This window comes from Flavobacterium orientale (assembly GCF_014638005.1).
GTDB lineage: Bacteria > Bacteroidota > Bacteroidia > Flavobacteriales > Flavobacteriaceae > Flavobacterium > Flavobacterium orientale.
Genome location: NZ_BMFG01000007.1, coordinates 57,672 through 173,014, shown reverse-complemented (window position 1 = coordinate 173,014; position 115,343 = coordinate 57,672). Strand labels below are relative to the sequence as shown.

At 34.8% G+C, this 115,343-nt stretch carries 109 protein-coding genes, 1 tRNA gene and 1 riboswitch (2 of these 111 cut by a window edge); of the genes, 63 read left to right on the top strand and 47 right to left on the bottom strand.

The window, feature by feature from the left end; all coding sequences use genetic code 11:
- The 15 genes from IEV15_RS10530 to IEV15_RS10460 all read left to right on the top strand — a co-directional run.
- Positions 1–1,091 carry the 3' portion of a flippase gene (locus IEV15_RS10530; RefSeq protein WP_188362481.1) on the top strand. It extends 214 nt beyond the left edge of the window, so the window shows 1,091 of its 1,305 coding nt (coding positions 215–1,305); the start codon falls outside the window, past its left edge; its stop codon occupies positions 1,089–1,091.
- On the top strand, positions 1,091–2,284 hold the full coding sequence (locus tag IEV15_RS10525; protein WP_188362480.1) for an outer membrane protein assembly factor BamB family protein: 1,194 nt from the start codon (positions 1,091–1,093) through the stop codon (positions 2,282–2,284). The genes IEV15_RS10530 and IEV15_RS10525 overlap by 1 nt, the downstream gene beginning before the upstream one ends.
- Positions 2,281–3,438, top strand: coding sequence for a polysaccharide pyruvyl transferase family protein (locus IEV15_RS10520; RefSeq protein ID WP_188362479.1), 1,158 nt, complete (start codon positions 2,281–2,283; stop codon positions 3,436–3,438). The genes IEV15_RS10525 and IEV15_RS10520 overlap by 4 nt, the downstream gene beginning before the upstream one ends.
- 3 nt (positions 3,439–3,441) lie before the next feature.
- Positions 3,442–4,593: a glycosyltransferase family 4 protein gene (locus IEV15_RS10515; RefSeq protein ID WP_188362478.1), complete on the top strand. Its 1,152-nt coding sequence runs from the start codon at positions 3,442–3,444 to the stop codon at positions 4,591–4,593.
- The gene (locus IEV15_RS10510; protein WP_188362477.1) at positions 4,590–5,669 is read left to right on the top strand and encodes a glycosyltransferase family 4 protein; all 1,080 of its coding nucleotides are present in this window, start codon (positions 4,590–4,592) and stop codon (positions 5,667–5,669) included. The genes IEV15_RS10515 and IEV15_RS10510 overlap by 4 nt, the downstream gene beginning before the upstream one ends.
- Before the next feature lie 3 nt (positions 5,670–5,672).
- Positions 5,673–7,115 carry an MBOAT family O-acyltransferase gene (locus IEV15_RS10505; RefSeq protein ID WP_188362476.1) on the top strand — a complete coding sequence of 481 codons (1,443 nt, stop codon included), beginning with the start codon at positions 5,673–5,675 and terminating at the stop codon, positions 7,113–7,115.
- A 1-nt stretch (position 7,116) separates the two neighbouring features.
- Positions 7,117–8,022, top strand: coding sequence for a hypothetical protein (locus IEV15_RS10500; RefSeq protein WP_188362475.1), 906 nt, complete (start codon positions 7,117–7,119; stop codon positions 8,020–8,022).
- Positions 8,009–9,124, top strand: a complete 1,116-nt coding sequence (locus tag IEV15_RS10495; protein ID WP_188362474.1) for a glycosyltransferase — start codon at positions 8,009–8,011, stop codon at positions 9,122–9,124. Before IEV15_RS10500 ends, IEV15_RS10495 begins: the two co-directional genes overlap by 14 nt.
- Entirely contained in the window at positions 9,121–10,062 is a 942-nt protein-coding gene (locus tag IEV15_RS10490) for a GNAT family N-acetyltransferase (protein ID WP_188362473.1), read from the top strand. The genes IEV15_RS10495 and IEV15_RS10490 overlap by 4 nt, the downstream gene beginning before the upstream one ends.
- A 215-nt stretch (positions 10,063–10,277) precedes the next feature.
- Positions 10,278–11,216 (top strand): hypothetical protein, encoded by a 939-nt coding sequence (locus IEV15_RS10485; protein WP_229734139.1) that lies wholly within the window; start codon positions 10,278–10,280, stop codon positions 11,214–11,216.
- Positions 11,213–12,166, top strand: a complete 954-nt coding sequence (locus IEV15_RS10480; protein ID WP_188362472.1) for a polysaccharide deacetylase family protein — start codon at positions 11,213–11,215, stop codon at positions 12,164–12,166. The genes IEV15_RS10485 and IEV15_RS10480 overlap by 4 nt, the downstream gene beginning before the upstream one ends.
- Before the next feature lie 8 nt (positions 12,167–12,174).
- A complete protein-coding gene (locus IEV15_RS10475; protein ID WP_188362471.1) occupies positions 12,175–13,308 on the top strand; it encodes a hypothetical protein in 1,134 nt (377 codons plus the stop codon).
- Positions 13,295–14,452, top strand: coding sequence for a glycosyltransferase family 4 protein (locus IEV15_RS10470; protein ID WP_188362470.1), 1,158 nt, complete (start codon positions 13,295–13,297; stop codon positions 14,450–14,452). The genes IEV15_RS10475 and IEV15_RS10470 overlap by 14 nt, the downstream gene beginning before the upstream one ends.
- 57 nt (positions 14,453–14,509) lie before the next feature.
- The gene (locus tag IEV15_RS10465; protein ID WP_188362469.1) at positions 14,510–15,157 is read left to right on the top strand and encodes an acetyltransferase; all 648 of its coding nucleotides are present in this window, start codon (positions 14,510–14,512) and stop codon (positions 15,155–15,157) included.
- A gap of 110 nt (positions 15,158–15,267) precedes the next feature.
- Positions 15,268–15,873, top strand: coding sequence for a sugar transferase (locus tag IEV15_RS10460; protein WP_188362468.1), 606 nt, complete (start codon positions 15,268–15,270; stop codon positions 15,871–15,873).
- Between the two features lie 751 nt (positions 15,874–16,624).
- Here IEV15_RS10460 and IEV15_RS10455 read toward each other — a convergent pair.
- Positions 16,625–17,380, bottom strand: a complete 756-nt coding sequence (locus IEV15_RS10455) for a hypothetical protein (protein ID WP_188362467.1) — start codon at positions 17,378–17,380, stop codon at positions 16,625–16,627.
- Positions 17,381–18,371: 991 nt separating this feature from the next.
- Between IEV15_RS10455 and IEV15_RS10450 the strand changes: the two genes are divergently transcribed.
- The 4 genes from IEV15_RS10450 (at position 18,372) to IEV15_RS10435 (ending at position 24,709) form a co-directional block, all read left to right on the top strand.
- Positions 18,372–19,514, top strand: a complete 1,143-nt coding sequence (locus IEV15_RS10450; protein WP_188362466.1) for a DegT/DnrJ/EryC1/StrS family aminotransferase — start codon at positions 18,372–18,374, stop codon at positions 19,512–19,514.
- Positions 19,515–19,548: 34 nt separating this feature from the next.
- Positions 19,549–21,516 (top strand): polysaccharide biosynthesis protein, encoded by a 1,968-nt coding sequence (locus tag IEV15_RS10445; protein WP_308418846.1) that lies wholly within the window; start codon positions 19,549–19,551, stop codon positions 21,514–21,516.
- Between the two features lie 61 nt (positions 21,517–21,577).
- Positions 21,578–22,348 carry a polysaccharide biosynthesis/export family protein gene (locus IEV15_RS10440; RefSeq protein WP_188362465.1) on the top strand — a complete coding sequence of 257 codons (771 nt, stop codon included), beginning with the start codon at positions 21,578–21,580 and terminating at the stop codon, positions 22,346–22,348.
- 3 nt (positions 22,349–22,351) lie between these two features.
- Positions 22,352–24,709, top strand: coding sequence for a GumC family protein (locus IEV15_RS10435; RefSeq protein WP_188362464.1), 2,358 nt, complete (start codon positions 22,352–22,354; stop codon positions 24,707–24,709).
- Here the strand turns inward: IEV15_RS10435 and IEV15_RS10430 are convergent.
- Complete coding sequence (locus IEV15_RS10430; protein ID WP_188362463.1) at positions 24,699–25,445, bottom strand: tyrosine-protein phosphatase; 747 nt, start codon at positions 25,443–25,445, stop codon at positions 24,699–24,701. The two genes, IEV15_RS10435 and IEV15_RS10430, sit on opposite strands and share 11 nt — an antisense overlap.
- A gap of 196 nt (positions 25,446–25,641) precedes the next feature.
- Positions 25,642–27,231, bottom strand: coding sequence for a peptide chain release factor 3 (locus IEV15_RS10425; RefSeq protein WP_188362462.1), 1,590 nt, complete (start codon positions 27,229–27,231; stop codon positions 25,642–25,644).
- A gap of 399 nt (positions 27,232–27,630) precedes the next feature.
- On the opposite strand from IEV15_RS10425, the gene IEV15_RS10420 reads away from it, so the two are divergent.
- The 5 genes from IEV15_RS10420 to IEV15_RS10400 all read left to right on the top strand — a co-directional run bounded on the left by IEV15_RS10420 (position 27,631) and on the right by IEV15_RS10400 (position 35,610).
- Positions 27,631–29,604 carry a peptidylprolyl isomerase gene (locus tag IEV15_RS10420; RefSeq protein WP_188362461.1) on the top strand — a complete coding sequence of 658 codons (1,974 nt, stop codon included), beginning with the start codon at positions 27,631–27,633 and terminating at the stop codon, positions 29,602–29,604.
- Positions 29,605–30,465, top strand: a complete 861-nt coding sequence (locus IEV15_RS10415; protein WP_188362460.1) for a hypothetical protein — start codon at positions 29,605–29,607, stop codon at positions 30,463–30,465. It begins immediately after the preceding gene.
- On the top strand, positions 30,443–31,861 hold the full coding sequence (locus IEV15_RS10410) for a peptidylprolyl isomerase (RefSeq protein ID WP_229734138.1): 1,419 nt from the start codon (positions 30,443–30,445) through the stop codon (positions 31,859–31,861). Before IEV15_RS10415 ends, IEV15_RS10410 begins: the two co-directional genes overlap by 23 nt.
- Positions 31,862–31,896: 35 nt before the next feature.
- Complete coding sequence (locus IEV15_RS10405; protein WP_188362458.1) at positions 31,897–32,850, top strand: AAA family ATPase; 954 nt, start codon at positions 31,897–31,899, stop codon at positions 32,848–32,850.
- A gap of 492 nt (positions 32,851–33,342) precedes the next feature.
- On the top strand, positions 33,343–35,610 hold the full coding sequence (locus IEV15_RS10400; RefSeq protein ID WP_188362457.1) for an aconitate hydratase: 2,268 nt from the start codon (positions 33,343–33,345) through the stop codon (positions 35,608–35,610).
- 307 nt (positions 35,611–35,917) lie between these two features.
- Here IEV15_RS10400 and IEV15_RS10395 read toward each other — a convergent pair whose 3' ends face one another.
- The 5 genes from IEV15_RS10395 to IEV15_RS10380 form a co-directional block, all read right to left on the bottom strand.
- Positions 35,918–36,295, bottom strand: a complete 378-nt coding sequence (locus tag IEV15_RS10395; RefSeq protein ID WP_188362456.1) for a hypothetical protein — start codon at positions 36,293–36,295, stop codon at positions 35,918–35,920.
- A gap of 25 nt (positions 36,296–36,320) precedes the next feature.
- Positions 36,321–36,932, bottom strand: coding sequence for a hypothetical protein (locus tag IEV15_RS10390; RefSeq protein ID WP_188362455.1), 612 nt, complete (start codon positions 36,930–36,932; stop codon positions 36,321–36,323).
- Positions 36,933–37,131: 199 nt separating this feature from the next.
- The gene (locus tag IEV15_RS10385; RefSeq protein ID WP_188362454.1) at positions 37,132–38,583 is read right to left on the bottom strand and encodes a glyceraldehyde-3-phosphate dehydrogenase; all 1,452 of its coding nucleotides are present in this window, start codon (positions 38,581–38,583) and stop codon (positions 37,132–37,134) included.
- A 20-nt stretch (positions 38,584–38,603) separates the two neighbouring features.
- The gene (locus IEV15_RS14620) at positions 38,604–38,741 is read right to left on the bottom strand and encodes a hypothetical protein (RefSeq protein ID WP_229734137.1); all 138 of its coding nucleotides are present in this window, start codon (positions 38,739–38,741) and stop codon (positions 38,604–38,606) included.
- A gap of 704 nt (positions 38,742–39,445) precedes the next feature.
- Positions 39,446–40,837 (bottom strand): S1C family serine protease, encoded by a 1,392-nt coding sequence (locus IEV15_RS10380; protein WP_188362453.1) that lies wholly within the window; start codon positions 40,835–40,837, stop codon positions 39,446–39,448.
- A gap of 133 nt (positions 40,838–40,970) precedes the next feature.
- Here IEV15_RS10380 and dapF point away from each other — a divergent pair, with 133 nt between their 5' ends.
- From dapF to IEV15_RS10355, 5 genes are all read left to right on the top strand, one after another.
- On the top strand, positions 40,971–41,759 hold the full coding sequence (dapF, locus tag IEV15_RS10375; protein ID WP_188362452.1) for a diaminopimelate epimerase: 789 nt from the start codon (positions 40,971–40,973) through the stop codon (positions 41,757–41,759).
- Positions 41,760–41,763: 4 nt separating this feature from the next.
- Positions 41,764–42,288, top strand: a complete 525-nt coding sequence (locus IEV15_RS10370) for a GNAT family N-acetyltransferase (protein WP_188362451.1) — start codon at positions 41,764–41,766, stop codon at positions 42,286–42,288.
- A gap of 10 nt (positions 42,289–42,298) precedes the next feature.
- Positions 42,299–43,339 carry an endolytic transglycosylase MltG gene (gene mltG, locus IEV15_RS10365; protein WP_188362450.1) on the top strand — a complete coding sequence of 347 codons (1,041 nt, stop codon included), beginning with the start codon at positions 42,299–42,301 and terminating at the stop codon, positions 43,337–43,339.
- Entirely contained in the window at positions 43,340–44,254 is a 915-nt protein-coding gene (locus tag IEV15_RS10360; RefSeq protein ID WP_188362449.1) for a DUF2279 domain-containing protein, read from the top strand.
- 97 nt (positions 44,255–44,351) lie between these two features.
- A complete protein-coding gene (locus IEV15_RS10355; RefSeq protein ID WP_188362448.1) occupies positions 44,352–44,999 on the top strand; it encodes a peptidoglycan-binding protein LysM in 648 nt (215 codons plus the stop codon).
- Between the two features lie 239 nt (positions 45,000–45,238).
- Here IEV15_RS10355 and IEV15_RS10350 read toward each other — a convergent pair whose 3' ends face one another.
- The 3 genes from IEV15_RS10350 to dnaA are packed head-to-tail and all read right to left on the bottom strand — an operon-like array spanning position 45,239 to position 47,913.
- The gene (locus IEV15_RS10350; protein WP_188362447.1) at positions 45,239–45,961 is read right to left on the bottom strand and encodes an SAM-dependent methyltransferase; all 723 of its coding nucleotides are present in this window, start codon (positions 45,959–45,961) and stop codon (positions 45,239–45,241) included.
- A complete protein-coding gene (locus IEV15_RS10345; RefSeq protein WP_188362446.1) occupies positions 45,958–46,431 on the bottom strand; it encodes a low molecular weight protein-tyrosine-phosphatase in 474 nt (157 codons plus the stop codon). The genes IEV15_RS10350 and IEV15_RS10345 overlap by 4 nt, the downstream gene beginning before the upstream one ends.
- Before the next feature lie 54 nt (positions 46,432–46,485).
- A complete protein-coding gene (gene dnaA, locus IEV15_RS10340; RefSeq protein ID WP_188362445.1) occupies positions 46,486–47,913 on the bottom strand; it encodes a chromosomal replication initiator protein DnaA in 1,428 nt (475 codons plus the stop codon).
- A 197-nt stretch (positions 47,914–48,110) separates the two neighbouring features.
- Between dnaA and IEV15_RS10335 the strand changes: the two genes are divergently transcribed.
- Positions 48,111–48,530 carry an acyl-CoA thioesterase gene (locus IEV15_RS10335; protein WP_188362444.1) on the top strand — a complete coding sequence of 140 codons (420 nt, stop codon included), beginning with the start codon at positions 48,111–48,113 and terminating at the stop codon, positions 48,528–48,530.
- A gap of 37 nt (positions 48,531–48,567) precedes the next feature.
- Here IEV15_RS10335 and IEV15_RS10330 read toward each other — a convergent pair whose 3' ends face one another.
- From IEV15_RS10330 to ribD, 4 genes are read right to left on the bottom strand one after another with little or no spacing between them, the layout of a single operon-like run.
- On the bottom strand, positions 48,568–49,188 hold the full coding sequence (locus IEV15_RS10330) for a YigZ family protein (RefSeq protein WP_188362443.1): 621 nt from the start codon (positions 49,186–49,188) through the stop codon (positions 48,568–48,570).
- Positions 49,189–49,190: 2 nt separating this feature from the next.
- Positions 49,191–50,051 carry an EamA family transporter gene (locus tag IEV15_RS10325; RefSeq protein WP_188362442.1) on the bottom strand — a complete coding sequence of 287 codons (861 nt, stop codon included), beginning with the start codon at positions 50,049–50,051 and terminating at the stop codon, positions 49,191–49,193.
- 6 nt (positions 50,052–50,057) lie between these two features.
- Positions 50,058–50,657: an HAD family hydrolase gene (locus IEV15_RS10320; RefSeq protein WP_188362441.1), complete on the bottom strand. Its 600-nt coding sequence runs from the start codon at positions 50,655–50,657 to the stop codon at positions 50,058–50,060.
- Positions 50,650–51,696 carry a bifunctional diaminohydroxyphosphoribosylaminopyrimidine deaminase/5-amino-6-(5-phosphoribosylamino)uracil reductase RibD gene (ribD, locus tag IEV15_RS10315; RefSeq protein WP_188362440.1) on the bottom strand — a complete coding sequence of 349 codons (1,047 nt, stop codon included), beginning with the start codon at positions 51,694–51,696 and terminating at the stop codon, positions 50,650–50,652. The genes IEV15_RS10320 and ribD overlap by 8 nt, the downstream gene beginning before the upstream one ends.
- Positions 51,697–51,775: 79 nt before the next feature.
- Between ribD and IEV15_RS10310 the strand changes: the two genes are divergently transcribed.
- A complete protein-coding gene (locus tag IEV15_RS10310; protein ID WP_188362439.1) occupies positions 51,776–52,255 on the top strand; it encodes a GNAT family N-acetyltransferase in 480 nt (159 codons plus the stop codon).
- A gap of 16 nt (positions 52,256–52,271) precedes the next feature.
- Positions 52,272–53,120: a peptide chain release factor N(5)-glutamine methyltransferase gene (gene prmC, locus IEV15_RS10305; protein ID WP_188362438.1), complete on the top strand. Its 849-nt coding sequence runs from the start codon at positions 52,272–52,274 to the stop codon at positions 53,118–53,120.
- Here the strand turns inward: prmC and IEV15_RS10300 are convergent, their stop codons facing one another.
- Positions 53,121–54,374, bottom strand: coding sequence for an ABC transporter permease (locus IEV15_RS10300; RefSeq protein WP_188362437.1), 1,254 nt, complete (start codon positions 54,372–54,374; stop codon positions 53,121–53,123). It lies immediately after the preceding gene.
- A gap of 159 nt (positions 54,375–54,533) precedes the next feature.
- On the opposite strand from IEV15_RS10300, the gene hisS reads away from it, so the two are divergent.
- Positions 54,534–55,895, top strand: a complete 1,362-nt coding sequence (hisS, locus tag IEV15_RS10295) for a histidine--tRNA ligase (protein ID WP_188362436.1) — start codon at positions 54,534–54,536, stop codon at positions 55,893–55,895.
- Between the two features lie 429 nt (positions 55,896–56,324).
- Here hisS and IEV15_RS10290 read toward each other — a convergent pair whose 3' ends face one another.
- The 3 genes from IEV15_RS10290 to IEV15_RS10280 form a co-directional block, all read right to left on the bottom strand.
- Positions 56,325–56,585, bottom strand: a complete 261-nt coding sequence (locus IEV15_RS10290) for a GIY-YIG nuclease family protein (RefSeq protein WP_188362435.1) — start codon at positions 56,583–56,585, stop codon at positions 56,325–56,327.
- 113 nt (positions 56,586–56,698) lie between these two features.
- Positions 56,699–56,959: a GIY-YIG nuclease family protein gene (locus IEV15_RS10285; RefSeq protein WP_188362434.1), complete on the bottom strand. Its 261-nt coding sequence runs from the start codon at positions 56,957–56,959 to the stop codon at positions 56,699–56,701.
- Positions 56,960–56,991: 32 nt separating this feature from the next.
- Positions 56,992–57,065, bottom strand: a tRNA-Met gene (locus IEV15_RS10280).
- Positions 57,066–57,304: 239 nt separating this feature from the next.
- Between IEV15_RS10280 and IEV15_RS10275 the strand changes: the two genes are divergently transcribed.
- Together IEV15_RS10275 and IEV15_RS10270 are read left to right on the top strand one after the other, a co-directional pair.
- Positions 57,305–57,697 (top strand): START-like domain-containing protein, encoded by a 393-nt coding sequence (locus IEV15_RS10275; protein ID WP_188362433.1) that lies wholly within the window; start codon positions 57,305–57,307, stop codon positions 57,695–57,697.
- A 12-nt stretch (positions 57,698–57,709) separates the two neighbouring features.
- Positions 57,710–58,582, top strand: coding sequence for an aminotransferase class IV (locus tag IEV15_RS10270; protein WP_308418845.1), 873 nt, complete (start codon positions 57,710–57,712; stop codon positions 58,580–58,582).
- Here IEV15_RS10270 and IEV15_RS10265 read toward each other — a convergent pair.
- From IEV15_RS10265 to IEV15_RS10245, 5 genes are all read right to left on the bottom strand, one after another.
- Positions 58,575–59,135 carry a YqgE/AlgH family protein gene (locus IEV15_RS10265; protein WP_188362432.1) on the bottom strand — a complete coding sequence of 187 codons (561 nt, stop codon included), beginning with the start codon at positions 59,133–59,135 and terminating at the stop codon, positions 58,575–58,577. The two genes, IEV15_RS10270 and IEV15_RS10265, sit on opposite strands and share 8 nt — an antisense overlap.
- Before the next feature lie 109 nt (positions 59,136–59,244).
- The gene (locus IEV15_RS10260; protein WP_188362431.1) at positions 59,245–59,517 is read right to left on the bottom strand and encodes an HU family DNA-binding protein; all 273 of its coding nucleotides are present in this window, start codon (positions 59,515–59,517) and stop codon (positions 59,245–59,247) included.
- A 179-nt stretch (positions 59,518–59,696) separates the two neighbouring features.
- A complete protein-coding gene (gene fmt, locus IEV15_RS10255) occupies positions 59,697–60,644 on the bottom strand; it encodes a methionyl-tRNA formyltransferase (protein WP_188362430.1) in 948 nt (315 codons plus the stop codon).
- 2 nt (positions 60,645–60,646) lie between these two features.
- Positions 60,647–62,536, bottom strand: a complete 1,890-nt coding sequence (locus IEV15_RS10250; RefSeq protein WP_188362429.1) for a RecQ family ATP-dependent DNA helicase — start codon at positions 62,534–62,536, stop codon at positions 60,647–60,649.
- A 1-nt stretch (position 62,537) separates the two neighbouring features.
- Positions 62,538–63,080: an AAA family ATPase gene (locus tag IEV15_RS10245; RefSeq protein WP_188362490.1), complete on the bottom strand. Its 543-nt coding sequence runs from the start codon at positions 63,078–63,080 to the stop codon at positions 62,538–62,540.
- 261 nt (positions 63,081–63,341) lie between these two features.
- Here IEV15_RS10245 and IEV15_RS10240 point away from each other — a divergent pair, with 261 nt between their 5' ends.
- From IEV15_RS10240 to murA, 3 genes are read left to right on the top strand one after another with little or no spacing between them, the layout of a single operon-like run.
- A complete protein-coding gene (locus IEV15_RS10240) occupies positions 63,342–63,626 on the top strand; it encodes a DUF493 family protein (protein WP_188362428.1) in 285 nt (94 codons plus the stop codon).
- 10 nt (positions 63,627–63,636) lie between these two features.
- On the top strand, positions 63,637–64,368 hold the full coding sequence (locus IEV15_RS10235) for a DUF4290 domain-containing protein (RefSeq protein WP_188362427.1): 732 nt from the start codon (positions 63,637–63,639) through the stop codon (positions 64,366–64,368).
- A 15-nt stretch (positions 64,369–64,383) separates the two neighbouring features.
- Positions 64,384–65,694 (top strand): UDP-N-acetylglucosamine 1-carboxyvinyltransferase, encoded by a 1,311-nt coding sequence (gene murA, locus IEV15_RS10230; RefSeq protein WP_188362426.1) that lies wholly within the window; start codon positions 64,384–64,386, stop codon positions 65,692–65,694.
- Between the two features lie 109 nt (positions 65,695–65,803).
- Here murA and IEV15_RS10225 read toward each other — a convergent pair whose 3' ends face one another.
- Together IEV15_RS10225 and aroQ are read right to left on the bottom strand one after the other, a co-directional pair.
- The gene (locus tag IEV15_RS10225) at positions 65,804–68,314 is read right to left on the bottom strand and encodes a DUF5686 and carboxypeptidase regulatory-like domain-containing protein (protein ID WP_188362425.1); all 2,511 of its coding nucleotides are present in this window, start codon (positions 68,312–68,314) and stop codon (positions 65,804–65,806) included.
- Positions 68,315–68,329: 15 nt separating this feature from the next.
- Positions 68,330–68,743, bottom strand: a complete 414-nt coding sequence (aroQ, locus tag IEV15_RS10220) for a type II 3-dehydroquinate dehydratase (RefSeq protein ID WP_188362424.1) — start codon at positions 68,741–68,743, stop codon at positions 68,330–68,332.
- Positions 68,744–68,863: 120 nt separating this feature from the next.
- On the opposite strand from aroQ, the gene IEV15_RS10215 reads away from it, so the two are divergent.
- Both IEV15_RS10215 and IEV15_RS10210 read left to right on the top strand, forming a co-directional pair.
- Positions 68,864–70,498: a M14 family metallopeptidase gene (locus IEV15_RS10215; protein ID WP_188362423.1), complete on the top strand. Its 1,635-nt coding sequence runs from the start codon at positions 68,864–68,866 to the stop codon at positions 70,496–70,498.
- An 11-nt stretch (positions 70,499–70,509) separates the two neighbouring features.
- Positions 70,510–72,267, top strand: coding sequence for a M14 family metallopeptidase (locus IEV15_RS10210; RefSeq protein ID WP_188362422.1), 1,758 nt, complete (start codon positions 70,510–70,512; stop codon positions 72,265–72,267).
- A gap of 56 nt (positions 72,268–72,323) precedes the next feature.
- Here IEV15_RS10210 and IEV15_RS10205 read toward each other — a convergent pair whose 3' ends face one another.
- Entirely contained in the window at positions 72,324–72,866 is a 543-nt protein-coding gene (locus tag IEV15_RS10205; RefSeq protein WP_188362421.1) for a porin family protein, read from the bottom strand.
- 180 nt (positions 72,867–73,046) lie between these two features.
- Between IEV15_RS10205 and IEV15_RS10200 the strand changes: the two genes are divergently transcribed.
- The 5 genes from IEV15_RS10200 (at position 73,047) to xerD (ending at position 76,624) form a co-directional block, all read left to right on the top strand.
- On the top strand, positions 73,047–73,577 hold the full coding sequence (locus IEV15_RS10200) for a porin family protein (protein WP_188362420.1): 531 nt from the start codon (positions 73,047–73,049) through the stop codon (positions 73,575–73,577).
- Positions 73,578–73,664: 87 nt separating this feature from the next.
- Complete coding sequence (locus IEV15_RS10195; protein WP_188362419.1) at positions 73,665–74,198, top strand: porin family protein; 534 nt, start codon at positions 73,665–73,667, stop codon at positions 74,196–74,198.
- A 158-nt stretch (positions 74,199–74,356) separates the two neighbouring features.
- Positions 74,357–75,013, top strand: coding sequence for a porin family protein (locus IEV15_RS10190; RefSeq protein WP_188362418.1), 657 nt, complete (start codon positions 74,357–74,359; stop codon positions 75,011–75,013).
- 18 nt (positions 75,014–75,031) lie between these two features.
- Entirely contained in the window at positions 75,032–75,649 is a 618-nt protein-coding gene (locus IEV15_RS10185) for a porin family protein (RefSeq protein ID WP_188362417.1), read from the top strand.
- Positions 75,650–75,727: 78 nt separating this feature from the next.
- Entirely contained in the window at positions 75,728–76,624 is an 897-nt protein-coding gene (gene xerD, locus IEV15_RS10180; RefSeq protein WP_188362416.1) for a site-specific tyrosine recombinase XerD, read from the top strand.
- A 141-nt stretch (positions 76,625–76,765) separates the two neighbouring features.
- Here xerD and rny read toward each other — a convergent pair whose 3' ends face one another.
- From rny to IEV15_RS10165, 3 genes are all read right to left on the bottom strand, one after another.
- Positions 76,766–78,328 (bottom strand): ribonuclease Y, encoded by a 1,563-nt coding sequence (gene rny / locus IEV15_RS10175; protein WP_188362415.1) that lies wholly within the window; start codon positions 78,326–78,328, stop codon positions 76,766–76,768.
- 220 nt (positions 78,329–78,548) lie between these two features.
- Complete coding sequence (locus IEV15_RS10170; protein WP_188362414.1) at positions 78,549–78,836, bottom strand: cell division protein ZapA; 288 nt, start codon at positions 78,834–78,836, stop codon at positions 78,549–78,551.
- A 5-nt stretch (positions 78,837–78,841) separates the two neighbouring features.
- Complete coding sequence (locus IEV15_RS10165) at positions 78,842–79,132, bottom strand: coiled-coil domain-containing protein (protein ID WP_188362413.1); 291 nt, start codon at positions 79,130–79,132, stop codon at positions 78,842–78,844.
- A 181-nt stretch (positions 79,133–79,313) separates the two neighbouring features.
- On the opposite strand from IEV15_RS10165, the gene IEV15_RS10160 reads away from it, so the two are divergent.
- The 3 genes from IEV15_RS10160 to IEV15_RS10150 are packed head-to-tail and all read left to right on the top strand — an operon-like array spanning position 79,314 to position 84,256.
- Entirely contained in the window at positions 79,314–81,011 is a 1,698-nt protein-coding gene (locus tag IEV15_RS10160; protein ID WP_188362412.1) for a M23 family metallopeptidase, read from the top strand.
- 9 nt (positions 81,012–81,020) lie between these two features.
- The gene (locus tag IEV15_RS10155; protein WP_188362411.1) at positions 81,021–83,486 is read left to right on the top strand and encodes a TonB-dependent receptor; all 2,466 of its coding nucleotides are present in this window, start codon (positions 81,021–81,023) and stop codon (positions 83,484–83,486) included.
- Positions 83,487–83,530: 44 nt separating this feature from the next.
- Positions 83,531–84,256, top strand: a complete 726-nt coding sequence (locus tag IEV15_RS10150; RefSeq protein ID WP_188362410.1) for a hypothetical protein — start codon at positions 83,531–83,533, stop codon at positions 84,254–84,256.
- On the opposite strand, the gene IEV15_RS10145 is transcribed toward IEV15_RS10150, so the two are convergent.
- The 7 genes from IEV15_RS10145 to IEV15_RS10115 all read right to left on the bottom strand — a co-directional run bounded on the left by IEV15_RS10145 (position 84,253) and on the right by IEV15_RS10115 (position 90,845).
- Entirely contained in the window at positions 84,253–84,954 is a 702-nt protein-coding gene (locus IEV15_RS10145; RefSeq protein ID WP_188362409.1) for a DUF2971 domain-containing protein, read from the bottom strand. The genes IEV15_RS10150 and IEV15_RS10145 overlap by 4 nt on opposite strands.
- Before the next feature lie 25 nt (positions 84,955–84,979).
- A complete protein-coding gene (locus IEV15_RS10140; RefSeq protein ID WP_188362408.1) occupies positions 84,980–85,171 on the bottom strand; it encodes a hypothetical protein in 192 nt (63 codons plus the stop codon).
- A 65-nt stretch (positions 85,172–85,236) separates the two neighbouring features.
- The gene (locus IEV15_RS10135; RefSeq protein WP_188362407.1) at positions 85,237–87,063 is read right to left on the bottom strand and encodes an ABC transporter ATP-binding protein; all 1,827 of its coding nucleotides are present in this window, start codon (positions 87,061–87,063) and stop codon (positions 85,237–85,239) included.
- A complete protein-coding gene (locus IEV15_RS10130) occupies positions 87,064–88,791 on the bottom strand; it encodes a phospho-sugar mutase (RefSeq protein ID WP_188362406.1) in 1,728 nt (575 codons plus the stop codon). It lies immediately after the preceding gene.
- A gap of 4 nt (positions 88,792–88,795) precedes the next feature.
- Complete coding sequence (locus IEV15_RS10125; RefSeq protein ID WP_188362405.1) at positions 88,796–89,284, bottom strand: ORF6N domain-containing protein; 489 nt, start codon at positions 89,282–89,284, stop codon at positions 88,796–88,798.
- 40 nt (positions 89,285–89,324) lie between these two features.
- Entirely contained in the window at positions 89,325–90,284 is a 960-nt protein-coding gene (locus IEV15_RS10120) for a glycosyltransferase family 2 protein (RefSeq protein ID WP_188362404.1), read from the bottom strand.
- A 48-nt stretch (positions 90,285–90,332) separates the two neighbouring features.
- Complete coding sequence (locus IEV15_RS10115) at positions 90,333–90,845, bottom strand: DUF4199 domain-containing protein (RefSeq protein ID WP_188362403.1); 513 nt, start codon at positions 90,843–90,845, stop codon at positions 90,333–90,335.
- Between the two features lie 234 nt (positions 90,846–91,079).
- Between IEV15_RS10115 and IEV15_RS10110 the strand changes: the two genes are divergently transcribed.
- The gene (locus IEV15_RS10110; RefSeq protein ID WP_188362402.1) at positions 91,080–91,331 is read left to right on the top strand and encodes a type B 50S ribosomal protein L31; all 252 of its coding nucleotides are present in this window, start codon (positions 91,080–91,082) and stop codon (positions 91,329–91,331) included.
- A 67-nt stretch (positions 91,332–91,398) separates the two neighbouring features.
- Here IEV15_RS10110 and IEV15_RS10105 read toward each other — a convergent pair whose 3' ends face one another.
- The 4 genes from IEV15_RS10105 to IEV15_RS10090 are packed head-to-tail and all read right to left on the bottom strand — an operon-like array spanning position 91,399 to position 93,414.
- The gene (locus IEV15_RS10105) at positions 91,399–91,935 is read right to left on the bottom strand and encodes a GFO_1091 family lipoprotein (protein ID WP_188362401.1); all 537 of its coding nucleotides are present in this window, start codon (positions 91,933–91,935) and stop codon (positions 91,399–91,401) included.
- A gap of 3 nt (positions 91,936–91,938) precedes the next feature.
- Positions 91,939–92,472 carry a GFO_1090 family protein gene (locus IEV15_RS10100; protein WP_188362400.1) on the bottom strand — a complete coding sequence of 178 codons (534 nt, stop codon included), beginning with the start codon at positions 92,470–92,472 and terminating at the stop codon, positions 91,939–91,941.
- A gap of 5 nt (positions 92,473–92,477) precedes the next feature.
- Positions 92,478–92,918, bottom strand: coding sequence for a PG0215 family putative anti-sigma factor (locus tag IEV15_RS10095; protein WP_188362399.1), 441 nt, complete (start codon positions 92,916–92,918; stop codon positions 92,478–92,480).
- Positions 92,899–93,414, bottom strand: a complete 516-nt coding sequence (locus tag IEV15_RS10090) for a GFO_1088 family ECF-type sigma factor (RefSeq protein WP_188362398.1) — start codon at positions 93,412–93,414, stop codon at positions 92,899–92,901. Before IEV15_RS10090 ends, IEV15_RS10095 begins: the two co-directional genes overlap by 20 nt.
- 108 nt (positions 93,415–93,522) lie before the next feature.
- Here IEV15_RS10090 and IEV15_RS10085 point away from each other — a divergent pair, with 108 nt between their 5' ends.
- Positions 93,523–94,974, top strand: coding sequence for a GFO_1087 family putative carboxy terminal peptidase (locus IEV15_RS10085; RefSeq protein ID WP_188362397.1), 1,452 nt, complete (start codon positions 93,523–93,525; stop codon positions 94,972–94,974).
- 39 nt (positions 94,975–95,013) lie between these two features.
- Here the strand turns inward: IEV15_RS10085 and IEV15_RS10080 are convergent, their stop codons facing one another.
- A complete protein-coding gene (locus IEV15_RS10080) occupies positions 95,014–96,948 on the bottom strand; it encodes a TonB-dependent receptor plug domain-containing protein (RefSeq protein WP_188362396.1) in 1,935 nt (644 codons plus the stop codon).
- A 77-nt stretch (positions 96,949–97,025) separates the two neighbouring features.
- A riboswitch (cobalamin riboswitch) is annotated at positions 97,026–97,276 on the bottom strand.
- Positions 97,277–97,558: 282 nt separating this feature from the next.
- Between IEV15_RS10080 and IEV15_RS10075 the strand changes: the two genes are divergently transcribed.
- The 4 genes from IEV15_RS10075 (at position 97,559) to IEV15_RS10060 (ending at position 100,901) form a co-directional block, all read left to right on the top strand.
- Positions 97,559–98,689, top strand: coding sequence for an ABC transporter substrate-binding protein (locus IEV15_RS10075; RefSeq protein ID WP_188362395.1), 1,131 nt, complete (start codon positions 97,559–97,561; stop codon positions 98,687–98,689).
- A gap of 64 nt (positions 98,690–98,753) precedes the next feature.
- Positions 98,754–99,767 carry an iron chelate uptake ABC transporter family permease subunit gene (locus tag IEV15_RS10070; protein ID WP_188362394.1) on the top strand — a complete coding sequence of 338 codons (1,014 nt, stop codon included), beginning with the start codon at positions 98,754–98,756 and terminating at the stop codon, positions 99,765–99,767.
- Between the two features lie 47 nt (positions 99,768–99,814).
- Positions 99,815–100,585, top strand: a complete 771-nt coding sequence (locus IEV15_RS10065; RefSeq protein ID WP_188362393.1) for an ABC transporter ATP-binding protein — start codon at positions 99,815–99,817, stop codon at positions 100,583–100,585.
- An 82-nt stretch (positions 100,586–100,667) separates the two neighbouring features.
- Positions 100,668–100,901 carry a hypothetical protein gene (locus tag IEV15_RS10060; protein ID WP_188362392.1) on the top strand — a complete coding sequence of 78 codons (234 nt, stop codon included), beginning with the start codon at positions 100,668–100,670 and terminating at the stop codon, positions 100,899–100,901.
- 1 nt (position 100,902) lies between these two features.
- Here IEV15_RS10060 and IEV15_RS10055 read toward each other — a convergent pair whose 3' ends face one another.
- Positions 100,903–102,510: a class I SAM-dependent methyltransferase gene (locus IEV15_RS10055; protein ID WP_188362391.1), complete on the bottom strand. Its 1,608-nt coding sequence runs from the start codon at positions 102,508–102,510 to the stop codon at positions 100,903–100,905.
- A gap of 110 nt (positions 102,511–102,620) precedes the next feature.
- Between IEV15_RS10055 and IEV15_RS10050 the strand changes: the two genes are divergently transcribed.
- The 5 genes from IEV15_RS10050 (at position 102,621) to IEV15_RS10030 (ending at position 109,092) form a co-directional block, all read left to right on the top strand.
- Complete coding sequence (locus IEV15_RS10050) at positions 102,621–104,006, top strand: DNA recombination protein RmuC (RefSeq protein ID WP_188362390.1); 1,386 nt, start codon at positions 102,621–102,623, stop codon at positions 104,004–104,006.
- Between the two features lie 103 nt (positions 104,007–104,109).
- A complete protein-coding gene (locus tag IEV15_RS10045; protein WP_188362389.1) occupies positions 104,110–105,201 on the top strand; it encodes a hypothetical protein in 1,092 nt (363 codons plus the stop codon).
- A gap of 10 nt (positions 105,202–105,211) precedes the next feature.
- Positions 105,212–107,245 carry an FG-GAP-like repeat-containing protein gene (locus IEV15_RS10040; RefSeq protein ID WP_188362388.1) on the top strand — a complete coding sequence of 678 codons (2,034 nt, stop codon included), beginning with the start codon at positions 105,212–105,214 and terminating at the stop codon, positions 107,243–107,245.
- Between the two features lie 80 nt (positions 107,246–107,325).
- The gene (locus tag IEV15_RS10035; RefSeq protein WP_188362387.1) at positions 107,326–108,501 is read left to right on the top strand and encodes a GlmU family protein; all 1,176 of its coding nucleotides are present in this window, start codon (positions 107,326–107,328) and stop codon (positions 108,499–108,501) included.
- A 72-nt stretch (positions 108,502–108,573) separates the two neighbouring features.
- A complete protein-coding gene (locus IEV15_RS10030) occupies positions 108,574–109,092 on the top strand; it encodes a hypothetical protein (RefSeq protein ID WP_188362386.1) in 519 nt (172 codons plus the stop codon).
- A gap of 53 nt (positions 109,093–109,145) precedes the next feature.
- Here IEV15_RS10030 and IEV15_RS10025 read toward each other — a convergent pair whose 3' ends face one another.
- Both IEV15_RS10025 and IEV15_RS10020 read right to left on the bottom strand, forming a co-directional pair.
- Positions 109,146–109,448 (bottom strand): hypothetical protein, encoded by a 303-nt coding sequence (locus IEV15_RS10025; protein ID WP_188362385.1) that lies wholly within the window; start codon positions 109,446–109,448, stop codon positions 109,146–109,148.
- Positions 109,449–109,535: 87 nt separating this feature from the next.
- Positions 109,536–111,140, bottom strand: a complete 1,605-nt coding sequence (locus IEV15_RS10020; RefSeq protein WP_188362384.1) for an ABC transporter substrate-binding protein — start codon at positions 111,138–111,140, stop codon at positions 109,536–109,538.
- A gap of 91 nt (positions 111,141–111,231) precedes the next feature.
- On the opposite strand from IEV15_RS10020, the gene mtaB reads away from it, so the two are divergent.
- Entirely contained in the window at positions 111,232–112,569 is a 1,338-nt protein-coding gene (gene mtaB / locus IEV15_RS10015) for a tRNA (N(6)-L-threonylcarbamoyladenosine(37)-C(2))-methylthiotransferase MtaB (RefSeq protein WP_188362383.1), read from the top strand.
- A 10-nt stretch (positions 112,570–112,579) separates the two neighbouring features.
- Here mtaB and IEV15_RS10010 read toward each other — a convergent pair whose 3' ends face one another.
- Together IEV15_RS10010 and IEV15_RS10005 are read right to left on the bottom strand one after the other, a co-directional pair.
- Positions 112,580–113,206, bottom strand: a complete 627-nt coding sequence (locus IEV15_RS10010) for a class I SAM-dependent methyltransferase (protein WP_188362382.1) — start codon at positions 113,204–113,206, stop codon at positions 112,580–112,582.
- A 2-nt stretch (positions 113,207–113,208) separates the two neighbouring features.
- Positions 113,209–113,490: a GNAT family N-acetyltransferase gene (locus IEV15_RS10005; RefSeq protein ID WP_188362381.1), complete on the bottom strand. Its 282-nt coding sequence runs from the start codon at positions 113,488–113,490 to the stop codon at positions 113,209–113,211.
- Positions 113,491–113,666: 176 nt separating this feature from the next.
- Here IEV15_RS10005 and IEV15_RS10000 point away from each other — a divergent pair, with 176 nt between their 5' ends.
- The 3 genes in view from IEV15_RS10000 to IEV15_RS09990 are tightly spaced (at most 47 nt apart) and all read left to right on the top strand, a layout consistent with a single transcriptional unit that may run on beyond the window.
- Positions 113,667–114,326, top strand: a complete 660-nt coding sequence (locus IEV15_RS10000; protein WP_188362380.1) for an alpha/beta fold hydrolase — start codon at positions 113,667–113,669, stop codon at positions 114,324–114,326.
- Between the two features lie 47 nt (positions 114,327–114,373).
- Positions 114,374–115,261 (top strand): lytic transglycosylase domain-containing protein, encoded by an 888-nt coding sequence (locus tag IEV15_RS09995; RefSeq protein WP_188362379.1) that lies wholly within the window; start codon positions 114,374–114,376, stop codon positions 115,259–115,261.
- 10 nt (positions 115,262–115,271) lie between these two features.
- On the top strand, positions 115,272–115,343 hold the 5' portion of the coding sequence (locus IEV15_RS09990) for a sulfite exporter TauE/SafE family protein (protein WP_308418844.1). The gene runs 303 nt beyond the window's last position; the window shows 72 of its 375 coding nt (coding positions 1–72); it begins with the start codon at positions 115,272–115,274; its stop codon lies off the right edge, out of view.

The following is a 115,343-nucleotide window of genomic DNA, read 5'->3' as shown; positions in this document are numbered from 1 at the left end:
ATAGTTTAGATCGAATTAAGCAAGCAGTAACCCAAATATGGCTGTTGACATCGCTAGTCAGTATGCTTATTTGTGTTTTGTTATTCCTTTTTTTATCAAAAAATGTACCTGATTTTTCCCTTATTTTGGTTTCGGTTCTCAGCATTCCTTTTAGTTTGCACAATACCTATTGTTCCGGTATATTTTTAGGTAAAAATGAAATTAAAGAATTTAATAAAATAAATTGGATTCCAAATTTTGTTACTTTTTTAGCAACCATTTCATTAATTTATTTCTTTGATCTTGAGGTCATGGGAGCCATGTTGGCTTATTTGTTCGGTCATTTGGCTATTTTTATCGCTCTTGCTATTCGAAAAGATAATTTAATGCCTAAAACCTTTCAAATAGAAAAAGAGGTTATTTCTAAAATGTTGTCGTTGGGTTTAATTTATGCTTTTGCTCTTTTAATTGTGAATCTTAACTATAAGATTGATGTGGTTTTGTTGGAAAATTTAAGCACTCCCTATGAATTAGGTATTTATGCAAAAGGTTCCAGCATCGTGCAATATTTATGGCAAATTCCGATGTTATTCAGTAGTTTAGTTTTTGCTCGAAGTGCTATTTCCAAGGACGGATTAGCCTTTTCAAAAAAGGTAGCTCAACTGTTGCGTTTATCTATTTTGTTAGTAGGTTTTGTGGCTGTTATTTTAATGCTGTTATCCAAACAAGTTATATTATTACTTTTTGGAGAAGCTTTTTTACCCAGTGTGATTGTGATGCAAATTTTATTACCCGGCGTTGTGCTTTTAACCGTTTTTAAAGTAATGAACATGGACTTAGCCGGAAAAGGAAAACCCTATATTGCCATGAAATCAATGGCAGTTCCTTTGGTAATAAATGTTCTTTGTAATTTATATTTCATTCCTTTGTATGGTTCAAAAGGGGCAGCCATTTCGTCTTTAATCAGTTATTCGTCTGCTGCATTTTTCTTTTTATACTTTTATAGCAAAGAAACAAAAATACCAATCAGCGAAATACTGGGCTACAAAAAAAGTGACTTTGAACCCATTATGGAGGTAGTTACTAAAATTAATAAAAAAATCAAACGGTAATGTTTTTATTTGATAGGGAAAGAACGGGAAGAATACCCAACTCACACACTTTTGAGCAATTACCGCAAGAGGAGTGGAGGATACATTTTAAACAAGATCCGGTGCGTTGTGCCGAATCTACTCCGGTTTTTGACCAACACGGTAATTTATATTTTGGTTCGCACAATGGGTCTATTTATGCTCTTTCTCCGGAAGGAAAAATTTTGTGGCAATTTGTAACCGAAACAAAAGTCTATTCCAGTCCGATGTTAATCGATGATAAATTATACATCGGTTGCAACATGTCGACTTTGCTCTGTTTGAATTTACAAGGCGAATTAGTGTGGCAATATGACGGTTATAAAGCCTATGCCAGCCAATCTAAACTCAAGCGGTTACAACTAAACGCTTATACTTATTTGAACTATGACTATGAATTTAAAAAATTCATGAAAATAAATACCTGGACTTCACCAAATTTAGTTAACAACCAGTATGTTGCCTTTGTTTTTTACGGCATTGGTTTAGTTCTTTTAGACAAAGACACAGGAAATGTGCAGTGGAAAAAAGACTTAGGCAGTCCGTCGTTTCATTTAGCCGGTGTTGCTGTTACAAATGTTAACGGAAAAGATTTTATTGCCGTTTGCGGACAAAACAGTGGTTTGTTTTGGTTTGATGCAGACGGAAACCTGCAATGGAAAACAAAAGCATTTGGCAGAAGTAACGCTTGGGCCAATCCGTCAATTGATGCAGCAGAAAATTGTATTTATCATTCCGAAAGTTATTTCAATAAAAAATCAATTTTATATAAAACAGATTTCAATGGAAAAACAATTTGGAAAAAGGAATTTCAGTTTGGTTGCAGAGCAACAGTTGGAATAAGTAATTCCGATTTTATTGTGTTTTTGGGCTTAAACGGAACCGTTTATTTTTTAAGTAAAAAAGATGGTAGTCAACTTGCATCCAGAGAAATTGCTTCAAAAGACAGAGGGTTATGGACTTCGCCTTCCATCATGGCCAATCATTCGGTGTTGATAAATACCAAAAAAACGGTTAAAAAAGGATCGCTAATTTGTTTGTCGCCACAAGCAGAAATCAATTGGGAAATTAATTATGCTAAAGCTTTATCGGTGCCAACTATTGATGAGCAAGGCAATTTGTATACCGCCACTTGGGCAGGAGACTTTTATAAATTTAAAAATGTAAATTCATGAAAATTGGAATATTAACGTATCATCACGTGATTAATGATGGGGCAGTGTTGCAAACTTTGGGGCATGTGAAGACTTTGAAAGAAATGTATCCTACTGCAACTATTGAAGTGATTGATTACAGACATAAAACAATTGAAAAAATAGAAAAAAGAGAAGCTTTTAAAAGTTTAATAAAATTAAAAAAAGGAGCATTTTCTAAAATTAAAAAATACTACAGTTTTAAAAAATTTGTGAATGAACTTTTGCCATTAACAGAAGAAAAATTAATTTCTGATGATGTTGAAGAAGCTGTAAAGTTTATCAATAGACAAAATTATGATTATGTAATTGTTGGAAGTGATGAGGTTTGGAAATTATTAGATAGAAAATATGCCAGACAATTTCCAAATATCTATTGGTTACCAGAAGGTATTAAAGCCAAAAGAATAGCTTCGGCTGCATCTGCAAATGGTTCAAATCCAAAATTGCTACAAAACAGCGAAATTAAAAATCAAGCAAAAAATATCGTCAATAATTTTCATGCAATAGCAGTTAGAGATCAGTACACTTTGAATTTAATTAAGAGTTTAGAAGTCGATGCACCACTTTATCAAGTTCCAGACCCAACTTTTGGTGTAGATTGGCATGCTAGTGGAGTGAAAGAAAAGTTAGAAAAAGTTGGGGTTGATTTTACTAGAAAAAGATTTGCATTAAATTTGAGCTCCAACAATTCCGAGTTTGCAAAAGCTTCCGAACAAATTTATCATTATGCAAAACAAAATAATATTCAATTGGTAGGAATTGGACAATATAATAAATTTTGTGAAATGAACTTTTCGGATGTTTTAAATTCATTAGAATGGGCAACATGCTATCAGTATTTTGATTTTTGTGTAACCGACCGTTTCCATTCAACTATTTTTAGTATTAAAAATAAGGTTCCTTTTTTAGTAATTGAATCAGAAAAAAAATATCCAACCGAACATAGAGGAAAAATTGTTGATTTATTATCAAAGATAAATAAGTTGCAGTATCATCAATTTTACAATGACTCTATTGATTTTAAGTTGCTAATTACAGATTTGATTGAATCACATAAAATTGATGATTTTGATTCTATCATTTTAGATTTAAAAAATCAATTCAGAACATATTTATTAAATGTCATAAAATAGTAATTGAAAAAAATCCTTTACATCTTAGATACGTTTGAAACCGGTGGAGCAGAAAAAAGCCTACTTGATATTGCCATTCAAAACAAAGCAGTTGAAACTGTTTTTGTAACTTTATACAAGGGCAATCAATTGGCAGAAGCGGCCCAGCAGGCAGGTATTAAAGTTATTTCGCTTAACCGTCCTGAAAAATATGCTTTCGGCAAAATCGCGCAACTTCTCAAACCAATTATTCAAGAGGAAAAACCCGATTTAATTCATGCTACATTGTTTCGTGCAGACATTGTTTCCCGGAAAGTAAAACGTTATTTCAAAATACCTTTAGTTTCCAGTTTGGTAAACAACTCGTATATCGAAGAACGCTATCAGCAATTATCGTTGCTTGGAAAGCTTAAACTGAATTGTATTCAGCGTTATGATGCCTTGACAGCTAAAAAAGTAGATCATTTTATTTCAAATTCTCAAACCATCAAGCAATCGAATGCAAAAGCATTAAGTTTACCTTTGGAAAAGATAAAAGTTATTTTTAGAGGTCGTGATTTGTCAAAATTTCTATCCTTGTCTCAAGAACAATTGTCTACAACCAAAAAAGAGTTAAATATCATAGAAAATCAAGTTACGCTATTAAATGTGAGCCGACTTTTAGAAAGAAAAGGACAACTTGATTTGTTGCAAGCGATGAAAAGCATTGTAATAACACATCCAAATGTTAAACTATATATTGCTGGTGAAGGATTTTATCGTTCAGTCTTAGAAAACTACATTCAAGAAAATAATTTGCAATCACACGTAGAATTGTTGGGCAACCGAAATGATATTCCCTATTTGTTGCAATTGGCAGACGTTTTTGTGTTTCCAACACATTACGAAGGTTTACCCGGAGCATTAATTGAAGCTATGATGGCTGAAAAAACAATTGTTTGCACCGCAATTCCTGAAAACAAGGAGTGTGTTTCTGCACAAGAAGCCGTTTTTTTTAAAAAAGGAGATGTTTCCAATTTGGTAACTACTTTGCAAGAAGTAATCAACCAACCACATCATTTTAGTGCGTTAGGAAAAAATGCCAGAATTGCAGCCATTGAAAAATTCAGCATTGCCAAAGTAGTTGAGCAATATAACACATTATATACCTCTATTATTCAAAAACACACCCAATGACCATTCTCCAACTCATCCAAAGACCCCAATTACGAGGAGCAGAAATGTTTGCCAGTCAACTTTCCAATGAATTGGTCCAAATGGGGCATAGCGTTTTGGTTGTAGCCTTGTTTCCGGGCGAATCTACTTTGCCCATAAACGCCACCTTTATTCTTTTAAACAGACCGCAACACAAACGATGGAATGATGTTGAAGGTTGGAAAGCTTTGGCAAAGCTAATCAAAGAACACAATGTAGATGTAGTGCAGTGCAATGCCGGCGACACCTTGAAATTTGCGGTTTTTTCGCAACTTTTTACGGGTTGGAAAATACCGATTATCGCCCGAAATGCCAGTATGGTGAGTGCCTACATTAAAAATCCAATTATTAAGTTGCTCAACCGTTGGTTCTATAGCAAAACCCAAGCGATTGTTTCGGTTTCACACTTGGCTGCGAAAGATTTGAATACGTTATTTCCCGAAACAACATCAAAAACAACAGTGATTCCGATTGGCATAAATTTGCAATCGTTTACGCCGGTAGCTTGGAAAAATGCCTCGCCAACTGCATTTCAAATGGTGCACGTAGGCGGATTTTCATTTGAAAAAAACCACTATGGTTTACTTTCCATTTTTGAACAATGGTTGCATCGTTTTCCTGATTCCCATTTGCATTTAATTGGCGATGGTCCCATGAGAGAGGAAATAGAACAAGCTGTAGCTAAAAAAAAACTGACAGATAAAATTTCCTTTTATGGTTTTAGCAAAGAAGCGATCAACTACATGCACCAAGCCGATGTTGTGGTTTTACCAAGCAGTATTGAAGGCTTGCCTGGTGTAATTTTAGAAGCCATGTATGCCAAAACCCCGGTAATTGCCTATAATGTGGGCGGTGTTTCAGAAGTGGTTCAGAATAATAAAACCGGTTTTTTAATTGAAAAAGGGGATGAAAAAGGTTTTTTGCAAGCCATAGAGCAAGTGAAAAAAGAGGGTAAAGTAGCACGGTATATTTTAAATGCAAACGAGCTCGTTGTGCAAAAATTTAATAATAGCTACCTTGCCCAACAATTTGAAAAAATTTATTACAAAATAAGTTAGAATATGCTTTTCAATTCCATTGATTTTGCCATTTTTTTACCGGTAGTTTTTATATTGTATTGGTTTTTTACGAATCACAACTTGAAACTTCAAAATTTGCTAATCGTAGTAGCAAGTTATTTGTTTTATGGATGGTGGGATTGGCGGTTTTTATCATTAATTTTATTTAGCACATTAGTTGATTATACAATTGGCGTTTTACTTTCTAAAGAAGAAAATGTTACTAAACGGAAAATTTTTTTGTGGACAAGTATAATTGTAAACCTCGGTTTTTTAGGGTTTTTCAAGTACTATAATTTTTTCCTGGATAATTTTAAAACTGCTTTTACTTTTTTTGGCGGAGAAATCAGTTCCGGTTCTCTACATATAATACTGCCTGTGGGAATTAGTTTTTATACATTTCAAACCTTAAGCTATACTATTGATGTTTATAATAAGAAACTTGAGCCTACCAATGATTTTATTGCTTTTACAGCATTTGTTAGTTTTTTTCCACAGCTAGTTGCCGGTCCTATAGAAAGAGCATCCAATTTATTGCCCCAGTTTTACATAAAAAGAAAATTTGAATACAGCAGAGCCGTTGATGGTTTACGTCAGATTTTATGGGGTTTATTTAAAAAAATTGTAATAGCGGATAATTGTGCCGAATTGGCCAATCAAATTTTTAATAATTCTGGAGAGTATTCGGGTAGTACATTGGTTTTGGGAGCTTTATTTTTTACGTTTCAAATTTATGGTGACTTTTCAGGCTATTCAGATATTGCTATAGGAACGTCTCGATTATTTGGATTTGATTTAATGCGAAATTTTGCATTCCCTTATTTTTCTAGAGATATCGCAGAATTTTGGAGACGTTGGCATATTTCGCTTTCTACTTGGTTTAGAGATTATTTATATATTCCTTTGGGAGGAAGTCAAGGTGGAATGTGGATGAAAATTAGAAATACATTTATTATTTTTATTGTCAGTGGATTTTGGCATGGAGCCAATTGGACATTTGTAATTTGGGGATTATTAAATGCTATTTACTTTTTACCTCTATTAATTACAAACAACAATAGAAATAATTTACACATTGTAGCCGAAGGAAAATTTTTGCCAAGCTTTAAAGATTTTATCAAAATCAGTGTTACCTTTTCGCTCACTGTTTTAGCATGGGTCTTTTTTAGAGCAGAAAATGTAACGCATGCCTTTTCAATTTTAGCTGAGATTTTCTCACCATCAATAGTAGAATCACCTAAGTTTTTTGACCTGAAGATTTTTGCTTTACTTATCTTCTTCTTATTGATTGAATGGGTTGGGAAAAGTTATCACCATCCACTTCACATTCTTGATTCAGTAAAGAGTAGATTGCTTAAACACACACTTTATTTACTGATATTATTTGTAATATATTTTTATGGAAAAAATGATGTTACTTTAGATTTTATTTATTTTCAATTCTAACATGAGAAAATTTATCAAAAAAATAGTGTTGTTCTTTGCATTTTTTATTTTAATAAATGCTATTATTTATTTTCTATTTATAAATGACACGCACAATGACTATAATGATTTTAATAAAAACGGATCGGTCTACTTAATGGCAGATTCGCATGGAGAAGCTTTAAAAAAATATCCAGATGACTTTGGAATAGTTAATTTCTCATACGAAAGTGATTCTTATTTTGATATTGAACGAAAACTTAATTTTTTAATCAAAGAAACCAATATTAAAAAGATAGTAATTTCTATTGATAATCATTGTTTTTCTAATTATCGTGAAAATATTAATAATATTGATAAGTCAATTTATTTTGAATCTGTATGTTCAGACAACGCTTCAGCATATGAAAATTTTAAAAATAAATACATTCGCTATTACTTTCCGGTTTTTAACAGTAATTCTCCAACAATTATAAAAATTGATATTTTCAAAATGTTATCAAATAGAAAACAAGGTTCAGCAAATTTAAAAAATTGGAACAGTTTGACGGAATCGGAAAAAACTAAACAATCAATTAGTCGTTTGGAAGTTCAGTTTGAATCAAAAAAAAATTCTCAAAAACTACTTGATCATTTTGCAAAAATTATCTCAATTGCGAATAAAAATAAGGTAGAAATTATTGCCATTAAATTTCCAATATCTAAAAACTATTATAAAAACCTTATGAAATTTGATAGTTTAAATGTTGATCATCTACTAAAAGACAAAAAAATTAAGATTATTGATTTTCAAAAAGTATATTTTGATAATGATACTTTTTTTAGTGATGCAGATCATTTAAATGATATAGGAGGATTAGAGTTCTCAAAATTATTAAATGACAGCATAAATAAAAGTAAAAATAGTATTAACCATGACAAAAATTAAAGTCCTTCATATCATCAAATCCTTAGGTCGTGGTGGAGCCGAAATGCTCTTGCCTGAAACTTTAAAAATGCACGACACTTCGGCATTTGAATTTCACTATATTTATTTTTTACCTTGGAAAAACCAAATGGTCCAAGCAATTGAAGCAGCGGGAGGTAAAGTGACTTGCTTAGCGGCTAAGAACAACATCGCTTTACTTTTTCAGTATCGAAAAATAATTCGCTATTGCAAAGAAAACCAAATTCAATTGATTCATGCCCATTTACCTTGGGCGGGATTTGTGAGTCGGTTGGTACATCGATTAACCGATATTCCGGTTTTGTACACTGAACATAACATGCAGGAGAGGTATCATTATGTAACCAAATTAGTGAATAAATATACGTTTAACTTTCAAACATTGGGGATTGGGGTTTCAGAAGATGTAACGCATTCTATCACTAAGAATATCGCACCGAAAATAAATGTTCGAACGTTATTAAATGGCGTCAATGTAACTAGTTTTGTACGTACTTCACGTCCGGAGAATGCAGCCATTAGAAAACAACTTCAGATTCCGGAAACTGCCTTCTTAATTGGAACCGTCGCTGTTTTCCGGTTTCAAAAACGATTGGATTTGTGGCTTGAAATTTTAAAACAAACCATTGATAGCGATTCCAATGTGTACGGCATTATTGTGGGTGCCGGTATTTTAGAACCACAAATTAAAGCAAAACAGGAAGCTTTGGGATTACAGGGCAAAGTTATTTTTGTGGGACTCCAAACAGAAGTTAAACCTTATTATGAGGCGATGAATGTATTTATGATGACCTCATCATTTGAAGGATTACCTATTGCATTATTGGAAGCGATGAGCATGGAGTGTGCTATTGTAACAACGGATGCGGGAGGGATAAAGGAAGTTATTACATCCGAAAAGGAAGGTCTGATGGTAGACGTCGATAACTGGCAAACGATGTCGGAACACCTACTTTATTTGAAGAATAAGCCTGAAACACGTCAACTTCTCTCAGAAAATGCTCGGAAAAGAGTAACTACTACTTTCAGTATTCAAGCTATGGTTACTATATTAGAAAAATGGTATAAAGAGTATACAATATGATAATCAGACAAGGTAAACAGGAAGATATTCCTAAGATTGTAACGTTACTTAAAGAGAGTTTGGGGGAAAGCTTATTGAAGAAAAGCGAGAACGTGTGGCAGTATAAACACCTGCACAATTCATTCGGTCCATCATATGTTCTTGTAGCTGAAGAAAACGATGTAATTATTGGGGTTCGTGCTTTTATGCAATGGAAATGGCAAAGAGAAAACAAGCAATTTCTTGCTTACCGAGCAGTTGATACCGCTACGCATCCTCAATTTCAAGGAAGGGGCATTTTCAGCAAACTAACTTTGCAAGCTTTAGAAGAGGTTGCGAAAGAAGGTGCCTCTTTTATTTTTAATACACCCAATGAAAAAAGCCGTCCGGGTTACTTAAAAATGGGTTGGCAGCCATTAGGAAACATAGCGTTGGCATTGGTGCCTTCATTTGTATATGTTATTCAGGCATTTTTTTTAAAAAACCCATTATTGCAAGTGATGAACAATAGTGAGTTGGAAAATTTATGTGAGAATCACAATGATAAATGTAAAAAAACGGGTAGGTTATTTACGCCTAAGAGCGTGGCCTACCTGCGATGGAGGTATCATAACAATCCCATGCAAACCTATCAGGTTTTTACAGGAGACAACTGGTATCTGGCTCTTTATATAAAAAAGCATAACTACTTTAAAGAGGTGCGAATAGCTGAGGTCTTGGGTGCGGATTCAAATGTAAAAAGAAGACAAATTCAAAAAGTTATTGCCGGTTATGCAGCGAAAAATGGTTGTCTATTGATAAGTACGACAGATAAAAAACTATTTAAATTAAGTATATATCGTAACTTTGGTCCCATCTTAACCTTCAAAAATTTAGAAAAAGGAGAACATATGATTGCTGAATATAGAGATTTAAAACAAAATTGGGCATATAGCATGGGCGATTTAGAATTATTTTAATGGATGTAGTTCTTGTCATACTACTTTTATTTTTGGCTAATAAGTTATTCCTAACGAGCTTGGCCAAAAAGCATGCTTTTTTTGATAAGTCGTTGATTTTCAAAGTTTTTTTATACCATTTGTTATTTTGTTTTATCTATTATCTTTATGCTTCTTTTAATCCGTCAGATTCAAAGCATTACTATTTTGTAGCCACGCTTCGAAAAGATGATTGGATGGGTTTGTTTGAAACAGGGACTAATTTTATAAACTTTTTGGCTGTACCATTCATAGAATTAGGTCTCTCTTATGAATCTTTAATGTTGGTTTTCTCGTGGTTTGGTTATGTGGGATTTGTTTATGCTTATTTATTTTTTAAGGAAAATATTACTACACCCATAAAAATATTTGGTAACGTTGATTTTCTCACCTTGCTATTGTTTTTACCCAATATGCATTTTTGGTCTGTTTCTTTAGGGAAGGGGTCGGTAATATTTATGGGTATTATGATGTTTATGTATGCAATTAAAAAGCCCAAGCAACGATTACATCTTTTACTCATCGCAAGTTTCTTTGTTTATATGGTAAGACCCCATATCATGTTTTTCCTACTAACATCGGTTTGTGTCGGTATTTTATTTGGAAAAGAAAGAATTTCACAGACTACAAAAGCGCTTGTAATTATTGCTTCAGTAAGTTTTTTGATAGCAGCCAGTAATTCTATCTTATCAATCGTCAACTTAGAAAATTCTCAAGATGTATTTTCAGATTTTGAAGCTTTTGCTACAGTAAGAGCCACAGAACTTTCAAAGGCGGGTTCAGGCCTGGATATTAATAGTTATCCACTCCCTTTGAAATTATTTACATTTTGGTTCCGACCGCTCTTTATTGATGCACCAAGTATAGTTGGTCTGTTTAGTTCTGTTGAAAATCTGATGTATTTATTAATTTTCTTTAAGGCTTGTAATATGGGATTTTTAAAATATTTGAAAAGTTCCCCTTTTTTGGTAAAGGCTTCTTTTATTGCTTTTCTCAGTGTTTCCTTTGCTATGACATTTATAACCTCTAATCTGGGAATAATTATGAGACAAAAAGCAATGGTGATGTATTTCGGTTTTTTCGTTATTTTTAGTTATTTAGTGTATCGTAGAGAACAAAGACTTAAAGCGGTATGAAAGAAGGAAAGTTTGTAATATCATTAGATTTTGAATTGGTTTGGGGCATTTTCGACCACATATCCTTGCCGAACAAAAAAGCCTATTTTCAAAATACATTGTACGTTATTCCTCGAATTTTAGAATTATTTGAAAAAAATAATTGTAAAGTAACATGGGCCACGGTAGGGATGTTACTGAATGAAAACTGGGAACAATGGCGTGCAATGATTCCTGAGGATAAACCTTCCTACAACAATAAGAATTTGGATGCCTATACTTTTGGTCTTACGCATGAGAAATCAGGTTACGATCATTTCTTTTTTGCACCCCAATTAGTGAAGCGTATTCTGGCAACACCGGGACAAGAGTTAGCAACACACACATATTCACACTATTACTGTCAGGAAGAGGGACAAACGTTGGAACAATTTGAAACAGATTTGGATGTAGCATTAAAAATGACCAAAAAGCTCGAAGTGGCAATACAGTCAATTGTTTTTCCTAGAAATCAGTTTAATCAAAACTATGTAAACGCATGCGTGAGCAGAGGAATAGTTAATCTCAGATCTAATCCCGATTCTTGGTTTTGGCAAGACAAAAAAGCAGTTACTATGCAAGCAAAAGTAATGCGTACTCTAGATACAGTTATACCTTTTACTAAAACATCATATAGTTGGAATAAAATTATCCGAACATCACATACAGAGCAACCATCAAGTAGGTTTTTGAAGCCTTTGAATGCCATTAGTTTCATTAATGATGTAAGGCTTAAAAGAATTTTTAATGAAATGGTATGGGCGGCAAAAAATGGCGAAGTGTATCATTTATGGTGGCATCCCCACAACTTTGGGACAAGTCCAAATGAATCTTTAAAACAATTGGAATTGATATTGGAACACTTTCGTTATTTGCGCGAAAATTTTAATATGCAGTCTTGTACTATGGGCGATTTAAGTTTTGTAAAATAACAAATCTAATGAAAGGTAAACAGAACAAGGATACCAAATGGTTAACTGGTTTTTGGATGCTGTTATTAGGGGTCTATCATATTCCTTTTGTAGTAGTTTCTTATTATCATAGAGACGCAAGAGGTCATTCTGATGCTCATACGTATTGGAGCGTTTACAAAGATATTTCAGAAAGGAGTTGGTTTAGTTTTTTAGATTTTAGTACTGATTTCATTTTGTTTTTGAACTACTATCCTATAAAATTAGGCTTGCCTTTTTGGTTTGGTTTTTTAGTCTATGGCTGTATAGGCTATTTGGGTTATTATTATTTTTTAAAATTTACGCTGATAGTTTTTAAAGATAGTTCCAAAAAATACCTCACACCAATTATCATTTTGGTTGCATTATGGCCTAGTTTGCATTACTGGACTGCTACTTTAGGTAAAGAACCCATAGTTTTTCTTTCGCTTTCCTATATCTTTTGGGCGACAGTATCGACCAATCGATCTTTACTGAAAATGGGAATTGCTTTTTTGTTTCTGGCATTTATCAGGCCACATGTAGCACTATTTTTGCTTACGGCATATGCAATTGTAGGATTGTTTTATTTTAAGACTACTTTAAAAAGAAAATCACTCTTTACGGTTTGTGCCTTATTGGTTGGAGGATTTCTTGTACATCAGGTGCTGCAAATAGCAAGAATAAAGAGGTTAGATTGGGAAAGGATTAAAAGATTTAATGATTTTTCATTATCCTCTTTCTCAAGTTCCGGATCCTATGTGCCAATGGAATCATATACCCTTTTCTATAAGATGTTTTCTTTTTATTTCAGACCCTTAGCGTCAGATGTCAAGAGTCTCGTTCAGTTTTTTGCTGCAGTGGAGAACTATGTTTTACTAAGCCTACACGTGGTGGCACTAGGTATGCTTCTACTATATTTTCATAAGTTAAAAAAACTTCGCTTATCATTTATGTGGTGGGTTTCTTTTATTTTTATGTTAATTTGTGGTGTTATTTATATATGGCGATATGCTAATTTAGGAATATTTATGAGGACTAAAATTATGTATGCTCCTTTTTGGACTGTTTCCCTTTTATATTTGATTATACTGTTATTACCTCAAAGTACCAATGTTATTAGAAAGCAACATGAAGGCAACTAAAAAGAAACTCATCAGAATTACAACAGTACCAATTTCACTCGATAAGCTTTTAGAGGGTCAATTAAAGTTTATGACAACCTATTTTGATGTGACAGCTATTTCAGGTGACGATAAATATCTTAAAAAAATTGCTCTTCGTGAGGAAGTGAACTATTTTGAGATTGAAATGACTCGCAAAATTACACCACTAAAAGATTTGATTGCTGTTTGGAAACTTTATTGGTTTCTGAAATCAAACAAACCGGATATTCTACACTCACATACTCCTAAAGCGGGTATTATTGGGATGGTAGCAGCTCGACTGGCAGGAGTGCCAGTAAGGTTACACACGGTAGCAGGTTTACCCTTGATGGAGGCGGTGGGTATTCGCAGAAAAATCCTCGATGTAGTCGAACGGTTAACCTATCAATGTGCTTCATTTGTTTATCCTAATTCAAAAGGTTTAAAGGATATTATAGTAAAATCTAAGTATACATCGGAAGATAAGTTGAAAGTAATTCTTAACGGGAGTAGTAATGGAATTGATACACATCATTTCAATTCAGAACAATTCGATTCAAATGAAAAGGAAAAATTAAAAGTAAAGCTTGGTATTCTGCCGGATGAATTTGTATATATATTTGTTGGTAGACTTGTAAAAGACAAAGGAATTGTGGAACTTGTAGAAGCATTTGTCAATCTTCATATGAAGTTCCACAAAGTTAAGTTACTTTTGGTTGGTCCATTTGAACAGGAGTTAGATCCGTTACCGGAAAGCACATTAGATAGTATACAGCAACACCCAAACATTATAACGATGGGCTATCAAAAGGAGGTTAGACCTTTTTTTGCTATTTCAGATATACTGGTTTTTCCAAGTTACAGGGAAGGTTTTCCAAATGTGGTGATGCAAGCCGGTGCTATGGGCTTACCTGCTATAGTGTCGGATATTAATGGGTGTAATGAAATTGTTGAAGAAGGATCTAATGGTACTATAATCCCTGTAAAAAACGAGAAAGCAATAAAAAATGCTATGGAAAAGATGCTGCTGGATAAAGAATATTTCAGTAATTTAAAACAAAAGGCTCGTAGCAGTATTGTTTCCCGATACGAACAAAAAGCAGTTTGGGAAGCCATACTTGCAGAATACAATACTCATTTTTAGCAAAGCGTCTAAAACCAGTGGAATAATAATCAATTTAAGACATTAAAAAGAAAAGTTATGAAGTTAGCAATTTTTGGAGCCGGTGGATTCGGCAGAGAAGTAAAAATTATAGTTGATGCAATTAATGCTGAAAAACCCAATACCTATGAATTGATAGGTTTTTTTGATGATCGCGTTCAAAAAGGAACACTAGTTAATGGACTACCGGTATTAGGAGGCCTTCAAGAAATTAATAATTTCGAGGACGAGTTGGGGTTGGTTATTTCAATTGGTAGCCCGGCTATAAAAAAAATGATTGTTAATGCGATAACTAATTTAAATATTTCATTTCCTTCGATCATCCATCCAAAAGCGTCCTATTCAAAGGATGATATAAAGATAGGTAAGGGTTGCATTATCTGTGAAGGTTGTATTATTACCTGTAATATAACGATAAAAGACTTTGTTATTTTGAATTTAATGTGCACCGTCGGTCATGACACGGTAATTGAAGACTATTGTGCGTTTATGCCGTCAGTTAATATTTCCGGTGAGGTCAAAATAAACGAAGGAGTTTATGTTGGCACAGGTGTAAAGATTATAAATTTAGTTGAGATAGGGGCGGATACCATAATTGGTGCAGGGGCTGTAGTCTCAAAATCATTACCACCTTCATGCACAGCTGTGGGTATTCCCGCTAAACCAATAAAATTCCATAACACGTAATTTTTTTTAGGTTTTGATTAATTAAGATATGAAAATTTCAATGTCGTTAAAATGTAATATAACCTTTTTATCGTACTCGGTCTAATTTTAATTCTAGAACAAAAATAGCTATGTATACCAAAATAATAAAACCACTCTTCGATTTTGCATTATCTCTAATTGGTTTTGTAATTCTTTTGCCGTTGTTTATTCTAATCACGCTTTTTTTGGGTATAGCCAATGGAGGTTCTCCTTTTTTTACGCAAGTAAGACCTGGAAAAGAGGAACGATTGTTTACTATTATAAAGTTTAAAACCATGTCGGATGCCCGAGATGCCAAGGGAAAGCTGCTCTCCGATGCAGAACGACTGACTAAAATTGGTGCCATTGTACGTAAAACGTCATTGGACGAACTACCGCAACTACTCAATGTAATAAAAGGGGATATGAGCTTGGTTGGTCCCAGACCTTTATTGACTGACTACTTGCATCTATACGATACTTTTCAAAAGCGTCGCCATGAAGTAAAACCAGGCATTACGGGCTGGGCACAAGTTAACGGTCGAAACGCTATCTCTTGGGAACAAAAGTTTGAGTATGATATTTGGTATGTCAACCATCTATCGTTTCTGTTAGATGTAAAAATTATTTTTAAAACCTTGCAAAAAGTAATAAAACGAGAGGGTATAAATGCTGTTGATTCGGCTACTATTGAACCTTTCCAGGGCAAATACTAATAAGCATTACATATTGTATTGGTGCCATAGGAGCTATCGGACTAGTGTTTGTAGTACAGCTTTCTAAAAAAACGTAGTACTTAATTTGTTTTTTGGTTTCTGAGAAAAAGATAATCACTTGTTGCAAAAATGATTTCCTGAAGGTGTATTGGGATGTTATTTTCCACTATAAAAGCTTTTACTTCTAAAAAGTATCAATATTTTTCCATTAAAAGCTTGTTTTAAGCAAAAATTTTCCATTATATATCCGTCTCATTACTTTTATTTTCCACTAAAAGCATTTATTGCTCGTAAATAGCGTGCTATTTTCCATTAAAAAATAGTTTATGGGAATTATTTTCCACTATAAGAGAAAAAAAGGTTCTAAGGTTCTGAGTTGTAGAGATGCTGTGCTTTTTTTGTAGCACAAAGTTCCACAAAGGAGGCATAAAGTTTCTCGAAGTTTTTTTCTCGCAGTGGACGCAAAGTTTGGAACGCGGATTCCGATAGCTATCGTGACGGGTTGGCTACGCCAAACGCGGATTTACACAGATTTTTTTCTCGCAGACGCTTTGCTTTTTTTTGTAGCACAAAGTTCTACAAAGGCGGCACAAAGTTTTACGAAGTTTTTTTCTCGCAGAGACGCAGGGACGCAAAGAGACTTCGCTTTTTTTGTGTCACAAAGTTCCACAAAGGAGGCAGAAAGTTTCTCTACGTTTTTTTCTAAGTTCTAGTAGATGCAAAGGTTGGAATGCTGATAAATGGGATTTTATTATTCTGTTACATCAATAATTGTGGTGGTGTTGAGGCCTCGTTTTAGCGGTTTGAATCTTCGGCGGTAGTATTCTGAGAAGGCGATTAGGATGGCGGTTATTTTCAGACCGGGATGGTTTGGGGCTTCTGTTTTGAGGGTAATTGTTTGTGTTGGTTCTTCTTTCTCGAGAATTATTTCTTCACTGAAACAGGTTTCAAAAGTGTCTGTTTCCTCATTCCAATGACAAGTAGCTGCTACGAAGTGGACGTGTGTTGCTTTTCCCGGCCAACGGATGTCAGTTGCAACGTTTATTTCCTCCAGTTTTACTTCGTGTTTTTCGGGATTCCAATTCCATTTTTCAGGCATTATTTCGCTAAGCGGTTTCAGGCGATTGCCTTGAAAGTTTACGATTAAATCTCTTCCATACTGTGTTTTTAATCCTTCGGTAATTGTTCTGTTACCAATTGGGTTGGTTTGGTCTTCTGTCAAAATTTCTAATAACAGTTTGTTGACTCTGCCGGCAAAGGCACCGTCTTTAGCTCTTTCAAAAAAGGGATGGAACAGCCTCCGGAATGTTTTGGCTTTGTTTGCTGCATGTCCGAATTCTCGTCCTTGTTTTCTAATAGGGTCAAATACGGGATTGGCATAAAATTGTTCTGAGGTTATGCCGCATTCGCCTTTTTCTCTGACGATGTTTTTTTCGTTTTCGAGGATGTAAAAATTTAGGTCGTCTATTGTGCCTACTATTTTGAAGGGTGCGATTACTTGGGCCATTTTTTTTTGAGGTTAAGGGATTTGTATTTTTATTAGGCGTGCAATTTAAGTTATAATTATTTGATTTGCAATCGTTTATGTTGAATTTTTAGTTCATTTTATTTGCTATTATTTGTTTCGTTTTGGTGTTTTGTTGTTACTCATTTTGAATTGTTTTACATCATTTTGAGGTGTTTTGTTTGATTTTGTGAAATTGAGAATTTTTTTTGAAATGGGGAATTATTTTTTTTTGTGCTGATTTTGTTTTGCCCTACCTAGCGGTAGGCAGGCCCGATCCGCCGAGGCGGAAGGCAAAATCAGGGGTGATTGTGAGAAAGCACATTCTTTATTAGGAGCACGGTTTTTTTCCTCCCGCCTTGGCGGGTCGGGGAAAGAAAAAAACAAAGTATGTTTCCTGATTTTGTTTTGCCCTACCTAGCGGTCAATGTCATTAAGTTAAGCTTATTTTTTTTCTCGCAATCCGATAATTATCGAGAGCAAAGTCGCAAAAAAACGTATTAAAATTTAGGTTTAGCGTATCCTTCTCAAGACCTTCTTTCTTTTTCTAATTACAAAATCCTTAACTCAATGATATTGTGCTTGCACGAGCTGGGGATAAGCTTTGTGTGACTTGGATTATGGGATCCTTCCTTCGTCAGGATGACAAACTGGGGGTGATTCGCTTTGTGTGACTTTTTCAAATTACAAAATCCTTAACTTAATGACATTGACCTAGCGGTAGGCAGGCCTATTCCTAAAGGGAGGCAAAATCAGGGTTGATTGTGAGAAAGCACATTCTTTATTAGGAGCACGGTTTTTTTCCTCCCGCCTTGGCGGGTTGGGGAAAGAAAAAAACAAAAGAAGTGCTTTTATAGAAGATCTCTCAGTGTTTTGGGCCTTTAAAACAACTTTTCCAACTCCAACTACATCTCCTTATTTTAATCCTACAAATGTTAACGTAAATAAAAAAATACTATATCTTTGTTCGGATTAATTGAATTGACTTCTTCCAATGACCAACGATAAAATATGGCTTTCCTCGCCGCATATGGGTGGAACAGAATTGAGTTACGTAAATGAAGCTTTCGCTACCAATTGGGTAGCTCCTCTGGGTCCGAACGTGACCGGTTTTGAACAAGCAATTGAAAGTTATTTGGGTGATGACGTTCATGTAGCGGCGTTGAGTTCGGGTACGGCTGCTTTACACTTGGGTCTTATTTTATTGGGTGTACAAGCGGGGGATGAGGTGCTTTGTCAGAGTATGACTTTTTCAGCTTCCGCCAATCCCATTGTCTATTTAGGAGCTACTCCAATTTTTATAGACAGTGAAATGACTACTTGGAATTTGTGTCCCATTGCCTTAGAAGAAGCCATAATAGACCGATTGGCAAAAGGAAAAAAACCAAAAGCCATTATTGCGGTGCATTTGTATGGGATGCCTTATAATGTGGAAGCTATTTCTGCAGTTGCCCAAAAGTACGCTATTCCAATTCTTGAAGACAGTGCCGAGGCACTGGGCAGTACTTACAAGGGAAAAAGTTGTGGCACCTTCGGTAATTTGGGGGTTTTATCTTTTAACGGAAATAAAATCATCACCACTTCAGGCGGCGGAGCTTTAGTAACACCCACTGAAGATTTAAAAAATAAGGCCGTTTTTTTAGCTACACAAGCCAGAGATGCTGCCACACATTACCAACACAGTGAAATTGGCTACAATTATCGTTTGAGTAATATTTGTGCCGGAATAGGAAGGGGTCAAATGGAAGTATTAGCTGACCATGTGGCCAATCGACGGAACATGAATTCGTTTTATAAAGAGCTGTTGCAACCTTACGATTTTGTTACGTTTCTGACAGAGCCCACAACAGCTTACTATTCCAACTATTGGTTAACCACTATTCGGATACATCCGGAATTGGCACCCAAAGGGACTAGTGCAGAGGGACTGCGTTTGGCTTTAGAAAAAGAAAACATAGAAAGTCGTCCTTTGTGGAAGCCCATGCACCTGCAACCTGTCTTTTCCGATTGTCCTTATTATGGAAAGGACGTAGCAGAACACTTGTTTGCAACCGGTTTGTGTTTACCTTCCGGGTCCAATCTCAACGATTCCGATCGCCAACGAATAGCAACATCCATCCGTTCTTATTTTGAGTAAGAAAAAAATAAAAGTGAAACACAAGCTAAAGCCATTGAAAAAGAGTCATTCAAAATATTACAAACAAGAAATTCAAACCTTTTTTGCCGATTTAAATCCCGGATTTAAGTTGGTAAATATGGGTTATTTACCTCGATGGATTGTCTTGTTGATCGATGTATTGATACTTGTTCTTTCCGCATTAATTACCTATTTGTTTTTGTCCAATTTAACGATGAAGTTTTATACTACTTTAAGTTGGGAAATGCGTAACTTTTTAATGATTATTGTAAATATTTTCTTTTTTTCCATTTTCAAAACCTATGCGGGTATTATCAGACATTCTACTTTTATTGACGGCATAAAACTTTTTCTTTCCACATTCTCTGCGTTTATTTCGTTATTAGTAATCAATTATAGTAGTTATTTTATTTTTGGTAATAAAATCTTTTTAGTACCGGGGCTGTTCTTTAACTTCATCTTGAATTTCTCCTTATTGTTTCTCTTCCGCATTTTAGTAAAATCGGTTTTTGAACGCTACTTAAGTGTTAAAAATAAGGAACGTTTAATGCCGGCACTAATTTATGGAACAGACGCCAATGCGATTGCAGTTGCTAATGCTTTAAAGTTAGAGGTGCCGAGTAGGTTCAAGTTATTGGGATTTATCAGTCAAGACAATAAAGTGAGTTCTAAAACGATTTTGGATTTACCCCTTATTCAAAAAAACAAAAGGGTTCCGGTGATACTCCGAATGCACAGAGCTCAAGCATTAATTCTTGCGGATAATAATTTAACCGTTGAAGAAAAAAGAATCATTGTAGATGATTGTTTGGAAAACGGTTACAAAGTTTTTACAGTACCGATAATTTCCGATTGGGAAAACAAGAAAGAAATCTCCCGCAAAGTACAGTCCATCAAAATTGAGGATTTGCTGGAACGCAAACCCATTGTTTTGGATAAAACGAAAGTAGAACAACAATTGAAAGGCAAAAGGGTAATGGTTACAGGTGCAGCGGGTTCCATAGGAAGTGAAATTGCCCGACAATTGCTGGATTTTAACCCGTCGGAATTAATTTTACTAGACCAAGCTGAAACGCCATTGCATAATTTATTTTTGGAACTGGAACATTACAATCCTACTGTTACCTTGCATGCTGTGATTCAAGACGTGAGAAATTTTGCGGCCATGGAGAAAGTTTTTGAAAAATACAAACCGAATAAAGTATACCATGCCGCCGCCTATAAACATGTACCTTTAATGGAACAAAATCCGGACCAAGCCGTTTTAGTGAATGTCATGGGTACAAAGAATGTAGCCGATTTGTCCTACCGATACAATGTAGAAAAATTCGTTATGGTGTCCACCGATAAAGCGGTTAATCCCAGCAATGTGATGGGAGCCTCCAAACGAATTGCGGAGAAATATGTACAGTCTTTATACTTGGGACAAAAAGATATTATAGACACAGAAACTACCAAATTTATCACCACCCGTTTCGGTAATGTATTGGGGTCTAATGGTTCAGTAGTACCCTTGTTCTCAAAGCAAATTGAGGCGGGGGGTCCTGTAACCATAACACATCCTGATATTATTCGTTATTTTATGACCATACCCGAAGCCTGTCAATTGGTGTTGGAAGCCGGGGCAATGGGTAATGGCGGAGAGATCTATTTATTTGATATGGGAAAACCCGTAAAAATAATTGACTTAGCTAAGAAAATGATTCGTATGGCAGGATTTGAGCCAGAGAAAGAGATACCCATTGTAGTTACGGGATTACGTCCCGGAGAGAAGCTGTTTGAAGAATTGCTGAATAACAGTTCTTTGACATTGCCAACCCATCATGAAAAGATATTAGTAGCGAAAGAAACCTTTGAAGATTTTAAACAGCTTTCCAAAGAAATAGATGATTTAATTCAATTGGCTCACACCGAAAACTATAACAATATTGTATCGCATATGAAACAAATTGTACCGGAATTCAAAAGTAATAATTCTCACTATCAGAAACTTGATTTGTAATTCGCTTGAATTAATACTTATATTTGCCACTTTTACAACTAAAATATGATTTTTAACGTTTATGAGAAATTCTAAAAGCCTACTATTACTATTTATTTTGGGAGTGATGACGTCATGTGTTTCTAAAAAATCAGTAGTCTATTTTCCGGATATTGATACCGCAACCCTTAATGGGGCTATTGACTATGAACCCAAAATAAAGGTAGATGATATGTTGTATATTGCAATAAGTGCTGCGGATCCCAAGGCAGCAGAGCCGTTTAATCTAAATTCCGGAGATGTTACTATCGGAGGTGGAGGAGGTCAAGGATTACAAGTACAACGACAGACCTATTTGGTTTCCAATCTGGGTACCGTTGATTTTCCTGTTTTAGGGTCGGTAAAAATAGCCGGTTTAACCAAGGCCCAGTTAAGTGAACTGCTTAAGGAGAAACTGGTAGTCTATATGAAAGATCCGGTGCTCAATATTCGTTTTATGAATTATAAATTGGCAGTGTTAGGTGAGGTAAATAGACCGGGTACCTACACGCTTTTAAGCGACCGTACCACAATATTAGAAGCTGTTGCCATGGCAGGCGATTTAACATTATTTGGTAAACGTGAAAATGTTTTAGTTTTACGCGAAGAAGAAGGAGTAAAAACAGCAGTACGTTTAGACTTAACTAGTGCAGATATCATCAATTCTCCTTATTATTACCTCTCTCAAAATGATGTCGTCTATGTAGAGCCAAACAAAAGAAGAATAAACTCTACAGCCATTGGGCCTAATATATTAGCCGGGATTTCCATTTTAGGATTTGCTATAACCACCATATTATTGTTAACCAAATAAGTTATGCAGCAGTTACCACAGCCACCTGAAGAAACTTCCGACGTTAGTGTCAATTTAAATGAACAACTACATAAGTATTTGATTCATTGGAAATGGATAGTAGCCGGTGTGTTGCTTTCCTTGTCAATAGCTTATATTTATTTGCGATATGAAGTACCTCAATATGGTACTACAACAACCATATTGATAAAGGACGATAAAAAAGGTGGCATTACGGAAATGGATGCATTTAATGACTTATTTATCTTAGGAGCAAAGAAAAGCAATTTAGAAAACGAAATTGAGATCTTAAAATCAAGAACACTTTCTCAGAATGTGGTACGCCAGTTACAATTACAGGTCACCTATTATACTGAAGGTAGAATTTTAAGTCCGGAACTTTATGCTAAATCTCCTATTGAGGTATATTTTACAGACGCAGCTTCTAACTACAAACAAAAGGACACTTCGTTTTATTACAAACCTTTAGACAAAGATAGCTTTGAATTGCTGGATGTTGCCAATGACAAGGCAAAAACCTATCGTTATACCGACACTATTCCAACCACCCTAGGACCGATTCAAATTATTAAAAATAATAAAAAGAGCACTAATGAAGGCTCTATTTTGATACGTTTTAAGACGATTACTGCTGTTGCTAATTCGTTTAAGAATCGTTTGCAAGTTGATAATTTGGGAAAGAACACCAATATTCTTCAATTAACTTTAGTGGATCCACTACCTGAAAAAGGCAGTGATTTTTTAAATGCTTTAGTAGTTCAGTTCAATGAAGATGCTTTAGCCGATAAAAACCTGGTAGCTAAAAATACTCAGGAATTTATCAACGAGCGGTTGGATATTATAACGGAAGAGTTAACCGTAGTGGAGAAAAGTGCGGAGACTTTTAAAAAAGACAATCGTTTAACCGATCTAATATCCGATGCGGGATTGAATTTAGAGACCTCTTCGTCTTATGAGAAAGCCATAGTTGAGAATGAAAAAGACATTCGTGTCGTCGATTTTATGCAGGCAGCTTTAAAGAAGAATACATACGAAGAGACGTTGCCTACTAATATTATCCCTTCTGAAAGTTCAGGCAGTAGCGATATCCAAGTGTACAATCAACTGGTATTAGAGCGAAAAAAATTGTTGCAATCCACTAGTGCTACTCATCCCTCTATTGTAAATTATAATCAACAATTAGAGGGGCTTAAAAACATCATCACCGAGAGCTTGCAGAATCTTAAAAGTACGCTGCAAATTACGCGTGCTGAATTAGCGAAGCAAGGTCAAAAATACAATTCGAAAGTATCCGAAGTACCCACTTTAGACAGAAAGTACCGTTCGATCGACAGGCAACAAAACATTAAAGAAGCACTATATCTATACCTGCGTCAAAAGCAGGAGGAAACGGCCATTTCTTTAGCGGTAACCTCTCCAAAAGCAAAAATATTAGATTCCCCTTACCGGGTTGGGAAAGTGTCGCCGCAATCTCAAAAAATCTACTTGATAGCATTGGTTTTGGGATTGTTAATACCCATTGGAATTCTCTACATTATTAATTTATTTGACACCAAAATTCATACCCGTCATGATGTAGAGAAAGCGTTGAGCATTCCGTATTTGGGCGATATTCCTACCAGTGAAGAGGAAAACGCAGTTATCACCTCCGAAAGTCGTTCCGGTATTGCAGAATCCTTTCGAATTGTGCTTACCAACTTAGAATTCATGCTGGCACACGTGCAAGAAAAGCGAGCCAAAACCATTTTTGTAACTTCTACCATCCCCAAAGAAGGAAAGACATTTATATCAGTGAATCTTGCTAGTACGTTAGCTTCTTATGGTAAAAAAGTAGTGTTAGTTGGAATGGATTTACGACATCCAAAAATAGAACAGTATATAAAATTAACTAATACCACAGGGGTAAGTAATTATTTGTCTAGCGAAAAAATAACCCTAGAAGCGATTCAATACAAACAAGAGGGTTATGCTGATTTTTGGGTCATGCCATCAGGGATAATACCACCCAATCCGGCAGAACTGTTAAACAGCAAAAAGATTACCACTTTGTTTGACACATTAAAGGAACAGTATGACTATATTATTGTGGATACGGCACCCGTGAGTTTGGTTACCGATACCTTATTAATAAGTAAATATGCTGATGTGGTATTGTATATAATACGTGCCAATTATCTTAAAAAATATTCTTTAGATGTGCCTAAGTCAATGAGTAAACAAGAAAAGTTACCCAACATGGCCGTGTTGTTGAATGGCACTGACCCCATAAGGTCTTACGGGTATGGCTATGGATATGGAGGCTATGGTTATGGTGTTGAAGAAGAACAAAAATCGTGGTTTAAACGACTTTTTACAAAGTAAAATTAAAAAACGAATTTCTATCAATAGCCTCTTGTAAAGGGGCTATTTTTTTTATAAGTACTTTATTTTTAAAGTAGTCCAAATGGTTTTGATTGTGGATATCAGAGCCCACAAAATCAATCAAATTATTGGAAAGTAATTCGTCTGCCAGTTGCAACACTTCTTTACCGTAATAACCGGTAGTTGACAAAAGATTAAGTTGAAATAAACAACCAATATGTTTCAAGTGTTTGAATTCTGAAATTCGATTTGCATAATAAAGGTAGCGTTCCGGATGAGCCATAATAGGTCGATATCCATTCAATTGCATTTGATATAAACACTCTTTAAGATTTATTGGGGGGTTACTATAGGACAATTCAACCAGAACATAGTCCTCTTTTAAGGTTAATAACGGTTCTTTATTCATTTTAGCCACAAAGTTGGCATCAATTAAATATTCTGCAGCCGCTTTTATGTTGCAGTTTAGTTTCAAACTTACTACTTTAGATTGCAGCTCGATTTCTTTGTTTTTAATTGTGTCATTCGAGTTTTCCCAAATATTTGATATGAAATGAGGTGTAGTAATACTATTTTTAATTCCTAAGGAATTCATTTGAGTAATGAGTGAAAGTGCTTCTGTTTCTGTCTTAGCACCATCGTCTAAACCCCACAATAAGTGTGAGTGAATGTCAGTGAAGTTGTTTGGAATAAGGTCTTTTAATAGTGGTTTCTTTTTAAAAATTTCGAAAAACATAGGTATTGAACGAGTTGAGGTTATAAAATAGGACTTCATTTGGGGCTTAACAAAGGAACAACTATTTTATCAAAATTTCATTCATTAAGCGTTGTTATTTCACTCCATACCTGCTCCACCTTTTTTGTTTTTTTTAAAACCTTTTTGTTTTACGGTGAGGTGGGCTGTTTTAAACTTTAACTGTTTTTTCTATCCCCTAGTCTAATTCTGACGTAAAAAACAATTTCACACTTGGAAATTTACTTTGCGTCATTTGAATCGTAAAATCCGAATCGGCCAGAAATACCAGTTGACCGTATTTATCGTGAGCTAAAAACTTCTGTTTGATGCGTTTGAATTCTAAGAATTCGGAGTTCTTAGCATCATCGGGTTTCACCCAACAGGCTTTGTGTACGGGGAAGTTTTCATAGGTACATTTGGCACCGTATTCGTGTTCGAGTCGGTATTGGATTACTTCATATTGGAGTGCCCCCACAGTGCCGATTACTTTACGGTTGTTCATTTCCAACGTGAATAACTGGGCTACCCCTTCGTCCATTAACTGGTCGATTCCTTTGTCCAATTGCTTCGCCTTCATAGGGTCGGCATTATTAATATAACGGAAATGTTCCGGAGAGAAACTAGGGATGCCTTTGAACTGCATGTTTTCGCCTTCTGTTAAGGTATCGCCGATTTTAAAATTTCCGGTATCGTGTAAACCCACAATATCGCCCGGGTAGGAGATGTCTACAATTTCTTTCTTTTCTGCAAAAAAGGCATTCGGACTGGAGAATTTCAAGTTCTTGTTTTGACGCACGTGTAAGTACGGTTTATTTCTTTCGAAGGTACCCGATACAATTTTTATAAAAGCCAAACGGTCGCGGTGCTTTGGGTCCATGTTGGCATGAATTTTAAACACAAAGCCACTCATTTTTGTTTCTTCCGGTTTCACAAGGCGTGTATCGGAATGTTTTGGTCGAGGAGAAGGAGCGATTTCTATAAAAGAATCCAACAATTCGCGTACCCCAAAATTATTCAATGCCGAGCCAAAAAACACCGGTTGTAAATGTCCTTCCAGGTAGTCTTCGCGATTGAATGACGGGTAGACTTCACTAATTAATTCCAATTCTTCCCGAAGTTTGTCAGCCGGTTTTTGACCGATTATCGTTTCGAGTTCGCTGGAGTTGATGTCGGTAAACGCGATTGTGTCTTCGATGTTTTTACGGCTGTCGCCACTGAACAAGTTGATGTTTTTCTCCCAGATGTTGTAGATGCCTTGGAAGTCGTACCCCATTCCGATTGGGAAACTCATTGGGGTTACGGTGAGTTTTAGTTTTTGTTCTACTTCATCCATTAAATCGAACGCATCTTTTCCTTCCCGGTCTAATTTGTTGATGAAGACAATCATGGGAATGTTTCGCATGCGGCACACTTCCACTAATTTTTCGGTTTGTTCTTCGACCCCTTTTGCGACGTCAATTACAACGATGACACTATCCACGGCAGTAAGTGTACGAAAGGTATCTTCTGCGAAGTCTTTGTGACCGGGCGTATCAAGAATGTTGATTTTTTTGTCTTTGTAATTGAAAGCCAATACGGAAGTAGCCACCGAGATTCCTCTCTGGCGTTCAATTTCCATAAAATCGGAAGTAGCTCCTTTTTTTATTTTATTGTTTTTAACAGCACCGGCTTCTTGAATGGCACCACCGAATAACAGTAATTTTTCGGTTAGTGTTGTTTTTCCCGCATCAGGGTGGGAGATAATGCCAAAGGTGCGTCTTCTTTTAATTTCGTTTGTAAAACTCATAAGATTGGTAATGGAGTGCAAAAGTAGTGTTTTTTTTTAGGGGAGGCAATAGGGTTGCGAGTTGCGGGTTTTGAAGTTGCGGGTTACGGGTTACGGGTTACGGGTTGCGGGTTGCGGGTTGCGGGTTTTGAAGTTGCGGGTTTTGAAGTTGCGGGTTGCGGGTTGCGGGTTTTGCCACAAAGTTGAAAAGTCACGAGGTTTGTGATTTGGTTTTATGGAGAGGGAGTAGTAGAAAAAAAACACGAACTTTTCTTTACTACCAGAGGCTTAGCGTGGGTGGCTACTAATTTTTTGTTAATAGTCCGTGCTATAGTTGCAAAATGCGATTGAATTGTTATTTTTGTTGATTGCAAATTATCTAAACTATTTGTAGTAAACGATTATAAAAGTAATTCTGATATGACTTTCAAACCGCTCTTTTATTCTTTGTTTTTGGCTTGTGCATTTTATGGAACGGCACAGCAGCAGCAAAAAAAAGAAACTTTATTTACAATTGACACTACCCCTTATTACACGGATGAATTTGTGAGGGTGTATCAAAAAAATTTAGATTTGGTAAAAGACGAATCTCAAAAAGATTTGGACCAGTATTTGGATTTGTATTTGGGTTATAAATTAAAAGTAGCCAAAGCCAAGAAGTTGGATTTGCATACCAAACCCAATTATATCAACGAGTTAAATACCTATCGTGGGCAGTTGGCCAAAAACTACCTTACGGATAGTAAGGTGACCAACGAATTGATTACGGAAGGTTATGAACGGATGAAAAAAGAAATCCGAGCTTCCCATATTTTAATTTTAGTTAATGAGAATGCTGCACCTGCGGATACGTTATCAGCTTACACTAAAATTGTAGGTTTACAAAAAAGAGCTATAGCCGGCGAAGATTTTGGTACGCTAGCTCAACAGTATTCGGAAGATCCTTCTGCTAAAGATAATAAAGGGGATTTGGGTTATTTTTCTGCTTTTCGAATGGTATATCCTTTTGAAACGGCAGCTTATACCACTCCCGTTGGAACTATTTCGAAACCGGTACGCACCCGATTTGGTTACCATATTCTAAACATACACGATGTTCGCGATAATCGTGGAGAAGTTTCTGTAGCTCATATCATGTTGCTGCATTCGGATAAAGATGATCCGCAAGAAAACGCAACAATTGAACAAAAAATTCAAGATATTTATAAGAAATTGCAGCAAGGAGAATCATTTGAAACCTTGGCTCAACAATTTTCGCAAGATCAATCCTCCTCAGTTCGAGGCGGAGCTTTGGCCCGTTTTGGTTCCGGTCAATTGAGTTCAGAAGTGTTTGAAAACACTGCTTTTTCGTTGACGCCGGAAAGTCCGTTATCCAAACCCATAAAAACGCAGTTTGGATGGCATATCGTTAAGTTGCTTGAAAAGCATGAAATGAAATCGTTTGATGCTTTGAAAGGTGAGATAGAATCTAAAATTTCCCGAGATGATCGTTCGCGAATTATTGCGGAGTCGATGAATGAAAAGTTACGTAAAAAATACCCCGTAAAGCGTCAGGAAAAAGTGTATCAAGCTACACGAAAAGCCATTACTGATGCCGTTTATACACAATCTTGGGATTTACCTACTGATTTAACCCCATATAAGGGTACGCTAGTATCTTTTGACAAAAAGCAATTGACCGGAGAAGATTTTCTGAATTATATTGCGACCTATCAAAAACAAAGTGAACCGATTAAGCCCTTGTCTAAATGGATTGATTATCACTATGACAATTTTATTGAAATTCAATTGAATCACTATTATGATGCTAACTTGGAAAATGAGTTTCCTGAGTTTTCTGCTGTAATGGATGAGTACCGAGATGGTTTGTTGTTGTTTGATTTGATGGAAACCGAAATTTGGCAGCGAGCTAAAACCGACACGGTTGGTTTGACATCGTTTTATGAAAACAATCTTAAAAACTACCAGTGGAAAAACCGTTATGATGTTTTGATTGCGACAACAACCAATGAAGCCGTAGCCCAAAAAGCACATGGTTTGTTGAAGAAAAAAGCCACTGCTGCCACTTTAAAAGAAAAGTTGAATACTGCTGAAACGGTATCCATTATGGTTGCAGAAGGCGTTTTTGAAGAAGGGAATGAGTCCTTGCCTAAAACAGTTACTTTGTCTAAAGGTTTACAACCTGTGCTGAAAGAAGGAGCTTATTATTATATTGTTCTGGTAAATGAAGTCTTACCGGCAGGTCCGAAGGCGTTGGATGAGACCAAGGGTAGGGTCATCAATGACTATCAGAATTATTTGGAGTCTAATTGGCTTTCTGAGTTGAAAAAGGAATTTACGATTCAAGTCAATCAGGATGTTTTTACCGCTGTAAAAAAGCAAATTAAAAACTAAATGCGACTACTTTTTCCGATTGTACTTGTTCTGTTGTTTGGTGTTTCTTCTTGTGATTATTTTAAATCTGAAGAAAAGCCGGAAGCAGTGGCACGTGTCGGAAAACATTATTTGTTTAAAGAAGCGTTGGAGGATTTGGTTCCGGAAGGCACTACCTCAGAAGACAGTCTGGTCATTGTTCGAAATTTCATTGATCGTTGGGCCACCCAGATGTTGTTAATTCAAGGAGCCGAACTCAATTTAAGTACGGAAAATCTAGCCAGCTTTAATAAACTAATTGAGCAGTATAAAACGGATTTGTATACCAAAGCCTATTTAGAAGATTTAGTATCGCAATCCATTGATACTGTGGTTGAGCCGAGTGAGTTGAAGCGTTATTATGACTTGAATAAAGAAAATTTTAAAACAAACGGTACGTTAGTACGTTTGCGTTATATACATTTGCCAAAGGATCATCCGAAATTGGAACAAATAAAAGGACGTTTTTTTGATTTTAAGAAGAAAGATGCCGCTTTTTGGGAAAATTATCAATTGCAGTTTATCAATTATGCCTTTAATGATTCCGTCTGGGTAGAATTGAATCAGGTGTATCGGAAGTTGCCTTTTATAACACCTGATAACAGGGACAAATTTATACAAGCCGGAATGGGTTATACGCAACCCGACTCGACTTCCCTTTATTTTGTAAAAGTGAGTCAGGTTATAGAAAAAGATCAGATTAGTCCTTTTGGTTATCTGCAACCGACCTTAAAGGAATTGTTGATTAATCAACGAAAATTAGAATTAATAAAGAATATAGAACGAGAAATCACTGAAGATGCTATTAAAAACAAGAAGTATGAAATTTATAAAAAGCCGTAATTTTTTAACCTCCCTGTTCCTTTTGGGAGCTCTATTAGGGCAATCACAAGAAATAATACAAGAAGCACCGTCTACACCGGTAAAAAAGGACACGATTAAGAAGTCCAATCGTCAAAAAATTGACGGTATCATTGCAGCCGTTGGCGATTACATCATTTTGGACTCCGATATCGATTTGGCTTATATTGAATTGGCTCAGCAAGGAGCTTCCGCTGCGGATATCCCACGTTGTCAGGTTTTAGGTTCTTTGTTAGAAGATAAATTGTATGCTCATCAAGCCACACAAGACAGTACAATTGTTGTTACTGATGCGGAAATCAATGCCATGATGAATGAAAAAATCGGTGTCATGATGGAGCAAATTGGTGGTGATATGAAGAAGATTTTAAAGTTTTACAACAAAAAAAATGAGGAGGAGTTTCGTTCTTTCTTTTTTGATGTGTTAAAGAACAACAAGTTGACCACGGAAATGCGAAATAAGATAATTGAGGACATAGAGATTACACCTGAAGAAGTGAGGACTTTCTTTAAAAAGATACCTCAAGAAGATTTACCCACCTTTGGAGCAGAAATGGAAGTGTCACAAATTATCATTCAACCTAAAGTTTCCGAAGCGGAGAAGCAAAAAGTGATTGATCGACTCAACGAAATTCGAAGAGAAGTATTAGAAGAAGGAGCCAGTTTTACTTCACGAGCGGTAATTTATACACAGGATAGAGCTTCCTCTTCAAATGGCGGTTTTTATAAAATAAATAGAAAAACCCCCTTTCTAAAAGAATTTAAAGATGTAGCTTTCAGTTTGAATGAGGGTGAAATTTCCAAGCCTTTTGAAACGGAATATGGGTATCACATTATTTTATTAGAACGAATTAAAGGCCAAGAATTGGAGTTGCGACATATTTTGTTGACTCCAAAAGTGACTGATGAAGCTTTAAAAGAAGCTAGAGATAAGATAACATTGATTCGTAATCGCATTATGGAAGGAGAAATTTCGTTTGCAGATGCAGCAAGAACGATGTCAGATGAAAAAGAAACTCGTGCAAATGGGGGTGTGTTTTTAAATCCGAGAACTTTAGATTCTAAATTTGAGTTGACCAAAATGGATCCTACATTGTATAATCAGGTATCGAATTTGAAAGATAAAGAGATTTCGTTACCGATTTTAGAAGAAGATAAGCTTGGTCAGAAGCAATATAAAATCATTACGGTTACCAATCGTATTGACGAGCACGTAGCTGAATATTCTAAAGATTATATTAAAATTAAAGAATTGGCTTTAAGTGAGAAACGTTTGATAGAAATCGATAAATGGACCAAAGAAAAAATTGGCGAAACGTTTATCAAAGTTAACGGCAGTTACCGCAATTGTGACTTTGTTAACGGTTGGGTAAAATAAACAATCTAAAATAGTAAACTAGCACCAAAATCATCATGTCAGACGTTCAAGCCCTAGAAACATTAGTTCAAAAACGACACGAGCTCAAGAGCGAGATTGCCAAAATAATTGTAGGACAAGATTTGGTTGTCGATCAAGTATTGCTGAGTATTTTTTCCGGCGGACATGCCTTGTTGGTTGGTGTTCCGGGTTTGGCAAAAACCTTATTGGTCAACACGATTTCACAAGCATTAGGTTTGGATTTTAAACGCATACAGTTTACACCGGATTTGATGCCTTCAGATATTTTGGGGAGTGAAATTTTGGATGAGAATAGATCCTTTAAGTTTATTAAAGGACCGATTTTTTCTAACATTATTTTGGCGGATGAGATCAACCGAACACCACCTAAAACACAAGCCGCTTTGTTGGAAGCCATGCAGGAACGAGCGGTTACTATAGCCGGACAGAACTATAAATTGAGTTTGCCCTATTTTGTATTAGCTACTCAAAACCCAATAGAACAGGAGGGAACTTATCCTTTACCGGAAGCCCAATTGGACCGTTTTATGTTTTCCATAAAATTGGATTATCCTTCTTTTTCGGAGGAAGTTCAGGTGGTAAAGAATACTACTACGGATCACAATCCCACCATTCAATCGTTGTTTACTGCACAGGAAATTATTGATTTTCAACATTTGATTCGTCGTATTCCTGTGGCTGACAATGTCATTGAATATGCCGTTACTTTGGTTAGTAAGACCCGTCCTGACAATCCAATGGCTACTGATTTTATCAAGAACTATATTGATTGGGGAGCAGGGCCAAGAGCTTCACAAAATTTAATTTTAGCTGCTAAAGCACATGCCGCTTTTAACGGTAAATTTTCTCCTGATATTGAAGATGTGAAGGCGGTTGCGGAGGGTATTTTACGCCATCGTGTGGTTAAGAATTACAAGGCGGATGCTGAGGGGTTGAGTGTGGAGAAGATTATTGGGGAGTTGATTTAGGGCTGAGTAGATGAGGCACTGATTTACTGAGGTATTGAGTTGCTGAGGTACTTTACGGGTTAAAAAAGTTTAGCGGTTTTAAAGGATATAGGAGGCTTTCGAGGAATCGGGGGTCTTTTTTTTTGTAGGAGTAGGGAGTTAGGTTTTTGGAGATGCTGAAACGAGTTCAGCATGACAGGTTTCAACGTTCAGCATGAAGGGTTCAACGTTCAATATGACAGGGTTCAGTATGACAGAAGCAAATCAGAAGTGGATTAACTACTCTTTTTTTCTTTATTCTTTTTATTCCCTTTTATGAAATTGTTATTTTAAGGCTTTGAAATTATCAAATTTTCATTATTCGATTGTTATATTGCTATTTATTGAAAAATTCCTTTTAAAAAATCGTTTTTAATAAAAAATGATTTCTAAAAGAGATATTTACCTATTAATTTTCTAATGTTCTTACGATTTCGTAATTTTGCACCACAAACAAATAAACCTTTACCACCTATGGCATTTGATATTGAAATGATTCAAAAAGTGTATGCTAATCTAGCGGAACGTGTTGACAAAGCTCGTGAGTTAGTAGGTCGTCCACTTACCTTATCTGAGAAAATTTTATATTCCCACTTATGGGAAGGAACGCCTTCACAAGCTTTTAAGCGAGGTGAAGATTATGTTGATTTTGCACCGGATCGTGTTGCTTGTCAAGATGCGACTGCACAAATGGCTTTATTGCAATTTATGCATGCCGGAAAAAGCAAAGTAGCAGTTCCCACTACGGTTCACTGTGATCACTTAATTCAAGCTAAAGTAGATGCTAAAACTGATTTAGCTCGTGCGAAGCAACAAAGTAATGAAGTGTTTGATTTCTTATCGTCGGTATCGGATAAATACGGTATTGGTTTTTGGAAACCGGGAGCCGGAATTATCCATCAAGTGGTATTAGAAAATTATGCATTTCCCGGAGGAATGATGATTGGAACCGATTCGCATACCGTAAATGCAGGCGGATTAGGCATGTTGGCCATTGGAGTAGGAGGAGCAGATGCAGTAGATGTAATGTCAGGCATGGCTTGGGAATTGAAATTTCCAAAACTTATAGGTGTAAAGTTAACCGGAAAATTATCCGGTTGGACCGCACCGAAAGATGTTATTTTGAAAGTAGCCGGCATTCTAACTGTAAAGGGAGGAACCGGAGCTATTGTTGAATATTTTGGCGAAGGAGCTTTGGCGATGTCGTGTACCGGAAAAGGCACCATTTGTAATATGGGAGCTGAAATTGGGGCTACTACGTCCACTTTTGGCTATGATGCTTCGATGGATCGTTATTTGCGTTCCACCGGAAGAGCCGATGTTGCTGATGCGGCCAACCAAGTAGCTTCTTATTTGACAGCTGATGCGGAGGTATATGCCAATCCGGAGCAGTATTTTGATCAAGTTATTGAAATTAATTTATCGGAATTAGAGCCCCATTTGAATGGTCCTTTCACACCGGATTTGGCAACGCCAATTTCTAAAATGAAAGAAGAAGCTATTAAAAACAATTGGCCATTGAAAATTGAAGTAGGTTTGATTGGTTCTTGTACCAATTCTTCTTATGAGGATATTGCCAGAGCTGCATCCTTAGCGAAACAAGTTTCGGAGAAAAACTTAAAAACAAAAGCACAGTTTACGATTACACCGGGTTCAGAAACCGTACGATATACGATAGAACGCGATGGTTTTATTGATACTTTCGATAAAATCGGAGCTACTGTTTTTGCGAATGCTTGCGGACCGTGTATCGGAATGTGGGATAGAGAAGGAGCGGAGAAAGAAGAACGCAATACGATTGTTCACTCGTTCAACCGTAACTTTTCAAAGCGTGCCGATGGAAATCCAAATACCCTAGCGTTTGTGGGTTCACCTGAGTTAGTTACTGCTTTAGCGATTGCCGGTGATTTAGGATTTAATCCATTAACGGATACGTTGATTAACGAGGACGGACAAGAAGTGCGATTGGACGAACCAAGCGGAAATGAGTTACCTCCAAAAGGGTTTGATGCGGAAGATCCGGGTTATCAAGCACCTGCCGAAGATGGTACGGGAGTTCAAGTAGCGGTAAGTCCCACTTCAGAACGTTTACAATTGTTGGAACCCTTCTCACCATGGGATGGAAAAAACATTACCAATGCAAAATTATTAATCAAAGCTTTCGGAAAATGTACCACCGACCACATTTCGATGGCCGGACCTTGGTTGCGTTTCAGAGGTCATTTGGATAATATTTCGAATAACATGTTGATTGGAGCCGTAAATGCTTTTAATCAAAAAACGAATACGGTTAAAAATCAATTGACAGGAGCCTATGATGCTGTTCCGGCTGTTCAAAGAGCTTATAAAGCTGCAGGTGTTCCTTCAATTGTTGTGGGAGACCACAATTATGGCGAAGGTTCTTCAAGAGAACACGCGGCTATGGAACCTCGTTTCTTAGGTGTGAAAGCGGTATTGGTAAAATCATTTGCTCGTATTCACGAAACCAATTTGAAGAAACAAGGGATGTTGGCTTTAACTTTTGCCAATGAAGCGGATTATGACAAAATTCAAGAGAATGATACTATCAATTTTGTAGATTTAGTTGATTTTGCACCGGATAAACCGTTAACGTTAGAGTTTGTTCATGCAGATGGCAGCAAGGATGTTATTATGGCTAATCATTCGTATAATGACAGTCAGATTGGATGGTTTGTGGCAGGTTCTGCTTTGAATTTGATTGCAGCGGCAGGAAGAGCTTAAGTTTTTCTTTTTTTATATATAACTCCCGAAGTGATTCGGGAGTTTTTTTTGTTTTTTGTTTTAAGTGTTAAATTTTTTTTCTTGCGAAGGTTGGAACGCGGATGACGCAGGTGGCTTTGCCAACGCTGATTTTCGCAGATTTTTTTAAGACGCTTCGCTTTTTTTTATTAAGAGGATTAGGTTTTTAACCGCAAAGTTCACAAAGAATTACGCTAAGGACGCAAAGACGCTTCGCTTTTTTTAGGGAGGAAAGTTACCTCTCACAGAAAACACAGAAAGCACAGAATTTGAGATGCTTTTGTATTGCTTACGGTTTTGCCGGTTTTACATAGACTTCGGTGGTACCGGAATTCCAATATACTTTTTCGAAATAGAAGTCGATTGCGGTTAGTTTGTTTTTGGTACGGATGTTACATTTCCCATATACTTTAGCTTCGTTACAGGTTACGGTTAACCATTGGTTGTTTTCCAATTGGTTGGCTTCATACATTTTGAAGATGCTTTGAGCAATTTCTTCCCGAATGGTCATTTTAGCATTGTAGGTACTCACAATAACGGTATTCCCTTTTTTGCATCGGGAAACCAGTTCGATACCGTTATGACCGTGGTTGTAGGGTTCTGCTTTTTTTGCTTGAGCAAAGGTTAGCTGTGTACATAAAATCAAAAAGATTCCGAATATTTTCATTGAGTGGTTTGGTTTAGTCCGCTAATTATATTTTTATTTCTAAAGTATCCCATAGCATTTTGATGATTTTTTCACCTTGTTCTTTACTTTCTTCATTCATAGTCATGGTCATGATTAATACGCCACTGTCTTTAAAACCATGTGAGGCTATTTCATAAGTATTCACATCTTCTTCATACGTCAAGACTGCTTTTGCAACCTGCAGGTTGACTCCGTTTTTTAATTTTCTATCATAGTCTTTTCGAACCAAATCGTAGCCATAATTTACACTTTCTTTGGTCACTTCATTCATCATCATCTCGTTCAAAAACTTTGGATTGATAGTATTGTAGCGTTGAATTATAATTCCGGAACCTTCAGCACTCATGATGGTTAGTTGTTCAATACCTTGTTCGACTTGTATTTTAGAAATTTTAAAATCACTGGGGTATTTAAAATTAAAAAACGCGTCACTATAAGATAATGTATCTTTAATGTTTACTTTCAGTACAGTGCTTTTTCCGTTAATTGTGGTTGTGAATTCTTTGTCCAGAGCCACATCCATTTTCTTTCCGTTTATGGTAATGGTGTAATCTTCTTGACAAAAAAGGAGCGTTGGCAACACCAAAGCCAGTGTCACTAAAAAATAATTTTTCATATAAAAACGGTGATTAAAAAAATTGGGAATTCAAATTTATACTTTTTTGTCAAAAAAACAAGATTTATTTATAAAAGTAACGGGGAATTTGTGTTATTAGTATTTTTGGGAGGTACTGAGTTTCTGAGGTGCTGAGAGAAAAAAAGCACTTCATCAGAAGAGAGGAAGTGCTTTAGGGTTGTTTGGTTAGGTTAATTTTTTAATAGTAATTGTAGCGTCTTACTTTTGCGATGTATTTTGCCAATCGAATTACTTGGTGACTGTATCCAAATTCGTTGTCGTACCATACATAAAGTACGATATTTTTTCCATCTCCTGAAACGATAGTGGCATTGCTGTCATAAATAGCGGGTGCATTTGTGCCTACGATATCTGAAGACACCAATTCGTTATTTAATGAATATTTAATTTGTTCCACTAATTCGCCTTCTAAGGCGTATTTTTTCATGATGTTATTTATATCTTCCACAGAAGTTTCTTTACTAACTTCTAAGTTTAACACTACTAGAGAACCATTAGGTACAGGAACACGAATTGCATTGGATGTCAATTTCCCGGCTAATGAAGGTAATGCTTTAGCTACAGCACTTCCGGCACCGGTTTCTGTGATTACCATGTTCAACGCAGCTGCTCTACCACGGCGGTATTTTTTATGCATGTTGTCCACCAAATTCTGGTCGTTTGTGTAAGCATGTATGGTTTCTAAGTGTCCTTTTACTACCCCTAAAGTGTCTTCCACCGCTTTTAGAATAGGTGTGATGGCATTGGTTGTACACGATGCCGCAGAGAAAATATCGACATTTTCCGGATTGTGTTCGTTGTGGTTTACGCCATATACAATGTTAGGCATTCCTTTTCCGGGAGCTGTTAGCAATACTTTAGCTGTTCCTTTTGAAACCAAGTGTCTTTTTAACGCTTCTTCGGTAGTGAATGCTCCTGTGTTATCAATCACCAAAGCCTCTTCAATTCCGAATTTTGTATAATCCACATCTTCCGGTCCGTTAGCCGAAATCATGTGCACGGTAGTACCGTTTATAATTAACGCATTGTTTTCCGGATCGGCTGTAACTGAACCTTGAAAATCACCATGCACGGAATCATAACGCAACAATGAAGCTCTTTTTTCTAAGATAGTGGCGTCATTTTTATCTCTAGTTACAATCGCACGAAGACGCAACTGGCTCCCTTTTCCTGTTTTAGACATTAACTCACGAGCTAATAAACGACCAATTCTACCAAAACCATAAAGCACAACATCTTTTGGTTTGATGATATGGAAGTCTTTGGCTTTTTTTAATTTATCAATTACAAATGATTTGGTATTGTGGTATTTGTCGTCTTCCAAGTGGTATTCGTAGGTTAATTTTCCGATATCTAATTTAGAAGGAGGTAAATCTAAAGAAAGCATTTCGCGGGCAATTTCTACGGAATCAAAAACGGAGATTGGTTTGCCTACAAATTCACCGGCATATTCGTGAAGGTTTAGAATTTCAGAAACATTTTTATCGATTAATTGGTTTCGGAAAAGCACGATTTCGATTGATTTGTCATACCATAAATCGCTGATAATTTTAATGAATTCTACGCCTGCTCTTCTTCTGTCCGCTTGAAACGAAAGTTCTTTTTCGTATAACGATTGATTGATTTTCATTGTATTGTAGTTAGTGTTGTTTATAAATTTGGTGCAAAAGTATTGATTTCAATCGTTTTCGTAAAGTATTTTAGGATTTTTTTAATTCTTGTGAAGATTGGAACGCGGATGACGCTGGTGGCTTCGCCAACGCTGATTTTTGCGGATTTTTTTGACATTAAGAAATTTAGACGCTTCGCTTTTTTTTCAATAAGGAGGGTTAAGGCTTTTGTGCAATGGAACACGGATGACACGGATTGGGCGGATTTTCACGGATTTTTAAGTGGATAGTGTTAGGACTGTTTGCTTTTTTCAACATTAAGAATTTAAGACGCTTCGCTTTTTTTCAATAAGGAGGGTTAAGGCTTTTGTGCAATGGAACACGGATGACACGGATTGGGCGGATTTTCACGGATTTTTAAGTGGATAGTGTTAGGACTGTTTGCTTTTTTCAACATTAAGAATTTAAGACGCTTCGCTTTTTTTCAATAAGGAGGGTTAAGGCTTTTGTGCAATGGAACACGGATGACACGGATTGGGCGGATTTTCACGGATTTTTACGTGGATAGTGTTAGGACTGTTTGCTTTTTTCAACATTAAGAATTTAAGACGCTTCGCTTTTTTTAATTAATGAGGGTTAAGGTTTCTTTCTCGCAAAGATGCAAAGACGCAAAAACTGTGAAGTATAAAGACGCAAAGACGCTTCGCTTTTTTTTTTTCATTAAGGGGGGGTTAAGGCTTTTGTGTAATGGAACATGGAGGACGCGAATTGGACGGATTTGTTTGATGCTGCAACGAAATCAGCATGACATAATCAAAAAAAATCCTGCAAGGTCAAAATGCGACCTTGCAGGATAGCCCCTAGCTAAAATTAGCCTTCCTACTAAATTATTATTCGCATTAACTGACCGTTTCTCAGTAACAATTCAACGCGAACGCCTTCTTTTTCTGTTTTGCTTCCTAGACCTCTAGATATGGTTTCTACATCTGTGGCTTTAACTCCGTCGATGCTCAGGATGATGCTTCCTTTTAATTCATCACTGTAAGGAGCTAATTTTTCGTTAGTAATATCTTTGATCTTTACACCCTGATTTATTTTAAAACGTTGTTTGTCGGATGCATCCAAATCTTCCAATTCTAAACCATAAAATTCATAATTCAACAGTTCTTTTTTAGATAATACCACCGGAATCACCACTGTTTTCCCATTTCTACTCACCGTTACCTTAATCTCGTCATTAGGTCTTTTGGTGTTGATATATCCTGATAATTCAGCAAACGAACTGATGGTTTGGTTGTCTAATTTTTTAATAACATCACCTGATTTGATGCCTGCTTTTTCGGCACCTGAATTTTTGGTTACTTTGTTCACATAAAAACCTTGAGTATCTTCTACTTTAAATTCTCTGGAGGCTACACCATTTAGTTCAACTCCTTCAATGCCTAAAATACCCCGTTGTACGTTACCGAACTCCATGATGTCTTCAATGATTTTTCGGGTGATGTTAGAAGGTACTGCAAAAGAATACCCTACATAACTACCGGTATTGGATGAAATCATGGTATTAATTCCCACTAATTCGCCACGTGTATTCACTAAAGCACCACCGCTATTTCCAGGGTTTACAACGGCATCGGTTTGGATGAAGGATTGAATGCCTCTAGTATCTAAATTTCTTGCTTTGGCTGAAACAATTCCCGCAGTAACGGTAGAGTTAAGGTTATAGGGATTGCCTACAGCCAAAACCCATTCACCTACACGAACATGATCGGAATCTGCAAAAACGATGTACGGTAATTTTTCATCGGCCTCTACTTTGAGTAAAGCAATGTCCATTTTGGAATCTGTACCAATTAGTTTGGCTTTGTATGTTTTCTTGTTATTGAGCGTCACCTCAAGGTCTTGTGCCCCATTAATTACGTGGTTGTTAGTCACAATGTATCCGTCTTCCGAAATAATAACTCCGGAGCCCGTTCCGATTTGTTGTTGCTGTTGTCCGCCACGTTGTCCGTACATGAACTCCATGATTGGGTTCGAAATAGTTCGATAGGAAACATTTTTTACGTGAACTACTTGGTTTAATGTTGATTCTGCAGCTTCTGTAAAATCAATAGCTTCAGCGGTTAATCCAACCGTTTTAGTTGCTAACGAAGGTGCTGATGTAATAATGTTATCGGCAGAAGCGTTGTTTTCTTCTACGAAAAGTTTGTACGATCCAAGTGTAATTATACCACTCAGTAAAGCGACAAAAAATAAATTTGCTGTGTTTCTCATATACTAAATGTTATTCATTAGATAATGTAAAATTATTTGATTTATTGTTTTTGTAAAATAGGTTTAACGTACTTTAACGCACCTTAACTTTTCTTTAAAATAATTGTACTTTTGTACATCAGAAATTACAAAAATGACAATTCAATTTTACAAATATCAAGGTACGGGAAACGACTTTATCCTAATTGACAATCGTCAGGAATTATTTTCCAAAAATGATACCAAACTGATAGAACAACTCTGTAACAGACGTTTTGGGATAGGAGCAGACGGTTTGATCTTGTTAGAGAATGACAAAAATTCCGATTTCAAGATGGTCTATTATAATTCTGACGGCCATGAAAGTTCGATGTGTGGTAACGGAGGCAGATGTATCGTGGCTTTCGCCAAACAATTAGGGGTTATTGAAAATGAAACTACTTTTGTAGCAATAGATGGTCTACATTATGCCAAAATTTCAGATAAAGGAATTGTTTCATTACAAATGAAAGATGTTGATGCTATACAATTGGCTTCCGATTACGTTTTTATGAATACCGGTTCGCCCCATCATGTGACTTTGGTAGATGACGTAAAATCTGTTCCCGTAAAAGAAATAGGCAGTGCTATTCGTTATAGTGCTTTGTATGGAGAAGCGGGAAGCAATGTCAATTTTGTGGAACCTATTTCAGACACTCTTTTTGCAGTGCGAACCTATGAGCGAGGTGTGGAAGATGAAACCTTATCGTGTGGAACAGGCGTTACTGCGGTTGCCATTGCCATGAATGCTATCGGTAAAACAACTTCCAATGAAATTTCGTTACTTGTAGAAGGCGGTCAATTGCAAGTACGTTTTCAAAAAGAAGACCAAAAGTACACCCAAGTGTTTTTAATCGGGCCGGCCGAATTTGTTTTTGAAGGTCAACTAGTCTTAGCAACCTAATACCATGAGTACACTTCAAGGGGAACATATTTATTTAAGAGCTTTAGAGCCAGATGATTTGGATTTTGTCTATCGGCTTGAGAATGACACGGACCTTTGGGAAGTTAGTCAAACGCAAACACCTTATAGTCTGTTTTTGATAAAAAACTATCTTGAAAATGCTCACAAGGATATTTATGAAGCCAAGCAATTGCGATTGGCCATTTGCAAACAGGAATCTTTTGAGTCTATTGGATTGATTGATTTATTTGATTTTGATCCTAAAAACCAAAGAGCCGGAATCGGTATTGTCATTCAAAATCAAGATAACAGAAATTCCGGATACGGCAAGGAGGCTTTGGAGTTGCTTCTTGCTTACGCGAAAGATTATTTGCATGTACACCAACTTTTTGCCAATATTGCCGTACATAATTCACCAAGTATTGCGTTGTTCACTTCTTTTGGTTTTCAATTGATTGGTGTAAAAAAAGAATGGATTTATAATCAAGGTATTTATACTGATGAAGCTATGTATCAGTTACTATTTTAAAAATTTATTTATGACTTTAAAAAAATTAGTTCTTTATATTGTTTTGGTGTTGTTGGTTGTTGTGGCTTTTTTAGGCTTTCGTGTCTATCAAATCGTTTTCACTCCTAATACAGATTTCTCAGAAGAAAAAGTAAGTGTTTATGTACCTACAAATTCTACTTTTGAGGAGGTTAAAGCCCTAGTAGCTCCCTATTTGAAAGATATGGATAAGTTTGAATCGTTGGCTAACCGACGAGGTTATTCCTCAGAAGTGAAAGCCGGAAAGTTTGAATTAAAGAAAAACATGAATACCAATTCCATAATATCGGCATTGCGACGACCGGTTGCTGTTCGAGTTACTTTTAATAACCAAGAGCGATTGGAAAATTTTGCCGGAAGGATAGCCTCTCAGTTAGAAGCCGACAGTATTAGTTTGTTGCATGCATTCAGAGAGCCAAAATTTTTGGAAGAACATGGGTTAACAGAAGCTACTGCTTTTACGTTATTATTACCCAATACTTTTGAATTTTATTGGAATACTTCTGCTGAGAAATTTCGTAATCAAATGGCAAAAGAATATTATCGCTTTTGGAATGAAGACCGAAAAATGAAAGCTGAAGCCTTGGGATTAACACCAGCTGAGGTTTCTATTTTGGCTTCGATAGTACACAAAGAAACTACAAAGGTTGAGGAACGACCAAAAGTGGCACAAGTCTATTTGAATCGCTTGCGAATCGGCATGCCGTTACAAGCTGACCCAACCGTTATTTTTGCCTTTAAATTGGTTTCCAATGATTTTGACCAAGTAATCAAGCGGGTTTACTATAAGCATTTGGAAGTAGTTTCACCTTATAATACCTATAAAAATGCAGGTTTGCCACCGGGTCCTATTTTTATGCCCGATGTCAATGCAATTGATGCGGTACTACATCCAGAGTCACATGATTTTATTTATTTCTGTGCAAGTGTGGAACGTTTTGGCTATCATGAGTTTGCCACCACTTTAGAGCAACACAATGTGAATGCCAGAAAGTATGCTGCTTGGTTGAACAAACAAACTGCAGGAAATTAATTGAGAGCCTATTTAGCCATAGTTGTACTATTTTTTCTGTTTATTGATGGGTTGTGTGCTCAATCGAAGTTTGCCTCTTTTTTAACTCCGGCTGATTCTTTAGTAAATTCGAGACGCAATTTGGTGGTAGTTTCTGAAGTGGTTTTGACTTCTGCTGCTTTGGTAGGATTGCATGAATTGTGGTATGCTGATTATGAAAAATCATCTTTTCATTTCACCAATGACAATGCTGACTGGCTTCAAATGGATAAGGTTGGTCATGTTTTTTCTTCCTATCATTTGGGTCGGTTTAGTTCTGAAATGCTAGCATGGTCAGGTGTTTCAAAGAAGAATCAATTGCTTTATGGAGCGGGTTATGGCTTTGTTTTTTTAACGGCAGTAGAAATTCTTGACGGTCATTCTGCTGAATGGGGTTTTTCTTGGGGGGATGTAGGAGCTAATGCAGCAGGAACGGCTTTGTATGTTTCACAAGAACTTTTGTGGCATGAGCAGCGAATTGTTCCGAAGTTTTCCTTTCATACCACTCAATTTGCAAGTCAACGACCTGAAGTGTTGGGAAGCAGTTTCAGTGAGCAACTTTTAAAAGATTATAACGGGCAGACCTATTGGTTGTCGGCTAATTTGCATTCTTTTCTACCCGCTACAAAAGTACCTCGTTGGTTAAATGTCGCTTTTGGCTATGGAGCAGAAGGTATGATTTTGGCAAATTTAGATTCCTCCTCGGATTTATTGTTACCAAATTACGAAAGGTATCGTCAATTTTATTTGAGTTTGGATGTAGATTTGACTAAAATCGATACCAGATCTACTTTTTTACGCACCTTATTTTCTGTTTTTAATACGATTAAGATTCCGGCTCCAACGTTTGAAATAAGGGGATCACGAGGCGTCAAATTTCATTGGATTTACTTTTAAAAAAAGTTTAACTATTTGATAATCACATTTATAAAAAAAGTTGTATATTTGCACCGTGAAATTTCAGTGTTGTGACAGGGCCTGAGAAAACAACTTTATGATTAGAAAATGGTATTTTTACACAACGATTGTGTTTACAGTATTGGTCTTAAGCTCCGGTTTTAAGCCTTATGAATTTCAGTATTTAGAATGGTTTCATGTAGACGAAACTGAGGAATTGTTTTATACGGTTCCAACTTCAGAAGAAAGTGCTTACCAGCACATCGCTGTTCCTTTCACAGGAAAAACGTTTGCCGGCTTCAAACAAGCTTTGGCATTTAAAGAATCACAAGGAAAGTATCACAAAGTGAATCCATTTGGTTATATGGGGAAATACCAATTTGGTATGGGAACCCTTCGAACCATAGGTATTACTGATAGTTTGGCTTTTATGCGTTCCCCTCGAATTCAGGAGCAAGCTTTTAAAGCTTTATTATCGTTGAATAAGTGGGAGCTTAGAAATGAGATTCAGCAGTATGAAGGCAAGGTTATTAGTGGTGTGACCATTACAGAATCCGGATTATTGGCAGCCGCACATTTAGGTGGTGTTGGTTCGGTTCGTAAATTTTTAAGGAGTAATGGAAACAGAGGTTTCAAAGATGGTTTCGGTACTTCCCTAAAAAGTTATATTAAAAATTACGGGGGGTATGATACTTCCATTATTCAGCCGCAAAAAAAGGTACGAGTAAAAATCAAGCAAGTTTAAACTTTACAGTTGTATAGAAAAAAGGTCGATTTCAACATCGACCTTTTTTTATTTTAAAAAACTTGATAGTTGCCAAGCTTGTACGTGTGAAATTCCTTCGTTAGATGATTGGATAGTTTTTTTATCTAATAGAAATAATCTTTTACAGACGAATAATTTCGTGTGATTGTAAAATAATCTTTTCCACACGAATGATTTTTATGTTGGATAAAAAAATCAAGCTAAATGACAAGATGCACTTACGATTTCTGAATAATAAAAATGGTAGGTCGGTTGTGTAAATCGACTTTTGTTTTTTTCCAGTCGTTAATTGTTAACGTTTTGATGTACTCGGTTGGCAATGTAATGTCGGTTGCAATACAAAGTCGGGTACTATTTTGAAGAGCCTGTAAAATATCTTCCAGTAATTTATTGTTTCGATATGGCGTTTCAATAAACAATTGTGCTTGGTTTTTTTCAAACGACAAACGTTCTAAGTTTTTCAAAGCTGCTTTTTTTTCTGATTTGTCAATGGGTAGGTACCCATTGAACGCAAAACTTTGTCCGTTCATACCTGAACCCATCATTGCTAAAAGAATGGATGATGGTCCTACTAACGGCACCACTTGAATGCCTTTTTCATGAGCCAATTTTACGATAACAGCACCCGGATCAGCAACGCCGGGACATCCGGCTTCACTCATTAATCCCACATTTTTGCCTTCTAAACAAGGTTGTAACATGGCTGCGTATTCCCTTTCTTCTGTATGCTTGTTCAGCAAACTAATACGAAGTGAAGGTTGTGCTTTTTCGGGATGTATTTGTTTGATGAATTTTCGAGCTGTTTTTTCGTTCTCAACAATATAATCTGTTATGAAATCAATAGCTCTCTTTACTGTTTGTGGCAACACATCCTCGGGAGCTACTTCACCCAATGTGGTTGGAATTAAATATAATTTTCCTTTGAAGGTAATTGGTTTCATGATGAGGTGTGTTTTTTAATCAATTTTTTTGCTAAAACGTCACAAGCTTGTTCCAACATATCATAAACTTCTTCAAAATTACTGAGAACACCATGATAGGGGTCAGGTACATCAACTTTTTCTCCCGGAAATAATTGGTCTAAAATAAGGTGTACTTTCTTTTTGTCTTCCTCATTAGTAGCCATTTGAATTACGTCTTCATAATTGTTGACATCCATTACAAAGATGTAATCATATTCGCGAAAGAAAGAAGGTTTGAATAATTTTCCTTTTTGGTGGGAAATGTCGATGCCTTTGTTTTGAGCAATATTGATAGACCGTCGGTCGGGCGGGTCTCCAATATGCCAATGGCCCGTGCCGGCAGAATCCACAAAAAAAGTTTCTTTAGGTAATTTTGAAGTTAAAATTCCTTCTGCTAAAGGGGAACGACAAATATTTCCCAAACAAACCATTATTATTTTTACGGCCATATTATATAAAAAAATGGTTAGTCATTTTTAGTTGACTAACCACAGTAATTTAATTTATAAGGATAATTTCTTGTGAATGTCGTCTACAAATTTTCGGAACTGTTTGTCGGTAGTAACCAAATTGTCTACTGTCTTACAGGCATGTAACACAGTTGCGTGATCACGGTCGCCAATTTGAGAACCGATATTTGCTAAAGAAGCTTTAGTAAATTTTTTCGCAAAAAACATGGCTAATTGTCTTGCTTGTACCACATGACGTTTTCTTGTTTTAGATTGTAAAGTATCAACATCCAATTGGAAATAATCGGAAACTACTTTTTGAATGTATTCAATAGAAATTTCACGTTTTACATTCTTAACAAATTTTTCAACGATATTTTTAGTCAGTTCCAGCGTCACTTCTTTTTTGTTGAATGATGCTTGAGCGATTAGCGAAATGATGGCCCCTTCGAGTTCTCTGACATTTGATTTGATGTTTCGGGCAACATATTCGATTATTTCATCCGGCATTTCTACACCATCTCTATACAGGATGTTGTTTAAAATGGATATACGGGTTTCGTAATCCGGCTGGTGTAATTCGGCAGATAATCCCCATTTGAATCTAGATAATAAACGTTGTTCGATATCTTGCATGTCAACGGGAGCTTTATCAGAGGTAAGAATTACCTGTTTGCCGTTTTGGTGTAAATAATTAAATATGTGGAAAAACACATCTTGTGTACCTGATTTACCGGAAAGGAATTGTACATCATCAATTATCAACACATCGATTAATTGATAGAAATGTATAAAATCGTTACGGGTATTTTTTTTAACTGAATCAATATATTGTTGTGTAAATACTTCAGCAGAAATATATAATACTGTTTTTTCAGGGTATTTATCTTTGATTTCAACGCCGATTGCGTGAGCTAAATGGGTTTTACCCAAACCAACGCCTCCAAAAATTAATAATGGATTAAACGAGGTCCCACCCGGTTTATTTGCCACAGCCATACCAGCCGATCTTGCTAATCGGTTGGAGTCTCCTTCCAAGAAATTATCAAAACTATAATTAGGATTTAATTGTGATTCAATTTTTAAATTTCTGATACCTGGAATTACAAAAGGATTTTTGAGTTCCGGGTTCAGGTTTTTAAAAGGTGCATCAACTTCTTGAGGTTTTAATGGATTTCTGTTTGAGCTTGGCAATTGTTCCGTAAAAGGTTGTTTATTGCCAAAAGTGTTTTCCATTTTAATTTTATAGAGTAACTTTGCGTTTTTTCCAAGTTCTCTGGTAAGAGCCACTTTTAGTAATTTTACATAGTGTTCCTCGAGCCACTCATAGAAAAATTTGCTGGGTACCTGAATGTATAAAGCATTATCGGTAAGCTCAACTGACTTAATCGGTTCAAACCAAGTTTTATATGCTTGGTCCTGAATATTGTCTTTTATGAAGGATAGACAGTTTTCCCATACCGATTGCGCAGTTTTGTCCATGAATCTTTAAAATTTTAATGTTTATTACTAGTTAACCTACAAAAGAAACAGATAGTTTCTGGTGTTAATTTTGGGTTAACAAATATGTGAACAAAAATCCTTAAAAAAAAATAAAAAGGGTATTGATTTTATAAAAATATTGTTGTAAAGAACATTTGAAGTTCAAAATATAAACCAAAAAAAAGAATAGATTTAAAATGAAAGAACATCAATTAGAAGTACGCGTTCGTTATTCAGAAACCGATCAAATGGGCGTTGTTTATCACGGAAATTATTTGCCTTATTTTGAGATAGGACGCGTGGAATGGCTTAGAGATAAAGGGATTTCATACAAAGAGTTGGAAGAAAGCGGTGTAGCATTACCTATAGTAAACATCAATATAAATTACAAGAAACCAGCCCGTTATGACGACTTATTGAAAGTGATTACAAAGCTAAAATTCAGATCTTCAGTAAAGATAGGATTTGAATGTAAGATTGAAAATGAAAACGGAGAGTTATTAACAACGGCTGACTTTATTTTGGTATTTGTTTCGATAAAAACCGGTCGACCTATTACGCCACCGGAACAAATAGTATCCATTTTAAATACCCATTTGTTATCTGAAAAAATGTAATTTAAATCGAATATAAATTAGCAGCATCAGTTGATTCTTATAAATCGATTTTTGTGATTTTACACGTTTTAAAGGATTCACATTTTTCTTGGAACAGATTGTATTCTTTTTCCGGAATTGCAATTGTCCATTCGCAGTTCAGTTCCATTTTCTGTTCCTTTATCGTTACTTTACATTCTTTTATTAGCTGCATTATTTTTGGATGGTCTTCGTATTCATACTGAAGGTTTATAGTTGTCATTTCGATACATTCCACTTTTTGAGCTACTTCTAAGACCATTTTTGCTGCCATTTTGTAAGCGGTCACCAAACCACCGACCCCTAATTTTACACCTCCAAAATAACGAACCACGACCACCAGAATATTTGTTAAATTAAATGATTGAATTTGTCCATAAATTGGCATTCCTGCACTATTATTAGGTTCGCCGTCATCACTGGCTCTATATTTTATGTTTTTATATCCTATTTGATAGGCATAACAAGCATGGTTGGCATTCGGGTGTTTCTTTTTTATAATTACTAAGTGATTTTTAATATCTTCTTCAGAAAAAACAGGAAAAGCATAACTAAAGAATTTACTGTTTTTTTCTTTTAGTAAATTATCTAAAATAGGATTTTCAATGGTAAAATAGCTTTCTTCAGAATTTGTTTGCATGATTAAAAGGTAACTAAAACTATGGCGATTATAGCAATTAGAATTCCGATTGTATTTCTAACGTTTAATTTTTCTTTAAAAAGTATAACCCCTAACAAAGTTGTAAGTGTCACAATAGCTACATTGTGAATGGTAAATATAGTGGAACTGTCCCACGTAGGATGATTTAACATTCTTATCATAAAATATAAGGAGAAGTAATTTGGAATTCCTAACGCAATACCTGCCATGATATTTTTAATTTTGATTGCTTTTTTATTTTTTACTACTTGATAACCAATAAAAAAGCAACCTACACAAAATGCCATAAAAAAAGTATGTGATGAAAAAACAGCAATTTCATCCAAAGGCACATAATAATTTTGCATGAATTTTAGACTCGTATCTACTGCACCTGTACCCAAAAATACTAATAGCGGTAGTAACCATTCTTTATTTTGGGTTATTTGACCTTCTTCTTTTTTTGAAGTAAAATAGACCGCTGCTAAAGCTAAAATTATGCCTATTATTTTAATAAAGCCCAAGCTTTCTTTATATATGATAACACCAAAAGCAATGGGAATCACAACCGACATTTTTGCTGCGACTGATGTGGCTGAAAGTCCGTTTCGTTGTGAAGCTAAAGCGATTAAATAGAAAACACTTATAAATAGAAATCCAATACTAAAACTGCCCCAATACCAAGTTTTTTGTGGTAACTCTGCTACTTCAAAAGTGCCGGAACTTATGAAAAATCCGAGACAGGCTGCAGTAAGGTAATTGGCAACTAAAGCTTGAATTGTGTTGATATTAAAATGACTAAACCATTTAAAAATGACGAATAATAAAGAATTCAGTCCAACACTGCAAAGAATATAAATCACTTTAGCTTAGAATTTTTTATCAAATAAATCTACTACATCTTCTTCGTTTGGATTGAGGTTCCAAACGACCATTCCTAGTTTTTCTGCGGTATCGGTATTGTCTTTTCTATCATCAATAAAAAGTGTTTTATTGGGTTGTAAACCTTGTTTTTGGATTACAAATTTGAAAATATCTTCCGTTGGTTTTCGCATTCCTACTTCAAAAGAAAAATACACTTTTTCAAAACATTGATAGAAATCGCGGGCAAAAGAGATGCCTACTTTGTGTTCAAATTTTTCAATATGAATGGCGTCGGTATTACTCAGTAAAAATAAGCGGTATTTACCTTTTAGGTTTTGTAAAAATTCTAAGCGATACAGCGGAAAATCACCTAAAACGGCGTTCCATGCTTTCCGAATTTCATCTACAGAAGCATTGGGGAGGTGTTTTTGAAAACCTTCAATAAATTGGATTTCAGATATTTTTCCGATTTCAAATTTTGAATTGAGTTCGTCAAGATCTTGTGACCATTCTTTTAATCCTAATTCTTTAAAAGCTTTGGTAACCGCTTCTTTTTCGAGATTGATAAATACATCTCCAAAATCAAAAATGATGGCATTAATCATGATTTTTAATAATTAAAAGTTCGTCATCACCACATTTTATTCGGTCAAAGGGTGTTTTGTTTTCAAAATTCGGAGCTTTGATTCCTGATTGAAGTTTGAATTTACTTTTGAAAATTCGGGCTTCGTCCCAAAGATTCCAATCAATAAACTGTTGTATCGTTTTTGTTCCGCCTTCAATTATAACCGATTGTATTTCATGTTTATATAAAATTGCCGTTATGTGGTTTACAAGCGATTTATCAAAGATAGCAGATTCGTAGTAAATTTGATTAGTTGGATTTGAAATTTCTTTTTCTGTTATAACTATTGTTTTTGCTGCATCATTTTTTAAATGATAGTGATTTGGGATTTTATTTTCACGATCTACTACAATTCGAGCAGGGTTGTTGCCTTTCCAATCTCTCACATCCAGCTTGGGATTATCGTCTAAAGCAGTTGTAGTTCCTACTAAAACAGCTTGTTCTTCTGTTCGCCATTTGTGCACCAATTGTCTTGAATATTGATTGGAAATCCAAACCGGTCGGTTTTCCATTTTTTCTAACGGAGCAATAAAACCATCAGCAGTTTGAGCCCATTTCAACATGATATAAGGTCTTTTTTTCTGATGAAATGTAAAAAAGCGTTTGTTGAGTTCGGCACATTCCTTTTCTAAAACACCCACAATACAATTCCTTCCGGCATCTTGAAGTTTTTTTATTCCGTTACCGTCAACTTTAGCAAAAGGGTCTTTTGTTCCGATAACAATAGTTGGAATTTCATTAGTTACGATTAAATCACAACAAGGCGGTGTTTTACCAAAATGACTACAAGGTTCCAAACTTACATAGAGCGTAGCTTTTTTTAATAGCGATTTATCTTTCACGTTAGCAATCGCATGAACTTCCGCATGAGGTTCGCCAGCTTTTTGGTGCCAACCTTCTCCAATAATGGTGTTATTATATACAATCACACTTCCTACTAAAGGGTTTGGATAGGTAGTCCCCAGGCCATTTTTGGCCAATTGGATACAACGTTTCATATAGAATTCGTGCGTGCTCATCACACAAAAATAGTTTTTTAAGCCGATTGCACCAACACTAAAAAGATTAATCTTAACTTTGCTTTTTATTCCTCATTTTATGATTGCCATAGAGCCTATTCTAGCTTCTGATAATAAAGTAATTGCACAAATGATTCGTGCTATTTTGATAGAGCATAATGTTCCAAAAGTAGGAACCGCTTATGCGGATGTGTCGTTAGATTTTATGTATGAAACCTATTCAAAGCCAAAAAGCAGTTATTTTAAAGTTGTAAAAGACGGAAAAATAATTGGCGGAGCGGGAATAAGTCCGTTAGAAAACGGCCCCGAAGGTGTATGTGAACTTCAAAAAATGTATTTTTTGCCGGAAGCTCGAGGTTTAGGACTTGGGGCAATGATGATGGATAAATGTTTAGAAAAAGCTAGCGAATTTGGATTTAAGCAATGCTATTTGGAAACGATGCCCTACATGACTTCCGCTCAAAAACTGTATCAAAAGTATGGTTTTGTTTATTTAGATGCACCAATGGGCGATACAGGACATTGTTCTTGTCCGGTTTGGATGTTGAAAGAATTATAATTTAAGACTATACAATTTGCTTTTAAAAGAATATAAAGATCACTTTATTACTGCTTTAACTCCGGATTATGGTTTGGATGAAGCAAGTTCTTTTTTTTATTTAGTACTACACCATTTACATCAATTGCAACGAATTGATTTGGTGTTGCAACCCAATTTTCAGTTAAGTAATGAAGAAATTGTCGTTTGGAATGGTTTTTTAGAGCAATTGCTTTCCCATCATCCCATTCAGTATTTAATTGGAGCTACTTCTTTTTATGGATTGTCATTTCATGTAACTCCCTCGGTTTTAATACCCAGACCTGAAACAGAAGAATTGGTAGCTTGGATACTTCAAAATCATGCAGCAAAACCACCTATAAGCTTACTGGATATTGGCACCGGAAGCGGTTGTATTGCCATCAGTTTGGCACATCATCTTTCCAATACACAAGTTTATGCGATGGATATCAGTAGCAAAGCTCTGGAAATAGCCACATCCAATGCAGCATTGAATCAAGTTGAAGTTACTTTTTTAGAGCAAGATATTTTAAAAATAGAAAATTTGGGAAATCAATTTGATGTACTAGTTTCAAATCCACCTTATGTTCGTGAATTGGAAAAACAGGAAATCAAACCCAATGTTTTAGAACATGAGCCGCATTTGGCTCTTTTTGTTTCTGATGAAAATCCGTTATTGTTTTATAGAAAAATAGCTGAAATAGCCTTACGATCATTGACCCCTGAAGGGAAATTGTATTTTGAAATTAATCAATATTTAGGTGCAGAAACGGTTTCTTTATTACAAGAATTAGGTTTTAAAAACATACATCTTAAAAAAGATTTTATGGGAAATGACCGAATGATACAGGCGTCGCTTCGTTGATTATTCGTAACGCAGTGCTTCAATCGGATCCAGTTTAGCCGCTTTTATAGCAGGATATAATCCGGAAATTAGCGCCACTACAAAGCTGGTTGTTACGGCGGCAAAGATAGCTTTCCATGGAATTATAAACGCAAATTCCAAGAAAGAAGCAAACACAGAACCAATCAATATTCCGAGAATAATTCCGAGAAAACCACCCAATTGGCCAATTATAATGGTTTCTGTAAAAAATTGAAAAGCTATGGTTTTTCGTTTGGCTCCAAGGGCTTTTCTAACCCCAATCTCTCGTGTTCGTTCTGTTACCGAAACCAACATGATATTCATAAGAGCAATGGAAGAGCCAAAAATGGTAATAATTCCAATAACCCAAGCAGAAATACTTAAATAATCAGTGATCGAAAGAATTTTGTTAATGAGCTCATCACTTCTAAGAATGCTGAAATTATTATCTTCAATGGGGCTTAAATTTCGAATTTTACGCATCGAAATCACTGCGTTGTCCACAGCACTTTCCAGCAATTCTTTTTTATCTACCAGAACACTAATGTTATAATTGGTGTTGGGTTGCGAAAATAAAGAACGTGCGATTTGAAGTGGAATAAAAACTCTTAAATCCTGACTGTTTCCAAAAGTGGAACCTTTTTCTTTGAGGATACCAATTACTTTAAATTTTGCCCCTCGTATAGAAATGATTTTGTCAATGGGGTTGACATCTTTAAATAAACCCTTACTGAAATCTGAGCCTACTACACAAACATAGTTGTTGTTTTCAATATCAAAGCCGTTAAAATTTCGTCCGGAATCCAATTCCAAACCCGAGTTCGGCATAAAATTTTCATCTACACCCAAAATTGAAATTTCAGGATCTGTTTTTTGGTTTTCAAATTTCACTTCTGCATTGGAGGACGCTTGAAAAGAAAGGGAGGTATTCGTAAAAGGATAATTGTATTCGTCTTTAAATTGTTTGGCTTGCGGGTAAGTAATATTCGGATTTATTTTGGTGCGTTCCTGTCTTCTTCCACCGCCGCCGCCAACACGAACTTCCAAATCGTATAATCTCACATTGAAAGTGTTTGACCCCATGGATGAAAAGTCGCTGGAAATGGTATTTTCTAAAGCCGATACCACGGTCAAAATACTAACCAAAGCCGTAATCCCGATTGCAATAATTACAATGGTTAATATTGTTCGAAGCAATTGGGTTTTGATGGAGCCCAATGCAATTTTTATGTTTTCTTTTACTAAACTTGCCATACAAAGCATTTGTCACTAAATTACACTATTTGTTACAAGGTTTGTGTAGAATATTTAAAAAAGTAAGATATTTGCGGTGGGGATGGGGTTTGGAGTAAGGAGGAGGGAGTTTGGAGTAAAAAAGAGATAGTTGAATTACTAAATATAAATAAAATCATAATGGCTCAAAAACCGAGTATACCAAAAGGGACAAGGGATTTTTCACCGGCAGAGGTAGCAAAGCGAAATTATATCAGTTCAAAAATGAAACATCATTTTGAGTTGTACGGATTTCAACCAATAGAAACGCCTTCTTTTGAGAATTCTGAAACTTTGATGGGGAAATATGGAGAAGAAGGGGATCGTTTGATTTTTAAGATATTGAATTCGGGAAATTTTTTAGATAAAGTGCAACCTGAGTTACTTCAAAATTATAAACAGTTAACAAATAAAATCTCCGAAAAAGCACTTCGTTATGACTTAACGGTTCCTTTTGCGAGGTATGTGGTGCAACATCAAAACGAAATTGAGTTTCCGTTTAAGCGGTATCAAATTCAACCTGTTTGGCGAGCCGATCGTCCGCAAAAAGGACGATTTAGAGAATTTTATCAATGTGATGCCGATGTTGTGGGTTCCAAATCGTTATGGCAAGAGGTGGAGTTGGTTCAGTTGTATGATGCGGTTTTTACCGATTTGGGCTTGTTGGGTGTTACTATAAAAATAAACAATAGAAAACTACTTTCAGGTATTGCTGAGGTGATAGGAGCTTCTGATAAATTAATCGATTTTACGGTAGCTTTAGATAAGTTAGACAAAATTGGTGAAGAAGGTGTAAAGAATGAAATGTTAGCAAAAGGCATTTCGGCAGCCGCTTTAGAAAAAGTGCAACCACTGTTTCATTTTACCGGAACCCTTGATGAAAAAATAGAAAAACTTTCTAACTTGTTAGTTACTTCAGATGAAGGAATGAAAGGTGTAGCCGAGTTGCGATTTATTTTTGAAACCATTGAAAAATTAGGATTGCAATCCGCAACAGTTGATTTGGATGTAACTTTAGCTAGAGGGTTGAATTATTACACTGGGGCAATTTTTGAAGTTGCCGCTCCAAAAGTTGCTATGGGTTCCATCGGAGGTGGAGGGCGTTATGATGATTTGACGGGGATTTTTGGTTTAAAAAATGTGAGTGGTGTTGGTATTTCATTTGGTTTGGACCGTATTTACTTAGTGTTAGAAGAATTGGGTTTATTTCCTGAAACGGTTACTGCAACAACCAAAGCCTTGTTTATTAATTATGGTGAAAATGAAGCCTTTTATGCCAACCAAGCGGTGATGAAATTACGGCAGTTTGGTGTCAAGGCGGAGTTTTATCCGGATGCTGCAAAATTGGCTAAACAATTTCAGTATGCCGACAAACGCGGCATTCCATTTGCGGTTTTAGTAGGTGAATCGGAAATAGCCGCCCAAAAATACAGCTTGAAAAACTTGAAGACAGGAGAACAGCATTTGTTAAGTTTCGACGAACTTGTTGCATTTCTGACTTAAGCATTAGTTGCTTTTATTACAATAGAAAAGTCCCGCTATTGCGGGACTTTTCGTTGTTAAAAATCAATTATCTAAACCCTATATACAAATGACTTTTACTTTATATATTGTTGTAACTTACTTTGCTTTTCAAATAATTAAAAGGAAGATTTCAACGATTTAATTATGGTTACAAAACTACTTTTATTTTTCAGTAGCACGTCAAAATTAACAAATATATCGATGAAATGCGTGTTATTTGTAGTATATATAAGAAAAAGATTATTATATTGATTTAGAAATGTAATCAGTATTAATTGGTAAGAATATTGAAAATAAAAAAAGTCTCTGAAAATTCAGAGACTTTAGTAGCGAGACCGAGATTTGAACTCGGGTCCGCCTAGGCGGATATGAATCTAACGCTCTAACAAAAGAGCTGTATCTCCAGAATTACTTGTCTTCAAGTTCTTTGGTAATATTTGAAATAAAAATTCTTCCATTTCCGGTTTTGAGCCACTTTTCACGTTTCATTGCCTCGGTTTTTGAGTTATAAACTTCTAAATAGACTACTTTCCAAGGACGAAATTTAATTGTATATCCTTTTGTTGCAAGTTCATTATGACTTTTAAATCTATCGATTAATGACGAGGTGAATCCGACGTAGGTTTTATCAAACTTCTCAGAGTAAAGTATATAAACAACAAATTCCATATAACAAAAAAGTCCCCTTGTGGGGACTTTAGTAGCGAGACCGAGATTTGAACTCGGGTCCGCCTAGGCGGATATGAATCTAACGCTCTGACAACAGTACTGTTTCTCCAGAATTACTTGTCTTCAAGTTCTTTGGTAATATTTGAAATAAAAATTCTTCCATTTCCAGTTTTGAGCCACTTTTCACGTTTTATTGCCTCGGTTTTTGAGTTATAAACTTCTAAATAGACTACTTTCCAAGGACGAAATTTAATTGTATATCCTTTTGTTGCAAGTTCATTATGACTTTTAAATCTATCGATTAATGACGAGGTGAATCCGACGTAGGTTTTATCAAACTTCTCAGAGTAAAGTATATAAACAACAAATTCCATATAACAAAAAAGTCCCCTTGTGGGGACTTTAGTAGCGAGACCGAGATTTGAACTCGGGACCTTTGGGTTATGAATCCAACGCTCTAACCAACTGAGCTACCTCGCCATATTTTATTTTTATTTGAACTCTGGTCCGCCTAGGCGGATATGAATCCAACGCTCTAACCTACCGAAAATGTTAGGAGAGCTACTTCACCAAATTATCATTTCTGATAGCCCTTTAATGCGGGTGCAAATATATAATTAATATTAAAGGCTGCAAACATAATTTTATAAAAAATTTTATTTGCAAAAACCTTTTGTTTTTTGACACAATATTCAATATATTTCCAAAAAATTTAATACATGAGTTCAAAAGTACGTTACGAGATAGAATTCCCTATTAATTCATCGCCACAATTATTATATCAATATATTTCTACACCATCAGGGTTATCAGAATGGTTTGCGGACAATGTGAATTCAAGGGGTGAGTTTTTTACATTTATATGGAATGATTCCAAGGAGAAAGCTCGATTAGCTTCCAAAAAAACAGGAGAGCGAATTAAGTTTAAATGGTTAGATGACAATGATAAAGACACAGATTATTATTTCGAGCTCCGCATCATGGAAGATGAAATCACTAAGGATGTATCTTTAGTTGTTACTGATTTTTCTGAAGAAGAAGAATTAGATGAATCCAAACTTTTGTGGGAAAATCAAATATCAGATCTAAAACATGTTATAGGTTCTGTTTAAAAAAACTATAGAATGCCTTATATTTGCCCTGAATTTTTCAGGGCTTTTTTTATGATCAACCACAATGGCGTTTTAGTTACATCTGATTTTATTTTAGCAAACAACCGGTCCTTCTTATATGGTGATGGTGTTTTTGAGACATTAAAAATTGTTGATTCGAAAATTCTTTTCTTTGAATCGCATTATTTCAGGTTGATGTCTTCTATGCGAATACTACGAATGAAGATTCCTATGCAATTCACTATGGAATTTTTGGAACAAGAAGTTTTAAATTTAGCTAAAGAAAGCGGATTGACAAGTTGTAGAATTCGTTTTACGGTATACCGAAATGATGGTGGCTATTATACCCCTAAAGACTCCACAATATCCTATGTTATTCAGGCAAGTCCTATTGCAGAGAAATTATACCAATCAACAAACACCTCTTTTGAAGTAGAACTTTTTAAGGATTTTCATGTTTCAAACCATTTGTTATCTACTTTAAAAACAACATCCAAAACCATTCATGTTTTAGCGGCGATTTTTGCTCAAGAAAATGGTTATCATTCTTGCTTGATGATTAATGAATCCAAAAATGTAACTGAAGGTGTGAGTGGCAATTTGTTTATTCGATTTGGGACAACCATTACAACTCCTCCATTGAGTGAAGGATGTTTAAACGGAGTAATGCGAAAACAAGTTATGCAACTTATTGAGAAGAATGACGAACTTGAGCTGGTTGAAGCTCCTATTTCACCTTTTGATTTGCAGAAGGCAGATGAACTGTTTTTAACAAATGTGATACAAGGCATCCAATCCATCACAAAATACAGAAAGAAGACGTATGAAACTACAGTTGGGTCACTTTTGATAGAACAATTGAATGCGTCGATTCCCGTTAGTTAAGCATCGGATTTTCCGGAGCGTTTGACCAGATTACATATTCTCCGCCTAATTCAACAATTTGGTCTTTCCAAAAATCAATGGTTGGTTTTCTGAAAATGCCGTTTTTATAATTGTTATCTCTAACAATCCAGGAATTGGCTTGCATTTCTGTTTCAAGTTGTAAAGCATCCCAACCGGAATAGCCCAGAAAAAAACGAATGTTGTCTTTTTTGATAACTCCTTTGTTTAATAACTCTCTAGTGGTTTCAAAATTACCACCCCAAAAGATGCCATTTGAAATTTCGATACTATCAGAAATCAAATCAGGAACATTGTGGATGAAGTATAAATTGTCCTGTTCAACAGGTCCGCCATTAAATACGCTGAATTCCACTTCAATATCAGGAACCAAATCGTTAATGGTATATTCTAGAGGTTTGTTGAGGATAAAACCCACAGAGCCTTCGCTATTGTGATCAGCCAATAAAATTACGGAGCGATTGAAAGAGACATCACCAAATATGGAAGGTTCTGCAATGAGCAGTTGTCCTTTTTTTAGTTTTTCTGAAATCATTGCGTTGTAATTAAAAGTAAATTTAACGAAAAAAAATCTGGAAATCCAAATTTATAACAAAAAAAGCCACGTTTTAAACGCGGCTTTTTCTGTATATGAACTATAAATACTAGTTTACAGATCCTTCTAATTCTGCACCTGCTTTAAATTTAACTACGTTTTTAGCAGCGATTTTGATTGTCTTACCAGTTTGTGGGTTTCTTCCATCTCTAGCAGCTCTTTTAGAAACTGACCAAGATCCAAAACCTACTAATGATACTCTACCACCTTTTTTCAAAGTTTTTCCAACGTTACCTAAAAAAGATTCTAAAGCTAATTTAGCAGCTGCTTTTGTAATTCCTGCATCTGCAGCAATAGCATCAATTAATTCTGATTTGTTCATAATAATAGTTATTTAATTTGGTTAAACATTATGTTAATAGTAACAAATTTAATAGGAATTCCTTACCGCACAAGGATTTTCATGATTTTTCGCTTGTAATGTTGATAACTTTGTTTTTTTGTTGATAAAGGGATGCTATTCATCGGTATTTGCTTTAAAAAATCAATGTTTCTAGCCTCTCACAAGGCAATTGCGTTTGATGAAAAGACCATTCCGTTTAACAATTCTGCCGAAGACATGTTTTTCTTTCCGGGGAATTGAATTTGAATAATTTTAATAAAACCGTTTTTCACGGCAATTTTTATTTCTTTTTTGGAAGTTATAATTTGACCCGTTTTAAAGTCATGTTCTTCCATTTCAAAAGTTGCTTCATTAATTTTTATGTTCCATTCATGATTGTTATCTTGAAAAATGCACCAAGCAGTAGGATAGGGGCTCAAACCTCTAATTAAATTGACAATTTCCTCTCCTGATTGTTTCCAATCAATTTTACAATTATCGCGGTTCAATTTATAGGCCGTTTTTTGATTTGGATTTTCTGTTTGAATTGTAGTTTGCACATTGCCGTTCTCAATTAAATGCAACGTATCAATCATTGTTTGACTTCCTAACTCCATCAAACGGTCGTGTAGCTGTCCTGCATTTTCGTTACTTTTAATTGTTGTTTTGGCATTAAGAATCATTGCACCTGTGTCAATTTTTTCATCAATAAAGAATGTGGTGACACCGGTTTCAGTTTCACCATTAATAATTGCCCAATTAATTGGAGCTGCACCTCTGTAATTAGGTAAAAGCGATGCATGAAGATTAATGGTACCATATTTTGGTATTTTCCAAACCACTTCCGGCAGCATTCTGAAAGCCACTACAATTTGACAATTACCGTTTAATGCTTTTAATGTCGCTAAAAAATCTTCGTCTTTCAGGTTTGTTGGTTGCAAAATAGGCAGTCCTTTTTCTAAAGCAAACTCTTTTACGGCAGAGTATTTTATTTTTTGACCTCTTCCGGCAGGTCGGTCGGGAGCTGTGATTACCCCAACTACGTCAAAATTATTTTTTACTATTGTTTCTAAAATTCCCACTGCAAACTCAGGAGTTCCCATGAAAACAATTTTTAATTTTTCCATTTTTATTGTATTGAAAATTTATTATTTGAGCTGATTTTAATTTTATTTGAATCTAAAAGTTCCCGAAGGGTTTTTAAAATTTCTTCGTCATTCAAATGCGTTTTTAAAAGGAGTTCTCTCGATGTTAGCGGTTGTATTCTAAGTTCTTCTAAAATTAGTGTTGCTGACGAAACCATTTTATTAGTTGCTTTTTTTGACAAACAAACAGAGCAATTGCCACAGTTTTTTGAATAGGATTCACCAAAATAATGCAATACAATTTTTTGTTTGCAGGTAGTTGTATCAGTGATGTAATTTAAAACAGCTTCCAATTGTTGTTGTTTCACTTTATTTTGAGCCACCAAATGCTTACTAACACGATTGATTGTTCGGTCGTCTTCTCTAACTTCATTAAAAATGATGGTAGCATCATTTGATTTGGCTTTGTATGAAATAATTTCTTTGTCATTTAAAACAGTCAAAACTTCTTCAATTTTACTTTCATCACACGCTGCTTTTTTTGCGACTAAGGCTAGATTTATAGCAGTAGGCATATCATAAATACCGGGATAGGTCCTTAAAATTGCCATTATTATTGGTTCATAAACCGAATTTAAACTAATGAATCGAATTACTTCTTTACTTTCAATTAAAAATTGAATGCTTACTTTTTCTGAATATTCTTGTTTGAAAGTCAGAATACTTTGCCTGTCTAAAAATTGAATGCTGTTGAAAGTTTTGTTTACCGGCAACTCATATTTTACACAAAATTGATTTAAATTTAAATTAAATTGTTCATAAAGTCCTTCTCCGTAAGCAATTTGAAAATAGGTACACAATTTGACATATACTTTTTTTACAAAATCGATGTCGGGTAAATTGTTCAAAAATTGTTTTCTGGCAGTCAAAATATCAGAAGGATGATACAACAATGCTGCTACAGATTGGTTTCCATCTCGACCAACGCGACCGGCTTCCTGATAATAGTTTTCTAAATTCTCAGGAATTTGAATGTGGATGACTGTTTTTACATTCGGTTTGTCGATTCCCATTCCAAAAGCATTTGTCGCAACAATAATGGGCGTTTCTTCCTTCATCCATTTCAAACGGTTTTTTTCTTTCACCGATTTTTGTAAACCACCGTGATAAAAAGTAGCCTTGAAACCCAACTGATTTAATTGGTCTGATATTTCATGACACATTTTTCTGTTTCTGACATAAACAATTGCAGGTTCCAGTTTGTTTTTCAGTAATTGTTCGATTTGAAAAAATTTATCTTCTGTTTCAATAACAGCATATTTGATATTTTCTCTTGCAAAAGATATTTGGAAAAAATTGGGAGTGTTTAGTTCTAAATTTTCAACAATATCTTTTTTAACTCGTTCCGTAGCAGTAGCCGTTAAAGCAATAAACGGCACTTTTGGAAAAAATACTTTGAGTGTGTTGCATTTTAAATAGGCCGGTCTGAAATCATGTCCCCATTGTGAAATACAGTGAGCTTCGTCAATAGCAATAAGAGCGAGTGGCAAGTTTTTTATTTTTTCCAACACCCAATCTTGTTGTAATCGTTCGGGCGACATGTATAAAAATTTGTAATTGCCATAAACACAATTATCCAATAGTGTTATGATGTCATCGGTTGAAAGTTCACCTGTGAGTGCCATTGCTTTGATGTTGCGTTTCATTAAATTCTCCACCTGATCATTCATCAAAGCGATAAGAGGTGAGATTACTAAACACAACCCGTCAGTTACAAGGGTTGGCACTTGAAAGCAAATAGATTTGCCTGCTCCTGTTGGTAACAAAGCAAACGTGTCATGTCCCGCTAAAACAGAGGCGATAATTTCATCTTGCGGTTTTCTAAACGAATCAAAACCCCAATATTTTTTTAGTACTTCAAGACTTTCAGACATCTTATTCCTTAGAAATTTCATCTAAGATAAAGAGAATTCTATTATTTATCGAATCTTTTGGAACTTCTATGAGATTATAGCCAAATTCTTCGTAGGTTTCTTTTAAGTGATCGAAGATTAAATTGGCTTGATCAAAGTTTTCATAACGGTATTCGTCCGAAGTATAAATTTCTTCCCAAGGCGGTAATAGAAATATTTTAGAGTAGCGTAATTCTTTACAACTATCGTTAAAGGAACTTGGATAACTATCGCCAATATAATGCATATAGGCCAAAACATCCGGCAAGCCTCTATCTAAAAAGATTATAGGAGCTTTTTCTGAAACAGCGGCTTCAAATTGTTTTTTTCTACCTTCAAGAAGCAGTTCGCTAAATAAAAGTGAGTTGTTTAAAAAAAGCTGGTCGATTCCTTTTTTTCGAGCATCTTCGGTAATTTCTCTTGAAATTTCGGGATAGCAAATATGGCCCTCTTTAATCAATTGATTAATCAAAGTTGTTTTTCCAGTTCCAGGTCCACCCGTTATGACAATTAGTTTTGGTTGCATTTCAAAAGAGAAAGAAGTGGACAAAAATAGAGAAACAATTCGTTTAAAAACAAACATTTTCTAAACTTTAGTTTTTCAAAACCTTTCGGAAATACCATTTAAAATCTCGTAACTCTATTGATTTTTAGAGCGTTCTTTGCGTCCTTTTCAGATTAACATTACAAAAAAAAGGATGAAAAAATCATAAAAAATCACAATTCAAAAAAGGGACACTTCATTTATTAAATCATTACTGTATATTTGCGTATAATTGTTACTACGATGGATGAAAAGACTGAAGCGTTTTATGAGCGTTTAAAAGAAGAATTACGAACAACTTCCGAATGGCCAGGCCTTTATTTATTCAAATTTATTGTTCCAACCGATAAAAACAAAATAGTAGAAGTTGAAACTGCATTTGATAATTTAGGTGCTGTAATTCGAACAACGCAATCAAAAAACGGCAAATTCACCAGTGTTTCCATCAATGTTGAAATGCAAAGTCCTGATCAGGTGATTGAAAAATACAAAGCTGTTTCTACCATTGAAGGCATAATTTCTTTATAACTTACGACTTATGAATACCAATAAGCAAGCTAATGATATTGTTCATGTATTGGAATACAATGCAGAGCGAACGCATTTGATGATTCCTGAATATGGAAGACATTTGCAAAAATTAATAGACCAAGCATCACAAATTGAAGATAGAGAACAACGCAATAAAGCGGCACGTTATATCATCAAAGTAATGGGAGGCTTGAATCCGCATTTGCGAGATGTTCCTGATTTTCAGCACAAGTTATGGGATCAACTTTTTATTATGTCTGGTTTCAAATTAGAAGTTGATAGTCCCTATCCGATTCCTACCAGAGAAGTTATCAATCTTAAACCTGAGCGATTGGATTATCCGCAAAAAAATCCTAAATACCGTTTTTATGGTAACAACATCAAATATATGATTGATGTAGCCAACAGTTGGGAAGATGGTGATTTAAAAAGTGCTTTAATAAAAGTGATTGCCAATCACATGAAGAAGTCCTATTTGAGTTGGAATAAAGATACCGTTGAAGACACGGCAATTTTTGATCATTTGGTAGAACTTTCAGGCGGGAAGATTAACCTTCATCACAGTTCAGAGGAATTATTAAACACTTCCGATTTGATGCGAACTAATAAAAAAGTATCAAACAAAAACATGCCCTCCAATCCAAAAATTCAAAGCAATACTTCTTTTAAAAAGAAAATCATAAAGGCAAAACCTTTCAAGAAAAACAGCAATCCGGGAACAAACAATAAACCATCATAAATCGGTAGTAAATCTATGGGAACTTTCAAAATTGAAGGCGGTCACAAATTAAAAGGTGAAATCACGCCACAAGGAGCAAAAAATGAAGCATTACAAATTTTGTGTGCGGTTTTATTAACCTCAGAAAAAGTCACTATAACAAACATACCGGATATTATTGATGTAAACAAACTAATTACTTTGTTAGGTAATTTGGGTGTCAAAATGCAAAAAAACGGTCCGGGCTCCATCACCTTTCAAGCTGATGAAGTGAATGTTGGTTATCTTGAAACCGAAGCTTTCAAAAAAGAAGGCGGTTCTTTGCGTGGCTCCATCATGATTGTAGGGCCTTTATTGGCTCGATTTGGTAAAGGATACATACCAAAACCTGGAGGTGACAAAATTGGAAGAAGAAGATTGGATACTCACTTTGAAGGATTCATCAATTTAGGAGCTAAGTTTCGCTACAACCGAGAAGACCATTTTTATGGTGTTGAAAACAGCGGTCGTTTGAAAGGTGCTTATATGTTGCTTGATGAAGCTTCAGTTACCGGAACGGCAAACATTGTTATGGCAGCGGTTTTAGCTGAAGGTAAAACCACTATTTACAATGCAGCATGTGAACCTTATTTGCAGCAATTGTGTTCCATGCTAAATTCTATGGGAGCAAAAATTAGTGGTGTAGGTTCTAATTTATTGGTTATTGAAGGGGTTGAATCTTTAGGTGGTTGTTCACATCGCATCTTGCCGGATATGATTGAAATTGGAAGTTGGATTGGCTTGGCCGCGATGACCCGAAGTGAGATAACTATTAAGAATGTGAGTTGGGATAATTTAGGAGTTATTCCTAATGTTTTCAGAAAATTAGGAATTACGTTAGAACGTCGTGGTGATGATATTTATATTCCGGAACACAAAGATGGTTATGAAGTAAAAACAGACATTGATGGCTCTATATTAACTATTGCCGATGCACCCTGGCCTGGATTTACGCCTGACTTATTAAGCATTGTTTTGGTTGTTGCCACACAAGCCAAAGGCGATGTTTTAATTCATCAAAAAATGTTTGAAAGCCGTTTGTTCTTTGTTGATAAATTGATTGACATGGGAGCCAAAATTATTTTATGTGATCCACATCGTGCTACTGTAATTGGTCATAATTTCCAATCGCAATTAAAAGCTACGGTGATGTCATCTCCTGATATTAGAGCCGGAATTTCTTTACTAATTGCCGCTTTATCAGCAAAAGGAACCAGTACTATTCAAAACATCGAACAAATAGACAGAGGATACGAAAGAATAGACGAACGATTGCGAGCTATTGGAGCTCATATTGTTCGTGTTTAATAACTACAAAACCCCGACTCATTTCTGAATCGGGGTTTTTAAATTTAACTTATTAACTTATTAAAATCTATATCCTAAAGTAACATTTGCTTTAAAATCGATTTCGGAATTATTCTAATACGCTTAAGAGTTGAAGGCCTAACATGATGCCATCCGTACCAAAAGAACTTCCGTTAAATGAACGAACGTAATCCAAGCGAAGCAATTTGAATTTTCCAAAACCTAATTTGTCTAACCCCACACTAAATTCTCGATAAGGTTTGTTTTCAGGGGTTGCTAATTGGTGGTATCCCACAATCAAAGTTGATTTTAATTTATTGAGTAAAGGGATTTTATTCATGATGAATCCGTCAAAATTATGCTCTATATGCGTTTCGATATAGCTATCGTTTGTGCTATGTGTATAATAGGGTAACAAATTAAACACATTCAGATACCTGTTTTGTGAGCTGATTATAATTTGATTTCCATTAAAATGTCTGTAATCCACAAACGAAATTTCATCAGCATTAAAAAACTTTCCACTTTTAAGGTTAAAAGCAAAAGTTCCTTTGTTTGAAAAGGTTTGTTCGTAACTCACTCTTGCTGCAATAAAATCATAATTGTATTTTGATTCATTTCCTGCAAAACCTTTTTCATAACCAAAAAACAGTGTTGGAAATTTATCATTTGAAATGTTATATTTTCCATCAGGTCTAGAGAGGTATTTTTGTCCAAAATTTACTCTAGCATTTAGATTCGCTTTTATCAAATTGTGTTTTTCAATTCCGGGATTTATAAAATCATCAGGATTTAGCGGGTTGTTTGAAATGAACGTTTTGTCATTATTTATAAATACATAATCGGAGTTATTGAACAACGGTTTTCGTTCAGAGTATTCAAGACTAGCGGAAGCATACAATCCATTTGTTATTTCTTGTCCAAAGCTTGCTGCGGCAAAACTTTTCTCAAATAGCTTCATGTAATTTTCTTTTAAAAAAAGACTTACTAAAGTATTTCCCAAATTAGTGATGGGTTTATTTTGATTGAATTGTACCGCTTCTTTTCCGGCAGTTATCGATATAAAACTATTAGTTTTAGCATTGAGTCGGCTTCTGAAAAAACCGGTGGCTCTTAGTTTATTTTCGGCAAAACCATAATTTAAATTAGTGCCAAAAGTGGTGAATTTTCTGCTGTCTTCATCTCGTTTGGTATAGGTTACATTAGTAGATAAATTCCAACCTTGAACGGTGTTGTAATGCGGAATTTTAATTAATCCGGCATAATTAATCCGCCAGTTTTTTTCTGAATTTTGATAGGAATATCCCGTAAGTAATTTTTGTAGTTTGAATTTATTGTTTTTTCCATCTATAGAATCCAAATATGGTTTTGATTTTCTAACCAGTTGAATACTGTCTTTTTTTAAATAATCTGACACTTCTTCCTCCGTCAAAGGAACAGGTCGACTTTCATTCCAATAGGAAGTTTCTTTTTTGTTGGCTTCGTCTTCAAAACTAAGAATTTCTCGGGTAAACGTTTTCTTTTCAAAACTTTCTTTGAAGTCATAATTACTGAAAACGTGTGTGAATTTTCCGTTGAAAGTAATTCCAAAAGCACCTGCGTCAAAGGCTAAACTTTGTACATTTTTGGCCCATATTTTGTTTGTTGCGTTGTAACTGAAATTTTGATTTAATGACATTGTATTTACAAACTCCTGTTTCATTCGATATCCTTTGGTTTGTAAGTCGATACCGTAAATTGCCCAAGTGTCTTCTACGATAAAAATATAACCTTCAAAAACTGGTTCTACATCTCTCTTTGGAATCACTTTTATTTTGTTAATCAAATGATTGTATTCATCATAAAAAGTGCCTTCTAAACTGTATTTGTAATACGAAAAAGCATTGTCAGCAATAGGTGAAATGAGATTTGCACCTAATTCAACCGAATTTTCATAAAAATCAAATCGGGTTCCTTGTGCGGTGTTGTAACTAAATCCGTTGTTGTTTCCACTAACTTTTGAAGCCAATATTCTTTCCTTTAAGTTATCGGGTTTTTCAAAAGTGATTTTTGAAACGGTTTCAGAGAGGTAAATAATACCGGTTCCGGTTGAATCCAAAGCTCCGTCAAAGTCGCCAATTTCCTGACCTAATATTTTTTTAGGAGCATTTTTCAATTTAAATATCCCTTTAGAATAAAAATCGGCTGTAAATCTTCCGGTTTTATCTGAATTTGATTTTCTTGCTGCAATTGCATTTCTAATTATAGGATTAGCCGGATTTTCTTTTGAACTCAGCACCACTTCACTTAAATTATAATTTTCTTCCAAAAGAATAACATCATATTCTAATGGTATTTTTGTTATGTCTATTATGTGTTTTTGAGTTTTAAAACCTAAATATTGATAAATGATTGCCACTTTTTCACGATTTTGAACGGCTAATTCATAATGACCTTTCTCGTTGGAAGTAGTTCCAATGTAGGTATTTTCAATATAAATGTTGACAAAGGGCAAAGGGTTTCCATTAACATCTTTAATAGTGCCTTTTACTTGTGAGAAGCCGTTAAAATTAAAAGCAAATAGTATAAAGAATAATAAAAAAGAATATAGATAAGTTGATTGGGGGTTGTTTTTTTTCATGAAGAAGGGTTTAATTTAAATCAAGCTTTGAATGGCGAGTGTATAACTTTGTAGCCCAAAACCAACAATAATTCCTTTGGCATTAGGAGCAATATAGGATTGATGTCTGAAAGATTCTCTGGCAAAAGTATTGGAAATATGTACTTCAATTACCGGAATTTCGATGGCTTTAACGGCATCACCAATTCCTATAGAAGTATGAGTATAAGCGGCAGCGTTAAGTACTATTGCATCAAAATTAGATGCCGATTCTTGAATTTTTGTAATTAACTCACCTTCAATATTACTTTGAAAATAGTCAAGTGTCACCTCATTAAATTTCTCTTGAAGCGTTTTAAAAAATGATTCAAAAGTAGCCGTGCCATAAACATCAGGTTCTCTTTTTCCGAGAAGGTTTAGATTGGGTCCGTTAATAATTATAATCCGCATTTTGTTTGATTTTAAGTAAAAGTATCAAAAAACCTGAAAGATAAATTACAATATTAATTTATTATTAACATTTATTGTTGGACGAAAACTTAATTTTAGCCTTTAACTAAACAAAAATCAATGAAATTAAAACTAACCTTACTTGTTTTGTTGTCTGTGTTTCTTACGCATGCGCAAAATGATTATCTCACTTATGATAATCTTACAAAAAAATTAAAAGAGATTGAGTCAAAAAACAGTTCTGTAAACTTAAAATCAATAGGAAAGAGTAGTGGCAATAAAGATATTTGGCTGGTTACTCTATCTGCGTCAAAAACTCCGAAACCGGCTCTACTTATTACGGCAGGAATTGATGGTAAACACCAAGCAGGAACTCAAATTGCAGTAAATTTGATAGAACAACTACTTCAAAATAAGCAACTTTATTCCGATAAAACCATTTATATCATTCCATCAGTAAGTCCGGATGCAATATCTTCTTTTTTTGCAAAAGTAAAAGTAGAACACAGTGGAAATGCAACCCCAACTGATGATGACCGCGACGGAAAAATTGGTGAAGATCCATTTGAAGATTTAAATAACGACGGTTGGATTACCCAAATGCGAATTGAAAGTATTGACGGAACTCATATTGTTAGTAGTGAAGATTCTCGTTTGTTAGTTAAGGCAAATGCTTCAAAAAATCAAATAGGAAAATATAAATTACTTAGTGAAGGTATTGATAATGATAAAGACGGAAAATTCAACGAAGACAGTTCTGCGGGTGTAAACATTGATAAAAACTTCACTTTTGATTATCCTGCATTTGAAAATGGTGCCGGTGTTTATGTTGCTTCAGAACCCGAAGTAAGAGCCTTATTGGATTTTTTATATACCACGCCTTCTATTTATGGAGTTGTTACTTTTGGTTTGTCTAATAATTTATCAGAAGCACCTAAGTTTGATTCTAAATTAGCTTCAACCCGAATTGTAAAAGGTTGGTTAGAAAATGACATCAAAGCCGCAGAACAGGTTTCAAAACTCTACACCGAAAAAGCCGGAATAAAAGACGGTCCAAAAACGCCAATGACCAAAGGTAATTTTGCTCAAACGGCCTATTATCATGCCGGAAAATTCAGTTTTTCAACTCCGGGATGGTGGATTCCTAAAGAAGTGGTGAAGAAAGACTCCACCGAAACTAAAGTGGAGCTCCCTAAAAAAGGCGAAAAAGAGGAAGTGAGTCCAGAATTGCAATTTTTAAAATGGGCTGATAAAGAACAATTAAAGAACGTCTTTGTGGAATGGACCGCTGTCAAGCATCCTGATTTTCCAAATCAAAAAGTGGAAGTAGGAGGAATAGTGCCTTATGCTATGTTGAATCCACCGGTTTCTTATTTGGAACCTGTAGTTGCTAAACATGCAGTATTCATAGAATCACTTTTAGCTGCAATGCCAAAAATTGAAACAACCCCTCCTTTAGTTGAAAAAGTTCAAAATGATTTATTTCGTGTAACGGTAACAGTAGCCAACAAAGGATTATTACCAACCTATGCTTCCATTGGAGATAAAGTGCGATTTACTTCTCGTATGAAAACCGAATTAAAATTAAACAAAGGCCAAACTATGATTTCCGGTAGAAAAATAGCCTTGCGGGATGCGTTGCAAGCTGATGAATCAGAAACGCATACTTGGTTGGTTTCCGGTTCAGGTAAAATTACCATTTTAACCGGATGTGCAACTGCAGGAGTAAAAGAACTAATTGTTGAATTGAAGTAAAAGAAAGACATATGAAAAAATATATAATAAGTTTCATCAGTTTAGTACTTTTTAGTGCTACAATGGCTCAAAATAAAGAAATAGCACCCGAAGATTTAAACGGAATGCGAGCAATCGGTTCCCCGGCAAATCCAAAAGTAAGGATGTCATGGGATCGCTATCACGATTATGCACAAATCACTAAATTTTGCAATGATTTAGCAAAAGCCTATCCTAATTTAGTTTCGGTTTCCTCTATAGGGAAATCTTTTGAAGGCCGCGATATTTGGGCTTTGACCATTACCGATACAAAAACCGGAAAAGAAAAAGAAAAACCGGCTTTTTATATTGATGGTGGTATTCATGCTAACGAATTACAGGGCGTTGAGGTTTCAATGTACACGGCTTGGTATTTGGCAGAGAGTTTTCAAACAATTCCTTTTATTAATCGTTTGCTAAAAGACAAGGTATTTTATATACTTCCTACTATTAGTCCGGACTCTAGAGAACATTTTATTTATAAACCCAATAATTCCAATACCTCGCGTTCGGGAATGCGTCCTTTTGATAATGATGGCGACGGATTGGTGAACGAAGATTTGTTGGATGATTTAGATGGTGATGGCAACATTGTTATGATGCGAAGAAAATCGAAAACCGGTCGTTGGAAAATAGATCCAAAATATCCAAGCAGAATGATTATGCTTCGAGGCGATGAGATGGGTGATTATGAAATGTTAGGATATGAAGGAATAGACAATGATGGAGATGGATTGGTTAATGAAGATGGCGAAGGTACTTATGATCCCAACAGAGATTGGGCTTGGAATTGGCAACCCGATTATGTACAACGAGGAGCTTTATTTTATCCGGGAACTTTACCTGAAACAAGAGCTGTAAAAGATTTTGTTGTTAACCATCCGAATATTGCAGGAGCTCAAAGTTATCACAATTATGGAGGCATGTTTTTACGTGGTCCCGGTGCCGCAGAAGACGAAGGATTGTTCAGTAGAGAAGATGTTGCTGCTTATGATGTAATTGGAAAATTAGGCGAACGCATGATTCCGGGCTATAATTATTTTGTGTTATACAAAGATTTATATACCGTTTATGGAGGAGAAATTGACTTTTTATGTTTAACACGCGGTATCTTTACTTTTAGTAATGAGTTGATGACCTCCTATAAATTATTCAATCAAAAAGCAGCAACGGGAAGATGGGACAATGATGAATTTAATGAATTTGACAAATACTTACTCTTCGGCGATGGTTATGTGGAATGGAAACCCTTCAAACATCCACAATTTGGTGATATAGAAATTGGTGGACCTAAAAAGAATTACATCAGAAACCATCCGGGTTTTATGTTGCAAGAAGACGCCCATAGAAATATGGCTTTCACACTTTATCATGCATATCAAACACCAAAATTAGAAATTGTAGCAATTAAAACCGAAAAACTTTCAGGTGATATTACTGCTGTAACAGCTACAATCATGAACACACGAGTGATTCCGACACATTCTACTTTTGATGTGAAAAATAAAATAGAACGACCTAACGCCATTACCTTAAAAGGGGCCAATGTAATTGCAGGTATGACCGTTGAAAATGAAGATTTAAATTTATTCACAGAACAGCAATTTCAACCAGCTTCCATTCAAGTGCCAACCATTAGAGGAATGGGCAACGTTAAAGTTCGTTGGTTAGTGAAAGGCAATCCTAATGGAGCTACCGTAGAAGTCAATAGTGCCAAAGGCGGTGTTGTTACTTCAAAAGTTTCCAATTAAAATAAAAAAGTAAAGGCTGTGAATTTTCACAGCCTTTCTTATTCCTATTAAATGTATTAAAATCGGTAACCAACAGAAACTTGAATTACTCTGTTTTTAATTTCAGCATCGCTAGTTGTATCTGTTAGACCCAAAACATACCTGCCTTGAACAAATACGTTATCCGTAATTTGAAAGCCAAGACCACCCACTGCTGCAAAGTCAAATGATTTGGATTCAAATTGGTCATTTAGATTATCATTCATTAAAAATGAGAATTGCGGACCGGCTTCTAAACTTAGCTTTTCAGAAATTAAATAAATTTTAGCTAAAACAGGTACGGTGATATAATTGAAGTTAATATCTTTAATATTTTCTTCATTTACTTTTGCTCCTTGAGAGGAGTATAAAACTTCAGGTTGAATGGATAAGTTTTCCAATACTTTGAATTCGACCAATCCACCAAAATGAAAGCTGGTGTAAGTATCTAATCCACTTACATCATCTCCGTCTAAGCTCGCAAAGTTAGCTCCTGCTTTAACCCCAAATTTTAAAAATTGTGCATTTGCTGTAGTATGCATCAAAAATGCTATGCTACAAATAAGAAAAATGTTTTTCATATTTAATAATTTTATTTTGTTGAATGATTTTATAACGAATAAATATCTATAAAATTATTAATGTTAAATTATTGAATAATTCTAAATGTTAATAAAATTGTTGACAACTGCGAAATACTCAATAAAACAAGTCTTTTAATAAGATATATATTTGTTTTACTAATTTTAAACAATTAAAAAATGAAAAAAATCATGTTATCAATTTTAGCAGTCGTAGCCTTTGGTACTGCTAATGCTCAAGATGTTACTTTTGGTGTTAAAGCCGGAGCTAACTTTTCAAATTTTACCGGAGATTTCGACACAGACGGTAGAACAGGTTTTTACATAGGAGGTCTTGCTGACTTTGCTATTTCAGAAAAATTTCATGTACAGCCAGAGTTACTTTACTCTATGGAAGGTGGTGACACTGATGGTTTTGATGCTGGTGTTAATTATTTAAGAGTGCCTATTATGGCTAAGTATTATGTAGCTGAAGGATTCAGTTTACAAGCGGGTCCATCTGTTGCTTTTAAAATTGGAACAGTAGAGGAAGAGTTTGATGAGGCTGTTAAATCTATTGATTTTGGTTTAGGGTTAGGTGCTGGATACGAATTATCTGGTGGTTTGTTCTTTGACCTTAGATATAATTTAGGTTTAGCAAACATTAGTGATATTGAAGGAGCTGATGCAAAAAATACTAACCTACAAGTTGGTTTAGGCTATAGATTCTAATTCAAATAGAATTATGCTAAAAACCACGCTTAGGCGTGGTTTTTTTATGAATAACTTTTATATTTGTTGCAACTTAAAAATATAAACATGAAAAAAATTATTGTTTTTAGTATTGCTTTGTTTTCTTTCGGAGTAGTTCACTCACAGGAGCCTGTTTATGGTGTTAAAGGCGGAGCCAATTTTTCAAATTTTAGTGGAGATGCAGATTCTGATATGCGAACCGGCTATTATTTTGGTTTTTTAGCTGATTTTACAATAAGTGAAAAGTTTCACCTTCAGCCCGAGGTATTGTATAGTATTGAAGGTGCAGATGACGAAATTGATTTAGGTATTAATTACATTAAAGTGCCCGTAATGGCTAAATATTATGTAGCGGATGGTTTTTCACTTCAAGCCGGACCTTATTTATCTATTTTAACTTCAACCGTGGAAAGAGATTTTAAAGATTCCGTTAAAACATTAGATTACGGTTTGGGATTTGGTTTGGGTTATGAATTTAAAAACGGACTACTAATTGATGGACGATTTAATCTGGGATTAGCAAATATTTATGATGGAGAAGGTTCTGCTTCTGTTCAAAATAGAGCTATTCAAGTTGGTTTAGGTTATCGTTTTTTCTAGAAAATAATTTTTTAATAAAAATAATCCGTTACTAAAGTGAATCAGTGCTTTTGTAGCGGATTTCTTTTTTTTGTTAAATTGCTATTATTTTAATTACTGTAAGTATTTGATTATTGTTTTTTTTGTAGTATTGCACTTTAATTTTTAAAAAATATAAAATGAAAAAAATTCTTTTATCAGTTGTAGCCTTAATGGCATTCGGGTTAAGTAATGCACAAGAAGTTTCTTATGGTGTCAAAGGTGGTTTAAACCTTTCAAATTTGACAGGAGATGTTGAAGATTCTAAATCATTATTTGGTGCTCATGTTGGTGCTTTTGCAGAAATTAAAATTACAGATAAATTTTCTGTTCAACCGGAATTGCTTTTTTCAATGCAAGGAGCAAAGCAAGAGTTTACTTATTTTGAAAGTTTTGAAGGTTTTACTATTGAAGAAACTGAACAAACAACCATTAAATTGGGTTATTTGAATTTACCAATTATGGCAAAATTTTATGCAACTGAAAACTTTAGTTTGGAAGCTGGACCACAAATTGGTTTTTTATTAAGTGCAAAAGTTGACTTTGAATATACTTACAGAGAGACTTTTGAGGGTGTAACTGAAGTTGAAACGGAATCTGGGTCTGTAGATATTAAAGACGAGGTGAAATCAATTGATTTTGGTTTTGGATTCGGAGCTGCTTATAAATTTACTGAAAATTTATCTGTTGGAGCACGTTATACACTAGGATTGTCTTCAATAGCTAAAGATTTTGAAGGAGAATCAGCTGATATAAAAAATAATGTTTTGCAAGTTTCTATAGGTTATAAGTTTTAATATTTAAATTGAATTAAAATGAAAAATATATTTTTATCATTGGTAGCTGTTTTTTGTGTTGTAATTGCTCAAGCCCAGACTAATGTCGATCAATCTAATTCGTCTGGTTTTGGAGCAAAAGGGGGCATTAATATTGCCAATTTTGTGGGAGATGATGCCGGAAGTTCAAAATCTTTTGTAGGTTTTAATTTTGGGTTATTTGCTGAATTTAAATTAAGTCAAAAATTATACATACAACCAGAATTGTTATATTCTGCACAAGGAGCAAAAGAAGATTTGACCATTGAAGGTATAGATTTTGATGCAACTTTAAAAGTTAATTACATTAATATACCCGTAATGTTTAAGTATTATGTTGCTAATGACTTCAGTTTAGAAGCAGGACCTTATGTTGGGTTTCTAACTTCTGCTAAAGTTAAAGTTGAATCGTCTATTGGTTCTGGAACCGAAGACGCTAAGGATTTTTTCAAATCAACTGATTTTGGTCTTGGGATTGGATTTAATTATGATGTAACCCAAGCAATATTTCTTAATGCAAGGTATTCAGCAGGTTTAGCTCAAATTGGCGATACTGACACTGACGATAACGATGTTAAAAACTCAGTACTTCAATTTGGATTAGGATTTAGATTTTAATACCTATTATTCTATCATTCAAAACCACGTATTTTTTACGTGGTTTTTTTATTGCGATAAAATAGCGAACTTTGGCTCATGAATTGGCAATCGTATATTAAAAGTTTTCAGTCGTATTTAAAAATTGAAAGAGGTTTATCAAAAAATACCATTGATAACTATTCTTTTGATTTGTTTCGGTTGACTCAATTTTTAGAAATACATGAAATAAAAACCAATCCCATCACTATTTCTGAAGAGCAGATTCAAGAATTTATTTATGCCATTTCAAAAGAAGTGAACCCTAGATCACAAGCCCGAATGATTTCCGGTTTAAAAAGTTTTTTTACCTATTTGATTTTTGAAGATTATCGAAAAGACAATCCAATGGAATTAATAGAAACACCCAAAACCGGAAGAAAATTACCTGACACTTTATCCATGCAGGAAATTGATACGCTAATTGGAGCTATCAATTTATCCTTGCCGGAAGGTGAACGCAATAAAGCGATGTTGGAAACACTTTACGGTTGTGGTTTGCGAGTTTCGGAATTGATTACACTCAAAATATCCGATTTGTTTTTTGAAGAAGGTTTTCTTAAAATTACCGGAAAAGGTAACAAGCAGCGGTTTGTTCCGATTGGTACAACTACACAAAAGTTTATTGAGCTTTATAAAAATCATATTAGAACACATGTATCTATTCAAAAAGGACATGAGGATACGTTGTTTCTTAACCGAAGAGGAAAGCAACTTACCCGAGCGATGGTTTTTACGATCATTAAAAATTTAGCTGTAAAAATTGATTTAAAAAAATCCATTAGTCCGCATACTTTCCGTCATTCATTTGCCACACATCTTTTAGAAAACGGTGCCGATTTGCGTTCCATTCAATTGATGTTAGGCCATGAGTCCATCACAACTACAGAAGTTTATGTGCATTTGGATCGCAAGCATTTGACACAAATTGTGAATCAATTTCATCCGAGGAAGTAGTTTCTGTTGTCGGTTTTCTGTTGTCGGTTTTCGGTTTTAGAATCCTTGACTAAAAAAAATGACCTGCATTGCTGCAAGTCATTACTATAATTATCTTTTAAACTTTATTTTCAACCGAAAACAGACAACCGACAACAGCGTCTACTTCGCGATGTTTACTGCTCTGGTTTCACGAATCACCGTAATTTTAACTTGACCGGGATAGGTCATTTCTGTTTGAATTTTTTGTGATACTTCAAAAGAAAGTTTAGCCGCTTGTTCGTCAGAAACTTTTTCACTTTCCACGATTACACGTAATTCTCTACCGGCTTGGATAGCATACGCACTTTTAACGCCATTAAATCCAAAAGCAATCGCTTCTAAATCTTTCAAACGTTGGATATAAGAATCTAACACTTGACGTCTTGCACCCGGTCTTGCACCAGAAATAGCATCACAAACTTGTATAATTGGCGAGATTAAATATTTCATTTCAATCTCATCGTGGTGAGCTCCAATGGCGTTGCACACTTCTTCTTTTTCACCATATTTTTCAGCCCATTGCATCCCTAAAATTGCGTGAGGTAATTCACTTTCAGTATCCGGCACTTTACCTATATCATGAAGTAAACCGGCACGTTTTGCCAACTTAACATTCAGTCCTAATTCAGCTGCCATGATGCCACAAAGTTTGGCCACTTCACGGGAGTGTTGCAATAAATTTTGTCCGTAAGACGAACGGTATTTCATTCTACCCACCACTTTAATCAATTCAGGATGTAAACCGTGAATTCCTAAATCAATAACGGTACGTTTACCCACTTCGATGATTTCATCATCAATTTGTTTGGTTGTTTTAGCAACTACTTCTTCAATTCTAGCCGGGTGAATACGACCATCGGTTACTAATTTATGTAAAGCCAATCGGGCGATTTCTCTTCTAACCGGATCAAAACACGAAAGAATAATTGCTTCCGGTGTATCATCAACAATGATTTCAACTCCGGTTGCGGCTTCTAAAGCACGAATATTTCTTCCTTCACGACCAATAATTCTACCTTTAACATCATCCGATTCAATGTTGAAAACAGACACACAGTTTTCCACAGCTTCTTCCGTTCCAACTCGTTGAATGGTAGTGATGATAACTTTTTTAGCTTCTTGTTGAGCAGTTAGTTTGGCTTCTTCTAAAGTATCTTGAATGTGAGCCATTGCTTTGGTTTTGGCTTCGGCTTTCAAACTTTCTACCAATTGTTCTTTGGCTTCATCGGCAGATAAACCGGAAATAACTTCCAATTGATCTACTTGGCTTTTGTGCAATTTATCCAATTCCACTTGTTTCTTTTCTAAAATTTCAATTCGGTTGGTGTAATCTGCAATTTTTACATCAAAATCGTCAGCAGATTTTTTAGCTTTTGCTAACTCACTCGATACTTGCGATTCTTTGTCACGAACTCTTTTTTCAACTTCAGCAATTTTTTTGTCTTTGTTTAAAATCTCTTTTTCATGTTCTGATTTTAATTCTAAGAATTTTTCTTTTGCTTGCAAAAGCTTATCTTTTTTGATGTTTTCAGCATCAATTTTAGCATCTTTTAAAATTGATGCTGCTTCTTTTTTAGCGTTTTTTATAAGATTTGAAACATTGCTTTTTTCAATGATTTTTGCCACAGCAAAACCACCGATAATTCCAACGATTCCAATAATAAATAGTAGTGTAGTTTCCATTTTTGTTTAAGGTTTGTATATAAAAAAAGCCTACATTAGATGATTGTATAAACTCGATAAGACAAGTTTTGAGCTAACTCATTGTTCAAGGATCCCAATCGCAATGCTGGGCGTGCTATAGTAATGAAGATTTGCTCATTCTAAATTGTTAGTGTTGAGTTTATCAAATTGAAACTAATGTAGGCAGTATCTTGATGTATTTATAAGAACGTATCTAATATTAAATATATTTTGAAACTAAATCATTTAATTTTTTAAGTCGCTCGAAAGATTCCTGATGGTCTTCATTGGTTTCGATTTGTTCTTGTTCCACCTTTGAAGCAAATTGTAAAGCACACATGGCTAACACGTCTTGTTTGTCACGAACGGCATAATTTTCTTCAAACTGTTTAATCATTACATCAATCTTTTTGGAAGCACTTCTGAGTCCTTCTTCTTGCGTAGCATCTACCGTTAAAGGGTAAACACGGTCTGCAATTGATATTTTAATTTTAAGTTTTTCGTTCATGTTGGTTAGTCTGCCAGTTGAGCAATACAATAATCTATTTCACGAATTAATGAATTTATTTTGAGTTTTGTTTCTCTTTTATTTTCGTCACTGCCTAATAATGAATTGGCAACTTTTAGTGTTTCATATTGTTTTTTTAATCCTTCAATCGTCTCTGATTGTTGATTAATAACTTGGTTTGCATTTTTCAATTCGTCTTGCAACTGTTGTTTAACCACTTCTAAATTATCTATTTTAGAAATCATCTTCAAGAGTTTACGCTCCAGCGAATCAATAATTTCAACCATTTCACTCATATGATGCCTTGATTCATTACTTAATCCACAAATTTAGTATTCCTGATTGATTAATACAATAAAAAAAAGTTTTTTTTAAAAAATTAATTAAATCATACATAATTAAATACTTACAAAAAAACATACGTTCCGTTGTAAGTTTGCGTTCCATTTACTACATTAGCTTAATAAACGCCATTCTATGAGAGTTCTGCTTTTTTTTATTTTAATTTCTTTCAGTCTCTTTTCACAAGAACGCTATCCGAAAGATTATTTCCAATCTCCTTTAGATATTCCTTTACAGCTTTCGGGAACCTATGGTGAATTGAGAAATAATCACTTTCATTCCGGCATGGATTTTAGAACAAACCGACAGGAAGGTTTAAACGTTTTTGCTGTGGCTGATGGTTACGTATCTCGAATAAAAATATCCACTTTTGGTTATGGAAAAGCCATTTATGTGACACATCCGAATGGTTTTACAACCGTTTATGCTCATTTATTGAAAGCTGCTCCAGAAATTGAAAAGTATATTAAAGCCAAACATTATGAATTAAAATCTTTTGAAATTGATGTTTTTCCAAAACCTGATGAATTGCCGGTTGTAAAAGGAAAACTTTTGGCTTTTTCAGGAAATACAGGAGGTTCCGGCGGGCCACATTTGCATTTTGAGTTTCGCGATACCAAAACGGAGTTTACTATAAATCCGTTACTTTTTGGTTATAATCAATTTTTAAAAGATACACGACCACCGGTTTTACTTGGAATTCTTGCTTATCCTTTGGATGAAAATGGCATTGTAAATTATTCTCAAGAGCCGGTTGAAGTCAATTTAGTGCAACAAAAAGATGGTAGTTATTTAGCCTCCAAAGTGCTTTCAAGCGGAGCTATTGGTTTTGGAGTGCATACTCACGATGTTTCCGATGGGAGTTATGGAAAAAACGGCGTTTATAAAATTCAATCCACTTTAAATGGTAAACCTTCCTTTGGGGTGCAATTTGATACTTTTTCTTTTGATGAAACAAGACATATCAATCATTATATTGATTATAAACGTTATAAAAAAACAACGCAACGCTATCAAAAGCTTTTTGTGAAAAATCCGTATGAATTGAGTTTGATTCAAAATAACCCAACAACCGGAATTATTGATGTGCAACCCAACATGAATTACAGTTATAAAATTATAATAGAAGATTTCAATAAAAATAAAACAACGGTAACTATCCCAATTCAGCATGCCGTAATGCAACCCAAAATTTTGAAAAAAGAATCAAAATCAATTTATAAAATCAAGCATAAAAACGAACACAGTTATATAAAAGATTCGGTTTCAGTTTATATTCCTGAGATGACATTTTATGAAGACACCACTGTTGATTTTGAAGTTTCTGATGGAATGGTGCAGTTTGGAACCAGTGATATTGCGTTGCGTTCTAATTTAACTTTGTTCATTGAAGTAAAAGGAATTCCGGAAAAGGAGTTGTCAAACTATTTCATTGCAACAGTTGAAGGAACTAAAAAAAGCTACATTAAATCGTATTTAAAAGAGAAAACATTTAAAGTTTACACTAGAAATTTAGGAAAATTTGCCTTGGTAAAAGATACTACACAGCCAAAAGTCACACCCGTTCAACTTCAAGAAGGACAATGGATTAGTGCGTCAAAAACCCTTCAATTTTTGATTTCAGATGAGGGGTCAGGTATTCAAAGTTATAATGGCTATTTGAATGACAAATGGATTTTATTTGAATATGATTATAAAACAAAAAAAGTAACACACGATTTTTCAGATAATGTCGTTAAAGAGGGGAGAAACGATTTGAAAGTAATAGTAGTTGATAATGTTGGAAATTCTACTATATTTGAAACACATTTTTTTAGAAGTCAAAAACCCTAAAACCATCTTTTGAAAACAACTATTCTATTTTCCTTAACGTTGCTGTTTTTAAGTGTTACAACTGTTTTTTCGCAAACTGCCCGAATAAAAGGTGTTGTTTTGGATGAGTCCTTTCAACCGGTAGAAAATGTATCTGTTTCCTTTGAAGATAAAGGTGCAACTACCGATAATTCGGGTTTTTATAGTTTTGTTGTTCCGGCAAATAAAAAAATCACCATCGTTTTTTCACACATTACTTTAAAGCCGGTTACGCTGAAAGTGGAGCTCAAAAATAATGAAGATTATGAATATAATTTCGTTATGAAAAGCAACGAGTCGCAGTTGGGCGAAGTTGTTGTAACCGCCGGGAACAGAAAAACAGTAGAAGGAATAATCACACTAGAACCCGCAGTAATCCGAAAAATACCCGGAGCCAATGCAGGAGTTGAAAATATTTTAAAAACGTTACCCGGAATTGTTTCCAATAATGATTTGAGTACGCAATATGGTGTTAGAGGCGGAAATTATGACGAAAACTTAGTTTATGTCAACGAAATTGAAGTCTATCGACCGTTTTTAATTCGTTCCGGTCAACAAGAAGGTTTGAGCTTTACCAATACCGATATGGTGCAATCTGTCGATTTTTCGGCAGGAGGTTTTCAATCAAAATATGGCGATCGAATGTCTTCTGTTTTGGATATTACCTATAGAATTCCTCGAAAATTTGGTGCTGTTATGGAGGCCAGTTTACTGGGTGGAAGTTTAACAGTTGATGCCGTTTCCAAAAACAATAAATGGACAACTATTACCGGAGTGCGATATCGTGACAATAGTCTTTTTGTGAACAGTCAAGAGACCGAAACCAATTTTCGTCCCACTTTTTCTGATGTTCAAAGTTATGTGACTTTTACACCCAACAAAAGATGGCAATGGAGTTTTTTAGGAAATATATCGCAGAATAAATACAATTACCAACCCCTTTCCAGACAAACCAATTTTGGAACCATTGACGAACCAATTGCCTTACAGGTTTTTTATCAAGGACAAGAAAAAGATTCCTACACCACTTATTTTGGAGCTTTGAAATCAACCTTTGATGTTAGCGATACTTTTACCTTGAAATTCATAAGTTCTTTATATCATACAGTTGAACAAGAGTATTTTGATATTTTTGCGGCCTATTTTTTAGGAGAAATTGATACCAATATTGGTTCAGAAACTTTTGGCGATGTTACCTTTAATAGAGGAATTGGTACGCAATTGAACCATGCTCGAAATGATTTGGATGCTTTGATTTTTAATGCAGAAGTAAAAGGATTTCATAAGTTCGATGAAGCCACTTTAGAATGGGGAACCAAGTTTACACGCGAAGATATTCGTGATCGTTTAGTAGAGTGGGAGGTGATAGAATCGTTAGGATATAATATCAATCCGGAGAATATCATTCCTGTAAATGACCAACCTTATAATCCGTATACAGGACCTTTAGTTCCTTTTCAAAACATTCGAGCTACTAATTTTACCACCATTGACCGTTTGTCAGGATTTGTGCAGTGGAGTAAAAAATCACTTTGGGGTTCCCATGAAATTTGGTACAATGCCGGAGTTCGAATGCATCATTGGCAAATTTCAGGACAAGAAATTGAATCGAATTCAGGAACTGTTTTTAGTCCAAGAGCACAGTTTGCTGTCAAACCCAATTGGGATAAGGATATGGTTTTTCGTTTTGCAACAGGATTGTATCACCAACCGCCTTTTTACAGAGAACTTCGCGATTTTAATGGTGAAGTGCAGTCAAATGTAAAAGCCCAGCAATCGTTTCACTTTGTGGTTGGAAATGACTACAGTTTTAAAATGTGGGACCGACCTTTTAAATTGATAAGTGAAGCTTATTACAAAGATTTGACAAATGTAAACACCTACACCCTTGATAATGTAAGAATTCGATACAAAGCCACCAACGATGCAACCGCTTTTGCTTATGGATTGGATTTGCGTTTGAACGGTGAGTTTGTTCCCGGAACAGAATCGTGGTTTAGTTTTGGTTATTTACGAACAGAAGAAAATCAAAACAACAGAGGATTTATTGCCCGACCCACCGATCAACGATTGAAATTTGGTATTTTGTTCCAAGATTATGTGCCTAATATTCCGAGTTTGAAACTTTATTTGAATTTGATATACAATACCGGTTTGCCCGGAGGTGCTCCATCTTATGCTGATGTTTATGATTACCAACAACGTTTGCGAAATTATGCCCGAGCCGATGTTGGTTTTTCTTATGTGTTAACCGAAAATAATCATTTGAGACCCGAAGGACATTGGTTGAAGAAATTTCAAGATGTAGCACTTGGATTTGAAATTTTCAATTTGTTCAACAATCAAAATGCCATAACAAACACATGGGTTAGAGATGTGGAATCCAAAAACCAATATGGCATTCCTAATTATATGACCACACGAGTTTTTAATATTAAGTTGAATGCCCGTTTATAAAAGTTGATTAATTTTAGTATATTTGATGCCTATCTAGTAGTATTATGAACACTTTAGTTAAATATTTTTTCTCCTTTGTTTTACTTTTGACCATTGGTTGTGCCAAAGAAAAAGAACAACCTAAAGTGATTTATGAAGCCAACAAACCCACAGTTGTGGAATCAAAAATTGATTCTTCCAACATCAGGATTGCGGATTTACCCATTTATCTTGAAGGCACTTCCTATTTGATTCATCCTCTTGGCGATATTCGAGTGTATCAAAACAATTCAAGAAGTTATAGCTCAGGAAAGACGAATACCATTAGTTATTCTATTTCCAATTACAACCGTTATGAATTGACGGGTTATCTTGAAAATATAAATTTTCAACATAAAGATTCTACTTCGTTACATCTTTTAACCACTAAGAAAGTACAAATTCAGTCAGTAACCTATCCTTTTGATTTTGCAGAAAAAACGAAACGCCAGCTTTTGATTTACTCTTTGGTTGATATGGATACCAATCGCGATGGTAATTTAGATTCAAATGATATAAAATCGTTATATATCAGTAATATTGATGGTACTAATTTCACTAAATTATCGGTAGCTTTTCATGAGTTGATTGATTGGAATATTGTTGATGTAAAAAACAGATTGTATTTTAGAACTACAGAAGACATCAATAAAAATGGAGCTTTTGATAAAAACGATGCTGTTCATTATCAATTTGTAGATCTTTTAGCAAAAGAATGGACAGTTGAAACCTATAATCCGTTAGAAAATTAAATCAGAATATCACTTTCTAAATCTGATTTTTCAATAGTAAAATTAAATCCAAGTTGTTCCATTAATTGAATTACCAAGTTTTTATACCAGTTTTCTGATTTGGGATGGATGTATATTTTTTCAATTAATTGGTTGATGTCCACGTCAATTTTTACACCATCATTCACGGTAATGTTGTTTTTTGTCACATCGGAAATGATTCGAACTTCTCTTTCATATTGAAAACTTTTTCTTTTGAATAAAAAAGGGAAAAACGTATCATTAAACGGAATGTGTTCTTTTTTGTAATCAATATAATTTACTTCGCCAATAAATTGCTCGGTTTTTCTTTCCGGTTTTAATGCTTCCTGCAAACGTTTTACGGTGGATTGAATGGCCAAACCTTCATTGTTTTTGGTGAAAATTTGCCACATCGCAAACGATTCATATTCGTTGATGTGCCAACTGCTTATCACAATTTTTTCGCGATGTGATTTGTAGTAATTTAAAAACTTCGGATTATTTTCGGCAATTTTTCGGATTTCTTCATAAGTAGGTTCGCTAAAAGTGCCTTCATATTGGTCTTCAAATTTATCCGACCTTGACATGAATAGTTTTTTAGAAAGCAATAAATCTAAGAATTTTGACAAATCCAAGTATTTCCAAACAATAGTGTCCGGATCTTCAGGAAGAATTATAGTTGGATTTTTAACGAACATTTTGAATTATTAGTTTGTTAGATTATTAGATTTTTGGATTGTTCGATTTTTCTTTTTCTTTTGGAAATTTTGTAGAGTATTGTCCGGCGGTATACGACACTAAAACTAGAATAAAGCTGAATGCTGCCACAACATCTAATTTTTCAAAATGTGCCATTGCATAAAGGAATACAAAAGCAAGTACCATAAATAGTAGTGTAAAAGTAGTTCGTGTCATTTTATTATTATTATTAATTTTCACCTTTTTTACTAACTCGCAACCCGCAACTCGTAACTTTAAAATTACTCAAAAGACTGCATCATCACTAATTTTGAGTACATTCCGTTTTTGGTTAACAATTCATCATGCGTTCCTTGTTCAACAATTTCTCCTTTTTGCATTACTACAATTACATCCGCTTTTTGAATAGTAGAAAGACGGTGAGCAATCACTATTGATGTTCTGTTTTGCATCATATTTTCTAACGCAACTTGAACAAATTTTTCACTTTCTGTGTCCAATGCAGAGGTTGCTTCATCCAAAATCATAATTGGAGGATTTTTCAAAACAGCACGAGCAATCGAAAGTCGTTGTTTTTGACCGCCCGATAATTTTCCACCGGAATCTCCAATGTTGGTTTCTATTCCATTTGGTAAATCTTTAACGAACTCATAGGCATTTGCAATTTTTAAAGCGGCAATTATTTCTTCGTCAGTAGCGTCTTGTTTCCCTAAAAGAATATTGTTTTTGATAGTGTCGTTAAATAAGATGGAATCTTGTGTCACCAATCCCATTAAACCTCTCAAGGATTGTAGGTTAAAATCACGTATGTCAGTTCCGTCAATTTTGATGTTTCCTTCGTTAACATCATAAAAACGAGTTAGCAAATTAGCAATGGTACTTTTTCCACTTCCGGATTGACCTACAAGAGCTACGGTTTTTCCTTTTGGAACAGTTAACGTAAAGTTTTTCAAAACATTTTCGTCTTCATATTTGAAGTTGATGTTTTCAATGGTAATACTAGTATCAAAAGTATTTTTTTTAACCGAACCTTGTTTGCTAATAATAGGATTTTCTTCCTCCAAAACCGCAAGAACCCGTTCTGCAGCTGCATTCCCTTTTTTAACACCATAAGAAGCCTTAGAAATTGCTTTTGCAGGAGTTAATATGTTGTAAGCTAATCCCATATAAACAATGAAAGCAGCTCCGGTCAAGGTTTTATCAACCAAAACCATGCTTCCGCCATATAATAATAAAACACCAATTACTAAGATTCCTAAGAATTCACTCATTGGTGAAGATAAGTTTTGACGATGTAAAATTGAATTTGACATGTTATAGAAACGATCTGTTGAAGTTTGGAACTTTTTAAAGAAATACGTTTCAGCATTAAAACCTTTAATCACTTTTAACCCACTCAAAGTTTCGTCAACTATAGAGAGAAAATAGCCTTGTTCTTTTTGAGCTCTATCTGATTTTTTCTTAAGTGATTTTCCAACTCTTGAAATGATAAAACCTGAAATAGGAATAAAAATAAAAACAAAAAGCGTGAGTTTTGCACTAATTGTAAACATGGTAATAATTGTAAAGAGAATGGTTAAGGGCTCTCTTACAATCAATTCCAAGATGGAAAGAAATGAATGTTGAATCTCCAATACGTCAGATGAAATTCGTGCCATCAAATCTCCTTTTCGCTTTTCTGAATAATAGGCTAAAGGTAAGTCCATTGTTTTTTGATACATAGCATTTCGAATATCTTTTAAAACACCGTTTCTCAAATAGGTTATAAAATACATTGCCCAGTAATTAAACATGTTTTTTAGTAAAAACATGGATATAATAATTACTATCATAATGGTTAATGTATAAAGAGCTCCGTTTTTATCATTAGAAATAGTAATAAAATAAGCCATGTAATTTTCAAAATAGTCACCTATTTTAAAAAGTCCTTTGTATTGCGGCTTTTCATAAATTTTATTCCCTTCTTTAAACAATACACTCATCATTGGCATTAAAGCCACAAAAGACAATGCACTAAAAAGAGCATATAGAATATTGAAAAAAATATTCAGATAGGCATATTTCTTATAGGGTTTCGCAAAGCGAAATATTTTTTTAAAGTAATTCATTTATTTAAGTTGCATTTCTGCTACGATAGTTGCAATTTTTTGGTCTAAGTGGGCTTCAACATTTTTGAAATTATCAACAGAATCCAAAGGTTCATTCACACTAAAATAGAATTTAATTTTAGGTTCTGTTCCACTCGGACGAGCACAAATTTTGGTTCCGTCTTCCAAATAATAAATCAATACATCCGATTTTGGAAGATGTAAGGGTTCAATTTCATTGGTAAATAAATTTAAAACGGTAGAATTTTGATAATCTTCCACACAAACCACTCGTTGATTATTGATTTCTTTCAACGGATTTTCGCGTAAATCATTCATCATTTGCTTGATTTCATTGGCTCCTTCAATTCCTTTTTTGGTTAATGAAATTAAGTATTCTTTATAAAAACCAAAATCTACGTATAAGTTTAGAAGTTCTTGGTATAAAGTACTTCCGGCCGCTTTTGCTTGAGCGGCAATTTCGCAAACGAGTAGGGTAGCGGCAATCGCATCTTTATCGCGAACGGCATCGCCAACCATATAACCAAAACTTTCTTCGCCACCACCAATGAATTTTTGGTTGGGAAAATCTTTAATCATTTTGGCAATCCATTTGAATCCGGTTAATCCCACTTTGCATTCTACGCCATAACCGGATGCAATTTCTGTCATCATTGGCGTTGAAACTATCGTTGAACCAATGAATTCATTTCCGGTAATTTTTCCTGCTCTTTTCCATTGTTCCAATAAAAATGCGGTCATGATGACCATGGTTTGGTTTCCGTTCAATAAAGTCATTTTTCCTTCAGAATTTCGAACGGCAATTCCTAATCGATCGCCATCCGGATCGGTTCCGATGACAATATCCGCATTTATTTTTTCAGCTAAATCAGTTGCCATCAACAATGCTTCCGGTTCTTCGGGATTTGGTGATTTTACTGTTGGAAAATTTCCGTCTGGTACTTCTTGTTCTTTTACGATATTTACATCGGTATAACCTGCTTTTGCCAATGTTTCAGGAACCAAAGTAATGGAAGTTCCGTGCAACGATGTGAAAACAATTTTTAAATTTTCTTTCGCTGCTTTTGGCGTGTTAAAACTAGCATTTTCTATAGATGATTTGATGAAAGCTTGATCAACTTCCGTATCAATATATTCGATTAAATCTTCGTTAGCTGAAAATTTGATTTCGCTGTATTTTAAATCTTCAATTAATTTGATGATTTCCTCATCTTGTGGCGGAACTAATTGTCCGCCATCTTGCCAATATACTTTGTATCCATTGTATTCCGGCGGATTGTGCGATGCGGTTAAAACAATTCCGGCATGACAGTTTAAATATTTTAAGGCAAACGATAAAATAGGAGTAGGTCGCAATGCCGAAAATAAATAAACTTTAATTCCGTTGGCCGAAAAAACATTGGCAACCACTTTGGCTAATGTGTCGCTGTTGTGACGACAATCGTAGGCAATTACAACTTTGGTTTGTTCGTTAGGAAAAGATTTTAGAATATAATCGGAAAGACCTTGTGTGTTTTTTCCAAGTGTATACTTATTAATTCTGTTGGTTCCAACGCCCATAATTCCACGCATTCCACCCGTTCCGAATTCCAGATTTTTATAGAAACTTTCTTCCAATTCTTTCGGTGAAGAAGTCATCATTTCTTCGATTATTTTGTGCGTTTCCGCATCAAATACTGGGGTTAACCATTCGTTTACTTTCGTTAAGATATTTTCAGGAATGTGCATAATTTTATTTTTTGTATCCTATTTTATTTCGTTCTTTTGATGAAGTTGCCTTTTCTTTATCCATCAAAAAATTTAAAATTTTATAGATGTCAGGAAATTGCTTTTCTATTTCAGTTACTTTATCACTTAACTCTTTGTAATTCATTGTAAATTGCCTTAGCGTAACAAATGTTCTCATGATGGCAATGTTTATGGCGATTGCTTTATCAGAATTTAAAACACTTGAAAGCATGGCAACTCCTTGTTCCGTAAAGGCAAATGGCATATAACGTATTCCACCTCTTTTTGAGGTCACAAATTGTGACCTCAAACTTTCAAACTCTTCTTTATTGAGTTCAAACATAAAATCACTTGGGAAACGATTTATATGTCGTTTGACAGCTTGTTTTAGAACTTTTGTTTCGATTTCATACAAATCGGCTAAATGAAAATCGAGCATTACTTTTTGATTTCTTAACTCGAAAATTTGTTGTTGAATACTTTCTAATTTCATGATTTTGGCGTTTATAAATTTTAAATGGCTTTGATTTTATTTAGTTCATATTTAATTGGTTTGAAATTTTATAATTTTCATTTGATTCTTTACTTCGTAATATAATTTCTCCTAAAAAACCGGCTAAAAATAATTGTGTTCCAATAATCATCGTGGTTAATGAGATATAAAAATACGGACTATTAGCTACTAAATCATAAGGTAAATCATTGTATAGTCGGTATAATTTTGAAATTCCGATGTAGCCTGCAGTGGAAAATCCGATTAAAAACATCAAAACACCCCAAGCACCAAAAAGATGCATTGGTCGTTTTCCGAAACGGGACAAAAACCAAATGGTGATTAAATCAAGAAAGCCGTTGATAAAGCGTTCCATTCCGAATTTTGTTTCACCGTATTTTCGGGCTTGATGTTTCACCACTTTTTCACCAATTTTAGAAAAACCGGCATTTTTGGCTAAAACCGGAATGTAGCGATGCATTTCTCCGGAAACTTCAATGTTTTTAATTACGATATTTTTATAGGCTTTGAGCCCACAATTGAAATCATTCAATTGAACACCCGATGTTTTTCTGGCAGCCCAATTGAATAATTTTGAAGGTAAGTTTTTGGAAACGACGGAATCATATCTCTTTTTCTTCCAGCCTGAAACTAAATCAAACTTTTGATTCATGATTAAATCATATAGTTCCGGAATTTCCTCCGGATTGTCTTGCAAATCGGCATCCATAGTAATAACGACATCACCTTGAGCTTTAGCAAAACCTGCATGTAAAGCTTGTGATTTACCGTAATTTTTAAGAAAGCGAATGGCTTTTATATTTGAATTTTCTTTTGATAAACCCTCTATGACCGGCCAAGAATTATCGGTGCTACCGTCATCGATAAAAATTATTTCATATGAAAAATTGTGAGCTAACAATACCTTTTCTATCCAGGTTTGTAGTTCAGTTATCGATTCTTCTTCGTTGAGAAGTGGTATAACAACGGATATGTCCATTTTTTGAATGTCTATGTAGCGTTCAAAAATACAAAGAACAATTCAATTTTAGTCTTTTTTAATTGCTAATCCTGTGATTAAAGAAGTTATAAAACCTAAAAACAAATTAACTACAATGATACCTCCATACAACATTGGAAGTACAAAACTTCTACCCATTTCCATTCCTTTTGCTAAATCTTCTGAAGACATACTAGGGTTGGCTTTTATTTGTTTGGATATTTCGGCATTTAACACATCATCTACAAAATTTGGTTCTATGTAGTTCGCAAAAATGATAAAATAAATTACTGATAAAACTGCAGCCACAGCAGCAACTCCCATTCCAATCTTTAATGATTCACTTAAACTTATTCTTCCATTGTTTTGTTTTTTGAATTGAAGAATGGGATAAACTACCAATGCTATTAAAAGAACAAGGCCTAGAATACTGTCAACGGCACTGTTTTCAAGATGTCTTCCCATGACATACTTTACAACAGCTACCAGAATTGACAATAAAGCTAAAATTGATCCATAAGTAAAAATTAAATTTTTGATTGATTGTTTTTGTGTTTCCATGTTTTTAAGTTTAGGTTATTTCAAAATTAGTAGTTGTAATTCATTTAATGTTACATTTAATAAATTAATTCCTATTTGGTAAAAATAATTCAAAAAAGTTATTGTCAATTCTTTAAATATATTTAAATTTGCACCTCAATAAAAAAAGAAGAATTAAAAGTTGTAGCCAGTTTATACCTTTTTAATTAAAAGCATCAGAACAGCTACCTCATAACAAAAAAATAATTTAGAAAAATGAAAAAAGGAATTCACCCGGAAAATTACAGATTAGTAGCATTTAAAGACATGTCTAATGAAGATGTTTTTATTACTAAATCTACTGTTGAAACAAAAGAAACAATCACACACGAAGGAGTTGAATATCCTGTGTTTAAAATGGAGATTTCAAGAACATCTCACCCATTTTATACTGGTAAGTCTAAATTAATTGATACTGCAGGTCGTATTGATAAGTTCAAAACTAAATATGCTACAAGAGCTAAATAATTTAGTTTTTATAAATATAAAAAATCCCGTTTACAATCGTAAACGGGATTTTTTTATGAGGTTTTTTTTATTTTAATAAAGCTTCAAGCGGTTTAAGTTGATCCGATTGAATATCAGCTTTCTTAATTACTTCAATTAGCGTCATCAAATGTTCGGGTTTCATACTATTTCCAAGTATGCGAACAACAGCAAAACCCGCTTCTTTACTATTGCCATAAATTACAAATTCATCAATGGTATTTTCATTACCAACACTATAAATAGTGGCTCCACTACTGCCGGAACCTACTTTCATCAGTTGTTCGTATTTTTCCTGTTTCAGAATTTCAACAACTTTAGTTTTTTCTAAATTGTATTTTGTTTCTAGAGAATCCGATTTTTTAAAAGCTAATATGTTTAATTTATTTAACGATTGAAAAGCTTCTTTTTCGTTTTCTGAAAGCTCTTCAGGTTTAATATTTAACATGTTAGTGGCTAAATCAACCACTATAAAATCTGATGATTCTGAATTTTCTACAAAATATTTTTGTAATGTTGGTTCTGATTGGCAACTCCAAAGTAGAGTTGCCGTTAGTATCAGAACTAATATTTTTAAAACTTTCATGGCTTATTTTTTTCCTTTTGTTGATGCCTTTTTCAAATCATCACCTCCGGGTAAGTTCATTTTTTCGGTAAGTAAAGAAATGTCGTTTAAATCAAAATCACCTGTAAGTGATAATAAAACAGTTTCTTTATCTTTTGGACCACCTTCGATAAACATAAACAATTCTTTTACTTGTGTGTCTTTTGCTCCGGGTCTGAAATGAATTTTTACACTTTTGCCACCTTCAGTAATTCGCATTAATTCTTCTAAATTGCCGTTTTTAAGGTGCCGGTCGGTTGCCGTTTTCATTTCATTAGTAACCTTCGCATTTGAAGTAACAAATACTTTTAAATTGTCTAATTTTTTTACAAGACTCATGAATTGTTGAGCTTGTTTGTCTGATGCGTCCATTTTCATTTTACCCATCATTTCAAACATTTTTTTGTTTACAATAACGGCTGTGACGTTTTCATCATTTTCAAATTTGTCAAAAGCACTCTGACTGAATACTATCGTGCTGACAAGAAATAGGGTTAGGGTTGTTAGGAATTTTATCATGTTTTCTAGTTTTTAAAGATTAAATTTTTTGAATATTCATATTCGTTGATATAGTTTACACTTTCCATGCCATAATTGACATTTGACGCTAATAGCTCAAGTGCTTTCAAGGTTTCGGCATATGCGATTTCCGGATCATCAAATGTGCCTAAATCTTGAGAATCTGTAGCTTTTAAATTCCAAATTGTGGTTAAACTGGCAATTAAAATAAAAACTGCTGCAATTGAAATCCATTTTTTAAATGGTTTTTTAGATTTTAAAACAGTTTTGTTCGGAGCGGTTTCCTCTTTAGCTAGTTGTAAATAGCTAAACAATGGTTGAAATTGTTTCAGTTCATCAGCTACATTTTCTTGAGAGAAATAGTTTTTTAATACCATTTCTTCCTCCAATGAAGTTGTTCCTTCAAAGTATTTATCTATTAATTGTTCAATTTTTTGCCAGTCCATAATGGTGGGTATTTGTAATTTTTTCTCTAATAATTTTTCGTGCTCTCGACAATGCTACTCGCACTGCGGTTTCATTCATTTCCAGAATTGATGCAATTTCTTCAAATTCACAATTTTCAATATCACGCATTTGAATGATAATTTTTTGTTGTTCCGGCAGGTCATTGATGATTTTTTCTACCCAACTTAAGGTGTCCTGATCTTCAATTCTTTGCTGTAATCCGGCTTCTCTATCGGTATAATTGTTGTGCACAATTTTTAAATTTGAAGCCCGTTTTGATTTTAACTGATCCAAACAATAATTTTTAGTGATTGTCATGGCCATAGCTTCAATACTATTGAATTGTTTCAACTCTTGATTTTTATTCCATAATTTTACCAGAACTTCTTGCGTGGCATCTTCTGCTTCTTCGGTGCTAACCAATAGCCTTTTTGCAAGACGAAACATTTTGTCTTTAAAAGGTTGAATGATACTAACGAACTCATTTTGGTTCATGTTTTTCCTATTGGTTATATAGTCAAGACGATTGATACTTTTTTTTGTTACAAATAAATTCAAAATAAAACTAAAGTTGCTAAATTTACGTTTCTAAAAATAAAAGCTATGAATAATTTTTTAAAATCAATTTTACTGGTATGTGCATTTGCATTACTATTATTTTCCTGTGAAGATAAGGATGATGTTTCACAAGTGCCCTCCAATTTAAGAGTAAATGACTTTATTTGGAAAGGTTTGAATCTCTATTATTATTGGCAAGCCGATTCGCCTGATTTAGCCGATGATCGATTCGCTACACAATCGCAGTTGAATAGTTTCTTATCTGAATATTCACAACCGGAAGCCTTGTTTGAACACCTAAAAGTGGCTCCAACCATCGATCGATTTAGTGTTATCTATAGTGACTATAGAGTTTTAGAAGGTTTGCTTCAAGGAAGTTCTAAAAATAATGGAGTCGATTATGGATTGCGTTTAAAGTCAGGAAGCACAACGGAAGTTTTTGGATGGGTTCGTTATATTTTACCAAATTCTGATGCCTCTTCAAAACCAATTCAAAGAGGAGATATATTTTATGCGGTTGACGGAACGCCTTTAACAACTTCCAATTTTAGAGAACTTTTGGATCAAGATACCTATACTTTAAATTTGGCAGATTTTGATAATGGTACCATTACACCAAACAATCAATCCGTTACTTTGACTAAATCAGAGTATTCAGAAAATCCGGTTTATTTTACAAATGTCTATGAAATAGGAGAGAAAAAAATCGGTTATTTAGTGTATAACGGATTCTTTTCCAATTTTGAAGCACAGTTAAATCAAGCGTTTGGACAGTTTGCTTCACAGGGAGTTACACATTTGGTTTTAGATTTACGTTATAATTCCGGAGGATCTGTTACAACAGCAACTCGATTGGCCAGTATGATAACGGGACAATTTAGCGGTCAAGTTTTTGCTAAGCAAGAATGGAATCAAAAAGTAGAAGATTATTTCAATGAAAATGATCCTGAAGCTTTGTTAAACAAATTTACAACATCAATTGGTTCTGGTGCAGCAATAAACAGTTTGAATTTGAACAAAGTGTATGTTTTAACCACAAAAAGTTCGGCTTCAGCTAGTGAATTATTGATTAATGGTTTAAAGCCTTACATTGATGTAATTCAAATAGGCGATGTAACCACCGGAAAAAATGTGGGTTCAGTTACACTGTATGATTCGCCTAATTTTGGCACTCAAAATAGAAATCCGAGTCATCGTTATGCGATGCAACCTATTGTTTTAAAAATTGTTGATAAAAATGGATTTGGAGATTATCAAGATGGCTTGAATCCAACAATTCCTTTGGAAGAAGATTTTGCTGATTTAGGCGTTTTAGGAAATAGTGACGAACCACTTTTGAGTACCGCTTTGGGTTATATTTCTGCAAACGGAAGAATGATTCGACAACAACCCGAAAGAACATTCAAGTATTTTAAAGATGTAAAGCAAATGAAACCTTTTGGCACCGAAATGTATTTGGATGAAGTTCCCGAAGGATTGATTGAATTGCTAAAATAAAAAGTTAGGGCTTGAATTTTTTCAAGCCCTTTTTTGTTTTTAGAATAAAAAAGTAAAACCCAGTTGGGCATTTCTACCTCGGGTGTTGTAACCAATTGTTTCTACAAATTCTTCATTTAAAATATTGTTAACCGCTCCAAAAACCGTTAATCGGTTTTTCAATACATCATACTTTGCTAATCCATTAACCAATTGATAGGAGCCTAAATGTACCGAAGTTGTAGCAAAAGTTCCACCATCAAAAAAAGCATCTCTTCTTCCGTCAACATACTGATAGTTTATACTTAATAATGTTCTATCATTAGCTCTAAAATCCAAAGCCAAATTTCCTTTGTGTTTTGGAATCAATCGATTCAATTCTTCAGGAATATCCGTAAACGAATAATTTCCGTTTAATTTCAGTTTAGAGGTAATGTTGTAACTCAACGTAGTTTCAATTCCGCGAACATTATTTTCTCCTTCCAAATTCACATAATACGAATCAAAAGTGTTGGGATTAAAATAGAAACCAATCGAATGAGACTCTTCTCTGTAAAAACCCACCGCACTAAACGTGATTTTTTTGTTTACTAAAGTGGTTTCAAAACCAACTTCAGCTGTTGCATTTCCTTCCGGTGTCAACTCTAAATTTCCATAAGGTGAATAGAGTTGATACAAACTCGGAGTGATGTAAGCCGTGCTATACGAAGTAATAATCTTTAAAGGAAAATTTTTAAAGTGATAAGACGGATTAACATTGTAAACCAATTGATTATCATAAACCGAATGCAAATTCATTCGAGCTCCGGCATTAATGTTTAATCCAAAATTAGAATTATACACCGCCGTTACATAAGGATCAATTAAATTTAATTTAGCACTTTCTCGCTCAATCACATCAAAAGGGGTTTGTGTATTCATATCATGAAACTGAAATTGCGTCCCCACAATCAAAAAGAAATTTTTATGAAAGTTATATTTATTCATCGCATCCACACTCACGCTTCTTGAAGTATAAACATATTGGTCAATCGTACCTGAAAACGAACTAAATTCATCATAACTTCTTTCCAATAAAGTAAAACCGGAATTAACAATGAACTCACCTTTGTTGTACTTGTATTTCGGATTAAATCCAAACCGAAATTGCTCCGACAGCGAAACATTTTCCAACACATCCGGACTGCTGAAATTATCAAACGGACCATCATAATCGGTTTTCATTCGGTCGTAATTACTAAAGAAATCTAACTTCAATTTTGAGGTAGCTTGAAAACCAATTTTAGCCAACGCATTCACTCTTGAAAAACGGTCTTCTTCAAAATTTTCTCCGGCTGCTTGCGAAATCCCTTTTGTTTCGGTGCTGTTTAGTGAAGCATAATAATCCATTTTGTCAACCGTTCCATTCAAACCAAAACCTTGATTAAAATCTTGCGGATTCGCTTTAAAACTTTCTGTTGTATTTTGCGTTCCAAAATGCATATACGCATTTCCGGAAATTGCTTTTTTTGCCGATTTTTTCAACGTAATATTAATCACACCCGAAGCCGCTCCTGTTCCATACAAAGTACTCGCTGCACCTTTCATAATCTCAATGCTTTCCACTTGTTCCGCAGGAAGCAATCGCAAATCATACTCAAAATTAATCCCCGAAGCATCCGTCATCGGAATACCATCAATCACAATCAAAACCTGGCGATTTCGTCCACCACGAATAAAATAACTCAAGTTTTTTCCATTCGCACTCTGGTTTCCATTGACTTCCAAACCAACGGCTTGACTCAAAATCGTTGCGACTGATTGTCCACTGTTTCGCTCCAAATCTTTTGCTGAAATTTTTTCAATAATTTTACCTGATTTTTCTTTGGACTGTTCAAATTTGGTGTCCGAAATCACGACCTCACTCAACTCAATCGTGTCTTGTTCTTGTTGTGCAAAAGCACACATTCCCCATAACGCTAAAATAGCGGTACAGTAGCTGAATTTTTGATTCATTTTAATTAAAAAATAATTTACTAAAATGGGAGAAAAGTATAGAATTTACCCATACCCAAACCTTTTTTCCCGAAAGTTTGTTACTCGTGAATAAGGCAGGTCTCCTGGCTTGCGTCTTGTTGTTGGCCTTCTCATTCGCCTAGGCGAACAATGGCTTTGAAGATAACAACAAGCTAAATAGCTCACAGTTGCGGGTACAGCTCAGGATTTAGATTGGAGTAATTTGTTTTCTGTTAACTGAAAACTGACAACTGCCAACTTTTTCACCTGATTCCCTTTTAATGCTCGGCTTAATAAAAGCGTTGCAACCAAAATTCGATGCGAAAGTAAACATTTTTAAGTAAACAATTCATAAAATTTTTTAGAAACTGTTCCGGCTTTCCGTTCCAAGTCCTCACTAAAAAAACTTATTATCATTCGTCTTTTTTCTTATTCATCTTGATCCACAACCAAATAAAACCAACTACAAAGTGAAGGAGAATAATTCCACCAACGATATACATAAACAAATTTGAATCTCGCATTTTATTTTTTATGTAAAAGTAAAAAGTCAATTTTTTTCTGAAGATAACATTTGTTACAAACCGTTACCTTTGCAAAAAAGCATTCCATGAAAAAATACCTTTTACTTTCTATAGTTTCTTTTTTATTCCTTTCCTGTCAACAAAAGCAGAAAAATAGTCAAGAAAATAATTCTCCCGAAAATTACATTCGTTATGCTAGCGGACTTTCCATTCAAAAATATGCTGATTTTTCAATTGTAACCGTTTCCAATCCTTGGCCAACAGCCGATAAAAATTACACCTACATTTTACACAAACAATCAGCCAAAATTCCGGATAGTTTACAAAAATATTCAGCTATTCAAGTTCCCATAAAATCAATTGTAGTCACATCAACCACACACATTCCGGCATTAGAATTGTTAGAAGTTGAAAACAAATTAGTCGGATTTCCAAACACAGATTATATTTCCTCAGAAAAAACCAGAGCCTTAATCGAAACCGGAAAAGTACGCGAAATCGGAACCAACCAAAGTTTAAACACCGAAGTTTTACTCGATATGCAACCCGACGTAATCATCGGTTTTGGCGTAGATGGTGAAAAGAAAGCCTATGACAATTTGCAACAAAACGGACTAAAAATTCTCTACAACGGCGATTGGACAGAACAACATCCACTCGGTCGTTCCGAATGGATTCAACTTTTTGGTGTTTTATTTGGTTTAGAAGTAAAAGCAGATCAAGTTTTCAAAACCATCGAAAACGATTATTTGGAAGCCATTGCATTAGCCAAAAAAGCCACTTCAAAACCAACCATTTTGAGTGGAGCCATTTACCAAGATCAATGGTATTTACCACAAGGAAAAAGTTGGGCAGCACAATTTCTAGACAATGCAAATGCCAATTATCTGTGGAAAGACTCCGAAGGAACCGGTAGTTTATCCTTATCGTTTGAAACCGTTCTCGAAAAAGCCCAAGATGCCGATTTTTGGATTGGCCCCGGACAATTTACTTCTTTTGAAGAGCTTGAAAAAGCCAATCCAAACTACAAACATTTTAAAGCAGTACAAAACAAAAATGTCTATTCGTTTAGTTCCAAAAAAGGAAAAAACGGAGGCGTAATTTATTATGAATTAGCGTCTAATCGTCCTGATTTAGTGCTCAAAGATTTAATCAAAATTCTTCATCCGGAATTATTACCGGAGTATGAATTGTATTTTTTTGAGAAATTGAAATGAATCAAAGAATACTATTTTAATTAAAGTCTTAGTATATTTACAACTTACTTAATGGTTTAAAAAATTGCCAACTCAAAAACATAAAATACTTTTTCTTTTCTTAACTTTCGCTTTAATCGGAACGTTTTTACTTAACCTTAGTTTAGGTTCAGTTTCTATTCCAACAAGTGAAATTTTTAATTCTTTTATTGGAAACGAAATCAAAAGTTCTTGGGAAATCATTCTGTGGAATTTTCGCCTTCCAAAAGCCATCACAGCCATTTTGGTGGGAATGGGATTATCGATTTCCGGGTTATTGATGCAGACGTTATTCAGAAATCCATTAGCCGGCCCTTACGTACTTGGACTAAGTTCAGGTTCAAGTCTGGGTGTCGCTTTTGTCATCATGGGAACCGGTTTTTTACCTAATTTTTTAGTTTCCGATTACGGAATTGTTTTGGCTTCTTCCATCGGAAGTTTTCTGGTTTTATTAGCCGTTTTGGTCGTTTCTCAAAAATTACGAGATACAATGGCTATTTTAATTGTCGGATTGATGTTTGGTAGTTTCACCAGTGCTATTGTCAGTGTGTTGAGTTATTTCAGCACTGCTCAAGAACTACAAAAATTCACCTTTTGGTCAATGGGAAGTTTGGCTAATTTACCGTGGAATTCCATTTTAATTTTAGCTATATGTTGTGGTTTGGGATTAGTGTTGAGTATTTTCAGCATCAAACCTTTGAATGCATTATTATTAGGAGAAAATTATGCTAAAAGTTTAGGTTTACACTTCAAAAAAACGCGTTTGATAATCATCTTTGCCACCAGTATTTTAGCCGGAAGCATCACCGCTTTTGCAGGACCAATCGCTTTTGTCGGATTGGCTGTTCCTCATTTAGCAAAATTGCTTTTTCAAACCAGCAATCATTTCATTCTATTTTGGAGCACATTACTAATTGGAGCCATTTTGATGTTGGCTTGCGACAGCATCGCCCAACTTCCCGGCAGCTATTATACTTTACCTATTAATGCCATAACTTCTATGGTTGGAGCACCAGTTGTGGTTTGGTTATTAGTTAGAAAACGTAAAATGATGATTTAAAAAAACCTTAGTACCTTAGCACCTCAGAACCTTAGTATCTCAAAAAAATGATTCTCCAAACCAAAAATCTCAACATCGGCTACTCTTCCAAAGGAGCTTCCAAAACGGTAGCTTCAGACGTTGCAATTAGTTTGGAGCCCGGAAAATTAATCGGTTTAGTAGGAGCCAACGGAATTGGGAAATCGACTTTGTTGCGAACGATTACCGGAATACAAAAACCACTTTCGGGAACCGTTTTATTAAACGAAAAATCAATCGAAGTTTTTGAACTATTAGCTTTAGCTCAACAAATCAGTGTTGTGTTAACCGAAAAATTACCACCCAGTAATTTAACCGTTTATGAATTAATTGCATTGGGAAGACAACCTTATACCAATTGGCTCGGAAAATTAACAGATGACGATAAAAGTAAAATTGATAAAGCCATCGAATTGACAGAAATCAATCATCTAATCCATCAAAAGCATTACGAAATCAGCGACGGACAATTGCAAAAAGTTTTAATAGCCAGAGCATTAGCTCAAGATACACCACTGATTGTTTTGGATGAACCCACTACGCATTTGGATTTACTTCACAAAGTATCCTTGTTTAAACTTTTGAAAAAATTAACTGCTGAAACCCAAAAATGCATTTTATTTTCCACACACGATATTGATTTAGCCATTCAATTGAGTGACGAAATGATTGTGATGGATGGCAAAACCGTCATACAAGATCAGCCTTGTAATTTAATTTCAAAGGGTGTTTTTTCTTCACTATTTAAAAATGAGCATATTCAGTTTGATGCAACTAAAGGAAAATTTGTAATCATTTAAAATTTAACCATTTCTTTACATTCGTTGAAGTAACATAATAAAGAGACAATCTACTAATTAATGAACTTAAAATGAGTAGATTATGGATGCTAAATTTTACAGATTTTTATACGGAGGTTTTGTTTTATTCGGATTGTATTATGCGATTTTTTCGCAAAACTACAGCGATGCTGGAATGATGTTAGGAATTGCGTTGGCCTTTGATCCTTTCAATCAATTACAACCTTTTAACGAACGACCAACTTGGCAAAAAGCGTGGTTGATGGTGCATTTAGTTTTAGTTTTTACTTTTTTCGGAATTGCTTTTTTGGGTTAAATTATTTCCCTTTCAACAAATTAATACTCACGGTTGCATAATCTGTATTTGGGAATTTATGAAATAATTTTGCGTCGGGTTGCAATCCCGCTTCCGCAGCAATTTTGTGTAAAACATCAATTTCCACAATGTATTGATCGGAAAATCCGTGTGTAGCATCATAAGCTGTTGCTGCTGTTTTGCCTAAATTTTTTGCTGTTGAGTCAGGTGAAATAGTATGCAATTCAATTAAAAGCAAACCGTATTTTGCCACAAAAGGGGACCATTTTTTCAAATGTTCTAATAAATTATCTTCCACATCATTATTTGTAATTCGCTCACCTCGAGAAGCAAAAGCTCCAGTTGATGAACTTAAGCGATTTGGTGTTTTCGTTTTCGGATTTTCCCAAATTCGGTTGTGGTCCAGAAAGGTTCGAACATTTAACAAATCATTTAATTGAATACCGTAATTTTCACTTAAATCTTTCGCTAATAAATCGGGTTGACCAATATCGCCCCAAATCACTTTCGCCCAGATATCAGCATTAATCAAATTGGCTCGTGTGACTTTCAACGCCGCTTGATTATAATCGGCACCGACCAAAAAAAGCGGATAATCATCCAACATTCTTCCTCGTAATGTTTGTCGATCAATGACTTCAAAAATATGCTGAATAAAGGCTCCATTGCCGCATCCCATATCCAAAATTCCTTTTGGTTGTTCCTCAATCGGACGGTTAAAAAGTTCAATTATAATTTCATCAACTACTTTAAAATAGGTTGCGTGAGCTCCGCCACTTCCCCAAACGTTCATTTCACGGTCCACGTGCAATTCATCTTCGCCTAAACCTACATTTCGCATCACATTTGGATTACCAAAAATCAATTCATCTACTTTTCGAAACATTGGTAAATAGGAAACCGTAACGCCATAAGCCGCTACTTTTTTGGCAAAAAATAATCCATCTTCCGTAAATTGATAAAATCCATTTTTTTCGGTAAACCAACCTAAATGGACAAAAAAGTTCAGAATTTGCGTAAAATGTTCCGGTTGTTTGTGAAATTCTTCCGGTTTAAAACTCGTTTCCATAAAATACTTATGAAACATACCGTTCATTCCCAATCGTACTAAAGTTGAACCCACTAAATTCCCTTCAATATGTCGTAAAACTTGTTTTTGAATGGAAAGTGTCGTTTCATCATCCGAAAAAGTGATTCCGAATTTGTTTTTATATTTTTCAAACAATGGTTTTAAACGTAAAAACGGTTCTTCCTGAAAAACCCGATTATGAAAATTTCCTGCAAATTTGGATAATTCCACCACATCTTTATACAACGGAAACAAATCAAATGCAATTTTACTTTTTGAATTTATCGAATAGGTAACTTCATTTGATTGGTTATCTACATTAAATTCAATAAAACCTTGCGAAGCCAAAACCCGCATCGCCACATTAAGATAACCTTCGTTGGATTTGAATTGCGTTGACAAATCTTTTAAAGAAACCGATTTTTCGGATAATAAGAAACTCAAAACACCTTTTTCCCATAAAGCATAAGCTACGGGAGCGGTTACTAATCCGTCTAAATGTTGAAAAAGCTGACTGCGGAGTAACGATTTGTCTTGCATAGTGAACCTATTTTTGTTAAAGATAAAAATTATTTCATTCAAATTGAAAGAGTTCTTTGGATATGCATTTTTCTTTTACGTATTTTTACTCTTCAAAAAATCATCGCCAAATGTCAGATATTATTCTTTTTACCATTGTATTTATTCTTGCTTTAGCCATCGGAATTTATATCGGAAAACTACTTTTCACAGCTCAATCCAAATCAGAAAAATCTAGTTTGGAAGAACGTGTGAATGGACTTTTATTACAAATTGACCAATTGAAAATTCGTTTTCAGGAAGAGCAAAACCAATTCTCAAAAAATTTAGAATTAGAAAGAAAAGACAAAGAAGAAATTCGTCGCGAAAAAGATTCTTTATCGATGCAATTGACCAAAAAAGAAGCCGATTTTGAAAACCTTTGGCAACGCAACAAAGAACAAAAACAAGAAGTAGAGGAGTTACAGGAAAAATTTACGAAAGAATTTGAAAATTTAGCCAATAAAATTCTCGAAGAAAAAACGGTAAAATTTACCGAGCAAAATAAAGAAAATTTAAAAAATATTTTATCGCCATTACAGGAAAAAATTCAGCATTTTGAAAAGAAAGTGGAAGATACGCATAAGGAAAGCATTGATTATCACGCTGCTCTTCGTCAGCAAATTGTTGGGTTGAAAGAAATGAATGAGCAAATGAGTAAAGAAACGCTCAATTTGACAAAAGCGTTGAAAGGCGACAGTAAAATGCAAGGAAATTGGGGCGAATTAATTTTGGAACGCGTTCTCGAAAAATCCGGTTTAGAAAAAGGTCGTGAATACCACGTTCAGCAAAGTTTTCAAACTGAAGAGGGCAGTCGTGTTTTTCCCGATGTCGTGATTAGTTTACCTGACGGAAAGAAAATGATAGTCGATTCAAAAGTTTCGCTGACGGCTTATGAACGTTATGCAAATGAAGAAGACGACTTGCAAAAAACAGTGTTTCTAAAAGAACACATCAATTCTATCAAACGTCACGTAGAACAATTGAGTGATAAAAATTACCACGATTTGTATCAAATGGAAAGTCCTGATTTTGTGTTACTTTTTATCCCGATTGAATCCGCTTTTGCGATTGCTTTGAATGATGATAATTCGTTGTATAACAAAGCATTTGAACGAAATATCATTATCGTTACACCAACAACTTTGTTAGCCACTTTACGAACCATCGACAGCATGTGGACTAATCAAAAGCAACAAGAAAATGCTTTAGAAATTGCTCGTCAGGCTGGAGCTTTGTATGATAAATTTGAAGGTTTTGTTTCCGATTTAATCAAAATCGGCAAAAAAATGGATGAAGCAAAAGTGGAATACGGAAATGCAATGGGGAAATTAGTAGAAGGTAAAGGGAATCTTGTGGGTAGCGTAGAGCGTCTGAGAAAAATGGGAGCCAAAGCCAAAAAAGCACTTCCTGAAACCATTTTAAAAAGAGCAGGCGAAGACTTTAGCAATGAAATTGAGAACTCTCGAGACATTTAATTCAATATAATTACCTTTCAACATTGATAACTTGCTAATAATCGAAATTTTTTGTTAAGACTCTTATTTTTTATTACATTTGGTTTGAATTTTGCAAAATGGCATGAAAAAGAATTTCCTATTAGTTTCACTACTTACTACTGTAATGGTGGTCATTGTATTCTCTTGTTCGTCAAACGATGATTATCAAGATGTTCCTGATTTAGAATCACCTGTTGTTTTAGATTTAGCTCAAGTACCTTATGCTACACTTTCTGAATATAAATTTTTTGAAGGTGACATCAAAAATCAGGAGCCTTCATTAGGTGTTTTACCATATGAACCTATTAGCTCTTTGTTTACAGATTATGCTTTGAAAAAGCGTTTTGTATGGATGCCAAAAAACACTAAGGCAACTTATAGTTCTGATGGAGAAATATTAGATTTTCCTACTGGTTCTGTTTTAATAAAGAATTTTTATTACGACAATGTTCAACCGGGAAATGGTCGTCGTATCATTGAAACCCGACTGTTAGTCAAAAAAGAGTCCGGATGGATTTTTGCTGAATATGTTTGGAATGCTGATCAAACTGAGGCATCACTTCAAATGGAGGGAAGTTATACACCCGTATCATGGAAAGATGAAGCCGGTATCACTCAAAATGTGAATTACAGAATTCCTTCTGAAGTAGAATGTTTAATCTGTCATAAATCATTGCAAACGGCTATTCCAATTGGGCCAAAACCTCAAAACCTGAATAGTTTATACACTTTCAAAGAAGGCTCAAAAAATCAATTGTCAAAATGGATTGAAATGGGTTATTTGGATGCATCCATTCCTTCAAACATAGCAACCGTTGTTAATTATAAAGATGCTTCAAAGCCTTTAGATTTGAGAGTAAGATCTTATATCGATATCAATTGTGCTCATTGTCATCAACAAAATAGTCATTGTGATTACAGACCTATGCGTTTTGCTTTTAGCGAATCGTCTAATCCGGTTAATATGGGAATTTGTGTTCCACCGGATGAAAATATAAATGATATTATGTCTTTTATTGTTACACCAAATAATATTGAAAGATCAGTTCTGCACTTTAGAATGAACACTACAGATGAAGCATTGCGAATGCCAATTGTCGGTAGATCTGTCATTCATAAAGAAGGTGTTGAATTAATTGAACAATGGATAGAAACATTGAACCCATGTAATTAAATTTAATTAAATGAAAAAAAATTACTTTTTCCTGTTAGTATTCTTTTTTACAGCCGGAATTACAAAAGCACAGAGTTCTTGTGCAACTGCTTTAGAAATTACTTCCGGGTCTCATATTATGGGTCTTGTGAATGGGACTGGCCCAACAGTATATTGTACAACTTCTGGTACTGCTACTGCTGCTTTGTGGTATAGTTATACTCCGGATGAAGATTTAAGCGTAACTGTAACTACTGATTTACCCATAAATAATGGAAAAGATACCCGTTTTAATGTTTATTCAGGTACTTGTGCTTCGTTGGTTTGTGTGGCTGGAGATGATGACAGTGGCTCAGGTTTTTTGTCTGTGGCCACGTTTGCCGTTACAGCTGGTACAACTTACACCATTGCATTTGATAACCGTTGGGGAGCATTAGCCAACAACATCACTTTTCAGTTGATTGAGAATGCAGCTCCTGAACCTGAAATTCCTGTAACACAAATCGCTGTACCAATTAGTTTTACAACTCAAGTGGTTTCTATTGCAGGAACCTATAAAAATGGCGTTGTTGATATGAATGGTGATAAATTGGACGATATTGTTTCAGTAGGATCAGCTAATGTTCACATTCAATATCAAAATGTTGGAGGTGGATTTACAGTTGTAAATATTCCAACACCAACTGCAGAAAATTTACCTTCGTGGAGTTTAGCAGCCGGTGATTTTGATGGTAACGGAAGAACCGATTTATTATATGGTGGAGGCAGTGGCGTTACTTTTATGAAAGCTAATGCTGATGGAACTGCTTTTGAAAAAATAACATTTCCTCAATATGTATTTTCGCAACGCACTAATTTTGTGGATATCAATAACGACGGGCATTTGGATGCTTTTGTATGTCATGATGTGGCTCCAAACGTTTACTACTTAAATGATGGAAACGGAAATTTAGTTTTCAATCAAGGCGGTTTAGGAAATGTTGCCGATGGAGGGAATTATGGATCTATTTGGGTTGATTATGATAATGATTCTCAAGTTGATTTATTCATAGCAAAATGTAGAGGTGCGGGATCTCCGGCTTCTATTGACGAATTGCACAAGAAAAACGGAAGTGGTGTTTATACTAATGTTGCCGCTGCAGCTAATATGGCTAGCGGTGTTCAAACGTGGTCTTCAGCTTGGGGCGATTTTGATAATGATGGTTATATGGATGCTTTAGTTGGAGCGAGTTCATTTACTGCCGGCGGACACCGTTTGATGCGAAATAATGGAAACGGAACATTTGCCGATGTAACCCCTAATTCAGGGTTTCATAATTTTAATGGAGTTAGTACAGAATATGTAGCACAAGATTTTAATAACGATGGTTTTATTGATGTGTTTTGTGGTGCAAGTAACACGATTATGTATAATAACGGGAACATGACATTTTCACCTGTAGCTACCGGATTTTCTGCGGGTGCTTTAGGCGATTTAAACAACGATGGTTTTATTGATGTTATGAACGGAAACAACCTTCGTATCAATAATGGAAATGCTAATAAATGGATAAAAATCACGTTAGACGGCATTTTAAGTAATAAACAAGGAATTGGAGCTCGTGTTGAAATTTACGGAGCTTGGGGAAAACAAATTCGTGACATCAGAAGTGGAGATGGTTTTCGTTATATGAATTCGTTAAATGCTCATTTTGGAATCGGTACTGCAACAGCAATTACGCAAGTTATCATAAGATGGCCCTCGGGAGTTGTTGATACCATTATGAATCCGGCCACTAACCAAGTGTTGAATGTAGTTGAAGGAGCTACTTTGAATGTAAATGAAATCAATACAACTGAGTTTATAATTTATCCCAATCCGGTTTCTGATAGGTTAACAGTTCAATCCTCTTTAGACAAATCAATTGCAAGAATTGAATTGTTTGATTTGAATGGGAAATCAGTATTGAAACCAACTTTAAATTCAGATTCGGTATCTTTAGGAAGTCTTGCTAATGGTACGTATTTGATAACCATTACAGATAGTGATGGAAATAAAACAACTCAAAAAATCATTAAAAAATAACAATTTTCTGAATTACAAATTAGCAAAGCCTTCTTTTCAGAAGGCTTTTTAGTACCTTTGAATTTCAAATTGGCTAACTTATGAACTACATACTTTTTGACGGACCGGTTCGCAATGCACTTTTACCGTTTACATTTACACGTCCGGTGGCAGATATTCGTATCGGAATTTTAACCATTCGCGAAAAATGGGAGAAATATTTAGGCTATACCACCACAACCATCACCGAAGATTATTTGTCTGAAAAATATCCAATGGTTGAAATGGAAGAGAATATTTTAATCAATGCTTCTTTTCTTCCTAATGAAGTTTTAGTAGAAATGATAAAAAGTTTAGAAAAAAATCAAGCCATTTTTAAAGGCGATGAAGTGGTTGCTTTCTATACCAATGATACCCAAGAAGAAGTAGATTTTGATACGTATGAAATCATCGATTATAACGAAGAAGGTTTACGGATTGAATACACTTGGGATATTTTTGCTAAGAATGATGCCGCCATCCGTGAAGATTTTGAATTGTTAACCGAAGATAGAATTTCGCAACCCATTCCTAAAAGTGTCAACGTTATCAATCCTGAAAATATATTTATTGAAAAAGGGGCAAAGCTTGAATTTGTTACTTTAAATGCTTCAACCGGACCCATTTATATCGGTTATAATTCCGAAATCATGGAAGGTTCTGTTATTCGTGGTCCTTTTGCCTTATGCGAAGAAGCTCAAGTAAAATTAGCTACAAAAGTCTATGGAGCCACCACCGTTGGACCTCATAGTAGAATTGGTGGGGAAGTTAATAACTCCGTGTTGTTTGGTTATTCTAACAAAGGACACGATGGATTCTTAGGAAATTCCGTTTTGGGCGAATGGTGTAATATTGGTGCCGATTCCAACAATTCCAATTTAAAAAACAATTACGAGGAAGTGCGTTTGTGGAGTTATGAAACCGAAGGTTTTGCCAAAACCGGCTTGCAGTTTTGCGGACTCATGATGGGCGATCACAGTAAATGTGGCATCAACACGATGTTTAACACCGGAACGGTTGTAGGTGTTTCAACCAACATTTTTGGTAGCGGATTTCCAAGAAATTTTGTGCCGAGTTTCAGTTGGGGTGGAGCAGCAGGTTTTTCAACTTATATCACTAAAAAAGCCTTTGAAACTGCTCGAATAGTCATGTCTCGCCGTCATGTAGAATTTACAGAAGAAGATGCTAGGATTTTAGAACATGTGTTTGAGGAAACGAAGAAGTGGAGGAAGGAATAAGGGTTTAACCGCAAAGGACACAAAGATTTACGCAAAGTTCGCAAAGTAATTTTTTAAATTTAAAATGATATTTTGAAAAAGATATTTTATCCTAAAATTTTATTGCCATCAATAAAATTGATTTTTATTACTGGATTTTTTTACTTTCTCTTTTTAGGTATCGTTAAATTCATTGATAAGCCAAAGTCACATATAGATTCAGGATTTATAATATCTGCAATAGTTTTTTCTTTGTTTATAGGTTATATAATTTTTCATTTAGGTTATTTTTTCTGTTTCTATTTTAAATATATTTCATTAACTGAAAATGAAATTTCAATTTTCGAATTGAATAAATTAAAGATAGCTAAATTTAATGTTGATGAAATTTTAGGATTTTCAAAATCAGAAGTTTATTTTGGAAGATATGCTTGGAAATCGAAATCACTTGTAATTTATTTTAAATCAGGTAAAACATCTGAAATACTTAGTAGTTTCGTTTCAGGAGTTGATGTTTTAGAAAAAGAATTAAAAAATAGAAAAGTGAAATATTTAGGATTTGAAGATTATAATACCGGGTGGTTTTTTCGTGAATATAAGTTCAATAAATAATATATTTCTTCTCGTTCTTCGCTTAAACTTTTGCGAACTTTGCGGTTAAAAAATTATTTTACTTTATAAAAAAATCCCTCAATCCATTTCCAATTGTGATTGAAAATATAAAGTACAATAAAAAGTACAATTATAAATAAAGTGACACTTCTAATTAGTTTTTTCTGTTCCGCTTTTCGTTCTGCTTGCATTTTCTCTCGGATGGATTCCAATAATTCAGGAGTTGCTTGAATGTGATCCACAAACTCAGACGTTTCGTTGGACGTGTTTTCCAAACGTTTTTGTTTGTCAATTCTATTGCGTTTGTTGTTTCGTAAACTTATTATTGCTTGAAGCATTGAACCACCTCCACCCATAGACCTCTTTTTTATTTCTAAATTTTTTAAAATTCTCTCGCAAAGTTTTCTTTGTGAACTTAGCGTAAACCTTTGCGAACTTTGCGGTTAAATCTTCTTAACCCTTTTTAAAGATAGCAAATTCAAGGGATTTATCCCCAAACCTTCCACATTTTTTCGTGTAAACCTCGCTACTTTATCATAAAAAAGTAAAATAACCGGAGCTTCCTCAATGATGATTTTATCCATTTGTTGATACAATGCAAATCGTTTGGCATCATCGGTTTCTAAAAATGCTTTTTCATACAAAGTATCAAATGCTGCATTTGAAAAATGCGTGTAATTCGGACCATTTGGAGCAAAATTCTTACTGTAAAAAAGTGATAAATAATTCTCCGCATCGGGATAATCGGCAATCCAACTGGCTCTAAAGAAGGTGACTTTTCCGGTTGCAATCGCTTGTCGTAATGTTGATGGCGGATTCACATCAATTTCTACATCCAAACCCATTTTTTGCCATTCACGTTGTAAAAATTCACCAATATCTATATAGGTTGGATTCGTACTTAAAACGATTTTTGGTTTTTTGATACCGGTTTCTTTGATATAATCAGCTACCAACGATTTGGCTTTTTCTGGTTCGAAGTCATAGCCTTTTTGGTTGTTAAAACTCGGCATTCCGCTTGGAATTATCCCACTTGTTGCGGGAATTCCCATATTGTTTCGAAGATGGGTAATCATCTTAGCTCGATCAAAACCATAATTCAACGCTTGACGAATGCGTTTGTCCAAAATCGTTTTATCCGAACCATCCATTCTAAAACCTAAATACTCCGTGTTGAGGTACGAACCACTAATCAAATTCACATCGTTGGCATATTTCGGTTGCAATTCGCCTTTTTGCGTCAGAATTTCATCTTTATACGAAGGATCTAATCCGGAAACAAAATCAATTTTTCCTTGAATAAATTCTAAAAAGCCACTTTGTTTATCGGGTAAAAATGTGATGGCAGCAGCTTCCAAATACGGCAATTGTTTTCCGTTTTCGTCTTTTTCAAAATAAATTGGGTTTCGTCTCAAAACTAATTTTACATTTTCTTCCCAAAATTTAAATTGAAACGGTCCGGTTCCAATGGGTTTGGTTCTGAAATCATAATTTGGACTTTCAATAATTTCCTTTGGTACCACCGACGCATATTTCATAGATAATAATCCCAAAAAAGCCGGAAAAGATTTGGCTAATTTTATTTCGAAAAGGGTGTCGTTTATTGCTTCAAAATTTTCTACATTTTGTAAAATCCATCCTCCTGGAGAAGCGATTTTTTCATCTTTTAATCGGTTCAAACTGTATTCAAAATCACTTGCTTTCACAGTTCGGGTTGAATCTTTCCCAAACAAATGATGCTTGTGAAAATAAACATCGTTACGAAGTATAAATTGATAGGTTTTTCCATCTTCCGAAATCGTCCAACGTTTGGCAATATCGGGTTGAATGTGCAAACTGTCATCCAACTGAACCAATCCGTTAAACAATTGATTGCAAGCCCAAATGATGTTTTGTGATTTGGAAAAAGCCGGATCTAAAGTGGCAATGTTCGCACTTTCATTGTATCTGAAAACGAGGTTGTCATTTGCTTCCGTTTTCTTCTTCCCACAGGAAATCAATACTATAAAAATGTAAAATAGTGATAGATAGCGAAGTAATGATTTCATTTTCCCGAATATTGTGTGTAAATTTGCACTCTTTTTAATAGGGTAAATATAAGTAAAGAAACCCTTTTTCCAATTTTAGGAAATGCAGAATATGACATCAAACCAAAAAAAGGTCGCTTTTTATACGTTAGGCTGTAAACTGAATTTTTCAGAAACATCAACTATTGCTCGAAATTTCCAACAAGAAGGTTTTGAACGCGTTGATTTTGAAGAAGTTGCTGATATTTATGTGATTAACACGTGTTCGGTTACGGATAATGCCGATAAACAATTCAAACAAATTGTAAAGAAAGCCTTGAAACACAATGACAAAGCGTTTATTGCTGCCGTTGGATGTTATGCTCAATTGAAACCCGAAGAATTGGCCGCTGTAGATGGTGTTGATTTAGTTTTAGGAGCCACCGAAAAATTCAAAATTACCGATTATCTCAATGATTTGAGTAAAAATGATATGGGCGAAGTGCATTCTTGCGAGATTGAAGAAGCCAATTTTTATGTCGGAAGTTACTCCATTGGCGATCGAACGCGTGCTTTTTTGAAAGTGCAAGACGGTTGCGATTACAAATGTACGTATTGCACGATTCCGCTTGCTCGTGGCATTTCACGAAGTGATGAATTGCAAAATGTGTTGAATAATGCAAAGGAAATTTCGCAACAAGGCATCAAAGAAATTGTGTTAACCGGAGTAAACATTGGTGATTATGGGAAAGGTGAATTTGGTAACAAAAAACACGAACATACTTTTTTAGAATTGGTTCAGGCTTTGGATGAAGTGGAAGGCATTGAACGTTTGCGAATTTCGTCTATCGAACCGAATTTGTTGAAAAATGAAACGATTGATTTTGTTTCAAAAAGCCGAACGTTTGTGCCACATTTTCATATTCCGTTGCAATCGGGGAGCAATGACATTTTAAAGAAAATGAAACGTCGTTATTTGCGTGAATTGTATATAGATCGCGTGAATAAAATCCGTGAAGTGATGCCCGATGCTTGCATTGGTGTGGATGTAATTGTAGGTTTCCCGGGAGAAACAGATGAGCATTTTTTAGAGACCTATCATTTTTTGAATGATTTGGACATTTCTTATTTGCACGTTTTCACCTACTCTGAAAGAGATAATACTGAAGCAGCTGAAATGGAAAATGTGATTCCGGCCAATGTTCGCTCCAAAAGAAGTAAAATGCTTCGAGGATTATCTGTTAAGAAGAGAAGAGCATTCTACGAAAGTCAACTCGGAACTACTAGAACAGTTTTATTTGAAGCTGAAAATAAAGAAGGTTACATTCACGGTTTTACCGAAAATTATGTGAAAATAAAAACGCCTTGGAATCCGGAATTATCAAATACACTTCACGAAATCAAATTAACTAAGATTGATGAAGATGGTTCGGTTAGAATGGAGTTTGTGAGGGATGTTGTAGTTGTTTAATAATGATTTTTTATTTCTCAAAAATCGTCATTCTCCCATCAATAGAATAACTTGAAAACCCCATGTTTTTACTAATCCATTCCATGGTTTTGGGATGATAAAAGAACACGTGCGTTGGGTCATTTTTATAATACCACGTATCAAAATTATTTTTCTCGGAAAAGAAATCGGTTTTGCAGTATAATTTTCCTTCTGGTAAAAGCAAATCATATAATTTTTTGAATTCTTTGTACGGATGATGAAAGTGCTCAATCACTTCGCAACAAGCAATGTAATCGTATTTTTCTTTTAAAACTTCCGGATTATTGGCAAAAAATGGGTCATATTCAACAATTGAAAAACCTTCGTCCGTGAGCATTTTTGTAATTACCGGTCCGGTTCCGCTCCCAAAGTCTAATCCTTTGTGTTTTTTAGTAAAATCTTTTTTTATAGCATTGACAATTGGTGAAACAAATTCTTGATAACCTAGGTCGTTTACATCATTATTGTGTTGCTCATAGTGCTTTTGTTCTTCAGTTGCTGAAATATAATTTTTAGCATCTAAAAAAACAGAGAAACAATTAGTACAAAAATAATATTCTTTCGATTTTTGACTGTAAAAATGGTTGGCAGCAGCAGCACATAATGGACATTTCATAATTACAGTTTGATTCCCGGAGGCAGCAATTCTTTATAAACCGGATTTTTTCTGAAAAAATGAGCAATTTTTGGATGGGTTGGAACTACCTTAAATCGTTTTTCTTCTGCAAAGGCTAAAACTGTTTTTATAAATTCATTACAAATGTCTATTTCCAAATTTTCCGGATGGTGCAATTTTGTTAAAAATAATTTACGCTCTTGAATAGCATATTCCAGCACTAGCAAACCGTCTGGCGTCATTATTTCAAATTGTCTTAAGAGTTGATTGTCTTTAATTTCCATTGTATTTTTGGATTTAGGAAATTGATTTTATGTTGGTGCAAAGATACGTCTTTTTATTTTTTTAAAAAGTATATAAAGTGTTAATGTAGTGGATATACTAATTTAGTGCTAAATTAAAGGTGCATTCTTATCGGTATTACTATTAAAATTTTATTTTTATAACATAAATATTGTTTATGAAAAAAATCCCTGTTTATTTCATGCCGGGTCTAGCTGCCAGTACTTCAATTTTCGAACGAATTGAGTTGCCTGAAGACCAATTTGAAATTTATTTTTTAGAATGGCTTATCCCAAAAAAAAAGGAATCCCTTCCGGACTATGCACAACGGTTAGCGGAACAAATAAAACATGAAAATCCGGTATTGATAGGTGTTTCATTTGGAGGCGTTTTAGTTCAGGAAATGGCAAAAATCATGACAGTTCAAAAGTTAATAATAATTTCGAGTGTCAAAACATGTTTGGAATTTCCCCGACGTATGAAAGTAGCAAAAACAACAAAAGCCTATAAGTTGCTTCCAACAGGATTGGTTCAAAACATAGAAAGTTTGGCTAAATATGCTTTTGGAGATACAGTAACCCAACGTTTAAAATTGTATGAACGTTATTTGTCTGTTCGCGATAAATCCTATTTAGACTGGGCTATTGAAACAATAATTTTATGGGATAGAATTGATGTGGATCCGAATGTGATTCACATTCATGGCGATGCGGATGAAATATTCCCTATAAAATATATCAAAGATGCTATCGTTGTAAAAGGAGGAACACACATCATGATTTTGAATAAATTCAAATGGTTAAATGAAAATTTACCTAAAATAATTTTAAATGAATAAAAGTGGATAGATTTTTGTAGTTTTATAGTAACCTAAAAAAAAGCCCTATGAACCCTATTAAGAAAATTGTTATTGGAATCGTTTTGGTATGTACAACCGGACTTTTTGTTTATAGTACATCCAAAAAAGTAGTATTATTGGATAAAGTAGAAAGTTTTGTTTTGCCTTCAACCATTGATTTTGCTAACGAAAAAACACCATTACATATAGTTGATGTAAGAGAGCGTTTGGATAGAGAAATGGTGATAAACACCAATCTTCATTCTACAACTACGCTTATTTTGAAGAGAGCGAATCGTGTTTTTCCAATAATAGAACCTATTTTGGCAAAATATGGAATTCCCGATGATTTTAAATATTTAGCCGTAATTGAAAGCGGACTTGTTAACGTAGTTTCGCCTGCAGGAGCTAGAGGTGTTTGGCAATTTATGCCGCTAACTGCTAAAGAAAAAGGAATGGAAGTAAATGATTTAATTGATGAACGTTATCATTTAGAAAAATCTACTGAAGCAGCTTGTAAGTATCTTTTGGAAGCAAAAAATAAGTTTGGTTCATGGACTTTAGCTGCGGCCGCTTATAATGGTGGGATGGGAGGAATTAACAAACAAATTGAAAATCAAAAAGTTTCAGATTATTATGATTTGTTGTTAACCGAAGAAACTTCGCGATATGTTTTTCGAATTTTAGCCTTGAAAGAAATTATGAAAAACCCTGTAAAATATGGTTTTGATATTCCTACTGAGCAATTGTATCATCCAATCGAAACAAAAAAAATTGAAGTGGATTCAACGATTACCGATTTAGCCGTTTTTGCAAAAGGATTGGGAATTAACTATAAAATATTAAAATTGCATAATCCTTGGCTTAGAGATAAAAAATTGGACAATAAGGCAAAGAAATTGTATGTTTTAGAAATACCTACGGAAGGATATTAATCAGTAAATCATGAACAAAATGACAGCTACAACCATTATTTTGTTGCTAATTATTGGATTATTAGCCGGATTTTTAAGTGGA

Coding starts and splice junctions, on each gene's coding strand:
- IEV15_RS10525 (WP_188362480.1), top strand. CDS start 1,091: ATGTTTTTATTTGATAGGGAAAGAACGGGAAGAATACCCAACTCACAC.
- IEV15_RS10520 (WP_188362479.1), top strand. CDS start 2,281: ATGAAAATTGGAATATTAACGTATCATCACGTGATTAATGATGGGGCA.
- IEV15_RS10510 (WP_188362477.1), top strand. CDS start 4,590: ATGACCATTCTCCAACTCATCCAAAGACCCCAATTACGAGGAGCAGAA.
- IEV15_RS10505 (WP_188362476.1), top strand. CDS start 5,673: ATGCTTTTCAATTCCATTGATTTTGCCATTTTTTTACCGGTAGTTTTT.
- IEV15_RS10500 (WP_188362475.1), top strand. CDS start 7,117: ATGAGAAAATTTATCAAAAAAATAGTGTTGTTCTTTGCATTTTTTATT.
- IEV15_RS10495 (WP_188362474.1), top strand. CDS start 8,009: ATGACAAAAATTAAAGTCCTTCATATCATCAAATCCTTAGGTCGTGGT.
- IEV15_RS10490 (WP_188362473.1), top strand. CDS start 9,121: ATGATAATCAGACAAGGTAAACAGGAAGATATTCCTAAGATTGTAACG.
- IEV15_RS10485 (WP_229734139.1), top strand. CDS start 10,278: ATGGGTTTGTTTGAAACAGGGACTAATTTTATAAACTTTTTGGCTGTA.
- IEV15_RS10480 (WP_188362472.1), top strand. CDS start 11,213: ATGAAAGAAGGAAAGTTTGTAATATCATTAGATTTTGAATTGGTTTGG.
- IEV15_RS10475 (WP_188362471.1), top strand. CDS start 12,175: ATGAAAGGTAAACAGAACAAGGATACCAAATGGTTAACTGGTTTTTGG.
- IEV15_RS10470 (WP_188362470.1), top strand. CDS start 13,295: ATGAAGGCAACTAAAAAGAAACTCATCAGAATTACAACAGTACCAATT.
- IEV15_RS10465 (WP_188362469.1), top strand. CDS start 14,510: ATGAAGTTAGCAATTTTTGGAGCCGGTGGATTCGGCAGAGAAGTAAAA.
- IEV15_RS10460 (WP_188362468.1), top strand. CDS start 15,268: ATGTATACCAAAATAATAAAACCACTCTTCGATTTTGCATTATCTCTA.
- IEV15_RS10455 (WP_188362467.1), bottom strand. CDS start 17,380: ATGGCCCAAGTAATCGCACCCTTCAAAATAGTAGGCACAATAGACGAC.
- IEV15_RS10450 (WP_188362466.1), top strand. CDS start 18,372: ATGACCAACGATAAAATATGGCTTTCCTCGCCGCATATGGGTGGAACA.
- IEV15_RS10440 (WP_188362465.1), top strand. CDS start 21,578: ATGAGAAATTCTAAAAGCCTACTATTACTATTTATTTTGGGAGTGATG.
- IEV15_RS10435 (WP_188362464.1), top strand. CDS start 22,352: ATGCAGCAGTTACCACAGCCACCTGAAGAAACTTCCGACGTTAGTGTC.
- IEV15_RS10430 (WP_188362463.1), bottom strand. CDS start 25,445: ATGTTTTTCGAAATTTTTAAAAAGAAACCACTATTAAAAGACCTTATT.
- IEV15_RS10425 (WP_188362462.1), bottom strand. CDS start 27,231: ATGAGTTTTACAAACGAAATTAAAAGAAGACGCACCTTTGGCATTATC.
- IEV15_RS10420 (WP_188362461.1), top strand. CDS start 27,631: ATGACTTTCAAACCGCTCTTTTATTCTTTGTTTTTGGCTTGTGCATTT.
- IEV15_RS10415 (WP_188362460.1), top strand. CDS start 29,605: ATGCGACTACTTTTTCCGATTGTACTTGTTCTGTTGTTTGGTGTTTCT.
- IEV15_RS10410 (WP_229734138.1), top strand. CDS start 30,443: ATGAAATTTATAAAAAGCCGTAATTTTTTAACCTCCCTGTTCCTTTTG.
- IEV15_RS10405 (WP_188362458.1), top strand. CDS start 31,897: ATGTCAGACGTTCAAGCCCTAGAAACATTAGTTCAAAAACGACACGAG.
- IEV15_RS10400 (WP_188362457.1), top strand. CDS start 33,343: ATGGCATTTGATATTGAAATGATTCAAAAAGTGTATGCTAATCTAGCG.
- IEV15_RS10395 (WP_188362456.1), bottom strand. CDS start 36,295: ATGAAAATATTCGGAATCTTTTTGATTTTATGTACACAGCTAACCTTT.
- IEV15_RS10390 (WP_188362455.1), bottom strand. CDS start 36,932: ATGAAAAATTATTTTTTAGTGACACTGGCTTTGGTGTTGCCAACGCTC.
- IEV15_RS10385 (WP_188362454.1), bottom strand. CDS start 38,583: ATGAAAATCAATCAATCGTTATACGAAAAAGAACTTTCGTTTCAAGCG.
- IEV15_RS14620 (WP_229734137.1), bottom strand. CDS start 38,741: ATGTCAAAAAAATCCGCAAAAATCAGCGTTGGCGAAGCCACCAGCGTC.
- IEV15_RS10380 (WP_188362453.1), bottom strand. CDS start 40,837: ATGAGAAACACAGCAAATTTATTTTTTGTCGCTTTACTGAGTGGTATA.
- dapF (WP_188362452.1), top strand. CDS start 40,971: ATGACAATTCAATTTTACAAATATCAAGGTACGGGAAACGACTTTATC.
- IEV15_RS10370 (WP_188362451.1), top strand. CDS start 41,764: ATGAGTACACTTCAAGGGGAACATATTTATTTAAGAGCTTTAGAGCCA.
- mltG (WP_188362450.1), top strand. CDS start 42,299: ATGACTTTAAAAAAATTAGTTCTTTATATTGTTTTGGTGTTGTTGGTT.
- IEV15_RS10355 (WP_188362448.1), top strand. CDS start 44,352: ATGATTAGAAAATGGTATTTTTACACAACGATTGTGTTTACAGTATTG.
- IEV15_RS10350 (WP_188362447.1), bottom strand. CDS start 45,961: ATGAAACCAATTACCTTCAAAGGAAAATTATATTTAATTCCAACCACA.
- IEV15_RS10345 (WP_188362446.1), bottom strand. CDS start 46,431: ATGGCCGTAAAAATAATAATGGTTTGTTTGGGAAATATTTGTCGTTCC.
- dnaA (WP_188362445.1), bottom strand. CDS start 47,913: ATGGACAAAACTGCGCAATCGGTATGGGAAAACTGTCTATCCTTCATA.
- IEV15_RS10335 (WP_188362444.1), top strand. CDS start 48,111: ATGAAAGAACATCAATTAGAAGTACGCGTTCGTTATTCAGAAACCGAT.
- IEV15_RS10330 (WP_188362443.1), bottom strand. CDS start 49,188: ATGCAAACAAATTCTGAAGAAAGCTATTTTACCATTGAAAATCCTATT.
- IEV15_RS10320 (WP_188362441.1), bottom strand. CDS start 50,657: ATGATTAATGCCATCATTTTTGATTTTGGAGATGTATTTATCAATCTC.
- ribD (WP_188362440.1), bottom strand. CDS start 51,696: ATGAGCACGCACGAATTCTATATGAAACGTTGTATCCAATTGGCCAAA.
- IEV15_RS10310 (WP_188362439.1), top strand. CDS start 51,776: ATGATTGCCATAGAGCCTATTCTAGCTTCTGATAATAAAGTAATTGCA.
- IEV15_RS10300 (WP_188362437.1), bottom strand. CDS start 54,374: ATGGCAAGTTTAGTAAAAGAAAACATAAAAATTGCATTGGGCTCCATC.
- hisS (WP_188362436.1), top strand. CDS start 54,534: ATGGCTCAAAAACCGAGTATACCAAAAGGGACAAGGGATTTTTCACCG.
- IEV15_RS10290 (WP_188362435.1), bottom strand. CDS start 56,585: ATGGAATTTGTTGTTTATATACTTTACTCTGAGAAGTTTGATAAAACC.
- IEV15_RS10285 (WP_188362434.1), bottom strand. CDS start 56,959: ATGGAATTTGTTGTTTATATACTTTACTCTGAGAAGTTTGATAAAACC.
- IEV15_RS10275 (WP_188362433.1), top strand. CDS start 57,305: ATGAGTTCAAAAGTACGTTACGAGATAGAATTCCCTATTAATTCATCG.
- IEV15_RS10270 (WP_308418845.1), top strand. CDS start 57,710: ATGCCTTATATTTGCCCTGAATTTTTCAGGGCTTTTTTTATGATCAAC.
- IEV15_RS10265 (WP_188362432.1), bottom strand. CDS start 59,135: ATGATTTCAGAAAAACTAAAAAAAGGACAACTGCTCATTGCAGAACCT.
- IEV15_RS10260 (WP_188362431.1), bottom strand. CDS start 59,517: ATGAACAAATCAGAATTAATTGATGCTATTGCTGCAGATGCAGGAATT.
- fmt (WP_188362430.1), bottom strand. CDS start 60,644: ATGGAAAAATTAAAAATTGTTTTCATGGGAACTCCTGAGTTTGCAGTG.
- IEV15_RS10250 (WP_188362429.1), bottom strand. CDS start 62,536: ATGTCTGAAAGTCTTGAAGTACTAAAAAAATATTGGGGTTTTGATTCG.
- IEV15_RS10245 (WP_188362490.1), bottom strand. CDS start 63,080: ATGCAACCAAAACTAATTGTCATAACGGGTGGACCTGGAACTGGAAAA.
- IEV15_RS10240 (WP_188362428.1), top strand. CDS start 63,342: ATGGATGAAAAGACTGAAGCGTTTTATGAGCGTTTAAAAGAAGAATTA.
- IEV15_RS10235 (WP_188362427.1), top strand. CDS start 63,637: ATGAATACCAATAAGCAAGCTAATGATATTGTTCATGTATTGGAATAC.
- murA (WP_188362426.1), top strand. CDS start 64,384: ATGGGAACTTTCAAAATTGAAGGCGGTCACAAATTAAAAGGTGAAATC.
- IEV15_RS10225 (WP_188362425.1), bottom strand. CDS start 68,314: ATGAAAAAAAACAACCCCCAATCAACTTATCTATATTCTTTTTTATTA.
- aroQ (WP_188362424.1), bottom strand. CDS start 68,743: ATGCGGATTATAATTATTAACGGACCCAATCTAAACCTTCTCGGAAAA.
- IEV15_RS10215 (WP_188362423.1), top strand. CDS start 68,864: ATGAAATTAAAACTAACCTTACTTGTTTTGTTGTCTGTGTTTCTTACG.
- IEV15_RS10210 (WP_188362422.1), top strand. CDS start 70,510: ATGAAAAAATATATAATAAGTTTCATCAGTTTAGTACTTTTTAGTGCT.
- IEV15_RS10205 (WP_188362421.1), bottom strand. CDS start 72,866: ATGAAAAACATTTTTCTTATTTGTAGCATAGCATTTTTGATGCATACT.
- IEV15_RS10200 (WP_188362420.1), top strand. CDS start 73,047: ATGAAAAAAATCATGTTATCAATTTTAGCAGTCGTAGCCTTTGGTACT.
- IEV15_RS10195 (WP_188362419.1), top strand. CDS start 73,665: ATGAAAAAAATTATTGTTTTTAGTATTGCTTTGTTTTCTTTCGGAGTA.
- IEV15_RS10190 (WP_188362418.1), top strand. CDS start 74,357: ATGAAAAAAATTCTTTTATCAGTTGTAGCCTTAATGGCATTCGGGTTA.
- IEV15_RS10185 (WP_188362417.1), top strand. CDS start 75,032: ATGAAAAATATATTTTTATCATTGGTAGCTGTTTTTTGTGTTGTAATT.
- xerD (WP_188362416.1), top strand. CDS start 75,728: ATGAATTGGCAATCGTATATTAAAAGTTTTCAGTCGTATTTAAAAATT.
- rny (WP_188362415.1), bottom strand. CDS start 78,328: ATGGAAACTACACTACTATTTATTATTGGAATCGTTGGAATTATCGGT.
- IEV15_RS10170 (WP_188362414.1), bottom strand. CDS start 78,836: ATGAACGAAAAACTTAAAATTAAAATATCAATTGCAGACCGTGTTTAC.
- IEV15_RS10165 (WP_188362413.1), bottom strand. CDS start 79,132: ATGAGTGAAATGGTTGAAATTATTGATTCGCTGGAGCGTAAACTCTTG.
- IEV15_RS10160 (WP_188362412.1), top strand. CDS start 79,314: ATGAGAGTTCTGCTTTTTTTTATTTTAATTTCTTTCAGTCTCTTTTCA.
- IEV15_RS10150 (WP_188362410.1), top strand. CDS start 83,531: ATGAACACTTTAGTTAAATATTTTTTCTCCTTTGTTTTACTTTTGACC.
- IEV15_RS10145 (WP_188362409.1), bottom strand. CDS start 84,954: ATGTTCGTTAAAAATCCAACTATAATTCTTCCTGAAGATCCGGACACT.
- IEV15_RS10140 (WP_188362408.1), bottom strand. CDS start 85,171: ATGACACGAACTACTTTTACACTACTATTTATGGTACTTGCTTTTGTA.
- IEV15_RS10135 (WP_188362407.1), bottom strand. CDS start 87,063: ATGAATTACTTTAAAAAAATATTTCGCTTTGCGAAACCCTATAAGAAA.
- IEV15_RS10130 (WP_188362406.1), bottom strand. CDS start 88,791: ATGCACATTCCTGAAAATATCTTAACGAAAGTAAACGAATGGTTAACC.
- IEV15_RS10125 (WP_188362405.1), bottom strand. CDS start 89,284: ATGAAATTAGAAAGTATTCAACAACAAATTTTCGAGTTAAGAAATCAA.
- IEV15_RS10120 (WP_188362404.1), bottom strand. CDS start 90,284: ATGGACATATCCGTTGTTATACCACTTCTCAACGAAGAAGAATCGATA.
- IEV15_RS10115 (WP_188362403.1), bottom strand. CDS start 90,845: ATGGAAACACAAAAACAATCAATCAAAAATTTAATTTTTACTTATGGA.
- IEV15_RS10110 (WP_188362402.1), top strand. CDS start 91,080: ATGAAAAAAGGAATTCACCCGGAAAATTACAGATTAGTAGCATTTAAA.
- IEV15_RS10105 (WP_188362401.1), bottom strand. CDS start 91,935: ATGAAAGTTTTAAAAATATTAGTTCTGATACTAACGGCAACTCTACTT.
- IEV15_RS10100 (WP_188362400.1), bottom strand. CDS start 92,472: ATGATAAAATTCCTAACAACCCTAACCCTATTTCTTGTCAGCACGATA.
- IEV15_RS10095 (WP_188362399.1), bottom strand. CDS start 92,918: ATGGACTGGCAAAAAATTGAACAATTAATAGATAAATACTTTGAAGGA.
- IEV15_RS10090 (WP_188362398.1), bottom strand. CDS start 93,414: ATGAACCAAAATGAGTTCGTTAGTATCATTCAACCTTTTAAAGACAAA.
- IEV15_RS10085 (WP_188362397.1), top strand. CDS start 93,523: ATGAATAATTTTTTAAAATCAATTTTACTGGTATGTGCATTTGCATTA.
- IEV15_RS10080 (WP_188362396.1), bottom strand. CDS start 96,948: ATGAATCAAAAATTCAGCTACTGTACCGCTATTTTAGCGTTATGGGGA.
- IEV15_RS10075 (WP_188362395.1), top strand. CDS start 97,559: ATGAAAAAATACCTTTTACTTTCTATAGTTTCTTTTTTATTCCTTTCC.
- IEV15_RS10065 (WP_188362393.1), top strand. CDS start 99,815: ATGATTCTCCAAACCAAAAATCTCAACATCGGCTACTCTTCCAAAGGA.
- IEV15_RS10060 (WP_188362392.1), top strand. CDS start 100,668: ATGGATGCTAAATTTTACAGATTTTTATACGGAGGTTTTGTTTTATTC.
- IEV15_RS10055 (WP_188362391.1), bottom strand. CDS start 102,510: ATGCAAGACAAATCGTTACTCCGCAGTCAGCTTTTTCAACATTTAGAC.
- IEV15_RS10050 (WP_188362390.1), top strand. CDS start 102,621: ATGTCAGATATTATTCTTTTTACCATTGTATTTATTCTTGCTTTAGCC.
- IEV15_RS10045 (WP_188362389.1), top strand. CDS start 104,110: ATGAAAAAGAATTTCCTATTAGTTTCACTACTTACTACTGTAATGGTG.
- IEV15_RS10040 (WP_188362388.1), top strand. CDS start 105,212: ATGAAAAAAAATTACTTTTTCCTGTTAGTATTCTTTTTTACAGCCGGA.
- IEV15_RS10035 (WP_188362387.1), top strand. CDS start 107,326: ATGAACTACATACTTTTTGACGGACCGGTTCGCAATGCACTTTTACCG.
- IEV15_RS10025 (WP_188362385.1), bottom strand. CDS start 109,448: ATGGGTGGAGGTGGTTCAATGCTTCAAGCAATAATAAGTTTACGAAAC.
- IEV15_RS10020 (WP_188362384.1), bottom strand. CDS start 111,140: ATGAAATCATTACTTCGCTATCTATCACTATTTTACATTTTTATAGTA.
- mtaB (WP_188362383.1), top strand. CDS start 111,232: ATGACATCAAACCAAAAAAAGGTCGCTTTTTATACGTTAGGCTGTAAA.
- IEV15_RS10010 (WP_188362382.1), bottom strand. CDS start 113,206: ATGAAATGTCCATTATGTGCTGCTGCTGCCAACCATTTTTACAGTCAA.
- IEV15_RS10005 (WP_188362381.1), bottom strand. CDS start 113,490: ATGGAAATTAAAGACAATCAACTCTTAAGACAATTTGAAATAATGACG.
- IEV15_RS10000 (WP_188362380.1), top strand. CDS start 113,667: ATGAAAAAAATCCCTGTTTATTTCATGCCGGGTCTAGCTGCCAGTACT.
- IEV15_RS09995 (WP_188362379.1), top strand. CDS start 114,374: ATGAACCCTATTAAGAAAATTGTTATTGGAATCGTTTTGGTATGTACA.